92 protein-coding genes and 4 tRNA genes (2 of these 96 cut by a window edge) are annotated in these 115343 nt (G+C 39.9%); 24 read left to right on the top strand and 72 right to left on the bottom strand.

What is annotated here, in order from left to right; all coding sequences use genetic code 11:
• The 3 genes in view from dnaA to FLJC2902T_RS03045 are tightly spaced (at most 1 nt apart) and all read left to right on the top strand, a layout consistent with a single transcriptional unit that may run on beyond the window.
• Nucleotides 1–573 carry the end of a chromosomal replication initiator protein DnaA gene (gene dnaA / locus FLJC2902T_RS03035; RefSeq protein ID WP_035677173.1) on the top strand. Its footprint begins 855 nt before the window's first position, so the window shows 573 of its 1428 coding nt (coding positions 856–1428); the start codon falls outside the window, past its left edge; its stop codon occupies nucleotides 571–573.
• Between the two features lies 1 nt (nucleotide 574).
• Complete coding sequence (locus FLJC2902T_RS03040) at nucleotides 575–1039, top strand: low molecular weight protein-tyrosine-phosphatase (RefSeq protein ID WP_035676983.1); 465 nt, start codon at nucleotides 575–577, stop codon at nucleotides 1037–1039.
• Nucleotides 1039–1764: an SAM-dependent methyltransferase gene (locus FLJC2902T_RS03045; protein WP_035676986.1), complete on the top strand. Its 726-nt coding sequence runs from the start codon at nucleotides 1039–1041 to the stop codon at nucleotides 1762–1764. Before FLJC2902T_RS03040 ends, FLJC2902T_RS03045 begins: the two co-directional genes overlap by 1 nt.
• Nucleotides 1765–1768: 4 nt before the next feature.
• Here the strand turns inward: FLJC2902T_RS03045 and FLJC2902T_RS03050 are convergent, their stop codons facing one another.
• The 6 genes from FLJC2902T_RS03050 to dapF all read right to left on the bottom strand — a co-directional run bounded on the left by FLJC2902T_RS03050 (nucleotide 1769) and on the right by dapF (nucleotide 7227).
• Complete coding sequence (locus tag FLJC2902T_RS03050) at nucleotides 1769–2410, bottom strand: hypothetical protein (protein ID WP_051364238.1); 642 nt, start codon at nucleotides 2408–2410, stop codon at nucleotides 1769–1771.
• A 98-nt stretch (nucleotides 2411–2508) separates the two neighbouring features.
• Nucleotides 2509–3405 carry a DUF2279 domain-containing protein gene (locus FLJC2902T_RS03055; RefSeq protein WP_023578315.1) on the bottom strand — a complete coding sequence of 299 codons (897 nt, stop codon included), beginning with the start codon at nucleotides 3403–3405 and terminating at the stop codon, nucleotides 2509–2511.
• A 235-nt stretch (nucleotides 3406–3640) separates the two neighbouring features.
• A complete protein-coding gene (locus tag FLJC2902T_RS03060) occupies nucleotides 3641–4597 on the bottom strand; it encodes a DUF2279 domain-containing protein (RefSeq protein ID WP_394331684.1) in 957 nt (318 codons plus the stop codon).
• A 3-nt stretch (nucleotides 4598–4600) separates the two neighbouring features.
• Entirely contained in the window at nucleotides 4601–5641 is a 1041-nt protein-coding gene (gene mltG, locus FLJC2902T_RS03065; RefSeq protein ID WP_023578317.1) for an endolytic transglycosylase MltG, read from the bottom strand.
• A gap of 4 nt (nucleotides 5642–5645) precedes the next feature.
• Nucleotides 5646–6182 (bottom strand): GNAT family N-acetyltransferase, encoded by a 537-nt coding sequence (locus FLJC2902T_RS03070; protein ID WP_023578318.1) that lies wholly within the window; start codon nucleotides 6180–6182, stop codon nucleotides 5646–5648.
• Between the two features lie 259 nt (nucleotides 6183–6441).
• On the bottom strand, nucleotides 6442–7227 hold the full coding sequence (dapF, locus tag FLJC2902T_RS03075; RefSeq protein ID WP_023578319.1) for a diaminopimelate epimerase: 786 nt from the start codon (nucleotides 7225–7227) through the stop codon (nucleotides 6442–6444).
• A gap of 133 nt (nucleotides 7228–7360) precedes the next feature.
• On the opposite strand from dapF, the gene FLJC2902T_RS03080 reads away from it, so the two are divergent.
• The 3 genes from FLJC2902T_RS03080 (at nucleotide 7361) to FLJC2902T_RS16200 (ending at nucleotide 11345) form a co-directional block, all read left to right on the top strand.
• Nucleotides 7361–8752 carry a S1C family serine protease gene (locus FLJC2902T_RS03080; RefSeq protein WP_023578320.1) on the top strand — a complete coding sequence of 464 codons (1392 nt, stop codon included), beginning with the start codon at nucleotides 7361–7363 and terminating at the stop codon, nucleotides 8750–8752.
• Nucleotides 8753–9089: 337 nt separating this feature from the next.
• The gene (locus tag FLJC2902T_RS03085; RefSeq protein ID WP_023578321.1) at nucleotides 9090–10538 is read left to right on the top strand and encodes a glyceraldehyde-3-phosphate dehydrogenase; all 1449 of its coding nucleotides are present in this window, start codon (nucleotides 9090–9092) and stop codon (nucleotides 10536–10538) included.
• Between the two features lie 333 nt (nucleotides 10539–10871).
• Nucleotides 10872–11345 carry a hypothetical protein gene (locus FLJC2902T_RS16200; RefSeq protein ID WP_155958847.1) on the top strand — a complete coding sequence of 158 codons (474 nt, stop codon included), beginning with the start codon at nucleotides 10872–10874 and terminating at the stop codon, nucleotides 11343–11345.
• A 104-nt stretch (nucleotides 11346–11449) separates the two neighbouring features.
• On the opposite strand, the gene FLJC2902T_RS03095 is transcribed toward FLJC2902T_RS16200, so the two are convergent.
• The 5 genes from FLJC2902T_RS03095 to FLJC2902T_RS03115 form a co-directional block, all read right to left on the bottom strand.
• Nucleotides 11450–12274 (bottom strand): SDR family NAD(P)-dependent oxidoreductase, encoded by an 825-nt coding sequence (locus tag FLJC2902T_RS03095; protein ID WP_023578323.1) that lies wholly within the window; start codon nucleotides 12272–12274, stop codon nucleotides 11450–11452.
• A gap of 102 nt (nucleotides 12275–12376) precedes the next feature.
• Complete coding sequence (locus FLJC2902T_RS03100; protein WP_023578324.1) at nucleotides 12377–13177, bottom strand: sterol desaturase family protein; 801 nt, start codon at nucleotides 13175–13177, stop codon at nucleotides 12377–12379.
• Between the two features lie 54 nt (nucleotides 13178–13231).
• A complete protein-coding gene (locus tag FLJC2902T_RS03105) occupies nucleotides 13232–14233 on the bottom strand; it encodes an NAD-dependent epimerase/dehydratase family protein (RefSeq protein WP_023578325.1) in 1002 nt (333 codons plus the stop codon).
• Between the two features lie 162 nt (nucleotides 14234–14395).
• Nucleotides 14396–14902: a DUF6134 family protein gene (locus FLJC2902T_RS03110; RefSeq protein ID WP_023578326.1), complete on the bottom strand. Its 507-nt coding sequence runs from the start codon at nucleotides 14900–14902 to the stop codon at nucleotides 14396–14398.
• A 287-nt stretch (nucleotides 14903–15189) separates the two neighbouring features.
• A complete protein-coding gene (locus FLJC2902T_RS03115; RefSeq protein ID WP_035676991.1) occupies nucleotides 15190–16311 on the bottom strand; it encodes a helix-turn-helix domain-containing protein in 1122 nt (373 codons plus the stop codon).
• 281 nt (nucleotides 16312–16592) lie between these two features.
• Here FLJC2902T_RS03115 and FLJC2902T_RS03120 point away from each other — a divergent pair, with 281 nt between their 5' ends.
• Nucleotides 16593–17114, top strand: a complete 522-nt coding sequence (locus FLJC2902T_RS03120; protein WP_023578329.1) for a GNAT family N-acetyltransferase — start codon at nucleotides 16593–16595, stop codon at nucleotides 17112–17114.
• Nucleotides 17115–17288: 174 nt separating this feature from the next.
• On the opposite strand, the gene FLJC2902T_RS15705 is transcribed toward FLJC2902T_RS03120, so the two are convergent.
• The 6 genes from FLJC2902T_RS15705 to FLJC2902T_RS03150 all read right to left on the bottom strand — a co-directional run bounded on the left by FLJC2902T_RS15705 (nucleotide 17289) and on the right by FLJC2902T_RS03150 (nucleotide 27092).
• The gene (locus tag FLJC2902T_RS15705) at nucleotides 17289–18698 is read right to left on the bottom strand and encodes a C40 family peptidase (RefSeq protein WP_023578330.1); all 1410 of its coding nucleotides are present in this window, start codon (nucleotides 18696–18698) and stop codon (nucleotides 17289–17291) included.
• A gap of 70 nt (nucleotides 18699–18768) precedes the next feature.
• Nucleotides 18769–19323 carry a TlpA family protein disulfide reductase gene (locus tag FLJC2902T_RS15710; protein WP_023578331.1) on the bottom strand — a complete coding sequence of 185 codons (555 nt, stop codon included), beginning with the start codon at nucleotides 19321–19323 and terminating at the stop codon, nucleotides 18769–18771.
• Between the two features lie 95 nt (nucleotides 19324–19418).
• Nucleotides 19419–21683: an aconitate hydratase gene (locus tag FLJC2902T_RS03135; protein WP_023578332.1), complete on the bottom strand. Its 2265-nt coding sequence runs from the start codon at nucleotides 21681–21683 to the stop codon at nucleotides 19419–19421.
• Between the two features lie 125 nt (nucleotides 21684–21808).
• The gene (locus tag FLJC2902T_RS03140) at nucleotides 21809–24580 is read right to left on the bottom strand and encodes a bifunctional aconitate hydratase 2/2-methylisocitrate dehydratase (RefSeq protein ID WP_035677196.1); all 2772 of its coding nucleotides are present in this window, start codon (nucleotides 24578–24580) and stop codon (nucleotides 21809–21811) included.
• 270 nt (nucleotides 24581–24850) lie between these two features.
• Nucleotides 24851–25951 carry an acyltransferase family protein gene (locus FLJC2902T_RS03145; RefSeq protein ID WP_155958848.1) on the bottom strand — a complete coding sequence of 367 codons (1101 nt, stop codon included), beginning with the start codon at nucleotides 25949–25951 and terminating at the stop codon, nucleotides 24851–24853.
• A complete protein-coding gene (locus FLJC2902T_RS03150; protein ID WP_023578335.1) occupies nucleotides 25938–27092 on the bottom strand; it encodes an acyltransferase family protein in 1155 nt (384 codons plus the stop codon). Before FLJC2902T_RS03150 ends, FLJC2902T_RS03145 begins: the two co-directional genes overlap by 14 nt.
• 34 nt (nucleotides 27093–27126) lie before the next feature.
• Here FLJC2902T_RS03150 and FLJC2902T_RS03155 point away from each other — a divergent pair, with 34 nt between their 5' ends.
• On the top strand, nucleotides 27127–28263 hold the full coding sequence (locus FLJC2902T_RS03155) for a hypothetical protein (protein ID WP_035676995.1): 1137 nt from the start codon (nucleotides 27127–27129) through the stop codon (nucleotides 28261–28263).
• A gap of 77 nt (nucleotides 28264–28340) precedes the next feature.
• Here the strand turns inward: FLJC2902T_RS03155 and FLJC2902T_RS03160 are convergent, their stop codons facing one another.
• The 3 genes from FLJC2902T_RS03160 to FLJC2902T_RS03170 all read right to left on the bottom strand — a co-directional run bounded on the left by FLJC2902T_RS03160 (nucleotide 28341) and on the right by FLJC2902T_RS03170 (nucleotide 32753).
• A complete protein-coding gene (locus FLJC2902T_RS03160) occupies nucleotides 28341–29294 on the bottom strand; it encodes an AAA family ATPase (protein ID WP_023578337.1) in 954 nt (317 codons plus the stop codon).
• Nucleotides 29295–29368: 74 nt separating this feature from the next.
• A complete protein-coding gene (locus tag FLJC2902T_RS03165) occupies nucleotides 29369–30739 on the bottom strand; it encodes a peptidylprolyl isomerase (protein ID WP_023578338.1) in 1371 nt (456 codons plus the stop codon).
• Between the two features lie 43 nt (nucleotides 30740–30782).
• Nucleotides 30783–32753, bottom strand: coding sequence for a peptidylprolyl isomerase (locus tag FLJC2902T_RS03170; RefSeq protein ID WP_023578339.1), 1971 nt, complete (start codon nucleotides 32751–32753; stop codon nucleotides 30783–30785).
• A gap of 250 nt (nucleotides 32754–33003) precedes the next feature.
• Between FLJC2902T_RS03170 and FLJC2902T_RS03175 the strand changes: the two genes are divergently transcribed.
• Nucleotides 33004–34593, top strand: a complete 1590-nt coding sequence (locus tag FLJC2902T_RS03175; protein ID WP_023578340.1) for a peptide chain release factor 3 — start codon at nucleotides 33004–33006, stop codon at nucleotides 34591–34593.
• Between the two features lie 50 nt (nucleotides 34594–34643).
• On the opposite strand, the gene FLJC2902T_RS03180 is transcribed toward FLJC2902T_RS03175, so the two are convergent.
• From FLJC2902T_RS03180 to FLJC2902T_RS03285, 21 genes are all read right to left on the bottom strand, one after another.
• Nucleotides 34644–34955, bottom strand: coding sequence for a DUF3467 domain-containing protein (locus tag FLJC2902T_RS03180; protein WP_023578341.1), 312 nt, complete (start codon nucleotides 34953–34955; stop codon nucleotides 34644–34646).
• Nucleotides 34956–35044: 89 nt separating this feature from the next.
• Nucleotides 35045–39349 (bottom strand): DNA-directed RNA polymerase subunit beta', encoded by a 4305-nt coding sequence (rpoC, locus tag FLJC2902T_RS03185; protein ID WP_035677001.1) that lies wholly within the window; start codon nucleotides 39347–39349, stop codon nucleotides 35045–35047.
• Between the two features lie 252 nt (nucleotides 39350–39601).
• Nucleotides 39602–43414 carry a DNA-directed RNA polymerase subunit beta gene (gene rpoB, locus FLJC2902T_RS03190; protein ID WP_023578343.1) on the bottom strand — a complete coding sequence of 1271 codons (3813 nt, stop codon included), beginning with the start codon at nucleotides 43412–43414 and terminating at the stop codon, nucleotides 39602–39604.
• 259 nt (nucleotides 43415–43673) lie between these two features.
• The gene (rplL, locus tag FLJC2902T_RS03200) at nucleotides 43674–44042 is read right to left on the bottom strand and encodes a 50S ribosomal protein L7/L12 (protein ID WP_023578344.1); all 369 of its coding nucleotides are present in this window, start codon (nucleotides 44040–44042) and stop codon (nucleotides 43674–43676) included.
• 52 nt (nucleotides 44043–44094) lie between these two features.
• The gene (gene rplJ / locus FLJC2902T_RS03205) at nucleotides 44095–44592 is read right to left on the bottom strand and encodes a 50S ribosomal protein L10 (protein WP_023578345.1); all 498 of its coding nucleotides are present in this window, start codon (nucleotides 44590–44592) and stop codon (nucleotides 44095–44097) included.
• 22 nt (nucleotides 44593–44614) lie between these two features.
• Nucleotides 44615–45304, bottom strand: a complete 690-nt coding sequence (rplA, locus tag FLJC2902T_RS03210; protein WP_023570838.1) for a 50S ribosomal protein L1 — start codon at nucleotides 45302–45304, stop codon at nucleotides 44615–44617.
• An 18-nt stretch (nucleotides 45305–45322) separates the two neighbouring features.
• On the bottom strand, nucleotides 45323–45760 hold the full coding sequence (gene rplK / locus FLJC2902T_RS03215; protein WP_023578346.1) for a 50S ribosomal protein L11: 438 nt from the start codon (nucleotides 45758–45760) through the stop codon (nucleotides 45323–45325).
• 66 nt (nucleotides 45761–45826) lie between these two features.
• Nucleotides 45827–46378: a transcription termination/antitermination protein NusG gene (gene nusG / locus FLJC2902T_RS03220; protein WP_023573629.1), complete on the bottom strand. Its 552-nt coding sequence runs from the start codon at nucleotides 46376–46378 to the stop codon at nucleotides 45827–45829.
• Between the two features lie 10 nt (nucleotides 46379–46388).
• Nucleotides 46389–46586, bottom strand: a complete 198-nt coding sequence (gene secE / locus FLJC2902T_RS03225; RefSeq protein ID WP_023578347.1) for a preprotein translocase subunit SecE — start codon at nucleotides 46584–46586, stop codon at nucleotides 46389–46391.
• Nucleotides 46587–46601: 15 nt separating this feature from the next.
• Nucleotides 46602–46672 (bottom strand) — tRNA-Trp (locus tag FLJC2902T_RS03230).
• Nucleotides 46673–46724: 52 nt separating this feature from the next.
• The gene (tuf, locus tag FLJC2902T_RS03235) at nucleotides 46725–47912 is read right to left on the bottom strand and encodes an elongation factor Tu (RefSeq protein WP_023573627.1); all 1188 of its coding nucleotides are present in this window, start codon (nucleotides 47910–47912) and stop codon (nucleotides 46725–46727) included.
• A gap of 53 nt (nucleotides 47913–47965) precedes the next feature.
• Nucleotides 47966–48037 (bottom strand) — tRNA-Thr (locus tag FLJC2902T_RS03240).
• Nucleotides 48038–48135: 98 nt separating this feature from the next.
• Nucleotides 48136–48217: transfer RNA gene (locus FLJC2902T_RS03245), tRNA-Tyr, on the bottom strand.
• Nucleotides 48218–48250: 33 nt separating this feature from the next.
• Nucleotides 48251–48324, bottom strand: a tRNA-Thr gene (locus tag FLJC2902T_RS03250).
• A 94-nt stretch (nucleotides 48325–48418) separates the two neighbouring features.
• The gene (gene hpf, locus FLJC2902T_RS03255; RefSeq protein WP_023578348.1) at nucleotides 48419–48721 is read right to left on the bottom strand and encodes a ribosome hibernation-promoting factor, HPF/YfiA family; all 303 of its coding nucleotides are present in this window, start codon (nucleotides 48719–48721) and stop codon (nucleotides 48419–48421) included.
• Between the two features lie 30 nt (nucleotides 48722–48751).
• A complete protein-coding gene (locus tag FLJC2902T_RS03260) occupies nucleotides 48752–49648 on the bottom strand; it encodes a tyrosine-type recombinase/integrase (RefSeq protein WP_023578349.1) in 897 nt (298 codons plus the stop codon).
• Between the two features lie 70 nt (nucleotides 49649–49718).
• The gene (rpsU, locus tag FLJC2902T_RS03265; RefSeq protein ID WP_023578350.1) at nucleotides 49719–49913 is read right to left on the bottom strand and encodes a 30S ribosomal protein S21; all 195 of its coding nucleotides are present in this window, start codon (nucleotides 49911–49913) and stop codon (nucleotides 49719–49721) included.
• 216 nt (nucleotides 49914–50129) lie between these two features.
• Nucleotides 50130–51302, bottom strand: coding sequence for an acyl-CoA dehydrogenase family protein (locus FLJC2902T_RS03270; protein ID WP_023578351.1), 1173 nt, complete (start codon nucleotides 51300–51302; stop codon nucleotides 50130–50132).
• Between the two features lie 45 nt (nucleotides 51303–51347).
• Nucleotides 51348–52232 carry a ComEA family DNA-binding protein gene (locus FLJC2902T_RS03275; RefSeq protein WP_023578352.1) on the bottom strand — a complete coding sequence of 295 codons (885 nt, stop codon included), beginning with the start codon at nucleotides 52230–52232 and terminating at the stop codon, nucleotides 51348–51350.
• 11 nt (nucleotides 52233–52243) lie between these two features.
• Entirely contained in the window at nucleotides 52244–52465 is a 222-nt protein-coding gene (locus tag FLJC2902T_RS03280) for a PspC family transcriptional regulator (RefSeq protein WP_035677200.1), read from the bottom strand.
• Nucleotides 52466–52484: 19 nt separating this feature from the next.
• Nucleotides 52485–53753: a DUF2851 family protein gene (locus FLJC2902T_RS03285; RefSeq protein ID WP_023578354.1), complete on the bottom strand. Its 1269-nt coding sequence runs from the start codon at nucleotides 53751–53753 to the stop codon at nucleotides 52485–52487.
• Nucleotides 53754–53818: 65 nt separating this feature from the next.
• Between FLJC2902T_RS03285 and FLJC2902T_RS03290 the strand changes: the two genes are divergently transcribed.
• The gene (locus FLJC2902T_RS03290) at nucleotides 53819–55498 is read left to right on the top strand and encodes a PNGase F N-terminal domain-containing protein (RefSeq protein WP_023578355.1); all 1680 of its coding nucleotides are present in this window, start codon (nucleotides 53819–53821) and stop codon (nucleotides 55496–55498) included.
• Nucleotides 55499–55541: 43 nt separating this feature from the next.
• Here FLJC2902T_RS03290 and FLJC2902T_RS03295 read toward each other — a convergent pair whose 3' ends face one another.
• From FLJC2902T_RS03295 to FLJC2902T_RS03320, 6 genes are all read right to left on the bottom strand, one after another.
• A complete protein-coding gene (locus FLJC2902T_RS03295; RefSeq protein ID WP_023578356.1) occupies nucleotides 55542–56903 on the bottom strand; it encodes a pyridoxal-phosphate dependent enzyme in 1362 nt (453 codons plus the stop codon).
• A gap of 228 nt (nucleotides 56904–57131) precedes the next feature.
• On the bottom strand, nucleotides 57132–59033 hold the full coding sequence (locus tag FLJC2902T_RS03300) for a putative porin (RefSeq protein WP_023578358.1): 1902 nt from the start codon (nucleotides 59031–59033) through the stop codon (nucleotides 57132–57134).
• A 97-nt stretch (nucleotides 59034–59130) separates the two neighbouring features.
• Nucleotides 59131–60159 (bottom strand): hypothetical protein, encoded by a 1029-nt coding sequence (locus FLJC2902T_RS03305; RefSeq protein WP_035677006.1) that lies wholly within the window; start codon nucleotides 60157–60159, stop codon nucleotides 59131–59133.
• Nucleotides 60160–60175: 16 nt separating this feature from the next.
• On the bottom strand, nucleotides 60176–61036 hold the full coding sequence (locus FLJC2902T_RS03310; RefSeq protein ID WP_023578360.1) for a hypothetical protein: 861 nt from the start codon (nucleotides 61034–61036) through the stop codon (nucleotides 60176–60178).
• 21 nt (nucleotides 61037–61057) lie between these two features.
• Nucleotides 61058–62587: a SusD/RagB family nutrient-binding outer membrane lipoprotein gene (locus FLJC2902T_RS03315; protein ID WP_051364230.1), complete on the bottom strand. Its 1530-nt coding sequence runs from the start codon at nucleotides 62585–62587 to the stop codon at nucleotides 61058–61060.
• 10 nt (nucleotides 62588–62597) lie between these two features.
• Nucleotides 62598–65678 (bottom strand): SusC/RagA family TonB-linked outer membrane protein, encoded by a 3081-nt coding sequence (locus FLJC2902T_RS03320; RefSeq protein ID WP_023578362.1) that lies wholly within the window; start codon nucleotides 65676–65678, stop codon nucleotides 62598–62600.
• 198 nt (nucleotides 65679–65876) lie between these two features.
• Here FLJC2902T_RS03320 and FLJC2902T_RS03325 point away from each other — a divergent pair, with 198 nt between their 5' ends.
• Nucleotides 65877–66476, top strand: coding sequence for a ribonuclease HII (locus tag FLJC2902T_RS03325; protein ID WP_023578363.1), 600 nt, complete (start codon nucleotides 65877–65879; stop codon nucleotides 66474–66476).
• Nucleotides 66477–66598: 122 nt separating this feature from the next.
• On the opposite strand, the gene lipB is transcribed toward FLJC2902T_RS03325, so the two are convergent.
• Nucleotides 66599–67294 carry a lipoyl(octanoyl) transferase LipB gene (gene lipB, locus FLJC2902T_RS03330; RefSeq protein WP_023578364.1) on the bottom strand — a complete coding sequence of 232 codons (696 nt, stop codon included), beginning with the start codon at nucleotides 67292–67294 and terminating at the stop codon, nucleotides 66599–66601.
• A 7-nt stretch (nucleotides 67295–67301) separates the two neighbouring features.
• Nucleotides 67302–68105 (bottom strand): hypothetical protein, encoded by an 804-nt coding sequence (locus FLJC2902T_RS03335; protein WP_035677009.1) that lies wholly within the window; start codon nucleotides 68103–68105, stop codon nucleotides 67302–67304.
• A 314-nt stretch (nucleotides 68106–68419) separates the two neighbouring features.
• Between FLJC2902T_RS03335 and lysS the strand changes: the two genes are divergently transcribed.
• From lysS to FLJC2902T_RS03355, 3 genes are all read left to right on the top strand, one after another.
• Nucleotides 68420–70120, top strand: coding sequence for a lysine--tRNA ligase (gene lysS / locus FLJC2902T_RS03345; RefSeq protein ID WP_023578368.1), 1701 nt, complete (start codon nucleotides 68420–68422; stop codon nucleotides 70118–70120).
• 119 nt (nucleotides 70121–70239) lie between these two features.
• Nucleotides 70240–70665, top strand: coding sequence for a hypothetical protein (locus FLJC2902T_RS03350; RefSeq protein WP_023578369.1), 426 nt, complete (start codon nucleotides 70240–70242; stop codon nucleotides 70663–70665).
• A gap of 87 nt (nucleotides 70666–70752) precedes the next feature.
• Nucleotides 70753–71112, top strand: coding sequence for a hypothetical protein (locus FLJC2902T_RS03355; RefSeq protein WP_035677012.1), 360 nt, complete (start codon nucleotides 70753–70755; stop codon nucleotides 71110–71112).
• 37 nt (nucleotides 71113–71149) lie between these two features.
• Here the strand turns inward: FLJC2902T_RS03355 and hemL are convergent, their stop codons facing one another.
• The 4 genes from hemL to FLJC2902T_RS03375 form a co-directional block, all read right to left on the bottom strand.
• The gene (hemL, locus tag FLJC2902T_RS03360) at nucleotides 71150–72436 is read right to left on the bottom strand and encodes a glutamate-1-semialdehyde 2,1-aminomutase (protein ID WP_035677015.1); all 1287 of its coding nucleotides are present in this window, start codon (nucleotides 72434–72436) and stop codon (nucleotides 71150–71152) included.
• Nucleotides 72436–73287: a glucosaminidase domain-containing protein gene (locus FLJC2902T_RS03365; protein WP_035677018.1), complete on the bottom strand. Its 852-nt coding sequence runs from the start codon at nucleotides 73285–73287 to the stop codon at nucleotides 72436–72438. Before FLJC2902T_RS03365 ends, hemL begins: the two co-directional genes overlap by 1 nt.
• The gene (locus tag FLJC2902T_RS03370; protein WP_023578373.1) at nucleotides 73287–74192 is read right to left on the bottom strand and encodes a 1-aminocyclopropane-1-carboxylate deaminase/D-cysteine desulfhydrase; all 906 of its coding nucleotides are present in this window, start codon (nucleotides 74190–74192) and stop codon (nucleotides 73287–73289) included. The genes FLJC2902T_RS03365 and FLJC2902T_RS03370 overlap by 1 nt, the downstream gene beginning before the upstream one ends.
• Nucleotides 74193–74269: 77 nt before the next feature.
• On the bottom strand, nucleotides 74270–76087 hold the full coding sequence (locus FLJC2902T_RS03375) for a T9SS type A sorting domain-containing protein (protein ID WP_023578374.1): 1818 nt from the start codon (nucleotides 76085–76087) through the stop codon (nucleotides 74270–74272).
• Nucleotides 76088–76759: 672 nt separating this feature from the next.
• Between FLJC2902T_RS03375 and FLJC2902T_RS03380 the strand changes: the two genes are divergently transcribed.
• The 3 genes from FLJC2902T_RS03380 to FLJC2902T_RS03390 all read left to right on the top strand — a co-directional run bounded on the left by FLJC2902T_RS03380 (nucleotide 76760) and on the right by FLJC2902T_RS03390 (nucleotide 90310).
• On the top strand, nucleotides 76760–82903 hold the full coding sequence (locus FLJC2902T_RS03380; RefSeq protein ID WP_023578376.1) for a GEVED domain-containing protein: 6144 nt from the start codon (nucleotides 76760–76762) through the stop codon (nucleotides 82901–82903).
• Between the two features lie 294 nt (nucleotides 82904–83197).
• Nucleotides 83198–89476, top strand: coding sequence for a GEVED domain-containing protein (locus tag FLJC2902T_RS03385; RefSeq protein ID WP_155958850.1), 6279 nt, complete (start codon nucleotides 83198–83200; stop codon nucleotides 89474–89476).
• Between the two features lie 240 nt (nucleotides 89477–89716).
• Nucleotides 89717–90310 carry a hypothetical protein gene (locus tag FLJC2902T_RS03390; RefSeq protein WP_035677021.1) on the top strand — a complete coding sequence of 198 codons (594 nt, stop codon included), beginning with the start codon at nucleotides 89717–89719 and terminating at the stop codon, nucleotides 90308–90310.
• Here FLJC2902T_RS03390 and FLJC2902T_RS03395 read toward each other — a convergent pair whose 3' ends face one another.
• Nucleotides 90311–90637, bottom strand: coding sequence for a hypothetical protein (locus FLJC2902T_RS03395; RefSeq protein WP_023578379.1), 327 nt, complete (start codon nucleotides 90635–90637; stop codon nucleotides 90311–90313).
• Between the two features lie 28 nt (nucleotides 90638–90665).
• On the opposite strand from FLJC2902T_RS03395, the gene FLJC2902T_RS16320 reads away from it, so the two are divergent.
• From FLJC2902T_RS16320 to FLJC2902T_RS03420, 5 genes are all read left to right on the top strand, one after another.
• Nucleotides 90666–90845 carry a DUF5522 domain-containing protein gene (locus FLJC2902T_RS16320; protein ID WP_023578380.1) on the top strand — a complete coding sequence of 60 codons (180 nt, stop codon included), beginning with the start codon at nucleotides 90666–90668 and terminating at the stop codon, nucleotides 90843–90845.
• Between the two features lie 285 nt (nucleotides 90846–91130).
• Nucleotides 91131–93113 (top strand): urocanate hydratase, encoded by a 1983-nt coding sequence (locus FLJC2902T_RS03405; RefSeq protein ID WP_023578381.1) that lies wholly within the window; start codon nucleotides 91131–91133, stop codon nucleotides 93111–93113.
• A gap of 66 nt (nucleotides 93114–93179) precedes the next feature.
• A complete protein-coding gene (locus FLJC2902T_RS03410) occupies nucleotides 93180–93719 on the top strand; it encodes a DUF4136 domain-containing protein (RefSeq protein WP_023578382.1) in 540 nt (179 codons plus the stop codon).
• A 93-nt stretch (nucleotides 93720–93812) separates the two neighbouring features.
• A complete protein-coding gene (locus FLJC2902T_RS03415; protein WP_023578383.1) occupies nucleotides 93813–94199 on the top strand; it encodes a group III truncated hemoglobin in 387 nt (128 codons plus the stop codon).
• Nucleotides 94200–94272: 73 nt separating this feature from the next.
• Complete coding sequence (locus tag FLJC2902T_RS03420; protein ID WP_023578384.1) at nucleotides 94273–95322, top strand: DUF6340 family protein; 1050 nt, start codon at nucleotides 94273–94275, stop codon at nucleotides 95320–95322.
• A gap of 193 nt (nucleotides 95323–95515) precedes the next feature.
• Here the strand turns inward: FLJC2902T_RS03420 and FLJC2902T_RS03425 are convergent, their stop codons facing one another.
• The 16 genes from FLJC2902T_RS03425 to FLJC2902T_RS03500 form a co-directional block, all read right to left on the bottom strand.
• On the bottom strand, nucleotides 95516–97588 hold the full coding sequence (locus FLJC2902T_RS03425; protein ID WP_394331685.1) for an alpha-ketoacid dehydrogenase subunit alpha/beta: 2073 nt from the start codon (nucleotides 97586–97588) through the stop codon (nucleotides 95516–95518).
• A 52-nt stretch (nucleotides 97589–97640) separates the two neighbouring features.
• Nucleotides 97641–98696: a branched-chain amino acid aminotransferase gene (locus tag FLJC2902T_RS03430; RefSeq protein WP_023578386.1), complete on the bottom strand. Its 1056-nt coding sequence runs from the start codon at nucleotides 98694–98696 to the stop codon at nucleotides 97641–97643.
• A gap of 19 nt (nucleotides 98697–98715) precedes the next feature.
• Nucleotides 98716–99999: a dihydrolipoamide acetyltransferase family protein gene (locus FLJC2902T_RS03435; protein ID WP_035677025.1), complete on the bottom strand. Its 1284-nt coding sequence runs from the start codon at nucleotides 99997–99999 to the stop codon at nucleotides 98716–98718.
• Nucleotides 100000–100063: 64 nt separating this feature from the next.
• The gene (locus tag FLJC2902T_RS03440; RefSeq protein WP_023578388.1) at nucleotides 100064–100660 is read right to left on the bottom strand and encodes an acyltransferase; all 597 of its coding nucleotides are present in this window, start codon (nucleotides 100658–100660) and stop codon (nucleotides 100064–100066) included.
• 81 nt (nucleotides 100661–100741) lie between these two features.
• Nucleotides 100742–101494: an enoyl-CoA hydratase/isomerase family protein gene (locus FLJC2902T_RS03445; protein WP_023578389.1), complete on the bottom strand. Its 753-nt coding sequence runs from the start codon at nucleotides 101492–101494 to the stop codon at nucleotides 100742–100744.
• A 93-nt stretch (nucleotides 101495–101587) separates the two neighbouring features.
• Nucleotides 101588–104080 carry a phenylacetic acid degradation bifunctional protein PaaZ gene (paaZ, locus tag FLJC2902T_RS03450; RefSeq protein ID WP_023578390.1) on the bottom strand — a complete coding sequence of 831 codons (2493 nt, stop codon included), beginning with the start codon at nucleotides 104078–104080 and terminating at the stop codon, nucleotides 101588–101590.
• Nucleotides 104081–104135: 55 nt separating this feature from the next.
• The gene (gene pcaF / locus FLJC2902T_RS03455) at nucleotides 104136–105338 is read right to left on the bottom strand and encodes a 3-oxoadipyl-CoA thiolase (RefSeq protein ID WP_023578391.1); all 1203 of its coding nucleotides are present in this window, start codon (nucleotides 105336–105338) and stop codon (nucleotides 104136–104138) included.
• 234 nt (nucleotides 105339–105572) lie between these two features.
• Entirely contained in the window at nucleotides 105573–105980 is a 408-nt protein-coding gene (locus FLJC2902T_RS03460; RefSeq protein WP_023578392.1) for a PaaI family thioesterase, read from the bottom strand.
• A 35-nt stretch (nucleotides 105981–106015) separates the two neighbouring features.
• On the bottom strand, nucleotides 106016–107170 hold the full coding sequence (locus tag FLJC2902T_RS03465) for a 3-hydroxyacyl-CoA dehydrogenase NAD-binding domain-containing protein (protein ID WP_023578393.1): 1155 nt from the start codon (nucleotides 107168–107170) through the stop codon (nucleotides 106016–106018).
• A gap of 170 nt (nucleotides 107171–107340) precedes the next feature.
• The gene (locus tag FLJC2902T_RS03470; RefSeq protein ID WP_035677027.1) at nucleotides 107341–108120 is read right to left on the bottom strand and encodes an enoyl-CoA hydratase-related protein; all 780 of its coding nucleotides are present in this window, start codon (nucleotides 108118–108120) and stop codon (nucleotides 107341–107343) included.
• Between the two features lie 54 nt (nucleotides 108121–108174).
• Entirely contained in the window at nucleotides 108175–108675 is a 501-nt protein-coding gene (paaD, locus tag FLJC2902T_RS03475) for a 1,2-phenylacetyl-CoA epoxidase subunit PaaD (RefSeq protein ID WP_023578395.1), read from the bottom strand.
• Between the two features lie 53 nt (nucleotides 108676–108728).
• Entirely contained in the window at nucleotides 108729–109481 is a 753-nt protein-coding gene (gene paaC, locus FLJC2902T_RS03480; protein WP_023578396.1) for a 1,2-phenylacetyl-CoA epoxidase subunit PaaC, read from the bottom strand.
• A gap of 64 nt (nucleotides 109482–109545) precedes the next feature.
• Nucleotides 109546–109830: a 1,2-phenylacetyl-CoA epoxidase subunit PaaB gene (gene paaB / locus FLJC2902T_RS03485; protein ID WP_081712530.1), complete on the bottom strand. Its 285-nt coding sequence runs from the start codon at nucleotides 109828–109830 to the stop codon at nucleotides 109546–109548.
• Between the two features lie 68 nt (nucleotides 109831–109898).
• Nucleotides 109899–110855 (bottom strand): 1,2-phenylacetyl-CoA epoxidase subunit PaaA, encoded by a 957-nt coding sequence (gene paaA, locus FLJC2902T_RS03490; RefSeq protein WP_023578398.1) that lies wholly within the window; start codon nucleotides 110853–110855, stop codon nucleotides 109899–109901.
• Between the two features lie 141 nt (nucleotides 110856–110996).
• Complete coding sequence (paaE, locus tag FLJC2902T_RS03495; protein ID WP_023578399.1) at nucleotides 110997–112070, bottom strand: 1,2-phenylacetyl-CoA epoxidase subunit PaaE; 1074 nt, start codon at nucleotides 112068–112070, stop codon at nucleotides 110997–110999.
• Nucleotides 112071–112224: 154 nt separating this feature from the next.
• The gene (locus tag FLJC2902T_RS03500; RefSeq protein ID WP_023578400.1) at nucleotides 112225–112794 is read right to left on the bottom strand and encodes a TetR/AcrR family transcriptional regulator; all 570 of its coding nucleotides are present in this window, start codon (nucleotides 112792–112794) and stop codon (nucleotides 112225–112227) included.
• Between the two features lie 93 nt (nucleotides 112795–112887).
• Between FLJC2902T_RS03500 and FLJC2902T_RS03505 the strand changes: the two genes are divergently transcribed.
• Nucleotides 112888–113196: a rhodanese-like domain-containing protein gene (locus FLJC2902T_RS03505; RefSeq protein WP_023578401.1), complete on the top strand. Its 309-nt coding sequence runs from the start codon at nucleotides 112888–112890 to the stop codon at nucleotides 113194–113196.
• Entirely contained in the window at nucleotides 113196–113816 is a 621-nt protein-coding gene (locus FLJC2902T_RS03510) for a class I SAM-dependent methyltransferase (protein ID WP_035677030.1), read from the top strand. The genes FLJC2902T_RS03505 and FLJC2902T_RS03510 overlap by 1 nt, the downstream gene beginning before the upstream one ends.
• A 31-nt stretch (nucleotides 113817–113847) precedes the next feature.
• Here the strand turns inward: FLJC2902T_RS03510 and FLJC2902T_RS03515 are convergent, their stop codons facing one another.
• Together FLJC2902T_RS03515 and FLJC2902T_RS03520 are read right to left on the bottom strand one after the other, a co-directional pair.
• Complete coding sequence (locus FLJC2902T_RS03515) at nucleotides 113848–114495, bottom strand: DUF4230 domain-containing protein (RefSeq protein WP_051364240.1); 648 nt, start codon at nucleotides 114493–114495, stop codon at nucleotides 113848–113850.
• A gap of 40 nt (nucleotides 114496–114535) precedes the next feature.
• On the bottom strand, nucleotides 114536–115343 hold the 3' portion of the coding sequence (locus FLJC2902T_RS03520; RefSeq protein ID WP_035677034.1) for a GSCFA domain-containing protein. 143 nt of this gene lie beyond the right edge of the window; 808 of the gene's 951 nt are visible here — the last part of the coding sequence; the start codon falls outside the window, past its right edge; its stop codon occupies nucleotides 114536–114538.

A 115343-nucleotide genomic window follows, 5' to 3' on the forward strand; every position in this document is an offset into this window, starting at 1 on the left:
ATCGAGCAACGTTTGTTATCGCGATTCAAATGGGGACTTTCAGCAGAGATTCATCAACCGGATTATGAAACAAGGGTTTCCATCCTGAAAAACATACTGTATCGCGATGGTGTTGAGATGCCGGACGACATTGTGGAATATGTTGCCAAAAACATCAAATCGAACGTTCGTGAACTGGAAGGCGCCATCATTTCATTGATTGCACAATCTTCATTCAACCACCGTGAAGTTACTATAGAGTTAGCAAAACAGGTGGTGGAGAAATTCGTAAAAAATGTAAAACGCGAAGTTTCCATCGATTACATTCAGAAAATCGTTTCCGATTATTTCCAGTTGGATGTGGAAACACTACAGTCGAAAACCAGAAAACGCGATGTGGTTCAAGCAAGACAATTAGCGATGTTTTTTGCTAAAAAATTCACCAAAGCCTCTTTGGCCAACATCGGCTCACAAATTGGTTCCCGTGATCACGCTACTGTTTTACATGCCTGCAAAACCGTTGACAATCTGGTTGCAACCGACAAACAGTTCAAGAAATACGTAGACGACATCCACAAAAAGTTATCGTTATAATATGCCCGTTAAGATTTTAATGGTCTGCCTGGGAAACATTTGTCGCTCTCCTTTGGCAGAAGGAATTTTACAATCAAAACTACCTAAGGAACAGTTTGAGGTGGATTCCGCCGGGACCGGAAGTTGGCACATCGGACAGAAACCCGACGAACGTTCGGTACTGATTGCCAAAAATAAAGGCCTTGACATCACGCACCAACGGGGAAGACAAATCAACAAAGCAGATTTCGATATATTTGACTACATTTATGTGATGGATATTTCCAATTACCATAATGTTATTGCCTTAGCACCCGATGAGGAAGCAAAATTGAAAGTCACCATGATTTTAGACGAACTTTTTCCCGGTGAAAACGTAGATGTACCGGATCCCTATTTCGGAGGACAAAACGGATTTGAGCAAGTATTTATGATGCTTGACGAGGCCTGCGAAATCATTGCCCAAAAACTTAAAGCCAAACACTGATGAAACCAACCACTCTTTTTGGAAAACTGTATCTGATTCCGACTACTTTAGGAGAAATGAACCCTGAAGATGTTTTACCGCACACCATTAAGAGAACCATTGATTTCATAGATCATTATATTGTTGAAAACGAAAAAACGGCACGTCGTTTTATAAAAAGCGTGCATCCTGAAAAAAAACAGCCCGAATTAAAACTTTTTGCACTCAACAAACACACCGATGTTTCCGAGCATAATGAGTTCATAAAACCGTTATTGGAAGGAAAAAACATGGGATTGATGAGTGAAGCCGGTTGTCCCGGAGTTGCCGATCCGGGTGCGGTAATCGTAAAGTTGGCGCATGAAAAAGGGATACAGGTCGTACCACTCGTTGGCCCGTCTTCCATTCTGTTGGCGATGATGGCTTCCGGCATGAACGGACAAAGTTTTGCATTTAACGGCTATTTGCCCATCGATAAATCGGACAAGAAAAACGCTTTAAAAAATCTGGAAAAATTATCTTTTGATAAAAACCAGTCGCAGCTATTCATTGAAACACCGTACCGCAACAATAAATTCCTGGAAGATTTACTTCAGATTTTGCAACCCAATACACTTTTATGTGTGGCTTGTGACATTACCCTTCCGACCGAATACATCAAAACACAATCGGTAAACCAATGGAAAAAAAATAAGGTCGATTTACATAACCGACCTTGCATTTTTATTCTTCATAAAACGAATTAACTCGTTACTCCATTTTCACTTTTGCATTAGCATTAGCAACGATATTGGATGTATCATACCCACCGAATTTCCTGATGTAACTTTTCAGTGACGTTCCGAACCCATCGGTAAATCCGCTTTGACCGTTCGACCTCAGGAAAATTTTCACCGAACCGGCACCACCCAAGTGAGCAGCAGCCAACAATCCGGATTCCGTGATTCTCACTCCATCAATAATTCTGCCTTCATAGCGCCTTATCTCCTTCCTCAGTTCCCATTTGTTTTTAGACAAAAGAGCTTTAAAGGCTTTTTCCTGCAATTCGGGATTCTTTAAAAATTCGTTGGTATTGTAAACGCCCAGTGTTCGTAAGGTACTTTTTCCAAATTGGTATTTCCCCATATACCCGAAAGTATTCACTAAGCGGTAAAGTCCGAGAGACTCTTTTATTGCGACGGCTTGCTTAAAACCTACATATGACTTCCCGGTATACGGAAAATTGAAGTAAACTTTTTCGGTTTCCTCTTTGGTTGGGACCACATAAGTTATCTCTTCATCATTCTCAACATGAAAACCCTCAAGTTTTTCCGGCTCGAAGGCTTTAAAACCCGAGCTGATTAAAGTAATTAAAAGTACAAGTCCTAAAAAGTATGTCCATTTTTTTAACATAAAGTTGTTTTCTTCATTCGCTGTCACCGATATGAAATTTCTACTTTGCAAAGATACACCTTAATTTATAAATCTGAAAATCAACAAGTTAAAGTTTGTTAAAAATAGATAAAGTAGCCTTTTACATCGCCAAACTGACTGATTTCCAGGGTGGGAGCAGGCACCTTAATTGTGTTAAAAACAGAGAAAAGAGTTTTTAAAACATGAGAATTTGTTTTAATACGAGTTAAATCGACATCCAGACTAAAATACAATTGGCGATAAGAGTTAAGAACACTTCCCCCTTCCTGCTTCACATAAAAATTTTCAACACCGTATCCAAGAGCAACGTTAAACCATTTTGGAAGTATTTTGGAGGATTTGAAAAAAGAATGCAGATTGCCAGACATCCAATAGGTCTGTCCGTTGTAATCATCCATAATCTGAGATTTCATTGCACGGGCATCAACACACATGAAATCACTGGAGTGAAAAGAAAATTTAGGCACTATCCGCTGTTCCTTCCACAACAGTTCTTGAGATATATACAATGATGATCCGACAGCGTTCGCTACTATATCCCCATATGAAGCTCCCGATTCACATTTATAGCCATTAATAAGTTCGATAGTGGTCAATAAGACAAACCCCATTCCTCCTCCGTAAATCAATTGGTTTTTCTTACTTACTCCAGCCCATTGTAATCCTTCCGCGCTAAACCTACTGATATGATAGGATGAAAACACATGAGACGCCTTATCCATTTGCATATAACCGCGATTGTCGTTTATAAAATCAAAATCCGAATCCCAACACTGATTACTAAACGGTTGATTAAATTCAATTACACCTGCAGCAAAAACAATACCCTCCACAATTATTACGGCATTTCTTCTGGGAACATTAAGGGTATCCGAAGGTTTCAAAAAAGCATTAATACCTGATTGCCCCCAGGACAGATTGATGGAAAGTGATACTAGAAAAAAAAGGCTGATTAATTTAACAACATTCTTCATACCACTACCGCTTAAATTAATATTAAAGAAGTAAACTACTGCTGATAAATCACCGGTAAGCAGAAGAACACGGACGCAAAACCCTGTAGTTTTTCATCATACTCCTCAAGCCTACTGTTGTGCAATAAAAATTTTCAGATGAAATACCTTTTGAATAAAAAGAGGTAAAACAGTATATATCAGGAAATTTCCTTATAAATTTATTTAAGAAAAAGAACAAAACTGCAGCAATATCTTAAAAATAGATAAAGTAGCCTTTTACATCGCCAAACTGATTTATTTCCAGGGTGGGAGCAGGCACCTTAATCGTGTTAAAAACGGAGAAAAGTGTTTTTAAAATGTGGGAATTTGTTTTAATGCGGGTTAAATCAACATCGAGACTAAGATAAAATTGTCGTGTAGGTACATTTTGCGTTTCAAACTCTGCAGGAACTGATTCACTGTCACCATACAGCATTCCTTCCGCCCCATATCCAAGAGCAATATTGAACCATTTCGGGATTTTACTTTCTTTGGCAAAAGCATGCAGATTCATAGACAACCAATACGTCTGACCGTTGTAATCTTTGAGAATCTGTTCGTTCCAGTTGCCTCCCAATGTATTTGGCCGTAAGTCGGCATACTCGGTGTAATGAAATGAAAATTTGGGCGTAACTCTCTGTTCTTTCCACAGCAATTCCTGTGAAACATACAAACCGGTTCCCGCTGCATTGGCAACCACATCACCCCATGAAGCACCCCATTCGGCAGAAAAACCATCAAAAACCTCAACGACCGTCATGAACGCAAAACCTACCGTTGCTCCGTAAATCAACTGATGTTTTTTATCAGCCCCGCTCCAGGCTAAGGCTTCTGCCCCGAAACGCCCCATATGATACGTCGTGTATAAATGCCCAGCCTTATCCATTTGCAGCCATTCATTATTATCGTTGATGAAATGAAAAGACGATTTCGGATAATCTTTATACCAAAGCTGATTCAAACCTATCAGAGTTACGCCCAAAACAGCAGCTTCCGAAATATAAACCGCATTTCTTCTTTTAATGTGTAACGTATCCGAAGGTGTTAAAAAAGTCTCCGATTTCGATTGTGACTGTACCGGAAACACTGTCAAAACAAAAAAAATCGCTAGCACTTTTCGGATGAAAAACACTTGCGATTCTTTTAAGATTATTTGTAATTTCTTTTTCAAAAATTAACGCTGATAGCCTTGCTTGGCAACCCATTCGGCATATTTTTTTGCGATTACCTGATGTTGTTCATAGGTTTCCGCAAACTCATGATAACCGAAACGCTCCACACTGGCACAGAAATATTCATAGTTATGTTTCTCTGCATTCAGAACGGCGTCGATAGCCGAAATATCAGGCATGGCAATTGGCCCAGGAGGCAAACCGGTGTGAATATAAGTATTGTAAGGTGAGTTGATTCGCAAATCATTAAACATAACTCGTTTGATTATTGTATCAAAATCCCCTGACTTTTCCTTTATCGAGTAGATTACGGTTGGATCCGCCTGTAACGGCATATCTTTCTTCAAACGGTTTAAATATACTCCGGCAACACGAGGTCTTTCATCCGATTTAGCCGTTTCTTCGTGTACGATCGCCGCCAAAGTCGAAACCTGAACAGGTGTCAAATTCAAGGCTTTAGCTTTCGCCTGGCGCTCTTCGTTCCAAAATTTCTTGTATTCTTTTGCCAGTTTATCGCGTACTTTCTTTGGTGATACATTCCAGTAAAACTCATAAGTATTCGGAATAAACATTGCCAGAACCGTTTCTTTACTGAAACCGTTGTCTGCCATAAAAACAGAATCGGTAAACACTTCGGTAAGCGCTAAACTGTCAGGTTCTATCTGAGAAGACAAACGCTGCACCAATTTACTTAACGATTCCTGATTGTTAAAGGCCAATTTCACAGGAACATTATGACGCAATGAGGAAACGATGCTGAAACTGCTCATTCCTTTGGTTAATAAAAATTTCCCCGGATTAACATTGGCATCATAACCACGTTGTTCGGCCATAAACGCAAATTTATCCATGTTATCCACATAAGGCGCCATTATTTTCTTTACGTCTTCATAAGTGGAATTTGTCGGAACATAAACAAAAACTTCATTTTCTTCAAATTTCGTATTAGCGGTAAATGCTTTTAGATAAACAACAGCACCAATAACGGTTGCTGCAAGCAGAATACCAACTGAGACAATCGAGACAATTCTTTTCGGGTTCAAAACTTTATTTATTTGTTGGGTTAATTAATTGATATAGACCTTCGTCGGCATAGTGATTCTGAAGACGATTCCAGTCTTTTTTCACTCCTATGCATTGGAAGCCAAAATTAGTAAAAAGGTTTATACTTGGTGTATTTTCAGTGCCAATATTTGCATAAAGCTGATGGAGTTGCAACTGAGAGAAACAATAATTAATCAGCAGTCCAAGCGATTCTGTCCCGATTCCCGAACTTCTGTATTCGACACTTTTGATCACGATTCCGATACCGGCACGTTGGTTTCTCGGATCAAAATCGAACAGATCAATCAGACCAACAGCCTCAAAACTGTCATTTTTACAGATAGCCAAACGCAGTTGTTTCGCTTCATAAATATCCTGATGCACATTTTCCAGATACTGTCGGATCAAAAAGCGACTGTACGGTGTTTGCGTATTACTAACTTCCCAGATGGCTTCGTCATTTTCTATTGCATAAACGAATTCCAGATCTTCCGGTTCCAGCGCACGAAGGTAAACGGTATTTCCTTTTAACGTTATCAATTTAGACTGCTTAGATTATTTAGATTGTTAGACTGCTTAGATTATTAGACCGCTTAGATTGTTAGACTTCTTAGATTGTTAGACTTCTTAGATTGTTAGACTTCTTAGATTGTTAGACTTCTTAGATTGTTAGACTTCTTAGATTGTTAGACTTCTTAGATTGTTAGACTTCTTAGATTATTAGATTTCTTAATTGTCTTTTAAAACAATCCTTCTTGCTTCTTGTATCTATTTTCTATTTTCTATTTTCTATTTTCTCCTACCCTACCGAAATCTCACCTTTGAAAACAAAAGACGCGGGTCCTTTCAGAAAAACATGAGTATAAAATCCGTTTTTCTCAATAAAAGAAACCTCGAGCATTCCGCCTTCCACCTGTAGTTCTATTAACGAACTTTTGGTTTTACCAGTGGCTCTCATGGCAATGGCTACGGCAGTTGCTCCGGTTCCGCACGACAGAGTTTCGTCTTCCACTCCGCGCTCGTAAGTACGCAAACGGAATTTATTCTCATCGGTTTGTGACACGAAATTCACGTTACTGCCTGCATTTCCATATAAATCGCCGTAACGAATTTTAGCCCCTTGGTTCCTTACGTCGAAAATATTCAGATCTTCCACCATCTGAACATGATGCGGTGAACCGGTATTCAAAAAAACATGGCTTTTGTGTTCCTGAACCTCATCCACATCTTTCATCTGAAGCGATATGATGCCTTCATTGGAAATGGTTGCGAAATGCAGACCGTCGGTAGCAATAAAAGTAGTTTCCGTATCTATGATTCCGAGCTGTTTCGCGAAAGCCACAAGACAACGTCCGCCGTTACCACACATTGAGCTTTCGTTTCCGTCGGAATTATAATACACCATTCTGAAATCGGTGGTGTCATCGTTTTCCAATAAAATGAGTCCGTCGGCACCAATACCAAATCGTCGGTCACATAATTGTTCGATTAATTTGGTATCATTTTTGGGGAAATGTAAATTGCGATTGTCAATCATGACAAAATCGTTCCCCGTTCCCTGATATTTGTAAAAAGTATAGTTCATCTGATATTCAAATAAGTAACAAAAGTACGAATATTAAGGACAAGTTAAAGAGTGTTAAACCATCGTTAAAGCATTTTTTTGAATTATTGAAGTTTTTAATTTTACTGTTAAATACATAAACATATCTTGCATTATGAACAAATTTTCAAGTTTATTAGTCGTATCTCTGTTAAGCGGAACAATAACGCTTGGCGCGTACAAATTACTTTTTGACTCGAATAACGGTTCAGGAAGTAAATTATCGGTTGCTTCCGACAACTATTCCCGAAATGTGAGTCTGGGTGCAGAAAATATTGATTTTACCGTGGCTGCAGAAAATGCAGTCCATTACGTCGTACACGTAAAGAACGTTTCGGTTTCTGAACTCCCTTCCAATCCGATTATGGAATATTTCTACGGTTATCGCGGAGGACAGCAACAAACCCAGGTTGGAACCGGCTCCGGAGTGATCATTTCCGAAGATGGGTATATCGTAACCAACAATCACGTAATTCAGAACGCCACCGAACTGGAGGTCACCTTAAACAACAACAAATCCTATAAAGCGAAATTAGTTGGGACCGACAGTAAAATGGACGTAGCCTTACTGAAAGTAGATGCCGAGGAGAAGCTGCCGTATGCTACTTTCGGGAATTCGGATAATATGAAGATAGGCGAATGGGTTTTGGCGGTTGGGAATCCGTACAACCTCAACTCGACGGTAACAGCAGGAATTGTGTCGGCGAAAGCCAGAAATCTGAGCAAAGACGGCATACAGTCATTCATTCAGACCGACGCGGCGGTTAATCCCGGAAACAGTGGCGGGGCTTTGGTAAACATAAGAGGTGAATTAGTCGGAATCAACACTATGATCTCCTCGCCTACCGGAAGTTACGCCGGATATTCTTTTGCAGTCCCTTCCAATATCACTCGAAAAATCATCGAAGACCTAATGGAATACGGAAACGTACAGCGCGGTGTTTTAGGCGTTGAAGGAAGTGAATTAAACAGCGCTGTTTCAAAAGAATTCGGCGTAAAAGAAACTCAGGGATTTTATGTTAACTCTGTTTCAAAAAACTCGGGTGCAGAAAAAGCCGGACTGAAAAAAGGCGACATCATCATCCGATTAGACAATCAGACCATTAACGGATATTCGGATCTGACTTCCTACATCAACACAAAACGCCCTAACGATGTGGTTCAGGTTGGCATTCTCAGAGACAGTGACAAAAAAACGATTCCGGTAAAGCTAACCAAAAAAGAACTGGTAAATGTTGATTACAAAGGATTTGAATTTGAAGACCTGAATGCCGACGATAAAAAACGTTTCCGCTTAAGTGAAGGTGTAAAAATCAAGGATGTCACTAATGAAGAATACCTGGAATACGCCGAAATTTTAAAAGGAAGCATCATCCTCAGCATCGACGGAAACAAAATCACTTCGATGGATCAGGCTTCCCGAATCCTGAATTCCAAATCAAACAACCAGAAGTTCAGAGTGGTACTGATTACCCAAAACGGCAAACAGTTGGAAATGCTGCTGTAATTATTTTAGGTTATTCAGAAACAGTCCGATCAAACGACGCTACCGTTTGGACAAAAGCACAAATAGTAACATAAACGACATTTATTGAGCGGATTCACTATTAATTATTAAAGATTACTTTAAATAACCAAACACAGATTTCACGGATTTCACGGATTTAAACGAATTAATCTGTGATATTATGTGAAATCTGTGTTTTAAATATTCTATACCGACATTTGCATTCAGACAATGGGGCAAACGAGTGGTTTTTTTATGGAATTTTTCACAAAATAATTTTCCGAAATCTGATTTAAAATCAATAATTTTGCACCAATTTCAAACAACACACTTATTTATGGACAATTCAGTTTTATACGAAAAAGAATTGGCTTTTCAGGCAGACAGAAGAAGAGCTGGCGTAGAACTTATCAAGATTATCAGCGATTTATGGTATGACAAATCGATTGAGTTGGTACTTTTCAGAAACCAATTAATCGACAGAAATGTTAGTGACATCATCAACTTGCACGAATATGCAGTAGAATTTGTTCAAAAACCGATTAACGTTTTTGATTCTGTGGAAATTGCAAGAGCGATTCAGGCCTTAGATTTACCGCCATCAAGAATTGACATTGGTAAATTAACATATGAATACCATTTAGAAGACGATAAATACAACGACGCTACCGCTTTTGTTATCGACAAACTGAAACACGCGAAAGACACTTCTGAAATCAAACCTAAAGACGTGGTTCTTTACGGATTTGGTCGTATCGGACGTTTATTGGCCCGTGAAATGATGTCGAAAATAGGAAAAGGACAACAATTACGTTTAAGAGCGATTGTTACCCGTGATAAAAGTGACGCGGTTTTATTAGAAAAACGTGCTTCGTTATTGCGTTATGATTCGGTTCACGGTGATTTCGAAGGATCGGTTTCTGCTGATGTGGAAAACAATGCTTTAATCATCAACGGATCATCTGTTCATATTATCACTGCAAATTCTCCGGAAGAAATTGATTATACCGCTTATGGCATTCACGATGCTTTAGTGATTGACAATACAGGCGCTTTCACAACTGAGGAAGCATTAAGCCGTCACCTAGTTTCTAAAGGTGTTGACAAAGTATTATTGACTGCTCCGGGTAAAGGGGTTCCAAACATCGTTTACGGTGTTAACCACGAAGAATACAATCCGGATGAAGTTAAAATTTACTCTGCCGCTTCTTGTACAACAAACGCAATTACACCGGTTTTAGCCGCAGTCGAAGAAACGTTAGGCGTTGTTAAAGGACACTTGGAAACCATCCATGCCTACACCAACGACCAGAACCTTGTTGACAACATGCACAAAAAATACCGTCGTGGAAGAGCAGCTGCCTTAAACATGGTTATCACTGAAACAGGTGCAGGAAGTGCCGTTGCAAAAGCATTACCTAGTTTAGCAGGAAAATTAACTTCAAATGCTATCCGTGTACCGGTTCCAAATGGTTCCTTAGTGGTTTTAAATCTTGAAGTAGGTAAAAACACCACTAAAGAAGACTTGAACGCTATCATGAAAAAATATGCTTTGGAAGGAAACTTGGTAGAGCAAATCAAATACTCTTTGAATAACGAATTGGTATCTTCGGATATCGTTGGAACTTCGGCTCCGGCTATTTACGACAGTAATGCTACCATCGTTTCTGCAGACGGTAAAAACGTTGTGCTTTACATCTGGTATGACAACGAATACGGTTACAGCCATCAGGTTATCCGTTTAGCGAAATACATTGCTAAAGTTAGACGTTACATGTACTATTAATAGACATAAAACTTCAAATAATAAAATCCGCTTCGAGAAATTGAGGCGGATTTTTTTTACTTTAGTGACATGAAAAAAATTCTTACTCTAGTTTTATTGACTTTTGCAGTTAATATTTACAGTCAAACCGCAAATCCAAAAAATTTTAAAACTGTAAAATTTGTTTACTCACAGAAATCAAATTTCGAATTTGACCAAAGAGGTATTTATGGTGACACAACAGCTTTAAAGGCGCTTTTTCCCGGCAATAATTACATCTTCCAACCCAACCCAAAAGACAGTAGCAAGACATCAGCTTTTATCTCTTACCATACACTTACCAAAACAAAAAATATGGGAAATCTGAGATACCATCTTTACCATACAAATATCACCACAGAAGCAACTTATAATCCAAAAACCAAAAAAACGGAATACTACAATTATTACTGCCCCGATGAGGAGCTCAAAAAAATATTAATTTTCCTTAAAGGCAGTCGCTGCAATCGAAACAAAAGCGAAATGGGTACAATTGACTATTCTGATAATATACATATCAAACACGTTGGCCTATCCATACCGATAAAAGAAATAGCAAAATCCCTTATTGAATTTCAGGACAGTACAAAATCAACAGGAACCTATGATGAACACGTAATCATCAACCTTTCTAATCAGGAATACGACTTAACTTATCTAGTGGAATTCGACAACAATTTAAACAAACATATAACACCAATAGACATATTCGCGAATTCTGATTTTGGTGTAAAAAAAGTTTCAAATCCTTTTTATACAATTGAACTGATTTCTGTTTCTTATAATTAATAGATCTTCAGCCTATTTTAGAAAAACCAATATAATAATCAAATCTATTCACAAAAAGCCGGCTCAAAACAATATTGAGCCGGCTTTTTGTGTTTGAATTCAATTTAATTTTTACACAAATTATTTTCCATTGACGTTACAGATTGAATATTTCTCATCTGTAAACCAGTTAGAAAATCTTTTAAAAAAGAAGGAATCATCATATCAAAAAACAAAAACAACTTATTAAGTTTTCCCGGAACTATTACCTCTTTTCTTTTTAAAAGGCCCTCTATTGCAATTGGAGCAACTTCTTCCGGATTCATAGTCGACATCCTAGTCAACCAATTAAAGGATTCATTTATAGCGGTTACTGTTTTGTTCGTATTCATAGGACCCGGACAAATAACGCTCACATTAATTAATTCAGAATCCAATTCCCGTCGTAAACTTTTTGAGAAAGAATACACATAGGACTTAGTTGCTCCATAAACCTGTTTCTTCATTAAATAAAAGAAACATGAAAGACTTCCGACATTCAGAATATAGCCTGGGCTATGCTTCTTCAAGTCTTGTAAAAACAAATAGGTCATGACAGTAGTGGTCATAATGTTTATTTTTATTTGTCTTTGAAAGAACTCTATACTCCCTTCTTCAAAAAGCATCGTACTTCCTATACCAACATTATTGATAAGCATGTTAACTGCTAATTTTTTGTTTTTAATTGTTTGAAAAACCAAATTACAATTCCCGTCTACAGAAAGATCCATTTCAATCCCAACCGCCTCAATTGCATATTTTTGTTTTAACATTTCAACAAAACAATTCAATCCAGTTCCGGGTAAAGCCACCAAAATCAAATTCATCTTTCTGGAAGCACATTCTATAGCCAGCGCTTTTCCGAAACCTTCGCTGGCTCCTGTTATTAAAGTATATACATTAGTTTTCATGATTTCTATTTTTTACAATCAAACACTACTATCCACTCCCAGTAATCGGATAAGCCAAAACCTTCCAATTCCGGGACTTTTTATTCAAAATCAACAAAATATTTAACTGGGTAAAGAGAACAAATATTGAATTTTGGAGACAATCCCTTTCCTATCAAGAAGTCGCTTGAAAAGGTTACGATATTGATGCAGTAAAATCTGAACAGGACTATTTAAACTGACCTTATCGGTAATTCCATAAATCGGGGTTTCAGTTTCCTTGATGTAGGTTCCGAACAAATGATCGTATATCATTAGGATACCACCAAAATTTTTATCTATGTATTTCGGGTTAGTGCCATGATGCACACGGTGGTTAGAAGGTGTATTGAAAAGCCAGTCCAAAAAACCTAATTTCCCAACCCTTTCGGTATGTACCATGAAATTCAAAACCGCTGTAACAGATTCAAAAAACAATATCATTTCCGGAGGGAATCCTATAAAACACAAAGGAACCCAAAATAAGAAACGATAGAACAAATGCAGACAATTGATTCGGAAACCAACTGTTAAATTAAACGCTTTAGAAGAATGGTGAGTTACATGTCCTGCCCACAACAAAGCTGTTTTGTGTCCGAGCCAATGATAAATGTAGTAAACAAAATCACAGCAGAAAAAACAGGCAATCCACACTCCCCATGAAATCTCAGGTTTAAAAATCGCGTATCCATAGGCTACGGTAAAAACACTGAAAGCGATTCCTTTTTCAAAAAAACCGACCAGAATTACCAAGACGCCGAGCATCAGATTAGATTTCATGTCCTTTAACACGTAATCATCTGACTTATGCAAAACAGCTAATCCGAATTCGATAAAGAAGATTACAAACAATGCAACCGCTCCTATGTGATCTAAACTCGTCATGACTTACAATTTAAATTGAACCAATACTTCAGTATAACAACAAAGACAAACCACCTATTTACTGTTAGGTAGCAAATCAGCTCCCAATAAAAAAGCTACAGTTTGTTCAAGCCCTTCCTTTAAAGGTGTAATCTTATATCCTAATTCCCGAATGGCTTTATCACTCGAAAACACATAATTACTAAAAAGACAATCAGCAAATTCTACCGTAAAAACTGGTCGGTTTCCAAAAGTTTTATAAACCGCCCATTGCAGATAAGCTAGAGTTTTGAATGCATTCTTTGAAACAGGAACAATATAACTTTTCGTCGAAGCAACATCCCGAAGCATCGAGAACAACTTCTGATAAGAAACATTGCAGCCTCCCAATATATACTTCTCTCCTCTTTTCCCCCTTTGCATTGCCTGTATATGTCCGTTTACGACATCGTCCACAAATGCAAGGCAAATTTCATAATCCCCAGAGCCGGGAACTATGGTAAATCCTTTTTTCAAAAAGAATCCCATCACGGAATTGGTTTTCAACGCTTGAGAAACAGCCCCAGGACCATATATTTTGGAGGGACTTACAACGACCGCTTCAAACCCTTTTGCAGCGCTTTCAAAAATCAAATCTTCACTTACTTTTTTAGTTTCTTCGTAAGCCAGTTCGATCGGTACCCTACGCACATTTAATTCATTTAAAGGCTTTTCATCTGAAGGACCAATTATCCCTGCAGTACTTGTAAAAACAGCTTTTTCAATTTCCGTTTGCAAAGCAACTTGAATTACATTTCGTGTACCTTCAACATTTACTTTATAAAACTCATCTGCATCATCAATACACAAACCAACTTTGGCTGCGGTATGGAACACCTGACTGCATCCCTTCATCGCCGCAATCAAAGAATCCTTGTCTGATAAATCACCTCTAAAAAGACGGATATTAGGATGTTGCAGGATATTTTTAGCCGATTCTGAACGAACTAACGCATGCACCTCATTTCCGTTATCGGCCAGAACATGAGCCAGATTATTTCCCAAATAACCTGTCGCTCCGGTTACTAAAATTTTCATGATTTTAAGGTTTTAAAATTGACAGTGAACAATCGCAGAAAAGAATATTCATAAACAAATGAAATTCCAATATGAAGTAGCATCGCCGGCCAAACGGCATTAAATGCCGGAGTGAAAGCAAAAGAAGAATTACTATTACATCTGGTTTCATGATCAATTATTTTAAGGTGTCAGTATCACTTCTACAGCATATAAATCGCGCTGGACTTTTATTTTAGTGCAGATCCCCTTAGAATAATAGAAACAGTTCTTATTACCATTGGGGAATTTCAATTCATAACCGCCATCACTGGTTTTAACAATCTTCAAGAACCGCTGATGCTTATCATTGTAAACATATTTTGCAGCCACCGGTTCTTCAAAATACATCAAAAGAAGATTAGTGCTGATTGCCGGATAGGGCATGACATTTCGGATACCATTTTCGGTCACTTCATACTTATTGTTTACCAATTTGGTCTGTTTATCCGTTTTTATCTTTCCGTTTGTTTTACTTAGTTGGGAAGAAAAAATCAGCTTTCCTTTTTCAAAAACGGACTGCTCTTCCAAATAGACTTTAATCGGAACAACGATTCTAGTTTTTATCTCAGAAACCAATGAGATATCCGATTTGTCACCTTCAGTGGATTTTTCAAGTTTCATCCAGCCGATATTATCTCCTTTATACATTATTTTATAATTATACAATGAATCTTGCGGGAATACCATTAGAGGCATAAAGAGTAATACAAATCTCGTAAAGAAGCTTGCTGATAACCTTGTAGCGCATCCGTTTAAAAACTCGGCAACTTTCAGAGCCGGAAGCTTTCTGCCTCGAGAAAATCTCTTTAGCAGCGTGTAACAAATAAGGAATAACATAACTTTTAGTTTTAAAATTATAACCAAAGTTACGGTGGTAACAAAACTGCACTATCCCGAAATATCTGCTTTGCAGAAATCAGGACAAATTGCAAAAATCAGGACATCTGTGAGAGGTGATGTTTTTTGAAGGCCGAAGGTGTAACGGAAGTAAATTTCCTAAACGCCGCATAAAACACCGACTTGGAATTAAAGCCGCATTCCAGGCCAATAGCAACGATAGTATAGGATGAGTAATCAGGTTTGGATAGGTATTTTTTTACTTTTTTTACCCGCATGTAATTGATGTAATCTGAAAAATTATAACCGCTTTCCTGATTGATAAGATGTGACAAAGTACTTACGCTCATTTCCGTTTCTGAGGACAATTTTTCAAGACTGTAGTAAGGATCGAGATATCTTTTGTTTTTCTCGATATGGTTTTTTATTTTTTCAAATTTAGTATCTTCCGACAACCCATTTTGCTCGACAGCAATTTTGCTTTTTTCTTCAAAAGCGATAGCTTCCCTTAGCTTTATCCTTTCAGACATTAAAGAATAACTGTAAAAACCCTGATAACAAATCCAGTAAAGCAAAATAGTGGTACTTAAACGTAAGGGATAATAAATGTACAATTCCGGATGAATTGCTTTGTCCCGATTTAGCAATATAGCGCAAATCCACATCAGAATAACCAAGCCGCCAAGAAACATAAAGTTTTTCAGCCATCTCAAACTGTCAAATGTAAGAACCGTTTTATACATTTCGGAACATCTGAAAAGCAAAATAATTGATTTCACAAAGAGAAATATCGAATAGGCAGCATTAACAATTTCTTCAGTCTGAACATACTGCCCAATGAAAAGGTTTTTACTTTCATCATTATAATAAGGAATCATTGTAATTCGTATGATCATCTGCAAAATAAAAAGGCCTAGAGAAATCCGTGTGTACGAATGTACCTTTTTCTCTATTCGCAAATAATAAATCAAAAAGGCATAAAAGGAGGGCATTATCAGAAGGTACCATGGGATTTGCAACCGTTGCACATAAAAAGGAGCATCTGTAAAAATAGTTTCGAGTGAAAATGCCTGCAGATTATTCAACATCAAAAAGGCCACAACAAGGTTTAGGAAGATAATGGATCTTTCCCTTCCATTTTTTGAGATCTGTGTCGCTATGATAAAAATGATTCCAAGTATTACTCCTGAAATCATCAGAAAATCGAAAAAGTGCTTCATCCCTAATCGCTTAGTTAAACAATCCAATCGCTAACTATACATCATCCGGTCTTTGAATTTGCTATTACATCTCCAAAGTGAATTCCATTTAGGCTACTTTCAGCATCAATAACCCATTCACACCCAACTATAAAGTTAGTATTTTCAACAAAAAACATCTGACTCAGGATCGTTTTAATCAAAAAATACTGAATAAATTACCACATTTACAATTCCGGATACTTTGCTTACATCCTTATACAGTATATTTACATAAATCGCTTTCATTTATTAAACAAAACATGAACCTTCAGCCCATTTTAGAAAACGAAATCGTCAAACTGATCCCGTTGCAAGAATCGGATTTTGAATCGTTATACCAAGTAGCTTCCGATCCTTTGATTTGGGAACAGCATCCGAATAAAAATCGTTACCAAAGAGAAGTCTTTCAAAACTTTTTCGAGGGAGCCATGGCTTCTAAAGGCGCATTTATCATTACCGACAAAAAATCGGATTCCGTAATCGGGAGCACGCGTTTTTATGATTTGAATGAAACCGACAAAAGCGTCTTAATCGGCTATACCTTTTACGGAAGAAGCTATTGGGGCTCTGTTTATAATCCATCGGTAAAAAAACTGATGCTGGAGTATGCTTTTCAGTTTATAGATAACGTTTATTTTCACATTGGTGCCGAAAACATACGTTCACAAAAAGCCATTGAACGGTTGGGAGCAAAAAAAGTGCGGGAAATTGAAGTGGCTTATCATGGCGAACCCGAAAAATTAAACTTTGAGTATTTGATTTCGAAAGGCGATTGGATATAGAAAATGCAGATAACAGAACGCAGATAATACGGATTAAAAGGATTAGCACAGATTTCTAAGATTAATATGCACACCTCAATTTTTACTAATTAATCTGTGAAAATCTGTGTTTAATTACTTTGGCAATTATTTGTATCTGACCGGAAAGTCTGCAACCGAAGTTTTTATCTGAAATTAATTCAGCACTCGGTTTATCTGTACAAAACGTTTAGCGTAATACGGTTCTTTGGTAGAAGAAATAATCACACCGGAACTCGTTGAGGAATGAATGAATTTTATTTCATCTTCCAAAACTTCGGTTATCATTCCCACATGACCTACCCATCTTCCGCGGGTGCCGAAGAAAATCAAATCACCTTTTTGTGCCTGACTTTTATCAATTTTTACACCCGAATTGGCAGCCATATCCGAAGAGGATCTTGGCAGAGTCATGTCGATATTTTTGAAAGTCGTAAACATCAGTCCGGAACAGTCAAAACCATTTCGATCGGTTCCTCCGCCACGATACCGCACGCCTAAATTCTCAGAAGCTTTGGTAATCAAAAAATCAGCTTTCATAGCAGCATCTGCTGATAATGGCAACACCTCTACACTAGCCTTCATATCATTCGCACCAGAAGCTGAGGCAACATCTTTAGCGTCATCAGTAGCCAAAACTTCATCAACTACAGTTTTAACGTCTCCGTTTTTTACCGTCTCTTTAATCGCAAGTCTTTGACCTACATCCAAGCCGTTTACAATTTGCGGATTCAACCTTTCCAGTTCTGCAATGGATATCCCGTAACGTTTTGAAATACCATATTTCGTTTCTTTAGGCATAACCTCATGGATACCTGAAACAGCATCACTGGAGACATCGTTATTCTCTATTGTGACAGTAGCGGAATTATCGGCTTTACTGTTTTCGATTTCTCTCTTTTTCTCTTCTCTGGTTTTCTTTTTCTCAGCTACTGTTGCTGCATTCTCAGTACCCGGAATAAACACAACATCTTTAACATCTAATTTGTCGTTTTCCACCTGAGGATTAACCTTCTTTAGCTCCTCTATCGAAACATTGTATTTTTTGGCAATCACATAAAACGACTCTCCTGATGCAACGGAATGTTTCTGCAACTTGTTTTGAAGTTTAGCTATTTTTTTACTTTCAGCCTTTGAAAGCTTTTCTTCCGATTGATTTTTAACTCCCTTTGGCAGCGCCAGCAACTCACCTAATTGCAAATTATCTGAATCCAATTGCGGATTGGCTTCCCTGAGTTTCTCGATTGAAGTATCATATTTTTTAGCAATGGTATACAACGATTCCCCCGACTCCACCTTATGAGAAGCTCCTTTAGGAATAAATTTAGTTTTCTTTTCTTCTGTTTTTTTCTTGGAAATTTTAGGAATGGAAAGTACCATATCCAATTGCAGTAAGCCTTTTGCTTTTGGATTCAATTCGAAAATTTCTTCTTCGGAAACATTGTACTTTTTGGCAATACTGTAAACCGATTCACCGTTGACCACCTTATGACTGATAGTTTTTTGCGCAAAAACAGGTAATGACATAAACAGGAACAGGGCAAAAAGGAGTTTTGAAAATTTCATCAAGAGTAATTATTTAGATTCGGAGAACTTCTCAAACAGAAGCCCATCAGAAGAACAACGCGTTTTTTAATTATTTATTCTGCTTTATAAGATCATCAAGAACTTTTCTGAAATTATCGGAATTCCAATTGGCAGCACCGGTGTGGTTCACAACAACTCTTCCCGTTTTGGCAACCAGATAGGTTTTTGGCGCTTTATCCAAGACTATTGATTTTAAAGGGGTACTTCCGGAATAATAAACAGGAAAGACATAATCGTTATCTTTTAAAAAAGCATTCACATCAGCCTGAGAATCTGCGGTAACAAAAATAAAAAACACATTCTCTCCTTTGTAGTCTTCATACAATTTGTTCCATGCTTTTAATTCTTCAACTGATTCAGGATCATTCAGTGACCAATAATTAATGATTACATTTCGGTTCATGTATTCTACAAAGGATAATGACGCGCCAGTTGGCCCGATTAACTTCCAGTCATATGAATATAGAGGCATTTGTTTTTCAAAAGCTATACTTGTTGGTTCCGGTAAATTTGAACCGGAAAAAGCTTCCTGTATTTTATCAATATTTAAGAATCCTATAACACCAATCAGTGCAACTACACCTACTATAATTATTTTTTTCATTCGTTTTAACTTTAGAATGTAAATATAGAAATACCATTGCTACCAACAAAAAAACGCCCCCCAATTGGGAGCGTTTTTAATATAATTTTAATAAATCATGCCTTACCAGCCGCAATCAGATTCAAAGCAGAACCCGCAACGAACCAGCCAATCTGACCTTCGTTATACGTATGATTCGCTAAAATTACATCTTTAGAGCCGTCTGCGTGAACAAATTCCAATGTTAACGGTTTGCCCGGAGCAAATTCTGTCAAATCTAAGAAATTGATGGTATCATCCTCCTGAATTTTATCATAATCTGCCTCATTAGCAAACGTTAAGGCTAACATACCCTGTTTTTTAAGATTCGTTTCGTGGATACGGGCAAACGATTTTACCAATACCGCCTTAACACCTAAGAAACGTGGTTCCATAGCCGCATGCTCACGGGAAGAACCTTCCCCGTAGTTATGATCACCCACAACGATTGAAGGAACACCAGCGGCTTTGTAGGCTCTCTGAACAACAGGAACTTCTGCATATTCACCTGTTATTTGATTTTTAACCGAATTTACTTTACCGTTGAAAGCATTTTCAGCACCAATTAACATATTATTGGAAATATTATCCAAGTGGCCACGAAAACGCAACCAAGGACCAGCCATGGAGATGTGATCCGTAGTACATTTTCCGTAGGCTTTGATTAACAATTTAGCACCCGTTACATTTTTACCATCCCATGCCTCGAAAGGAGCTAACAATTGCAAACGATCTGAAGTTTCAGAAACAGCAACCTGCACAGATGAACCGTCAGCTGCCGGTGCCTGGAATCCTGCGTCTTCCACATCAAAACCTCTTTTTGGCAATTCATCTCCTGTTGGAGCAACCAATTTCACTTCTTCTCCTTTATCATTGATTAGGGAATCCGTAATAGGATTGAAATCCAAACGCCCTGAGATTGCTATGGCAGCAACCATCTCCGGAGACGTTACAAATGCGTGTGTATTTGGGTTACCATCAGCTCTCTTAGAGAAGTTACGGTTGAATGAATGTACGATAGTGTTTTTCTCTTGTTTGTCAGCACCTTCTCTGTCCCATTGTCCGATACATGGTCCGCAAGCATTCGTAAACACTTTTGTTCCCAATTTTTCGAAAGTAGCGATAATGCCGTCTCTTTCGATCGTGTAACGGATTTGTTCAGAACCAGGATTGATTCCGAATTCGGCTTTAGGGGTAATTCCGTGCGCTACCGCTTGTTCCACGATAGAAGCAGCTCTTGACATATCTTCATAAGACGAGTTTGTACAAGAACCAATTAATCCCCACTCTACTTTTATCGGCCATCCATTAGCTGCCGCTTCTGCTTTCATCTGAGAAACAGGAGTACCTCTGTCCGGAGTGAAAGGTCCATTGATGTGTGGTTCCAATTCTGACAAATTGATTTCAATCAATTGATCAAAATATTTCTCAGGATTAGCGTAAACCTCAGCATCAGCAGTTAAATAAGACGCCACTTTATCAGCGGCGTTCACCACAGCCTGACGACCTGTAGCCGCTAAATATCTTCTCATGGAATCATCGTAGCCAAAAGTAGAAGTTGTCGCTCCGATTTCTGCACCCATGTTACAGATTGTACCTTTACCGGTACACGACATAGACTCTGCACCTTCACCAAAATATTCCACAATAGCACCTGTCCCTCCTTTTACAGTAAGGATATCAGCCACTTTTAGGATTACGTCTTTTGGAGCAGTCCAACCGCTTAATTTTCCAGTCAATTTTACTCCGATCAATTTAGGGAATTTCAATTCCCATGACATTCCAGACATTACATCTACCGCATCAGCACCACCAACACCGATTGCCAACATACCTAAACCTCCTGCATTAACCGTGTGAGAGTCGGTACCGATCATCATACCTCCTGGGAAGGCATAATTTTCCAAAACAATTTGGTGAATAATTCCTGAACCTGGTTTCCAAAATCCGATACCGTATTTGTTAGATACCGAAGAAAGGAAATCAAAAACCTCTTTTGATTGTGTATTTGCAACCTGTAAGTCGGTTTTGGCACCCACTTTCGCCTGAATCAAGTGATCACAGTGAACCGTTGTAGGTACCGCAACTTTACTTTTACCTGCGTGCATGAACTGCAATAAAGCCATCTGTGCCGTTGCATCCTGACAAGCTACTCTGTCCGGAGCGAAATCCACATAATCTTTCCCTCTTGTAAACGATTGAGAAGGTGTGCCTTCCCAAAGGTGAGAATATAAAATCTTTTCAGACAGGGTAAGCGGACGACCAACCAACGCACGGGCTTTATCCACACGGGCAGCCATAGTTGCGTACACTTTTTCAATCATTTCTATATCAAAAGCCATAAGATTAAATAATTATTTTGTTATTATTTTTTAATCATACAATTTACAAAAAAATAGAGCAGCAACACAAAAAAAGCCTAAGTTTATCAACTTAGGCTTTTGAAATCAATTAATTATCTGTACGATTATTTTGCTAACAGCTTATGAGAAGGCGCAAACTTAGTCAAGTTAATACCATCTACCGCAGCAGTATATTCCTCCATAGTAGGAGTTCTGCCAAGAATTGTAGACAATACTACAACCGGTGTAGAGGAAAGCAATGATTCTCCTTTTTTCTCCTCCGAATCCTCAACAACCCTTCCTTGGAAAAGACGCGTAGAAGTTGCCATTACCGTATCTCCCTTGGCTGCTTTTTCCTGGTTCCCCATACAAAGATTACAACCTGGACGCTCTAAATACAACATATTTTCATATTCCGTACGGGCCGCCGCTTTAGGCTCATTATCGTTGAATTCGAAACCAGAGTATCTTTGTAGAACTTCCCAGTCACCTTCTGCCTTCAATTCATCTACGATATTGTATGTAGGAGGTGCTACCACAAGTGGTGCATTAAATTCAACCTTACCTTTTTGTGCTTCTACGTTTTTAAGCATTTGAGCTAGGATTTTCATATCGCCTTTGTGAACCATACAAGAACCGATAAATCCTAGATCTACTTTTTTCTCACCTCCGTAAAAAGAAAGAGGTCTGATAGTATCGTGAGTATAACGTTTAGAAACATCTTTATTATTCACATCCGGATCAGCAATCATTGGCTCAGCAATCACATCAAGATCAACAACAACTTCAGCATAATATTTAGCATTTGCATCTGGCGTTAAAGCTGGTTTTTCACCAGATCTAATCTCTGCAATTCTCTTATCTGCTTTATTGATCAATCCTTGAAGAACGCGGTTTGCATTGTCCATACCCTTATCAATCATGATCTGAATTCTACCTTTCGCAATCTCTAATGACTCGATCAAAGTTTCATCTTCAGAAATACAGATAGAAGCTTTTGCTTTCATTTCTGCAGTCCAGTCTGTAAATGTAAAGGCTTGGTCAGCAGTAAGCGTTCCAATGTGAACCTCGATAATTCTACCTTGGAACACGTTTTCACCACCAAACTGCTTAAGCATTTGTGCTTGAGTAGCATGAACCACATCGCGGAAATCCATATAAGACTTCATTTCTCCTTTGAAAGTCACTTTAACAGACTCAGGGATTGGCATTGAAGCTTCTCCGGTTGCCAATGCAAGAGCAACAGTTCCCGAATCAGCACCAAAAGCAACACCTTTTGACATTCTTGTATGCGAGTCACCACCGATGATGATTGCCCACTCGTCAATGGTTATATCGTTAAGAACTTTATGAATTACGTCGGTCATTGCATGGTAAACACCTTTCGGGTCACGAGCAGTGATCAAACCGAAATCGTTCATGAACTTCATCAATTTCGGAATGTTAGCCTGCGCTTTTTTATCCCAAACCGAAGCAGTGTGACATCCCGATTGATAGGCCCCGTCGACGATTGGTGAAATTACTGTAGCCGCCATAGATTCTAATTCCTGAGCCGTCATAAGACCTGTCGTATCCTGAGAACCTACGATATTAACTTCCACACGAACATCAGAACCTGCGTGCAATGCTTTTTTAGAAATTGTTCCTACAGAATTTCTATTGAAGATTTTTTCAACAGCTGTAAGACCTTGTCCTTCAATTGAAACCTCTTTTGAAGGTGCATAAACTAGTGGAGCATCAACTCCTAAAGTCTTCGCTGCAAAAGTTTGAATCTTTTTACCGAAAACAATTGCATATGATCCACCAGCTTTGATGAATTCCATTTTCTGAGGCGTGAATGCTTTAGAAATGTCAATCAACTCTTTGTCTCCGTTGTATAATTTTTTTGTTTTTGTATTAATTGTCAACACAGTACCTGTTGCAACAGAATAAACTTCTTCTAAAACCGGATCACCACTTTCATTACGAACAACATCACCATTAGCATCTGTCTTTTTTACCCAGTTTTTCAAATCTAAACCAATACCACCAGTAACATCAACTGTCGTTAAGAAGATTGGAGAAATTCCGTTTGTTCCTGCAACGATTGGCGCAAAGTTTACGAATGGTACATATGGACTTGCTTGTTTACCTGTCCAAAGCGCTACGTTATTTACACCCGACATACGTGATGAACCTACACCCATTGTACCTCTTTCTGCAATTAACATCACCGATTTATCAGGATGTTGTGCCTGTAAAGCTTTGATTTCTTCTTGAGCCTGAGGCGTAATCATACACTTACCGTGCAATTCGCGGTCTGAACGTGAGTGTGCCTGATTACCCGGAGAAAGTAAATCTGTTGAAATATCTCCCTCTCCGGCGATGAAAGTAACCACTTTAATTTCTTCCGCTACTTCAGGTAGTTTCGTAAAAAACTCAGCCTGCGCGTAACTCTCAAGAATTTCTTTAGCGATTGTGTTACCGTTTTCAAATGCTTCCTTCAAACGATTAGTGTCTGCATCATAAAGGTAAACTTGTGTCTTAAGAACGTTTGCCGCTTCTTTCGCAATAGAAGCATCGTTACCTAAAGCTAAATCAAGCAATACCTCAATTGAAGGACCACCCTTCATGTGAGATAATAACTCAAAAGCAAAAGCAGGAGTAATTTCTTTTACTACTGATTCTCCAAGGATAATTTCTTTTAAGAATTTAGCCTTAGCTCCAGCAGCCGGAGTAGTTCCAGGCAGCGTATTATAAATAAAGAATTTTAACGAATCTTCTCTATTTGAATTATCCAAATCTTTAATTTGTACGATAATTTCACTTAGTAATTCAGCCCCATCGATTGGTTTTGGATGAAGTCCCTGACCTTTTCGTTCTTCTATTTCTTTAATGTAATCTTTGTAAAGATTCATTTCTGTATCAAATGCCATAATATGAATAAGTTATATTATTACTGTTTATAAAATTAAGTCGCGCAAATTTAACCAATCTCTACGGAATTAAAAAATAATTAGCATTTCATTAATTTCCAAAGAATATTATTTATAAACATTCTATTTTGATGAATATCCCTCAACAAAATCACGATATCTTGTTATTATTTTACGAATTCACGATTTTTTAATTTTATTTTGTCAAATCACGAAAAAACAGGGGCTAATTTTATCAAATCGGCAGTATTGCTATCTGTCGCGAAGGTTCATCATTGGTTTTTCGAAGTACTTATATAAGAGGAAACTCAAGAAAAAAGTCAGCACTAAATAACCAAATGTAAATCCGTGCAATTGCATCATGGTAAATCGGGGCGTATCTAAAAAATACTTCATCAACTGCAAAACAATACTATAATGCAAAAGATAGACCGAATAAGAAACCAAACTCACAAAAGTAACCGGTCGGACGATCCATTTCGGAGCATTTTCCCATTGCGACAGAAAAGGCAGAAAAAACACAAACGTTATGGAAGTGACCGGCAGATACAGCACATTCCAAAAGAAAGGATAACTGTCAATCAGTATCCGGAAATAACCAACACCCACATACATCAGTCCGATAAAAACACAGCCTATTGATACAAATAATACGGTGTGTTTTTTCCAAAATTCCGAAAAATTTAAACTCACCCAAGCCGCGACAACCCCAATCAAAATTGAATCAATACGATAAACAACCACCTCTTTCAGGGACAGGTTCCATTGCTCCAAAGTGGTGTTAGAACTTGTTAGCTGGTAAATAACCTTATTGATAAAAAACATCAGAATCAAAATCAAAACCACACTAATGAATCGTTTGGACTTATTTTTATGCTTGATTAAAAACGAAGACAGTAATAAAGCAAGGGGCATAAACATATAGGCAAATTCCTCAACCGACAAACTCCATGATTCCGGAAAAAAGGGCTTCATGGTCGTTGCAAAATTCTGAAGAAAGAAAAGATAATACCCTATATCCGTCAACGAAAGGCCTATTATGAAAGCTATAACAACATTCAGCAGCAGTACCAAAAAATAGTTCGGTAGCGTTCTGAACCAGCGCCTTTTGAGAAAACAAAAAACAGATTGCAGCGTAAAATCCTGTTCAACATAGGATTTGTACAGAATCTTTCCGATCAAAAAACCACTCAGCACAAAAAACAATTCCACTCCCCAAAAACCGAATAAGACAAAAACCTGCGACAGTAATCCGTTATCCTGTGGATAAATCCAAAGAATATGTGAACACAACACCATCAGGATAGCTGCGGATCGTATCACATCCAATCCAAAAACTCTATGTTTTTCCAATTTTATTTAAGCGTAATTTAAAATTCGACAATCGGTACTTATTTATCGGTTTTTCAAAAAAATTATAAAACACAACACTCAGCAATACTGTTACTGTCAGATAAAAAAAGGTAAAAAGATGCAATTCAGTTTGACTAAACTCCTTCAGATTAAACAATCGCATCATCAGAAAAAGAACGATACTGTAATGAATAAGATACACTGAATAGGAAATATCACAGGCAAATCGTACCGGCAACTCCAAACGTTTCGGCCCCTTTCTCCAATCTAACATTAGCGGAAAAACCATCAGAACGATTACAGAAATAAAAGGCAGGCAAACGATATTCCAAAACCAGGCTGCGTTGTCCAAGCGGAATTTGAAAATCGTAACAAAAACAATGAAAAGCAAAAAAAACAGCAATCCGAAACCGGCAAAAATCAGTTTATTTCTTTTAAAAAATTTAGGGTATTCAAAAAACAAACACCCTAAAAGTATCCCCGCCAAAACAGAATCAAGCCTATAAACCACAACACCCCGAACCGACTGACTCCAAACAGACAAATCCAAATTTTCCGCATGAAAGTGATAATTTACTTTCGCAAAAAAGGAAAACGAAAGCAGTAAAAGGATAACCATAAAGAAAACTTTCTTTCTGCTGAAATGACCGAAAAAAGAAACGATAATATACAGAATCAGTACTGCCGACACATAACCAAGTTCTTTTACAGGCAAACTCCAAGACTCGGGAAAAAACGCGGGAATTGGTGTGGCAACATTCTGCATCAGAAAAAAGTATTTCCAGACTTCCTTAAGAGAAAAGGCAAAACAGAGGTAGATGATGATATTGATTACGAGGACCAAATAGTAACTGGGAACAATCCTGAACAATCTGCGAAAAAGAAACCCCTTCACTTCCCTAAAATTATAATCACTGTAAACAAAAAGTTTATAAATCGAACTCCCCACTAAAAAGCCGCTTAAGATAAAGAACAATTCGATTCCAAAAAAACCACTTACATCTTTCAGTTTCGACAAAAGACCACCATTTTGAGGGTAAATAACCGCAGAATGGGAAAACAAAACCATTGCAATTGACAGAGCCCGCATCACGTCCAAACCGAAAATCCGATTATTCGTCTTTACTTGAGTATCAATCATAGATTTGCTTATTTTTGCTCCTTATCGTTTTAAAATGAGAAAATCAAAGATATATAAATATTCAGGAGTTACAGCCCTATTGGGAATTATTGCTTTTGGAATTTGGTACCTGCAGCTAACCAACCGTCACAAAGCGATTGTAAAAACATTTCTTCTTCATAAAACCGGAATAGTTGATAATGACTGGCGGATAAACAACGACCAAAAAGAATACAAAATGCTATCGCCTACCTTTATCATCGACGGGATTTACAAATCGATGGAGGGACCAAAAGCCTCCCGTTACATTCAGCTTAACCAGTCCGACAGTATTGTATGGATTACCGGATTTAAAGTAAAAGCCGTTGATGCAAAAACCAACGCAACACTTTCCAACGATTATATCTGCCACATGAATGTTGATATTAATGAAATACAATATTACAATCACTGGAAACTTGAAGACCGCATCAGAAAACAGTACCCAAGAATGACTTCCCTGTCTCACGGACTGGAACATTTTGATTTTCCAAAAGGATATGGCGTACCAATTGTCGGTTCCCACTTTTTGTTTGTTATCACAGAAACCCTGAATCACAATCAGCCGGATATCTTCAAAAAAGTTAAACACGAAGTCTCCATAAAATATGAAGCGTACAACAAAACGCAAAAACCGTTGATGAGTAAAACGGTTTACATTCAGTTACCGTTTGACAAGAATGATCCATTTAAAGGTCCGTTGGACCCGGCGAGTAATCAGTGCATTCCTGTGGAAACTAAAAACCACACCTACAATGACAAGGCGGGCAACATGCTTTCCGGACATTGGGTGATCCCCCCAGGAAAAAAAACATACCGAAGTTTCATATCGGAACAACTGCAAATCAAGGACAGTGCACGATTGCATTTTTCGGCGCCTCACGTTCACCCTTTCGCCACTTCCATCTGCTTGTTCGACAAGACCGAAAACAAAACATTATTCACGTGTAAGATTACTAACTACAGTAATAAAATAGGATTGAAAAACATAGAAACGTTCAGTTCTGAAAAAGGGATGTGGATGTATGAAAATCATGAATATGAATTGATTCTGACTTGTGACAATACTTCAAAAATAGATCAGGATATGATGGGCAGTATGTTTTTGTTTTTCTATGACAAGGAGTTGGAAAACAGGATTTCTAAGATATAGAACCAACACAAAAGCATAAGCAAAAAAAGCACAAAGGAAAAAATCTTTTGTGCTCTTTTTTATTTTATCTATTGTAATTAAAACAACTTCTGAATGATCATTTCCTCACTGATACCTTCCGCATCGGCTTTGTAATTCTTAATTATACGGTGACGCAGAATTCCGGTAGCAACTGCCTTGACGTCTTCAATATCCGGAGAGTATTTCCCATTTAGAGCAGCGTTAGTCTTGGCTGCCAAAATCAGGTTTTGTGATGCCCGAGGCCCTGCACCCCAATCCAAATAGTTTTTTATAAAATCGGTGGCAAGCGGATTATCCGGACGGGTTTTGGAAACCAGTGTTACGGCATATTCAATCACATTATCGGCTACCGGAATTCTTCGGATTAAATGTTGAAAATCGATAATCTCCTGAGCTGTAAACAAAGGATTTACCGTAACATTGTAATCCGTCGTGGTTGATTTCACAACTTGCACTTCTTCCGCAAAAGAAGGATAATCCAATTTGACGGCAAACATGAATCGGTCCAATTGTGCTTCCGGTAACGGATAAGTCCCTTCCTGCTCAATCGGGTTTTGGGTTGCCAGAACAAAGAAAGGCAAATCCAATTTATAATGCTGTCCGGCTATCGTAACTGCTTTTTCCTGCATCGCTTCCAACAAAGCCGCCTGTGTTTTGGGAGGCGTTCTGTTGATCTCGTCAGCAAGAATAATATTTGAGAAAATAGGCCCTTTCAAAAATTTAAAACTTCGGCTTTCATCTAAAATTTCACTTCCCAAAATATCCGATGGCATCAGATCGGGCGTAAACTGGATGCGTTTAAAATCCAATCCCAAAGCCTGTGAAATGGTATTCACCATCAGCGTCTTTGCCAATCCGGGAACACCAACCAAAAGTGCATGTCCGCCTGAAAAAATACTTAACACGATTTGGTTAACCACATCATCCTGGCCAACTATTATTTTGGAAATTTCCGCTTTTAAAGCCTTCTGTTTCTCAACCAGATTCTGAATTGCTGCTACGTCTGACATAGTTTGGTTATATGTTTTGAGTTATGAATTACAAGTCATGAGTTGAACAATCCGCCCCTCATAAAACCCATAATTTATAATGATTTTTTAAGCCAGTTACTCGTGAATTTACATTCTCTGTATTCACCGATAATCTTAACGTAAGTTTCTTTAATCTTTTCTTCTGTCCATTTCCCTACCGCTTTGATTTGCTTTTCCTTTAACGCCAATTCTTTAATTTTTAAATAATCGGTTGCAAAATCAGCCGTATGTTCTTCAAAACGATTGGTTACGGTAATCAGTTTGTATTTTTTGTTTCCGTTTTGTTCCTGATCCATCAACGGCAAGGAAACTGCATTGTCTTTTAACTCAGAAACCTCACTGTATAAAGAAGGATCCATTTTTGTTAACTCAAAACGAGTCGACATGGTTCTTGGATTCATCAGGACACCACCGTTATTTCGGGTTTCTTTCTCATCTGAATACTGCTTTGCTGCCTCAGCAAATGAAATCTGACCCTCTACAATTCGCTTGCGGATTGTTTCAATTTTGGTTTTCGCTTCCTTCAGTGCCTCATCAGTCACTTTTGGTGAAATTAAGATGTGACGCACATCCAGTTCCTGTCCGCGTATTTTTTCAAGAAAAATTATATGGTATCCGAATTCTGTTTCAAACGGTTCGGAGATTTCACCTTCCTGCAAACTGAACGCCACATCCTTAAATTCTTTTACGAATTGTGTTTTCTTGGTAAGCTTATAATAACCTCCGCTTGATTTTGAACCAGGATCTTCCGAATACAAAACTGCTCTACTGAAAAAACTGGAACCTTCCTGAACTTCTTTCTTCAACTGTTTTAACTTATCAATCACTTTTTGTTTTTCCGTCTGACTGATAACCGGTTTCACTACGATTTGAGCCACTTCCATTTCGGCACCAAAAACTGGCAACTCTTCTTTTGGAATCTTAACAAAGAACTGTCTCACCTCTTCTGGTGTAATCTCAACTTCTTCCACAATCTGACGTCGCATTTGGGATGTCAGTTTGTTCATCTTAACCACGTCAAAGAAATAGGCTTTAAAATCCTCCAGATTCTTTTTGTTATAAAACTGAATTACTTTATCGATTGAACCTACCTGCTCCACCATCTGGTCCAACTGGGAATTCATAAACTCATTAACCTCTGCGTCGGTCACCACAATACTGTCCTGAATCGCCTGGTGGGCATATAGTTTATCCTCAAGCAAGGTACCCAACATTTCGCATCGGGTAATACCTTTTGTTTCCACGCCCTGCGCCTGTAACTCTAAAAATGTTTTATCAATATCAGAATCCAAAACCACATAATCCCCAACAACAGCTACAACGCCATCGATTTTCTTTTTCTGACTCGGTTGTGCATACATCGAACTGCAAGCACAAATTACTAATCCGAAAATCAGGGCAATCTTATTGTTTATCAACTTCATTTTTCTCTTTTTAAATGGCATTTGCTTTTCTTAAATTATAGGTTTATTTTACTTGTAATTGATTTTTCACTTTGCTGAAAACATCCTGATTCACTTTAATGCTGAATTCTTTTTTCAATTCATCCACCCAATGCGTCTCAAGGTACTGCTGATAATCGTTTATCACTTTACCTTTGGTTTCTTCCAGTTTTTTAGGCCCTTTCTCCATTTTCTTATTCACCTGGGTAATGAAGTAATAATTTCCCTCATGACTGATGTCTGTAATGCCCACATTGAAATTTTGATGTTTTGGTAACGCATCGTTTCCGATTTCAAAAACACCCGACTTCACCATGATTTCCACATCACCTTTTTTATTCAAATTCGACTTGATAAACTCTATTGATTTATCCTTCTTCAGATATTTTTCCGTCTTTTTAATAACATCTTCTTTGGTAGAAGAAAAGATATTTACATCCACTCTGTCCTTCCACTGATAGTTTGCTTTATTGTCTTCGTAGAATTTCTGTAATCCTATCGTATCTGTTTTTGCTTTTGTCCAGATTTCTTTTTCCATCAGATCAAACAATAACAGTCCGTCTCTGTATTCATCCATCACGTAGGCAAACTCCGGAAACTCTTTTTCGAGATTATCGTTATAGTAATTCACCAGCTGCTCCTCTACAAACTTAGCATACAATTTATCTACAAGTTTTGCAATCGGTTTCTGCGTATTGTTATTTTTTTGCTGTGAAAAAACGAAATTTAAAAATGCAGGTGCATCAACAGTCTTTTCGTTATTGATGGTTAGCAATTTCTGGTTTAAATCCTTCATGTTCGCCGGAAGTTCCCATTCCTGCTTGTAATATTTGTCCGTTACAAGAGGAACGATTTTTTTATACACCTTATCGTCTCTTTTTACCGGATATTTTTTGCTTAGTTTTTCATTCAGCGATGCATTAATCAGTCGGGAACGATCGTCTTTTCTGATTTTACTATCGAAATCAACATCGGTTTCTTCCAATGATTTAACGGGATATTTTTCAATCAGCTTGATAATATGCCAACCGAACTGACTTTGAAACGGCTCGGAAATCTGACCATTCTCTTTAAGTGAAAAAGCAACATTTTCAAATTCCTCAGAGCTCAATTCCCCTGATCCGAAACGTTGTAATTGACCGCCTTTACCTGAAGATGATTTATCTTGGGAAAACTGTTGCGCCAGACTTTCAAAGGATTCACCCTGTTTTAGTTTTTTGTACACATCGTCAATTGTAGATTTTGCAGTTGCAGCCTCAACAGGATTCTGACCGTTTAATGTCATGATGTGCGATACGATAACCTGACCTCTGTTATCACGAATGTCGTCTACTTTTATAAGATGATAACCGAAACGGGTTCGCACCGGCATGGAAATTTCGCCTTTTTTGGTTTTATAAGCCGCCGATTCAAAAGAATATACCATTCTGAAAACAGAAAACCATCCTAAATCCCCTTTGTTCTCTTTGACTGATGGATCCTGCGAATTCTGCATGGCCACAGTTTCAAAAGCTTCTCCGTTAAGGATTCTCTTGCGAACACTCATAGCCTGATTGTACACCTTTAAAGTATCGGCAGGTTCCGCATTTTCATCAAGATTAAACAAAATGTGAGACGCTTTTATCTCTTTTAGGGAACGTTTGTAAGCTTCCTCTATCAACTCCTTGGTTACTTTTGTGTCGGTAACATAATTTTTGGAAAGTTGTTCACGGTATGATTTAAGTTCATTCTGATAGGACGCATTGTCCTGAAGTCCCAGCTTATTGGCTTTTTCAACTTTTAGCTTGTATCCGATAAACAAATCAAGATAGTGATTTAAGTCTTTTTGGGAATCATCCTTTACCAATTCAAGATTCTTCTTGTAAACCCTTGTGAATTCATCGGTGTAAAACGGCTTGTCATCAATTGTAAAAAGAACCTCTTTTTTATTTTCCTGAGCAAAAGAAACTGCATTGGCAGCCATAAAAAGACCTAGTAAAACCTGTTTTAATTTCATTTCTTTTAGTAAGACTATTTAGTTTGAAGTTTTTAAATTTTAAGCTGATATCAAAAGTCCGCGAGACAAACGGAACATATGATTTGCAACCAACAAAAATAACAATTCAAAGCTATTATACAACCATACGAAATACTATTAACAAAAAATTATGCGCAAAATTCAATATCAACGTCAAAAGGCTATTTTTTTGATAATAAAATGAGTTCTCGCAAATTATAATTACTTTTGCACCCACAAATTTTGTCTGATGAGTTTTCAAAAAGAAATACAACGTAGAAGAACTTTCGGGATCATTTCTCACCCCGATGCCGGTAAAACGACCTTAACGGAAAAACTGTTATTATTCGGAGGTGCGATCCAGGAAGCCGGAGCCGTAAAGAGTAATAAAATCAAAAAAGGAGCCACTTCCGATTTCATGGAAATTGAGCGCCAGAGAGGAATCTCCGTGGCCACATCGGTATTGGCTTTTAATTACAAAGACAAAAAAATCAACATTCTCGACACACCGGGTCACAAGGATTTCGCGGAAGACACCTTCAGAACTTTAACCGCGGTAGACAGTGTTATTGTTGTGGTTGACGTAGCAAAAGGAGTTGAGGAACAGACGGAAAAACTGGTTGAAGTTTGCCGTATGCGAAACATCCCGATGATTGTTTTCATCAACAAATTGGACCGTGAAGGTAAGGACGCATTCGATTTGATGGACGAGGTGGAGAAAAAACTAGGCCTACATGTTACGCCGTTGAGTTTTCCAATCGGAATGGGCTATGATTTCAAGGGGATCTATAATATCTGGGAGAAAAACATCAATCTTTTCGAAGGTGACAGCCGAAAAAACATCGAAGAAACCATCGCCTTTTCTGATATTGATAGTCCGGAACTTGAAAAGATCATCGGAGAAAAACCGGCGAACAAACTTCGTGAAGAACTGGAATTGATCAGTGAAGTTTATCCTGCTTTTGACAGGGATGCTTATTTGGCTGGAGATTTACAGCCCGTTTTCTTTGGTTCGGCTTTGAATAATTTCGGAGTTCGTGAGTTATTGGACTGTTTTATAGAAATCGCTCCCTCACCAAGACCCAAAGATTCCGATACCCGTGAGGTAAAACCGGACGAAAATAAATTCTCCGGATTTGTATTTAAAATCCACGCCAATATGGATCCGAAACACCGTGATCGTTTGGCTTTTATAAAAATTGTTTCGGGAACATTCGAAAGAAACAAGCCGTATTTACACGTTCGTTTAGGCAAAAACCTGAAATTCTCAAGTCCGAATGCCTTTTTCGCTGAGAAAAAAGAAATCGTTGACATTTCGTATCCGGGGGACATTGTGGGATTGCACGATACCGGAAACTTCAAAATCGGAGATACGCTGACAGAAGGCGAATTGATGCAATTTAAAGGGATTCCGAGTTTCTCTCCGGAACATTTCCGATACATCAACAACGCTGACCCAATGAAAGCAAAACAGTTGGAAAAAGGCGTAGATCAGTTGATGGATGAAGGTGTGGCACAGCTTTTCACACTCGAGATGAACAACCGAAAAGTTATCGGTACCGTTGGTGCTTTACAGTATGAGGTAATCCAATATCGTCTGGAGCACGAATACGGCGCTAAATGTTCGTATGAAAACTTCCCGGCATTCAAAGCCTGTTGGGTAAAACCGGAAGACCCTAAAAACGAGGAATTCGCCGAATTCAAACGTATCAAACAAAAATTCATGGCCAAAGACAAGTATGGCCAACTGGTTTTCCTTGCGGATTCTGATTTCTCCATTCAAATGACACAAAGCAAATACCCAAGTGTAAAATTGCTTTTCACTTCTGAATTTGAATAAAGACATACATTAAAACAAAAATCCCATCTGCAAAAACAGATGGGATTTTTTTATGCTTGTCCGGTAGGTCCGAAATTAAATGGTATCGGTGGCTGTTCGGCCTCCTTTATTTCGCCGTGAGCACTTTCAAAGCGGTGTATATTTTCACTTAAAGCCATAAGCAGTCTTTTTGCATGCTGCGGTGTCAATACAATTCTTGATTTCACCTTTGCTTTAGGCATTCCCGGCATGATACTCACAAAATCCACAACGAATTCGGTATTCGAATGGTTTATGATAGCCAGATTGGAATACGTTCCTTCAGCGGTTTGCTCATCCAATTCAATATTAATTTGTCCTTGAGGGTTATTTTTATCACTCATCGTTATAAATATTAATTATTATGCTAAAATATAAAATCCTAACAGTATAATACTGTTAGGATTTATAAATATAGTGAGAAATTTAATTCTTAGTAATTAAATTCTTCTTTTGCAGCCATAAGTTCGTTGAACTCTTCTTTGGAACCTACGATAATGTTGTCGTAGTCTCTCATACCTGTACCGGCAGGGATTCTGTGACCAACAATAACGTTTTCTTTCAATCCTTCCAATCCGTCAACTTTACCTGCCACAGCAGCTTCATTCAATACTTTGGTTGTCTCCTGGAACGATGCTGCAGAGATGAACGATTTCGTTTGTAATGACGCTCTTGTAATACCCTGAAGAACCGGAGTTGCCGTTGCCGGAACTACATCTCTTGCTACTACAATGTTTTTATCATTACGTTTTAACAACGAATTTTCGTCTCTTAACTCACGTGGAGAAATGATCTGACCTGCTTTTAAGTTTTCAGAATCACCTGCATCTTCCACTACTTTCATTCCGTATAATTTATCATTTTCAACGATAAAGTCAGAAGTGTGAGCCAATTGATCTTCTAAGAATAAAGTATCTCCCGGATCCTGAATCTGAACCTTACGCATCATCTGACGAATTACAACCTCAAAGTGCTTGTCATTAATTTTTACCCCTTGTAAACGGTATACTTCCTGAATCTCGTTAACCAAATACTGTTGTACAGCAGCCGGCCCTTTAATTCTTAGGATATCATCCGGAGTAATTGCCCCGTCAGACAATGGCACACCCGCTCTTACGAAGTCATTTTCCTGAACCAAGATCTGACTTGATAATTTCACCAAGTATTTCTTAATTTCACCGAATTTCGATTCGATAACAATCTCACGGTTACCTCTTTTAATTTTTCCAAAAGAAACTACACCGTCGATTTCAGAAACTACCGCAGGGTTTGAAGGATTACGAGCCTCTAACAACTCTGTAATTCTTGGTAAACCTCCGGTAATATCACCTGCTTTCGAAGAACGACGCGGGATTTTTACTAAAATCTTACCTGCTTTAATCTTCTCACCGTTGTCAACCATCAAGTGAGCCCCTACCGGTAAGTTGTACGAACGGATTAGTTCGCCGTCTTTTCCGTAGATTAATAAAGTCGGGATTAATTTTTTATTTCTACCCTCAGTAATTACTTTTTCCTGGAATCCGGTTTGCTCATCGATTTCAACCATGAACGTTTGTCCTTGCTCGATATCTTCATAAGCTACCTTACCGGTGAATTCGGAAATAATTACACCGTTATATGGATCCCATTTACAGATGGTAGTTCCTTTTTCAACCACATCACCGTCATTAACGAAAATGCTTGAACCGTAAGGAATATTGTGTGTATTTAAAACAATACCTGTTTTTTCATCGATCAATTTCAATTCAGTTGAACGGGAGATTACGATATCAACAACATTTCCTTCGTTATCCTCGCCTTTAACTGTTTTAAGATCTTCGATTTCCAATTTACCTGCAAAACGAGTGATGATGCTTGATTCTTCAGAGATACCTCCGGCAACCCCTCCAACGTGGAACGTACGAAGTGTTAACTGTGTACCCGGCTCACCAATTGACTGTGCTGCAATAACACCAACGGCTTCACCTCTCTGCGTCATCTTACCTGTAGCAAGGTTACGACCGTAACACTTAGCACAGATACCTTTAGGAGCTTCACAAGTAAGCGGCGAACGCACATCTACTTTTTCAACCGGAGAAGCTTCGATAGTTTTCATAATGGCTTCGGTAATTTGCTCACCTGCGTGAACCAACACTTCACCATTCAACGGATTAATTACATCCTGTAAAGCAACACGTCCTAAGATTCTCTCACCTAAAGATTCTACAATCTCTTCGTTTTTCTTTAAAGCAGTCACTTCAATACCTCTCAATGTACCACAGTCAACAGAGTTAACGATAACATCCTGAGATACGTCATGTAGACGACGAGTTAAGTAACCAGCATCGGCCGTTTTAAGCGCCGTATCCGCAAGACCTTTACGAGCACCGTGAGTAGAGATAAAGTACTCAAGGATGGAAAGACCTTCTTTAAAGTTTGATAAGATCGGGTTTTCAATAATTTCACCACCACCAGCAGTTGATTTTTTCGGCTTAGCCATCAAACCACGCATACCGGTTAACTGACGAATCTGCTCTTTCGATCCACGCGCTCCAGAGTCAAGCATCATATACACCGAGTTGAAACCTTGTTGGTCCTCTCTAATGTTTTTCATTGCCAACTCAGTAAGCTGCGCATTCGCTGAAGTCCAAATATCAATAACTTGGTTGTAACGTTCGTTATTGGTAATAAGACCCATGTTATAGTTCATTGAGATACCGGAAACCTGTTCTCTGGCATCAGCAATTAATTGTGTTTTTTGTTCCGGAATACGGATATCTCCTAATGAGAATGACAAACCACCTTTGAAAGCGAATTTGTATCCCATATCCTTCATGTTATCCAAGAAGGCCGCCGTTGTAGGTACATCAGTAGCACTTAAAATGTGTCCGATAATATCACGCAACGATTTTTTAGTTAATACCTCATTGATATATCCGGCTGCTTCAGGTACTACTTCGTTAAATAATACTCTACCTGCAGTCGTTTGGATAATTTTGTTAACCAATACTCCTTCTTCATTGAAATCCTTCGCTCTGATTTTAACGCGGGCATTCAACTCAACTCTACCTTCGTTTAGAGCGATATTACACTCTTCAGCAGAATAGAAAGTTAAACCTTCACCTAAAATCGGGTGCTCCGGAGTAGACAAACGCTCTTTGGTCATATAATAAAGACCAAGTACCATGTCCTGAGAAGGTACCGTGATAGGCGCACCATTGGCAGGGTTAAGGATATTGTGAGACGCCAACATCAATAATTGTGCCTCTAAAATAGCCTCTGGCCCTAACGGTAAGTGAACCGCCATCTGGTCACCATCGAAATCCGCGTTAAACGCCGTACACACTAACGGGTGTAACTGAATCGCTTTACCTTCAATCAATTTTGGCTGGAATGCCTGGATACCTAATCTGTGTAGCGTAGGAGCACGGTTTAGTAATACCGGGTGACCTTTAATTACGTTTTCAAGGATATCCCATACTACCGGCTCTTTTTTGTCGATAATTTTCTTAGCCGACTTCACTGTCTTAACGATTCCTCTTTCGATTAACTTACGAATAACGAATGGTTTGTACAGTTCCGCAGCCATATCTTTCGGAAGACCACATTCGAACAATTTCATTTCCGGTCCAACAACAATTACCGAACGAGCAGAATAATCCACACGTTTTCCTAATAAGTTTTGACGGAAACGACCTTGTTTACCTTTTAAGGAATCAGAAAGTGATTTTAATGGTCTGTTTGATTCTGTTTTAACAGCAGAAGCTTTTCTTGTGTTATCGAATAACGAGTCTACAGATTCCTGTAACATACGTTTTTCGTTTCTTAAGATTACTTCAGGTGCTTTGATTTCCATTAATCGTTTCAAACGATTGTTACGGATGATTACACGACGGTAAAGGTCGTTCAAATCGGAAGTCGCGAAACGACCACCATCAAGCGGCACTAACGGACGTAATTCCGGCGGAATAACAGGAACAACTTTCATGATCATCCATTCCGGACGGTTCTCTCTGTTGTTGTTTGATTCACGGAAAGACTCCACTACCTGAAGACGTTTTAACGCTTCTGTTTTTCTTTGTTTCGATGTTTCATTATTGGCAGCGTGACGTAAGCTGTAAGACAACTCATCAAGGTCAGTACGCGCTAATAAATCCATGATACATTCCGCACCCATCTTAGCGATGAATTTGTTAGGATCATTGTCATCTAAATATTGATTTTCCATCGGAAGCGTATCTAAAATATTTAAATACTCTTCTTCTGTTAAGAAATCTAATCTTTGTAAAGATTCACCGTCAGCATTTTTAGCGATACCTGCCTGAATAACTACATATCTTTCGTAGTAGATAATCATGTCTAATTTCTTAGACGGTAAACCTAAAATGTATCCGATTTTGTTCGGAAGCGAACGGAAATACCAGATATGAGCAATCGGCACTACCAAATTGATATGACCTACTCTGTCTCTACGTACCTTCTTCTCTGTAACTTCAACTCCACATCGGTCACAAACGATTCCTTTGTAACGGATTCTTTTGTATTTACCACAAGCACATTCGAAATCTTTTACAGGACCGAAAATTCGTTCACAGAAAAGACCGTCACGCTCTGGCTTATGCGTACGATAATTGATTGTTTCTGGTTTTAGAACCTCACCTCTTGACTCGGCCAAGATAGATTCCGGAGATGCCAAACCGATCGAAATTTTATTAAATCTCTTAATCGTGTTTTTATCTTTATTTCTATTATTCATCATAGTTTTTACTATTGATTTATTTGCAATTAAAAATTGATTTTAGACTTATAATTTACTCTTAAGAAAGAGTCAAATCATTACGCTGCCACCTCGAATTACTTCTCTAAACTTCAAACTCTCATCTGAAGTGCTAGTTATACAATGCCGTGCATTAGTATAAAAAATCGGAACGGGTTACGGGTATAAATCCTTAAAAACTCTATAAATGAGTAATCAGTCCCGAAAAATCGGGACTGACAACTGCTTTTTTTGTTATTCTTCTAATCTGATGTCTAATCCAAGACCTTTCAATTCATGCATCAATACATTGAATGATTCAGGTAATCCTGGTTCCGGCATAGTTTCACCTTTCACGATTGCCTCGTAAGTTTTAGCTCTACCGATAACGTCATCCGATTTCACTGTCAAGATTTCTCTCAAAGTACTTGAAGCTCCGTACGCCTCAAGAGCCCAAACCTCCATCTCTCCAAAACGCTGACCTCCGAACTGCGCTTTACCTCCAAGAGGCTGCTGCGTGATCAATGAGTATGGACCGATAGAACGTGCGTGCATCTTGTCATCAACCATGTGTCCTAATTTCAACATGTAAATTACACCTACGGTTGCCGGCTGGTGGAAACGCTCTCCAGTTCCTCCGTCATACAGATACGTATGACCGAATCTTGGAACACCTGCTTCGTCTGTTAAGGCATTAATCTGGTCAAGAGAAGCTCCGTCGAAAATTGGCGTTGCATACTTTCTTCCTAATTTCTTACCTGCCCATCCAAGAACGGTTTCATAAATCTGTCCGATGTTCATACGAGATGGTACCCCTAGTGGATTCAATACAATATCTACCGGTGTTCCGTCTTCTAAGAATGGCATATCTTCCTGACGAACGATTTTCGCAACGATACCTTTGTTACCGTGACGACCTGCCATCTTATCTCCTACTTTCAGTTTACGTTTCTTAGCGATGTATACTTTAGCTAATTTCAAGATACCTGATGGTAATTCATCCCCAACTGTAATCGTGAATTTTTCTCTACGTAATGCACCTTGTAAATCGTTCAACTTAATTTTGTAGTTGTGGATCAAGTCATTTACCATAGCATTTGACTCGTCATCTGTTGTCCACTGACCTTTAGTTAAGTGAGCAAAATCCTCTACAGCGTAAAGCATTTTTTGCGTGTATTTCTTACCTTTTGGTAATACTTCCTCACCCAAATCATTCATTACACCCTGAGACGTTTTACCATTAACGATTTCGAATAATTTTTCAACCAATTTGTCTTTCAATTCAACGAATTTCACTTCAAACTGAGTTTCCAAAACTGCTAAATCGTCTTTATCTTTAGAACGTTTACGCTTATCTTTTACCGCTCTCGCGAATAATTTTTTATCTAAAACCACACCATGTAAAGATGGAGACGCTTTTAATGAAGCATCTTTCACATCACCTGCTTTATCTCCGAAGATCGCTCTTAATAACTTCTCTTCCGGAGTTGGATCTGATTCTCCTTTTGGTGTAATTTTTCCGATTAGAATGTCGCCAGGTTTAACCTCTGCTCCGATTCTGATCATACCGTTTTCATCCAAGTCTTTAGTAGCCTCTTCAGAAACGTTTGGAATATCATTCGTTAATTCCTCGTTACCCAATTTCGTATCACGAACTTCTAATGAATAATCGTCAACGTGGATGGATGTAAAGATATCATCACGAACTACTTTTTCAGAAATTACAATCGCATCCTCGAAGTTGTACCCTTTCCAAGGCATGAACGCTACCTGTAGGTTTCTACCTAAAGCTAACTCTCCGTTTTGTGTTGCATATCCCTCACAAAGTACTTGTCCTTTAGTAACTCTGTCCCCTTTTCTTACGATAGGTTTCAAGTTGATAGACGTACTCTGGTTGGTTTTTCTGAACTTGATTAATTGATATGTTTTCTCATCCGGATCAAAGCTCACAGCACGTTCTGCCTCAGTTCTATCGTATTTGATAGTAATCATGTTTGCATCTACATACTCAACAACTCCTTCACCTTCTGCATTGATAAGTACACGAGAATCGGTAGCTACCTGACGCTCAAGACCAGTTCCAACAATCGGTGCTTCAGGACGTAACAATGGTACAGCCTGACGCATCATGTTTGATCCCATCAACGCACGGTTCGCATCATCATGTTCCAAGAACGGAATCAACGAAGCCGAAATCGAAGCAATCTGGTTTGGCGCTACGTCGGTATAATGAACAACCGTAGGATCAACAACCGGGAAGTCACCCTCTTCACGAGCAATAACATTCTCAGCCGTAATTTTACCGTTTTGGTCCATCTCGATGTTTGCCTGAGCAATCATCTTACCTTCTTCTTCTTCTGCACTTAAATAAACAGGAGTTGAAACTAAATCTACTGTACCATTGGTTACCTTACGGTAAGGTGTTTCGATAAAGCCCATTCCGTTTACTTTCGCATAAACCCCAAGAGATGAAATCAAACCAATGTTTGGTCCCTCTGGTGTTTCAATCGGACATAAACGTCCGTAGTGCGTATAGTGAACGTCACGCACCTCGAATCCGGCTCTTTCACGTGAAAGACCTCCAGGTCCTAGGGCAGACAATCTTCTTTTGTGTGTAATCTCTGCCAATGGATTCGTTTGGTCCATGAACTGAGATAACTGGTTGGTTCCGAAGAAAGAGTTGATAACCGATGATAATGTTTTCGCATTGATCAAATCGATTGGCGTGAACACCTCGTTATCACGAACGTTCATTCTCTCACGGATAGTTCTTGCCATACGAGCAAGACCAACACCAAATTGTGCAGACAATTGTTCACCAACTGTTCTAACACGACGGTTTGATAAGTGGTCGATATCATCAATCTCTGCTTTAGAGTTGATTAGTTCGATCAAATACTTCACGATAGTGATAATATCCTCTTTGGTCAACACTTGTTTTTCCATTGGGATATCCAAACCTAATTTTTTGTTCATTCTGTAACGACCAACTTCACCTAAGTTATAACGTTGATCCGAGAAGAATAATTTATCGATGATACCACGAGCCGTTTCCTCATCAGGCGGTTCTGCATTACGCAACTGACGGTAGATGTGCTCTACGGCTTCTTTTTCTGAGTTAGTAGGGTCTTTTTGTAATGTGTTGTGGATGATTGCATAATCCGCTTGGTTGTTATCTTCCTTGTGCAACAAGATAGATTTCACGTTCGCGTCTACAATTTCCTCCACATTGTCCTTATCTAAAAGCGTATCACGGTCTAAGATAATTTCGTTACGTTCGATAGATACTACCTCTCCTGTATCCTCATCCACGAAATCTTCGTGCCAAGTGTTCAAAACACGAGCAGCAAGTCTTCTGCCGATGTATTTTTTAAGACCAGATTTGGAAACTTTGATTTCTTCTGCAAGGTCAAAAATTTCAAGAATATCTTTATCACGCTCAAATCCGATAGCACGGAATAAAGTCGTAACAGGTAATTTTTTCTTTCTATCGATATAAGCATACATTACGCTGTTGATATCGGTAGCGAATTCAATCCAAGAACCTTTAAAAGGAATTACTCTGGCAGAGTATAATTTTGTTCCGTTTGCGTGGAACGATTGTCCGAAGAAAACACCCGGTGAACGGTGTAACTGAGATACTACAACACGCTCTGCACCGTTGATAACGAATGTACCGCTTGGTGTCATATACGGGATTGTACCTAAATATACATCCTGTACAATTGTTTCAAAATCTTCATGTTCAGGGTCTGTACAATATAGTTTCAAACGTGCTTTTAACGGCACACTGTACGTTAGACCTCTGTCTATACACTCTTCAATTGTATAACGGGGTGGATCAACAAAGTAGTCAAGGAATTCCAATACGAACTGATTTCTTGTATCAGTGATTGGGAAGTTTTCCATGAAGGTATTATAAAGACCTTCGTTTCCTCTTTCGTCGGACTTGGTTTCCAATTGGAAAAAATCCTTAAAAGATTTTACCTGAATATCCAGGAAATCCGGATAGTCTGGGATGTTTTTCGTCGAGGCGAAATTTAATCTTTCAGTCTGATTTGTTAACATCAATGGACAAAATTTTGATTAAAAAAGTAGTTTTTGTGCAAACACACAGTTTATTTTACTTTCTTCTTAATAACCGATACATCTTTGAAAATGAACAGAAAGTTATAATTTCATTTTCTTTCTTCGTATTGACTATTATTTTCGTATTTCAAACTATTCTTAAGATAAATTTTAACAATAATTTATTATACGCAAAATGGTTTAGGCCTTGGAAAGAACTTCCAAAGGCCTAAACCTAAATTATTTAACTTAGTTTAGCTTATTTAAGCTCAACTACAGCTCCAGCTTCTTCTAAAGCTTTCTTAAGACCTTCAGCTTCGTCTTTAGAAACACCTTCTTTAACGTTAGTTGGCGCAGCATCCACTAAGTCTTTAGCTTCTTTAAGACCTAAACCTGTTAATTCTTTAACAGCTTTAACAACTCCTAATTTAGAAGCACCAGCCTCTTTCAAGATTACAGTGAATTCTGTTTGCTCTTCAGCAGCAGCTTCACCTCCACCTGCAGCAACTACTACAGCAGCAGCAGCTGGCTCGATACCATACTCGTCTTTTAATATTGTTGCTAATTCGTTAACTTCTTTAACTGTTAAGTTAACTAATTGTTCTGCGAATTGTTTCAAATCTGCCATTTTTTCTATCTTTTAAAATGATTTGTAATTATATAATTTATTTGTGCGCAATTTATTCAGCTCCCTCTTCGTCTTTGAATTGGTTCTTAAGAGCAGATATAACTCTTTGAGCTGGGGATTGTAATAATCCGATGATTTCTCCGATAACCTCTTCTTTAGATTTAAGAGCTGCTAACGAATCAAGTAAGTTATCTCCAATGTAGATTTCTTCGTTGATGTAAGCACCTTTCAATAAAGGCTTATCAGATTTCTTACGGAATTCTTTGATAATTTTTGCAGGACCGTTTGCAGTCTCAGCAATTAATATAGAAGTGTTTCCTTTTAAAACGGTAGATAACTCACCGAAGTTGCTTTCAGAAGCTTCCATTGCTTTTTCAAGTAATGTATTCTTAACAACCTCTAATTTGATACCTGCTTTAAAACAAGCTCTTCTTAAGTTTGAAGTAGTTTCTGCATTAAGTCCAGAAATGTCTGCCAAATAAACAACATTCACCCCAGCTAACTGTGCAGTTAAATCTTCAATCGCGATTGATTTTTCTTCTCTAGTCATACTAAAAATTTTTAACTACCAATTAAACTGCTTTAGGATCTAAAGCAATTGCAGGACTCATCGTAGATGAAATGTGGATACTTTTAATATAAGTACCTTTCGCTGCAGTTGGTTTCAATTTGATTAATGTTTGAATAATTTCGTGAGCGTTCTCCGTGATTTTTTGAGCATCAAAAGAAATTCTTCCGATTCCAGCGTGAACGATTCCTGTTTTATCAACTTTAAAGTCGATTTTACCAGCTTTAACTTCTTCAACAGCTTTCGCCACATCCATAGTTACAGTACCTGTTTTAGGGTTTGGCATTAAACCTCTTGGACCTAACACACGTCCTAACGGACCTAATTTTCCCATAACAGCAGGCATAGTGATGATTACATCAATATCTGTCCAACCGTCTTTGATTTTTTGTAAATAGTCATCTAAACCTACGTGGTCTGCACCAGCAGCTTTAGCTTCCGCTTCTTTATCCGGAGTAACTAATGCTAATACTCTAACGTCTTTACCGGTACCGTGAGGTAAAGTAACAACGCCTCTTACCATTTGATTCGCTTTTCTAGGATCTACCCCTAATTTCACTGCGATATCAACAGACTCATCAAATTTTGCAGAAGCAACTTCTTTAATCAATGCAGATGCATCCTTTAAAGAATATAATTTGTTCTTCTCAATTTTTGCTGCAGCCTCTTTTTGCTTTTTTGTCAATTTTGCCATGTCTTTTTCTTTTTACGATTAAAAAGGAGCTGTTCCTGATACTGTTATACCCATAGATCTAGCTGTTCCGGCAACCATACTCATTGCTTTTTCGATTTCGAAAGCATTTAAGTCAGCCATTTTGTCTTCAGCAATAGTTCTAATTTGATCCCAAGTAACGTTAGCTACTTTTTTACGGTTCGGTTGCCCTGAACCAGACTTTAATTTAGCTGCCTCTAACAATTGAATTGCAGCCGGTGGCGTTTTAACAACAAAGTCAAAAGACTTGTCTTTATACACAGTAATTTGTACTGGTAAAACTTTGCCTGGTTTATCTTGTGTTCTAGCATTGAACTGCTTACAGAACTCCATGATATTAACTCCAGCAGCCCCCAAAGCAGGTCCAACCGGTGGCGAAGGATTCGCGGCACCTCCCTTAACTTGTAGTTTAACTACTTTACTAATTTCTTTAGCCATTTTTAAAAAAATTTAGCACATCTATCAATTGGAAGCGATTGATGTGGGTTATTATATGTAACGATATTATACTTTTTCAACTTGCATAAAACTCAATTCCAACGGTGTCTTTCTTCCGAAAATTTTCACCATTACTTCAAGTTTACGCTTTTCTTCATTCACTTTTTCAACAGTTCCGTTGAAACCATTGAAAGGCCCGTCGATTACTTTCACAGTTTCACCAACCGAATACGGTATAGCACCCTGATCTACCTTCACAGATAACTCATCCACTTTACCTAACATCCTGTTAACTTCTGCCTGCCTTAACGGAACAGCTTCTCCTCCTTTTGTTTCACCCAAAAAACCAATTACACCGGTAATCGATTTAATGATGTGTGGAATTTCTCCGGTTAAGTTAGCCTCGATCATAACGTATCCAGGAAAATAAACACGGTCTTTACTGATCTTTTTTCCATCACGCACCTGTACTACCTTTTCAGTAGGAACCAATACCTGTGAAATATAATCTCCCATACCCAAACGGTTAATTTCCGTTTCGATATAGTTTTTTACCTTGTTTTCCTGTCCGCTAACCGCTCTAACTACATACCATTTTTTGACATTATTATCAATCATATCAAAAAAATTAAGCTTTTAACCAATTAAAGAAAAATCCTAATGCTTTAGCAAAAACGGAATCAACTCCCCAAGTCGCTAATGCAAATAATATAGAAAATAAAGCTACTACTATAGTTAACTTTTGCACTTCAGCCCATTCCGGCCAAGTAACATTTGATTTTAACTCTTCAAATGCTTCCGTTATGTAATTAACAACCTTTGTCATTATATATTGCTTTTGCACGGGCGGAGGGATTCGAACCCCCATCAACGGTTTTGGAGACCGCTATTCTACCCTTGAACTACGCCCGTTTGTTTAAAAAACCAGCAGCGAACCGCTGGTTTTTTTATAATTGACTATGAATTAGTCTAAGATTTCAGTTACCTGACCAGCACCTACAGTTCTACCACCTTCACGGATAGCGAAACGTAAACCTACTGATAAAGCGATTGGGCTTAACAATTGTACGTCAATAGTTAAGTTATCACCTGGCATAACCATCTCAACTCCTGCAGGTAAAGAAATAGTACCTGTTACGTCAGTTGTACGTACGTAGAACTGTGGACGGTAGTTGTTGTGGAATGGAGTGTGACGTCCACCTTCTTCTTTTTTCAAGATATACACCTCAGCTTTGAAGTGAGCGTGTGGTTTTACAGATCCTGGCTTAATGATAACCATTCCTCTTTTGATATCAGCTTTATCGATACCACGTAGCAATAAACCTACGTTATCTCCAGCTTCACCTCTATCAAGGATTTTACGGAACATCTCAACTCCAGTAATTGTAGAAGTTAATTTTTCAGCACCCATACCGATGATTTCAACAGCATCTCCAGTATTAGCAACTCCAGTTTCGATACGACCTGTAGCAACAGTTCCACGACCTGTAATTGTAAATACGTCCTCAACTGGCATCAAGAATGGCTTCTCAACATCACGCATTGGCAATTCAATCCAGCTATCAACAGCATCCATTAACGCCATAACAGTAGCAACCCATTGAGGCTCACCATTTAAAGCACCTAATGCAGAACCTTGAACAACTGGTCCGTTATCACCATCATATTGATAGAAAGACAATAAGTCTCTGATTTCCATCTCAACAAGCTCTAACAATTCAGCATCATCAACCATATCCACTTTATTCATGAATACTACCATTCTAGGCACACCAACCTGACGACCTAAAAGGATGTGCTCACGAGTTTGTGGCATTGGACCATCTGTAGCAGCAACTACTAAGATAGCACCGTCCATCTGAGCAGCACCAGTAACCATGTTCTTAACGTAATCCGCGTGACCTGGACAGTCAACGTGAGCGTAGTGACGGTTAGCTGTAGAGTACTCTACGTGAGAAGTGTTGATAGTAATACCTCTTTCTTTTTCTTCAGGAGCATTATCGATTTGATCGAATGATTTTGCTTCTGATAAACCAGCATCAGCTAATACTTTAGTAATAGCAGCAGTTAAAGTTGTTTTTCCGTGATCTACGTGTCCGATAGTACCAATATTTAAATGGGGCTTCGAACGATCAAAGGTTTCTTTTGCCATGATTTAATAATTTAATCTTAGTTATATAATTAGTGTTCAAATTTACATAATTGAGCCAATGACGGGAATTGAACCCGTGACCTCTTCCTTACCAAGGAAGCACTCTACCCCTGAGCTACACCGGCTTTTGTGTGTTCAGGAGCCAGTTTTCAGAATTTAGCCACCCAAATCCTTATTCCTAAATCCCTAATTCGACAATCATCGCATCACTTTGATGACTTTGTGGGGAGAGCAGGATTCGAACCTGCGAAGATGTAATCAGCGGATTTACAGTCCGCCCTCGTTGGCCGCTTGAGTATCTCCCCAACTTTTTTTATTTCCAGTCTCTTAAAAACCAGAGCCGATAGAGGGACTCGAACCCACGACCTGCTGATTACAAATCAGCTGCTCTAGCCAGCTGAGCTACACCGGCAACTACAATAAAAAAAGTCCGCTATTTCTAACGGACTGCAAATGTAGGGAATTTATTTTTTAATCAAAATAAAATCTATCTTTTTTTTATTTTTTTAAATATGCGGACTTAATTTTTCTTTTCTCTTTACCAAAAGACGCTCCAAAGAATCTACAGACAAATCAACCGCCTCTTCAAAAGACTTACTCTGTTTTTTAACCAAAAAATCATCACCTGGCACCATCACTTTCACCTCTACAATCTTATTTTCCTTATCACTCGTATTATCCAACTTCAGGAAAACATCGGACGACACCACCCTGTCATAATACTTTTCTAATTTATCTAATCGCTCCTGAACAAAATCTACTAATTTTCTGTCAATGTTAAAATTAACAGCATGAACATTTACCTTCATAATAAAAATTTTATTGGGTTACACTTTGAATTATTTCTGGTTGCGCGGATGAGCATCTTGATAAACTCGCTTCAGTTCAGCCAAACTGCTGTGGGTATAGATTTGAGTAGAAGACAAACTTGCGTGACCTAACAATTCTTTTACTGAATTTAAATCGGCTCCATTATTAAGCAAGTGGGTTGCAAATGTGTGCCTAAGAACGTGGGGACTCCTCTTTGTTTTTTCAGAGACAGTACTAAAGTAATCATTTATTAATCGATACACAAACGATTCACTTATTTTATGCCCGTTTTTATTTAATATTAACAAATCAGGATTTTCAATTACATTTAGACGATTTCTTTCAATAAGATAACGATTCAATAACACCACCGTACACTCCAGAAGCGGCAGAATTCGCTCCTTATTCCTCTTCCCCAAAACCTTAAGCGTCTTACTGTAGGGACTGTAATTTCCAACTTCAGTCGCAACCAATTCGGCACGACGCATCCCGGTAGCATAAAAAAGTTCGATAATCAAACGATTGCGAATCCCTTCAAAATCATCCGGATAATCATTTTCCTCAAACACCTGTTCAAGTTCTTTTTCAGAAAAAGGAATCTGCACCTTTTTAGGCGCTTTTAAGGACCTGTGTTTCTGAAGCGGATTCACCTCAATCTGTTTCGACCTGAGAAGGAATTTATAAAACGATTTAAGCGATGATATTTTCCGGTTGACCGAAATATTGGAAATATTATTTTCAACCAAGGAAACAATCCAACTGCGCACCTGAGAATAAACAACTGTTTCCAAAGTCGCATCGGCATCGTGCACTTTCAGGAAATCTTCAAATTCGGACACATCCTTGAGATAAGCAGTAAGCGTATGCGGAGAATAATTTTTCTCTTTCTGAAGGTAATCGCGATACGCCTGTTGAGTAGTAACCATAAAAAAACCGTTAGATACAAAGTTATAAAACTTCATACACTAACGGTTATATTGCTATTCAAAATAAATACTAGCTCTCTAAAGAGTCTCTTAAATTTTGAATGTAAGCTGCTTTTTGGATCTGAGCTCTTCTTGTTACAGATGGCTTAGTGAAAGCTTGACGTGCTCTTAACTGACGAACAGTTCCGGTTTTGTCGAATTTTCTTTTATAGCGCTTTAATGCTCTATCGATATTCTCTCCGTCTTTAATTGGGATAATTAACATAATCTAGACACCTCCTCTCATTTAGGCTGCAAAACTAAAAATTTATTTTGAATTACGAAAGAAAAAACAGAAAATAGAACATAGAAGCAAGAATCAAGAGAGTACAAGCCTCAGAAAGACGATACAAAAGCCCATTCACTAGAACGCTGTCAAACAAAAAAGCCAAGTCACAATTTCTTGTTTCTTGGCTCTTGCTTCTATGTTCTATCCTCTGTCTTAATGCTTTACAGCAGGCTGATAATTTTGTTTATCAAAAATCATTTTTGACAGAATCTCTTTTAATATTTCCGATGTTCCACCGCCTATTGGCCCTAAACGACTGTCTCTTAACAAGCGCGCTAACGGATATTCTTCCATATAGCCGTAACCGCCCAACATCTGCAAACAACTGTAAATGGTTTCATCGGCCACTTTTGTTGATTTCAATTTAGCCATAGTAGCTTCTTTCACTACATATTCACCTTTATCCAATCGGGCAACGGCAGCATAATTAAACAACTTGCAATGCTCTACATCTGTTGCATGCTCCACAATTGTATGTCTTAATGCCTGGAACTTATCAATTGTTCTTCCAAATGCTTCGCGCTCTGACATATATCCTATAGCGTACTCGATGGCATACTCAGCACTTGCATGGGCATTTATCGCCATAATCAAGCGCTCTAATGCAAAATGCTGCATAATATACGGGAATCCTTTTCCTTCTTCACCCATTAAATTGGCAACAGGAATTTCAACATTATCAAATGCTATTTCAGCAGTATCAGAAGCTCTCCATCCCAATTTATCCAATTTTGTAGCGGAAATACCAGGAAGATTACTGTCTACCAAAAACATGCTTATTCCCTTATTTCCTAGTTCCGGATTTGTTTTGGCAGCGACAACGTAATAATCTCCGTAAACACCGTTTGTTATGAAGGTTTTAGAGCCGTTAATAATATACTTGTCTCCGTCTTTTACAGCCGTTGTACGCATACCCGCAACATCACTACCCCCAAAAGGTTCCGTAATACACAAAGCCCCTATTTTATCACCGGAAATACTTGCTGCCAAATATTCCTGCTTTATTCTTTCATCACCTTCTGCATTCAAATGAGTCATTGCTAAATAGGAATGGGCCCACATCGCTGCAGCAAAACCACCGGATTTGATTCTTTGAAGTTCCTCTAAAAAGATGACCGTATAAAACAAATCCAGATTCAATCCTCCATAAGCTTCAGGGTAGCGCAATCCAAAGAAACCCATTTCACCAAATTTCTTCCAGATAAATCGCTCTATAGTTCCTGTTTTTTCCCATTTTTCAATATGCGGAACGACTTCTTTCTGCAAAAAATCACGCAAACTTTCTCTAAATAATTGATGCTCTTCAGTAAAATATATTGAATTCATATAATTGGTATTGTTTTACTATTTTAAATAGTTGATATAATAAATTTAAAGGTTCAAATATAAGGCAATTATATCAACTTTATCAATAGGGAAATTCTTAATTTTTATTAAATCCTCTTTGCTTTTTATATCCCCATTCATACTTCTGTAGGTCACAATCTCTTTGGCAAGATGGTATTTAAAGAACGGAAACTGCGACAATTCCCTCACAGAAGCATCATTAATATTGAGTTTTCGGACATTCGGCGCGGCTAAAACACTAAAACACTTGTTTATGTTCGTAATCACTTCCGGAGACAACCCCCAAACGTCTTCCAACTGTTTCATCGAAACAAAAGCACCAAACTTCTCCCGCTCTTTCAATATTCGTTCCGAAAGCGCCGGACCAATTCCGTATACTTTCATCAATTCTTCCTGCGTTGCCGAATTTATGTCCGCAACCACGATTTTCTCTTTTTTATCGATCGTTTGTTTCGGATAATTTGCAAAGGAATTGTTTTTCGTTTTATTTTTTACCCAATCAGGAAATTTGAAATAGGGCGCTATCTTGCCTAACAGCTCTTTTGAAATTTTAGTTACATTTTGAAATTCGGCAGCGGAATTCACATATTTATTTCCTTCCCGGAATTTATGCAGACGATCAATTTCAGCAACCGACATCCCTAGTGTATATCCTTTATAATCTGAAATAAAATTGGGATTGAACGGATAGATTTTGTGCTTTTCGATTCCTTTCTCTATTTTAAGACTGTCAATTTCCGATTGCAAAGCCAGCCATTCCTTAGCTTCCTGACTATCTGATTGGTTTGAAAAGGTGATTTCCGAAAAACAAAAATAATACGCTAACTGAATAAAAATCATCAGTAAAATAAGCGCAACAATACCACTCCGCTGCTCGCGGGTGTATTTAAAATAAGACGGGGTTTTCATAATTGGGAAGTTTACAAATCAAAAACAGAACTGCGCTTGGTGTACACTTTGTCTTTCAATCGAAATAAAAAAGCCAGAGTAAGATACACGCCAAACCAAAGTCCGACCGTAAAAAAAGAAATGTAAATAAAAAAGAGACGGACGCTCGTGGTTCTCATGCCCAGGCGATCCGCTAAACGGGAAGAAACTTCGAAACCGTGTTTCTCGAAAAAGTGACGTATATTGGTAATCAGTCCCATAGTACAAATGTAATTATTTCTTTAACAATTCTATTCCGATTTCACATTGCAGGCATTTTTTATTGTTGCAATACTCGTTTTTAAGCTGCAGCAAGGTCTGTGAATCAAAAGCATTTTCAGCATGAATCCCGAAACCCGAAAATTTATCGATGATAACATTTTTCTCGGCAGCGATTTCTTCCAAAAAACCAATCAGATCATCCGACACTTCTTTTCCCAAATGCTTTGCATAAGAAAACTGAATCGGAACAATCGTATTCACAACCAACAATTCGACAAAAGAAGACGTTAATACCTTGCGCTTCTTAGGACTTTCTTTATCAAACTGATAATGTGTCTGCCAATAATCGGAAACCTTTACATTAAAAACACTGTACAATGCCGAAACCGATTCGGAAGCAATAATTTTAGAAAACAGATTGTCCTGCTGATGGTACAATTGCGCGAGTTGCGCCAAACGAATCGTGGGAAAATTATCAGGGCGATGTTTAAAAAACTGCAGTGGTTCAATAAAAACATTTTTCAGCTGATACTTATCAGATAAATAATGCCAACGGTTTTGCAGGTTCAAATAGTAAACATCCTGCTTTTCCTCCCGGAGAAATCCGGCACGTCCAAAAAACAAAGCCTCTAAATTTTCAACCTCTGATTTTTCCTTTCGGATGATGGAAAACAGGATGGAATCAGCAATTGCGAAAAAGGAATCACCATTGGTATTCAATCCGAAGTTTTTAGCTAAAAAGCAAAACAAAGTGGTTTCCCAATCATGCTGGTTCCGAAGCAAATGCTGCTGCATAGGAAGCGCTTTTCGTTCAAGGCGCTCAAAAAACAAACGTTCCTGCCACTTTTTCAAAACAAAACCGTTAACGGACGCTAAATCTTTTTCACAGTAAATCCAAGATTTGGCCGAGGAAAGCGAAAGATAACTCTCCAGCGTTTCTTTGGCCACATAATTTTTCAGTTCCAAAACCGGAATTTCAGAATTGTCGGAACGAAAAACATTCGTATCGTGCTCCCAAACCACATGCAGGATCACGGCATCATAGGCCGGATCGTTTTCATGATGATGGACATACCAATCCGAAGACTTAACGTGAATTTCAATATTGCCGGCCCATTTTTGGTTTCCGATATAAATTTGTGCGTTGAAAAAATCAGGGCCTGCTTGCTGCAGGTAATGGCCTGAATGGAGAATTTGAAGTTCTTCTCCCTTACATGTCAACAGTTTTCCAAAGGCAAATTTTCTGTATTGCCAGATGTGGTGTAAAAAATCTTCTTGCATGGCGTATAAAATAGAAAACGAATGTATGAAAAAAATTATCTTTGTGTATCAACATAATTAAAAAAATGAAAAAAAATCTTACATTATTGTTTTTTATCTGCCTGTTTTCGGCATTTGGACAAAACAAACCAAAAGCACCAAACGGACTAAAAATAACATATTTAAAAAACTCCAACGGAAAACCGGTTGAAAATCAGGATCCGATACTGGTTTTTACTAACGAAAACGAAACGGTTGTAACTTCGGAGAGAATCAGCAGCGGCAAAGGGGTTTTCCCTTTTGAACAGACCTTAATTATTAGACCGAAAAACAGATTGGTTCAGGTTGCCAACCTATCTGCAACAAAAACCACAGCAACAACCGACAGCGTTTCCATTGCAAAACAATCTTTTGAAACTACAAATGACACCAAAACCATTTTAGGGTATAAATGTCGAAAAGCAAAAACGGTTATCAATTCGAATACCATTGAACTTTGGTATACCGACGAATTAAAGTTAAAGGGCGCGCCAAGTGTTTTGGGTCAGAATCTCGGATTGGTACTGGAGATGATCCGCAACGGAAATTCGGTCGTGGTCGCTTCCAAAATTGAAAAGCTGAAAAACATAAACCCATCACAACTGATTCCGAATACCGGAAACAATGTCGATGCTTTAACCTACCGTGATTTGTTATGGAAAAGCCGTTTCACTACCATCAGCGTTTTTGAAAACGAAGTCATCAACTTTTCGGATGGTTCTAAATCGAATGACAGTATTTTGCGATTTGCAAACGGGACTATCATACTGAGAAAAATAAAATTTCCGGAGATAAAAAGCGGCAGTCAGGTTTTTGTTGATTTACAGGAACAGTCCAACGGAGACGCTTATGACCGCACCGGTTCCGTTTTTGTAATTCCGACGGATGAAAAAACGTCTTTCATGGACGGATTGCAAAATGGCGCTAAAACACTTCCGGTTTATGAAAACGGAAACGGAAAAAAATATCAGGGTGTTGTTCGAACAGACAATTACTCACCTTTATTGGAGCTGATGCGTTTCTTCACTCCGTTTGGTATCAAACAGTACAATCATATTGAACTAAAAGATAAAAAGTGGCATGAAATCGTTCCGTACCGTCAGGACATCTCCGAATTGTATTCGGCGTTAAGCAACAAAGAACTTTGGGTAGGAACTTTTATCGGAAACTACGACAAAGGAGGACATAAGATTTCGATGCACATTACCATTCATAATGAAGAAGGTCAGAGCGTAAAAAACACTTTTGCATTGCCTCTTTTCAACACTACCAACATTATGGAAATGGCCGAACAGGAATACGCCACTATGTTCAATCATGAAAACGGACTTGAAGTAACATTCACTCTGAACAAAGACGTTAAGAACGCTAAACTCCGTTATACTACTACCGGTCATGGCGGTTGGGAAAACGGTGATGAATTTGTTCAGAAGAAAAACACTATTCTTTTGGATGAAAAAGAAGCATTTGCTTTTATTCCGTGGCGACAGGATTGCGGTTCGTACCGTTTGTTTAATCCGGCATCGGGGAATTTTCCGAACGGATTATCGTCTTCGGATTACAGCCGTTCCAATTGGTGTCCGGGTATGGTAACAAACCCTAACTTAATTGAGTTAGGCGATTTGAAAGCAGGCAAACACACAATACGGATTAAAATTCCGCAAGGCGCTCCTGAGGGCAGCAGCTTTAGCGCGTGGAATGTTTCCGGTGTATTGATTGGGAACTAGAAACAAAAAAGCCACTGAAATTCAGTGGCTTTTTTAATGTTGTTTATTTTATCGAATTGATAATATCGTGTTTTGTAATGATATGGTGTTTTCCGTTTCCTAAATCCACCAAGACGGCCTGATTGTCTTTGTTGATTAATTTTGAAACTTCATCTACCGGCGTTCCTAATTTTACGATTGGAAAAGCGGCGCCCATCACTTCACGGATTGGTTTGTCGGCTACGTTTTTATCTGCCACATAACTTTGGAACAAATCCGATTCATCTACAGAACCCACAAATCCATTGATATCAATTACAGGAATCTGTGAGATTTTGTGCTTGCGCATACGGTCAATTGCGTGAGAAACCAATTCTTCTGTTCGAACAATTACCAACGGTTTATCGATGTGCTCTTTGATCAGGTCTTCGGCTTTAGTGATTTCATCTTCCAGATAACCCCTGTCGCGCATCCAATCGTCGTTAAAGATTTTACCCACATAACGGGATCCTGAATCGTGGAACAATACCACAACCACATCATCCGGACCGAATTCGTCTTTTAACTGTAATAAACCTTTAATTGCAGAACCGGAAGACATGCCAACGAACAAACCTTCTTCCAAGGCTAATTTACGGGTGTAAACCGCGGCGTCTTTATCGGTCACTTTTGTAAAACCATCAATCAGGTCGAAGTTTACGTTTTGCGGAAGGATATCTTCCCCGATACCTTCTGTTACATAAGAATAGACTTCGTTCTCGTCGAAAATTCCTGTTTCCTTGTATTTTTTGAAAACGGAACCATAGGTGTCCACTCCCCAAATTTTGATATTCGGGTTTTTCTCTTTTAAATATTTTGCCACTCCGGAAATCGTACCTCCGGTTCCAACACCTACAATAAAGTGTGTTACTTTTCCGTCTGTCTGTTCCCAGATTTCCGGTCCGGTTTGCTCGTAATTTGCTTTAGTATTGGAAAGGTTATCGTATTGGTTAACGTACCACGAATTAGGCGTTTCCTCGGCAAGGCGTTTGGAAACGGAATAATACGAACGGGCGTCAGTTGGTTCTACGTCGGTTGGACAGATTACCACTTTGGCACCCACGGCACGCAGGATATCCATTTTTTCTTTGGACTGTTTATCAGTAATTACACAAATCAATTTGTACCCTTTGATGATGGCGGCCAAAGCCAATCCCATACCGGTATTTCCGGAGGTACCTTCGATGATGGTTCCGCCCGGTTTTAAACGGCCGTCTGCCTCGGCATCCTCAACCATTTTAAGTGCCATACGGTCTTTACACGAATGTCCCGGATTGAAATATTCCACTTTTGCCAAAACCAAAGCGGGGATTTCAGCGGTAATTTTGTTCAGCTTTACCATGGGAGTGTTCCCGATGGTGCCTAATATATTTTCTACGTATTTCATTTCAATTTATAATTTGCTGTTTTTACAGTTTTAAGCCTGTAAATATATTGATTTAAACGATGTTTCCAAAAGGAAAAAAAGGCTGCCCCATAGCCCCGATGGGAGTAGAAATCCTTGTTGTTTGGAGATTGCTTTGCAAGCTCCAAACAACAAGATTGAAACGGACAGCGGGAACATGGAAACCAAAAAAGCCCGTCCCGATAGCTATCGGGACATTCGCTCCAAAAACTAACTAAAGAAATTCCAGATCACTCCGAAGCGTATCATGAAATCCCGGTAAGGATAATTGGGAGCGGTATAATAATCACTTTTCGAAAAGCCGGAGTTAAAATGTTCCGCCTTCAGGAACACGCGAAACGTTCTGATCTTGGCATTGATAAAGTAATCCAGCATGGGATAACCACCCACATCCTTTTGAGTTTGGATATAGAACTCACCCAGCAACGGATTGTAGTCGTTTGCCTTGTATTCTGTAAAATAATTAAGAGTTACACCGGTTTGTATGAACAATGCTTTCTTGAAGAAATATTGGCTGAAATACAAAGTGTTTCGTGTTGTAAATTGGGGTACATTCAGTATATTTTCTGATTGTTGCACCTGCTGGAACAAAAACGTGTTATCTAAGGCGAATTTACCCATCTTGAATTCGTTACCGGCCTTTACCGACAAATAATTAATGGTTTTATCGTACTGATACGGCTTAACGATTAACTGATTGGCTATACCTTCCTCGTTATAGGATGGATTTTCGTTTGCAAAAAACAAATGATCATTTAAAACAGTATACTGAATCGAAGCTTCAAACCATTTTGTTTTGGCCTCGACTTCTATGTTGTTGATTTTTTCGTTCTTAAAACTATTAAACCAGTTGTATTCTTGGTAATCACTTTGATATAGATTGTAGTTTAAATTTGGCAGCTTATTCATGTTCTGGTACTTGAATGAAAAAACATTGTTCTCATTCAGGCTATAACGCACTGTGGCGTCTAAGTTAGCCAAAGACTGCTCGGTAATGGAATTCGAGATAAGGAAAATCCCTTTCCATTTGTTCTTCTGATAAACATATTGAGCGCCCCATGTATTGATTTTATCATTGATGGCATTGGGTACAAATCCGTCAGTCTGCGCTACGGTTCTGTAATAAAAATAATTGTATTGGTAATCTTCCACGAAGAAATTAAAATCACCAACATTTTTATGGGAATAGGCAACACCGATCTTGTTATACATTCGGTTGTAGCGGGTCTTGTTATCTATAAAAGAAGAGTAGCTCTCACCGAAACGCCCGTCTGCCGACATGGTAAATTCAAAAAACTTGTACTCGTAATTAAACTGATGACTCAACACCACGCTGCTTGGTTTCTTACTCAGCTTAAAAGAATGATCAACAAAAAAACGGTTCCCTTTTAACAGTGATTCGGCATCATAAAAATACACATCCAAACGTGGTCGTTCGCCATAAACATCTTCTCCGTCTTCAAATTGGGAAAGAAATTGAATCCCTCCGTTTTCTTGGTTCAGGATATCCTGTCCGGTCATGTGCGCTTTCAGAAGATAGCGTTTGTCGGTGGTATTATAACTGGCAATGAATTTAAAATTTCCTGTACTGGAAAGTTGGTGCTGATACTTCCCTAACGAACGTAGCCCTTTATACCCCACTGAAAAATTCAGATTTTGAGATACGTTGGCAGTTACGAAAGCATCCAGGTTCTGTCCTTGTTCCATAACCGATTTGTAATACAGATCCGAATATGGTGTAGCCACATTATAGTAATTAATATCACGGACTTCAAGGTAGTTAAAGTGCTTGGCCAGAAAACCGAATTCGGGGAAAGGATTAAAATTGGTTAAACCGAAATCCAGCGTGTTATACGTTTGCCCTTCGTTAAGAAACGGTAACAACCCGAAAGTATCCTTGCGCAAGTAATTGAATTTGTATTCGCGTTTAACAGTAAGAGAAGTATCAACAATGGTTGTATCTCTTTCTATGGTAATGATCTTGTATAAATCTATGGTTGCTTTTTTTTCCTGATTGCTCAGAGCGGCATTTTTATCTAACTGCAAATCGTCATCCTGTGCAAAAACAGAAAAAGAAAACAGAAATAATAAACAGAAAAGACCTTGTCTCATAATTTTCAATTAGACGACAAAGGTAATCAGATTTAGATAAATTATTCAAATAAAAAAAGCCCCACAAATAGTGGGGCTTTTATAACTTCAGAAAAAATTATTTTCTGTTCTTTTTAGATTTCAATTTGAAATCAGCCATTCTACCTTGCGCTAAAACGTTTCCATCAACATCCTGTAACTCATAAGTAGTTCCAGTTTTGATTAGGATACCTGCCACTTGGTAAGCATCTGCGAAACCTTCGTTAGCACCACCTAAGCTGTATTTCCAAACGTCGTCAATGTTAACTACGTGATGCCATACACCTGGCTTAGCCATAGTAACTTTCATTTTGAATTTAATATCCTCTGCAGGAATCGCTGTTGTCGGTCTTGCTCTAGACCAGAAACTAGGAACGATGAAGTAAGCACCATTTGGAGCCGTTTCAGCCAGAGTAATTTCAGCAGGACAATTATCATAGTCTTGCTCTACCACTGCAAAGTTGCTGTCATATAATTCCAAGTCGAAATCGAAAGCACATAAAGCGTGATGATCACCACCACTGTTATCAACGTAGTCACCTTCCACTAATGTACCGTGAGAATCTGTTACTGTCTGAGACCAATCCGCAATAGCAACAAAATCATTTGAAGTTTTGTTCGTTACGGTAATCGTAATCATCTCAGAAGCCGCAGCAACACTTCCATTTGCATTACCCATAGATGTTAATTTCAACTTGATTTCTTCTGTACCTTCCGGTAATAAATCAAATATTGGAGTAATATCTACAGTGTGTGTTGAAGCATAAGCCGGGAAGTACACTTTGTGCCCGATAAGTCCCCAACCATCATCAATATTAGTTTCTTCATCTGTAGTATTATTACCATCTCCTTCGACAATATAGTCTCTGAAACTGGCTGTACCACCAACTAACTCAAGTTTGAAATCCATTCTTTTATTAATCGGAGTTTCAGTATTCAAAACAAGGTTTACCACTTGTCCCTCTTCAACTGAAAAGTTCGTTTCCGCTGCCGTAACTACAGGCTTGGTCCCTCTCTCTAAGGTTGTATCGTCATCCTCACTACATGATGATAACAATCCAATTGCAGCCGCAGCAAACAAAAAGTTATATCTAACAATATTCTTCATATCAATAATTTATTTGTTAATTTCTCGTATACGTAGTTCTAAAAACACGATTATTCAAACCAGGATAAGGCACAACATCATATGCTGTCTGGAACGAGTTACCATCAGGAGCTACCAAACCGTGGTAAGGGACACTTGATGTAAATGGTACTCCCAAGACGTCATTAGAGAACCCTCCTAGGTTTTGGTTATCAGGAAGCGTTAATTCATCGCATATGTCAATAAACTCATAACCTTGCGGACTAAATGTCGCAGCAGGATAATTAGCAACATAACGAGTTCTGAAGGTGTTAACTCCAACCTGAGTAACTACTTCGTCAGTTCTTGTAACACTACTTGTACCATTATTCCAACTAATCACTGCTGTATAATTACCCTGCAAAGTTGACAAACAACCTACAAACGCAATCTTAACAATCTGATATTGTTCACCTATAGTTGAACCTTCAGAAACAGTAGTCAATTTCAGGTACAACACCGTTTTTTCCGTCGGACTTAACGCCGCTGTATGAACAGTAATAGGAATGCTAACAAAAGAAGCTCCCGGCTCTATTGTTGCAGTACCAAATGTATCTACATAGTCATACTCAAGACCTTCTACAGCTAATCGCTCACCAGCAAGCGCTTCCTCAGGCGCTTCAACGTAAGACACTAGTATAGGTGAATCAGAATATTGACCATTTCCATTTCCGATTACAGACACCTGAACATTTCTTTCAATTGGTCCTAAATCGGAAAAATATGCCATGGTCTCCAATGAAGCCCCGAAACCAATAACTTTCGGACCATTGGAAAAATCCTGTTCTGTTCTAATATCATCGTCTGTACAAGAAATAGTTGCGGCAGCGATGATTAATAAAGACAATATTTTTTTCATAATTATATGATTTAAAATTAATTATTGTGCAAACCAGAATGGACCTGAAGTATAGCAATCAGTCACAGACTGTGCAGGTACATTAGCTGTATTGCTGGCAATCTCAGATATCGGGTACATTAGTCTGCGTGGTTTGTGGTCACCTGGAGCTTCTGCATCCAACGGCATAGGAATGTTAGCATCGATCAATGGCACTCCGTTTTTACGAGCTCTTGTGTACTCGATAAAGATCTCAGCACCATTAATTCCGTTTAAAGCTATACTTTTTTGATAGAAAATAGCCTCTAACTGTTCTGCAGGTGTACCTGCAGTATATCCTTTTCCAGGAGTAACATTTACTGCAGCAATATAAGCACTCGGATTACCAGCACCCAATTGACTGAAAGAAGCAGCGATTGCACCGTCAAACAAAGCTTGAGGGTCACCTGCTAAATAACCTTTGTGTGCCGCTTCAGCCTGTAACAACAAACTTTCAGCCAACAACATCATATAACCATCCTGTTCTGAACTAATTACAAGACCTGGTCCTAGTGCAGAAATATCAGCTGGCGCATTTCCATCAGGGAAAGAAAAATCACCTTGCTCTACACCAACTACCGCACCTGATATCAGCGTAAACAACCTACCTCTTCTTGGATCTGTAGGAGTACTATTTAACTGACCTGCGATATAAGCAGAAGCTCTTCTGAAACGGTAAGTCGTTCTTTGAGCTCTGGTAGGGTCATTAACCGGCTTAAGGTCATACATCAGGTTATACCATGGATTTTGTCTGTCGTCACTACCGTTTGAATAACCGGGATTGATTGTAACATCCTGATCCACAAATGAAGCAGTAGCCAATTCAGCGAACTCATCCGCTAAATAAGTTGTAGTCTCAGCATCAGTCAACTCAGACTGTCTTAATAAAATTCTAAGTTTCAATGTGTTGGCGAATTTTTTCCAACCTTCCATATCACCTTCTAAAATAACATCCTCACTACCCACAACAAGTGCAGTAGCCGGTGCATTATCAATCATATCGACAGCATTTTCCAACTGCACAACCAAGTCACGATAAATTGCTTTATCATCATCATAAGCAGGTGATAAGTTAGCAACCCCCAGGTGAGCCTGAGAATAAGGAACATCTCCATACAAATCAACCATGTACTGCATATAAAATGCTTTACAAATCATTGCAATCGCTTTATGATTCTCAAAGTTTGGTGCAGGATGATTAATAATTTTAGTGAACTCCCCAGTACTTCTGTAAACACCATCCCAGATATCATCATAGAAATTGTTACTGATAGTAATTCCGAATTCTTCAGCATAACCTCCTGTGAAGGAGTTTACGTTAGCACCCCAGTTGTTCATAAATACGTTTCCATACTCATTCATACGTCTGGTTAAGTTTCTGTATGAATCGGACTGCGCTGCAGCAAGCGCCAAGTTTGGCGTCACCAAAGAAGCGCTAGGATCATCAGATGAATTGTTAACATCCAAATAATCACTACATGAAAATAGCATGAAACCAGCTATTAACGGTAATATAAATTTAATTCTCTTCATTTCTTTTCAATTAAAAAGTTAGGTTAACATTGAAACCGAAAGTTCTGGTAGCAGGATACTGTCCTGATACAGCCAAACCTTGATCATTTCCAGATGATCTTGATTGTTCAGGATCGTGGTAATTTCTGTTTTCTTTTGGTAATACAATGAACGGATTTCTGGCATTAACACCAAAACGTAAAGCAGTCAAACCAGCTCTCTCAATCATTTTTGAAGGCAAAGAATAACTTAATGACAACTCTCTAACTTTGAAAGCAGTAGCATCTAACACCATGTTTTCCTGAACCGCTCTGTACTCATTTGAGAAATAGTTCAAATATGATGTATATGTAGTTCCACCTGTAACAACGTTTGTATTAGCAACGTATTCTCCAGGATTGTTAACATCAGGGATTGACGAGTTAGGGAAAATAAATCCAGAACGACCGTTTTCTGCAGATTCCACTAAGTGACCAGACCAAGATAAATCATCTTTGCTACCTGCCCAGAATTGGTGACCTGTTCTGTAATCCATTACAGCAGCCAAACGAATTCCTTTGTACTCTACCGAAGTATTGTAGTTAATGATATAATCAGGAGTAGCCTTACCTAATTTCACATACTCAGTAGTACGAAGAGGGTTACCTGTATCAGGATCAAGAATTACTCTACCTTGATCATCTCTTTGGTAAGCAATACCTTTAATCAAAGGAAACTCTTCACCTTCTTCAGCAAAGATACCCACACCATTTCCAGAGAAATTAACCAATGCAACAGACTTAGCATCCGGAGCAGCTTTATCAACAATAGACTCGTAAGTAGAGTATCCTACTCTGTTATCCCAGATAAAATCTTTTGTTTTAATAGGCACAAAACCTAATTCCAACTCATAACCTGTAGTAGTCATTTCCCCTACGTTACCTTTAACATTCACAAATCCTGTAGCGGCAGAAACCGATCTGTTTGTGATTAGGTCAGTAGTTTTAGTTTGGTAGTAAGATCCTTCAAAAGTAATTCTGTCATCGAAGAAACCTAATTGAAGTCCAATCTCTGAAGTCGCCATGAACTCAGGCTTAATTTTAGGATCCATAGGAGACTTGTCATAAGTGAAAGAGTTCAAGCTTCCAAATGGATAACCAATCCCTGAACCATAAACAGGATCCAATTCATTAACAAGAATATTTGAAGAGTTACCAACTTTTACGTAAGAACCGTATAATTTAGCATAAGTTAACACATCGTTGTTTTTTAAAGCATCGAATGCTTTAGTCGGGATAAAGGAAACCCCTACTGACGGATAGAAATAGTTATCTTTCTCAGCACCGTGCAATGTAGAGTTCCAGTCATTTCTTCCAGTTACGTTTAAGTTTAAGAAATCATTATAACTTAAATCCACGTTACCGAAGAAACCGAATCTTCTTTGTCTAGCATAACTATTACCTCTTCTAACCTCACCTGTTACGTTTGCAATATTATAATAACCTGGAATAGTTAAATTATTACCTCCCACACTTGTAGATTGAGAGTAAACATCTTGTAAGTTATTACCGATATTCGCTTTCAAATCAAGAGCCTCAGTTAATTTATAATCAAAGTTCACCAAGAAATCCGCATAGAATCTTCTTGTATTCGAGTTACTTGTATCAAAAGAAGAAACCACATTGTGATCACCACCACCAACTTGAATCAAATCCACATGTCCATTAGTATAACTTCTTGAATTTGCCTGAGTTACTTGGATACTTGGAGTATAAGTAAAGCTGATATTCTTATTCAACTCATAGTTTAATGTAGCAATTCCACTGAAGTAATCAGATCTGTTTTCATTACGAACATTATCTCTCAACCAGTAAGGGTTATCATAGTAAGAAGTCCAGTGACCATCCTGACCTGAATTCTCGAAAAGCTCTACAGGAATATTAGTAGCCGTTTGCAATAAGTCAGAAAACAAGTTAGAAGAAGTTGTTTTTGTTTTTGAAGTAATATAGTTTGTATTTCCTTCAATTGTCCATTTTCCAAATTTCTTACCTCCTTTAAAGATAAAAGAGTTTCTCATCAACTCATCACCTTCAACAACGAATTCAGTATTTTGTCTGTTTGCAGTAAACATAACATACCCATTATCAATATCTCCTCCACTGATTGTAGCACCTGTCTGAAGAATTGTTCCTGTGTTGAAGAATTTTTTGATATTGTCTTTAATTGAGCTGTATGGCGCCATGATATATGAACCATCTGCCTGAGCCAAACCTACCGGTCTGATTACACCGTCAAATTCAGCACCCCAACCACCGTTCTCGTAAGAAACGTGTTGTCCGTTCCAACCTTGACCGTAACGTCTTTGTCTTTGAGGAATAAAAGAAACCTCTTCAAAGTCAACAGATGAGTTAACGGAAACATTTAACTTACCGCTTTTAGCACCTCTTTTAGTTGTAACAATAATTACACCGTTCACACCTTGATCTCCGTAAAGAGCAGCACCCTGAGCACCTTTCAAAATGTTTGTAGACTCAATTGTTTCAGGAGCCATCGATTGTAAGATACCAGCCGTTGAGATAACATTGTCGATTACAACCAACGCCTGGTTGTTACCTGAAATCGAACGGGTACCACGTAATACGATACGAGTTGTTGCATTTACACCATTATTTGTAGTGTTAATTTGCAAACCTGTTACTTTACCTGCTAATGACTGAACAACGTTCGGGTTAGCAGCCTGAGTTAATTCTTTTGCTTTTACCACTTGGTTAGAAGACGTGATCTGATCTTGTCTTTTCTTAATACCAACAGCGGTAACAACAACTGTTTCTAATGCTGTAGACTCTGCAGCCATAGCAACATTAATTTTGTTTGAAGCACCAACAGTTTGAGTAGCGTCTGTCATTCCGATAAATGAAAACACTAAAACCTCACCTGTTTTAGCTTTGATGGTATAATTACCATCCATGTCTGTTTGTGTTCCACGAGTTGTACCTTTAACAACAACGCTCACACCTGGCAACGGTAGACCACCTTCGGTTACTGTACCAGTAACAGTTTTCTCCTGTGCGAAGGAAAACTGCATTGAAAACGCTAGCAATAGCGCAAAAATCCATTTAAACTTCGATCTCATACTAAATTTATTTGAGTTAGTTATTTCGCAAACTTCTTAATAATTTCTTAAATAACCAAATATTACTACAGAATTATACTATTTAGCGTGTGTTAAATATTTTTCGAAATAAAAACAAAATATTCAATAAACTAACACTTAGAGGGTAAACACTCTAACAATCGATTCCTTTTTTTATATTTTTGCAAAAACACAAGAATGTTACTCAAAAATTTTTCCGATTTTTCTCTTGAGGCAGGAACCGATGAAGCTGGTCGCGGCTGTCTGGCCGGTCCGGTTACCGCTGCCGCTGTAATTCTCCCAAACGAATTCACATCAACACTATTAAATGACTCGAAACAACTTTCTGAAAAGAACCGGGAAAAACTGAAACCCATCATTGAAAGCGAAGCCGTTACTTTTCATGTAGTGCATCTTGAACCCGAAATCATTGACAACATCAATATACTTAATGCCTCCATCCAAGCTATGCAGAATTGCATCGTCAATCTGAGTCCGACTCCGGAATATATAATTGTAGACGGCAACCGTTTCAAGCCCGTAAACAACATTCCACACAGTTGCATTATTAAAGGTGACAGTAAATATTTAAGTATAGCCGCAGCATCGGTTTTAGCAAAAACCTACCGGGATGAATATATGGATCGGATTCATGAGGAATTCCCAATGTATAACTGGAAAAAAAATAAAGGCTACCCAACTGCAGAACACCGGGAAGCCATTAAGAAGTATGGAGTAACCAAATACCACCGAATGTCGTTTCGGTTGCTACCGGAGCAGTTGAAGCTGGAGTTATAAAGGAAGAGAATAGAAAGATGGACGAAAGAAAAAAGACGAGAACAAAAAGTTAAAAACGAATCATATCCAACTACAATCCCCAATCCATTTCCCTTTTTCTATTCTCTATTTTCTTTCCTCTTTCAAACCATCTCCGCCTCAAACAAATCAGCGAAGTGTTTTACTATTTTTTGCTTCACTTCCAGCTCGTCAATTGCTCTTCCGAGTTCAACATGCATTGAAGTGACCGCTTTGCCTTTTATCCCGCACGGAATGATATTATCAAAATACCCCAGGTCGGCATTTACGTTTAGTGCGAAGCCATGCATGGTCACCCATCGGGAAGCACGAACTCCCATTGCACAAATTTTTCTGGCGAACGGCGTGCCCACTCCCAACCAGACTCCGGTTTCGCCCTGACTTCTTTCCGAAGACAGTCCGTAATCGGCTAATGTAAGAATTATGGCTTCTTCCAACAAGCGAAGGTATTTATGGATATCGGTGAAGAAATTTTCAAGATCCAGAATAGGATACCCTACAATCTGACCGGGACCGTGATACGTAATATCCCCTCCTCTGTTTATCTTATAAAAGGTCGCTTCTTTTTCAGCAAGTTGTTTTTCACTTAGAAGCAAATTCGACAAATCACCACTTTTACCTAAAGTATATACGTGTGGATGTTCTACGTATAAAAAGTGATTAGGCGTTTCCAGATTTGACTCTTCCCTCCTGTTTTTTATTTTGAGATCCAGAATTTCCTGAAATAAGGTTTCCTGAAAATCCCAAGCATCTTTATAATCCTTAAATCCTAAATCCTGAAGTTGTACTTTCTTGTTCATAGCTACATTATTCTAATTCGACTTCAAAATTCAGATTTTTACTTTCCATGTATTCTTTCATTGGATAAGATATTGTCACCGATTTTTTATCGTCACTGATTTTAGCATTGGGCGCTGAAATCTTTTTTATCTTTTTCGGAAATGAAACCTCCATTATATAATTCGATTCCTGATAGATCATTTCCATCGATTGGGTCATCTGATTTGAAAGTACTTCTGCCTCTCCATTACCCACACCTTCTTTTTCGAGTCCTTTTTTATAGTCTTCTTTAATTTCGTCTTTGGATTTTACCGTTACGCTTTTGCTGAATTTTTTACCATCGAAACTATAACGCGTAACACCGTCGTTTTTTGGCTCATTCCCTTGCGTCGGATTCTTCCCCACAGGACTAACATCTGAAAGTGCTTTTACCGGAGAAACCATTTCCTGAAACTCGGTTATGTTTTTAAAATCGGTGTACATATCAAAAAGAAACGTTCCTGCTTTTTCGTTCATCACCATATGACAGGTAAACTTTTCCAGTTTTTTGATTTTCTCCTGTTCCTCTTTTAATAATTTGGCAATGCTGTCTTTTTTTATTGCATACACCGAAGCCATCGTAAAAGTAGAATCAATATCTTTCGATTTCCCGCCAACATTCGTCCCCATACCTCCCATTTCATTCCCGACCATTGTCATCATCTTGGACATATCAAACCGGTAATTGATCCTTCCGGAATTATTATCCTTAAAACTGACACTTTCCGCAATCACACAACTGGTCATTGAAAAAACAAAAACTATAAACAGCAACAAAGTTACTTTCTTCATTATTACAAATTTCCCCAAAAATACAAAATAGTTTCCTAATAGCCCTGATGGGAGCGGCATCCTTTTCTGGTTGCGGAACAACGTGGAGCAACCAGAAAAGATATAGCAGACAGCAGGAAAATGGATTGCAGATAAAACCCAAGCCTTTCCGCTTCAAAAAAGTTCACAGTCGCAGTAATCAGTTTACAGGATTTAAAAACCAATTACTACAAACACCTAGTTATCTCATTTTCAAATTACCAAATTTTCAAATTTTCAAATTGCCTCATTTTCAAATTATACCTATCTTTGCAGCCTTAAAATAAATAAGAATTATGCAACTTTCAGAACAAGAAATCATCAGAAGAGAGAAATTGAGCAAGTTGAGAGAACTTGGCATCAATCCGTATCCGGCAAATTTGTTTCCCGTTAATCATACGTCGAAGCAGATAAAGGACGCTTTTGAAGAAGGCAAGAAGGTTGTGGTGGCCGGACGATTAATGAGTGTTCGCGATCAGGGAAAAGCCTCGTTTGCGGAACTTCAGGACAGCGAAGGCCGAATTCAGGCATATTTTAACCGCGATGTGATTTGCGAAGGCGAAGACAAAACGCTATACAATACGGTTTTCAAAAAACTGACCGATTTAGGGGACTTCATCGGAATTGAAGGTGAATTGTTTACTACACAAGTGGGAGCGAAATGTATTCGTGTTTCGAATTTTACCTTCCTTAGCAAAACATTGCGTCCATTACCATTACCAAAGATGGACGAAGAAGGAAACGTGTTTGACGCATTTACCGATCCGGAATTGCGTTACCGTATGCGTTATGTGGATTTGGTGGTGAACCCGCAAGTGAAAGAGGTATTCATGAAAAGAACCAAACTGTTCACGGCGATGCGTACGTTCTTTAACGAGGCCGGTTATATGGAAGTGGAAACTCCGGTTTTACAATCCATTCCGGGCGGAGCATCAGCGCGTCCGTTTATCACGCATCACAATTCGTTGGACATTCCGCTTTACATGCGAATTGCGAATGAATTGTATTTGAAAAGACTAATCGTTGGTGGTTTTGACGGAGTGTATGAGTTTTCGAAAAACTTCCGCAATGAGGGAATGGACCGCACTCACAATCCGGAATTTACCGCCATGGAAATATATGTAGCCTACAAAGACTACAATTGGATGATGGAATTCACCGAAAACCTTTTGGAATATTGCGCGCTCCAGGTGAACGGTACAAGCGATGCAACTTTCGGAGAACACAATGTAAGCTTCAAAGCGCCATACGCACGAGTTACGATGACCGACGCTATCAAACAATTTACCGGTTTTGACATTTCAGGAAAATCGGAAACCGAATTATTTGAAGCAGCAAAAGGCATGGGTATTGAAGTGGACGAAACCATGGGGAAAGGAAAACTGATTGATGAGATTTTCGGAGCGAAATGCGAAGGAAACTTTATTCAACCGACGTTCATCACGGATTACCCGAAAGAAATGTCGCCATTATGTAAATCACACCGTGACAATCCGGAATTAACAGAGCGTTTCGAATTGATGGTATGCGGAAAAGAAATCGCAAATGCCTATTCGGAATTGAATGACCCGATCGACCAAAGAGAGCGTTTTGAAGCCCAGTTGGCATTATCCGAAAGAGGTGATGACGAAGCAATGTTCATCGATAACGATTTTCTAAGAGCATTGGAATACGGTATGCCGCCAACGTCGGGATTGGGAATCGGAATGGACCGTTTGATCATGTTCCTAACCAACAACCCTTCGATTCAGGAAGTGCTGTTCTTCCCGCAAATGCGTCCGGAAAAGAAAGCGATTCAGATTGAATTGGAAGCTGAAGAAAAACTGATTGTGGAATTACTTCAAAAGCACGGAAACACTATGGAATTGTCCGAACTTAAAATCAGAGTGGCACTAAGCGGGAAAAAATGGGACAAAGCAATGAAAACTTTAGCGCAACACGGACTAACATCGGTAAGTGTAAACGGCGACAGCAAAGTGGTTGCTTTAAAAGAATAAAACCTAAAACAATACAATATTATATTTAAGGAGTTCATTTTAAGCTCCTTTTTTTGTTTTCTGATTAAACCTTTTAAACTTCAGACTGTCCTATACCTATAACACAAAAAACATAAAACATGAAAAACGTAATTATAGCAGTTGTGATGATGATATCATTGGCAACTTTTGCGCAGGACCGAAAAATGAAAAGGGAAGAATTCACTCCGGAACAACGTGTTGAGCTGCAAACCAAAAAACTGACTTTGGAATTAGATCTGAATGAAAAACAACAAAAGGACATCAAAAAACTTTTGACCGAACAAAGTAAAAAACACGAAGAAGCCAAAGCCAAACACAAAGCAATGAAAGAATCCGACAAAGCACCAACCAATGATGAGCGCTTCGCCATGAAAAGTAAAATGCTGGACGAAAAAATTGCATTCAAATCGGAAATAAAAAAAATTCTGTCCGAAAAACAAATGGCAAAATGGGAAGAATTAAAAGAGGAGAGAATGAAGCAAATGAAGGAACAAAAAAGCATGAGACATCACAAAAAATATTAATCACATAAATATTTGCTCAAAATTTTGGATTTCATACATTTTTCTTTAGTTTTGGTACTTATAACCTTTAACTACTATTTTAAAATTATGAAAAAAATAATTACCCTTTTTGTGTTGTTTTTTGCCTTTTCGATAAATGCATCTGCTCAAGACAAGTCTATTGAATTCGAAATAAGCGCAAAGAAAGACCTTGAACTACTTATCAGCGTAGTACCTGTAGACAACAATATGCAGATGGCTTTCTACGAACTTTTCAAGAAGAAACACACAGACTTAGCTGCACCAGAGATGACTCAAGCTAAAAGAATCGAGATCAGTTCTATTATCGACGCTAAATTAAGAGCTTCTTTAACTAACGACCAAACTATCTCTTTGGAAAAGAACCCGGCCGTTTATGCTCAGCTAATCGCAAAAGTTCCTTCCACTGAAAAAGCTAAAAAGAAATAACAGTTTTTATAATACATAAAAATGGTTTTTTTATGTATTATAATTCTTTAGCGACCTTACTGACAGCATTAATGGTAAAATCCAGATCATCATAGGTCAGAGCATCTGTAATAAACCATGTTTCATAGGCTGAAGGCGCAATATAAATCCCTTCACGCAATAATCCGTGGAAGAATTTCTTAAAGGTTTCATTGTCACCGTTCGCGGCCGTTTGAAAATCAGAAACAGGATTAGCATCAAAGTGTACGGAAATCATGGAACCAACACGATTGATTGTAAACACGACATTCGCATCGGTTAACACCTTTGAAATTCCTTTTTCAAGGTAAGCCGTTTTTTCTTCAAGGCGCTGAAACAATTGCGCATCCGAATTAATTTCCTGTAACATTGCTAATCCGGCTGCCATAGCCAACGGATTACCGGACAATGTACCCGCCTGATAAACAGGACCAACCGGAGCCAGACAATTCATAATTTCATCACGGGCAGCGAAAGCACCGACAGGCAAGCCACCACCAATTACCTTTCCGAAACAAACTATATCGGCCGCGATATTAAACAACTCCTGCGCTCCGCCTTTAGCTAAGCGGAATCCCGTCATAACTTCATCAAAAATAAACAACGTCCCATTATCATTACAAAGCTGGCGCAAACCTTCCAAGAAACCTTTTGCAGGCGGAATACAACCCATGTTTCCGGCAACAGGTTCAATGATTATGGCTGCAATTTCATTTTTGTTCACTTCAAACAATTGTTTAACATTCTCCAAATCGTTATAACGAGCCAGAAGCGTATCTTTTGCTGTGCCCGCTGTTACACCCGGACTGTTAGGTGAACCAAAAGTTATGGCCCCACTCCCCGCCTGAATCAGAAACGAATCGGAATGACCGTGATAACAACCTGAAAATTTTATGATTTTATCTCTTTGTGTAAACCCTCTTGCCAAACGGATGGCACTCATACAGGCTTCGGTACCCGAATTCACAAAACGTATTTTATCGATATTCGGAACCATAGAAACGGCAAGAGCCGCAATTTCGGTTTCCAAAGCGGTAGGCATCCCGAAAGAAGTTCCTTTTTTAGCTTTTTCAATTACCGCATTGACAACCGGCTCATAGGCATGTCCCAAAAGCATCGGCCCCCAGGAATTTATATAATCAATTAACCTGTTACCGTCTTCATCATACAAATAGGCGCCCTTGGCTTCTTTTGCAAATATCGGGGTCCCACCCACTGCTTTGAACGCACGAACAGGAGAATTGACTCCGCCCGGAATTACTTTTGCAGCCTCTACAAAAAGCTGGCTGCTTCTCTGGTATAACATTATGATTTTATTTTAAGTATTTGACCTATGGATATTGCATTATCCGGGAGTCCGTTTATTTTCATCAATTCGTCCACGGAAAGATTGAATTTCCTTGAAATAGAATACAACGTATCCCCCTGTGACACCCTGTATGATTTATCGTCCAGTGGTTTATCGGATATTTTTGCTATCGGCTGATAACCGGAACCAATCACTTCCTCATCGATTTTATACAACTCATAGCGTTCGATTAATCCGATTAGTTTTTCGGGATATTTCACATCTGTCGCATAACCAGCTGCACGCAATCCTTTTGCCCACTCCACATAGTTACCCTTATCGAGTTTAAACAGATTAGCGTAACGGCTTCGGGTTGTAAGAAATAAGGAATGATCACGATAGGATTCGGAGGCCAGTTCGTATTTACGAAAACACTCCTGCGCCGCATCGTCGTCGTGATGCACACTTTCCCCGGTCCACCCTGTATGACATTTGATACCGAAATGATTGTTGGCCTTCTGAGCCAGAATACCGGTTCCCGCACCAGACTCCAAAACGCCCTGCGCGAGAGTAATACTGGAAGGTATCCCGTGCTTACGCATGTTTTCTTTTGCAATTTCTTTGTACTGAGCTATGTACGCCTTGACCAATTCCGTTGTGACTGAAATTTTCGAGGTTGCCTCCAAAACTTCCGATTTAGATTGGTTCTGAGACGAAGTACCACTTTGCTTACCATGGACAACCGGAACTTTTTTAACAGGGGCAGTTTTGCCCTTATGCGAACCCGTCGATGCTGTTCGCACCTTGGAACTCGAACCACAACTGTAAAGACTCAACGCCAGAAATAAAATAAAAATCCGCTTCAACATCATATATAATTTAACAATGGTAACTGTTTCTTCTTCAAAAGAAGGTTCATCCCCTTACAACCCTGCAGACCACCAGTATGCACTGCCAATATTTTAGAGCCCTCCGGAAAATATCCCTTCTCAATTAAATCGTAAATCCCAAACATCATTTTCCCTGTGTAAACCGGATCCAACGAAACTCCTGTTTCCTGATAAAACCCGTTTAAAAAAAGAATCAACTCTTCAGAGATTTTTCCATAACCTCCGAAATGATATTCTGTGATCAATTCCCAGTTATTCTTAGTTTTTACAAAGCTACGAATATCATCGGATAAAAACGAACCCTTTAACGATGGAAACCCGATCACTTTCTGATTTTCACCCGACGAGTTAATTATTCCGGACAATGTCCCTCCCGTACCTACGGCACAGCAAACATGCGTAAATTCAGCGTCATCGGCCGTTAAAATTTCTTCGCACCCTTTTACTGCAAGATCATTGGTTCCGCCTTCAGGCAACAGATAAAAATCGCCATATTCCAAACGCAATTTCCCGATAAACTCCGGAGCATCTTTTTCTCGAAACACTTCCCGGCTGACGAAAACAAATTTCATTCCATTCTGTTTCGCAGACAAAAGAGTTGGATTATCACTTATCTTATCTGCCAACTCCTCACCTCTGATTACCCCGATGGTTTCGAAACCATATTTTTTACCCGCAGCGGCAACTGCAGCAATATGATTGGAAAAAGCCCCACCAAAAGTCAACAGAACAGTAAACCCTTCCGATTTAGCCTTAATCAGATTGTACTTTAACTTACGGTATTTGTTTCCTGAAATTTCCGGATCAAGTAAATCTTCCCGCTTTAAAAAAAGAGACACTCCCTTTACACTAATATTCTTAATTTCCTGATTATACGATTGCATACTGCAAAGGTACAAGATATAAAAAAAGTGCAACTCAAATGAGCTACACTTTTCCATTCTTTTATTAAGGCAAAGGATTAGTTTTTCACCATCACTTTTTTACCCATTTCCTGATTATCATTGGAACTTAATCTTACAATATATACACCATCACTTAAATTAGACGTTGGGAATATATATTCTGCATTTGCTCCAAGCTGATTTTTGCTAAACAATAATTTACCTGCCACATCATAGATTACACATGATTTTAAATCAATCATTTGCGGATTTGCTATAGTTAAATTTTTAGTATCATTATTCTGATACACCGTTAAACTTGTTGCCAATGTATTTTCATTAGCCGACAATGTTGCATTTCTGAAAGTAATTTCAAATCGATTATTTACAACACCTGCCGGTAATGTGATTTCAAAGAAATTATTTTTGATATCATGGTACAAACCCGTTACCTTATCATGCAAATAAACATTCTCAGACTCGGTAAAGTTAATCAGACTTCCTACCGTAACTTTAAATGTGGTTTGCGCTCCGGCCTTAAACGCAAACGGTATTCTTTTATTAATATCGAATGGCAACGTTGAAATCACAAATTGATTTGTTGCATCAAGCGGAAAATATGCATCGGTAGGCAAGGTATATTCCGGACATTTTGCATCCATCCCTAAATCAAAACCGTCAGTTGCCTGATTATTAAAGGCCAAGGCCACTTGTCTCGAATACTGATTGTTCAACACGGTATGTATTTTAATCTGCGGCAATGCCCTTCTCGAATATTGTGTATAATCAACACCCGCCACATTTTGGATTTCACCCCAATTGTCAGCGTTCGCATTGTTGTTGTTTCTTTCAAACTCAGACTCATTAGCCAATCCTTCTTTTACAAAAACGCGGTATGCATTTTTCATCTGAGCCGTTCCGGCTGCCGTACCTTCAATTTTGAATCCTTGCCCTATCGGGGTAAACATTCTTTTATAATCACTTCCCGATCCGACACCTCCGGGATTCACAGACCCGTCACCATTATATGTATACCAGGTGGCTATGACATAAGTACCTGGGCTATTATCACCATTATTTGCGACATACGTTCCGTAACCTCCTCGGTAAGCAGCTACATAGTGTGAATTTACCGTATCATCGTGCTCCCAAAAATAGGCTGTCCCATTCATGACCGCCAAGTTGGCCGGATCCCTTAAAAAAAGATTCAGATTAATTGCAGAAGGATACGGGTTACCGGTTAAGGTCCGCATTCCGGCAGCCACGGTTATATTGATAGTTCCGTCATTGGGTTTACCCGTGAAATCGTACCGCTGATTTGCCCCTGGGTTATTGACACTGGTCCCGTCGGTACCTTTCATGGTAAATCCTTCACCAGGATTGATTGTATTATTACTTCCCACACGAATCCAATTCGCATATGCATTGGAAGTTATGAATTTAAATATCCAACGGGATGAAATTGTAAGAGGGGAAGCCAAACCGTTATACGCCGTCGTTATTACCGGATTAACCGAAGTCGTCAAACCTGTTACATCTTTCAACTGGACAATTCCGAATGGATTATTGACAGACGTTGCCGAAAGGACGTTACCTACCGGTGAACACCAATAATTGTAATCGAACCCATCAGCAGTACCTTCCTGATACACTGAAACTGTCCCAACACCTTTATTAGCTCCGGACCCTGTGGCTCCCTGAAGCAATTGAGCACCATTTCTGAGATACAAATTACTTGTTGCCGCGTTTAGTTCAAGATCCCCCTTAACGAACAACTGTTCATTATTGACGAAGATATAACTGTTTGGACTAACATACATTTGAGCAAAGAGCCCTGACGGACTAAACACCACTCCAATCAGAAGCAATGTCCCTTTGAGTATTTTTGACTTCATACGCTTCAAAATTTCACCTATTGTATTGATTTGTAAAATTAACCTTTTTTTCAAACAAAAAAGCAAACACACCTTCAACTCGTTATAGTGCCAGAAAAAACCGTTTAAAATCCATCAGAAGTAAAACCTACTCCAAACACCTCTACCTCACAATAAAAACACAATAATATCACGCCTGTTCATTAAAATGTTATTTTTTTGTTAAAATTGAATTATATTTCCTACTCTATAACAATTTTTAAATAAAGATAATTCTTATATTTTATGTTAATAAAACGGCAAATAATATTTATTTTGTTATATTTTAAAAAACAAACTGTTTTGAAATAAATGAAGCCAGGATGAAATCCCCCTGCCTTAAGACGCTTAAATCACTGAGAATGTTGTGTAAAAAATCACAAAATAGAATCAAAACAAAAACAAAAACACATCATGAACTTAAATTAATCATTTTTATAACACTTCTTTTTTTAGATTTATAAAAATCAAGTTAAATCTAAAAATATGGTTTCAAATTACACTATTCTGATTTTCATCAGAATACCAATGAAAAGGCGATATAAAAAATTCTTATAAAAAATTACACATAAACAGTCCTTTGATGTATTCAAAAATTCTCAAGACTCATCCCTTGAATGTTAAAAATAATTCAGCATCAATTTTTTTACACTTATGAAACAAAATTACTCAATCACTACTATCTCGAAAAGAGGAACTACCTGCCGCTTTGAAATAAGAAAAACAAATGTGAAATTCTTACGAAATTTACTTTCAATCCTTTTCCTTTCATTTATAACAAATGCTGCAAATGCTCAAATTGCACAAAGAGGTACTGCCACTACTGCAACAGCTAATGCTGTAACAACTCTAACCATCAACAAACCAACAGGGGTCATCGCCGGGGATATCATGATTGTGAATATTACCCAAAGAGGAACGAATACCCTTTCAAACCCGACTTGTACTGGATGGACATCAATAGACGGTGCAAATCTTGGAGGCGGAACTGACAGAAGGGTTAGCGTACTTTACAAAATAGCAGGAGTCAGTGAGCCTGCAAATTACACTTTTAATTTAGATGCCGATGTAGACAAATCTGCCGGCGCAATACTTGCCTTTTCAGGAGTAGATAACACAACTCCTTTTGACGTTACACTCGGAACAATAAATACTGCCAACAGTACTACTGTTACGGCTACAGGAATCACAACCGCCACTAACAACGCTGCCGTTATCATGTTAGGTGGTTCTGGCGGTTCAACTTGGTCAGGATGGACAACAACTTCACCAGGTGGATTAACCGAATTATATGACATACAAAACACAGTATCAATTGGCGGGGCTTGGGCTCTTAAAGCTACTGCAGGAGCAACTGGTAACGGTATTTCCACATTAACTTCTGGAGAGAGAAACGGAGCTATACTAGTAGCATTAAGAGCTTATGTGCCGCCACCCGCAAACGATGTTTGTTCAGGCGCAATACTTTTAACATCCAATACAACATGCACAACTACTATAGGCTCAACCTCAGGCGCAACAGACAACAACGAAACCGGAGATTGTACAATAGGAACCGAAAATGCAGTTTGGTATGAATTCCAGGCAGTAGCAACTTCACACGTTGTTACCGTTGACGGTATTGCAAATTTTGATGCTGTAGTTGAAGTTATTAGTACTTGTGGTTCAGCAACAACCCCAACAGGAGGAACATGTATTGATAACACCCTAGACGATGGCATTGAAACACTAACGCTTACGGGTTTAACCATTGGGAATTATTACAAAATTCAAATTCACGATTATTACGGCGATTTAACCGCTAACGGATTTACAGTATGTGTAACACACGTATCACAACCAACCATAACAAGTTTAGGAGCAGCCGGTGGCTGTCAGGGCAGCAGTTTAACAATCAACGGAACCGATTTAACTGGCGCAACTGCCGTAACCATCGGCGGGACTGCCGCCACAATTACAGGCAGCACCGCCACAACAGTAACTGTTACCGTAGGCTCCGGAACCACAGGAACCGTACAAGTTACAACACCGGGAGGGACCGCCACTTCAGCAGCTACTTTTACCGTAACCCCACTCCCGGTTATCACTACACAACCGGTGGGAACAAGTATTTGTACAACAGGTACAGGCTCTTTCAGTGTGGTGACAGCACCCGCAACAAGTTATCAGTGGAGAAGAAATGGCGTTAATTTAACCGACACAGCACCTTACAGTGGTGTTACTACCGCTACTTTAACCATTACCAATCCGGCTGCAGGAGATGCAGGCAACTTTGATGTTGTCATCACAAACGGCACATGCTCTGTTACTTCGGCGTTAAGAACTTTAACCGTTACCACCGTTCCTTCAACAGTAGCAACCCCAACACCTGTAAATGGAGCAACCGGAGTTTGTTATGCCGGAGGTGGTACAGTATCAAGCATCTCTTGGGGAGCTGCCGCAGGAGCTACCTCTTATGATGTTTACTTCGGTGCGGGAAGTGTACCGGGATCTGTAACTTCAAACGTTGCAACAAACTCCTACAACACGGGAGCTTTAGCAGCCAACACTACATACTATTGGAGAATCGTTGCGAAGAATGCTTGTGGTGACGCAATCACTTCTGCAACATTTTCTTTTACTACAGCAACAACTCCATGTGCTTTAACCTATTGCGTTCCGGCTCATAGCTCATCGTGTTCAAACACAATAACAAATGTTACTTTCAACACCATAAACAATACAACCGGCTGTGCCGACACTAACGGAACTTCCTATACTAATTATGCGACATCCGGAACACCAACCAGTACTTTACTAATCGGTAGCACTTACAACTTAAGCATTACCACAAATAGCTCCTCAATAGTTTCGGCATGGATTGACTTCAATGCGAACGGAACTTTTGAAGCAACAGAATGGACTCAGGTCTTCACAACAGGAACAAACGGCAATGTTAACATATTAATCCCTGTAACAGCCACACCGGGATTAACCACGATAAGAATCAGAAGCAGAGCAAGCGGAAACACAAATGGATCCGGAAACCCTTGTACCTCTTTTGCCTCTGGAGAAACCGAAGATTATGCCGTAACCTTATTGACGCCACCGGCATGTATTACTCCGAATGCACAACCAACCGCACTGATGCTGACACCAAGCGGTAACTCAATTGCAGGCTCATTTGCTCCTTCCGTTCCGGCTGCCGACACTTATTTAGTAGTCATAAACACAACCAACGTGGCACCTAACCCAACAAACGGAACCACATACACTGTAGGAGGAACTGTGGGAGCCGGAAATACCGTATTAAGCATTAACAGCAACACTACATTTGTAGCTTCCGGTTTAACGCCATCCACTACTTATTATTTCTTTGTTTTTGCATACAACTCATTATGTACCGGTGGTCCTTTATACAACACCACTACCCCATTAAACGGCACTACAACCACCACAACGGCTGACCCGGTTTATTGTACACCATCAGTTGGTGCGGCCGGCGATGAAAGTCTGACTTACTTTACCAGTATCAGTTTTGTGGGAACATTGAATGATATTTCCAACAGTTCCACTTATTCATCGGCTCCCAGAGGCTATCAGGATTTTTCCACGATTGCCAGTCGCTCCAGACAAGCGCAGGGACAAGGGGTTAATATTTCGACACAAACCACCAACAGAGGTTACTTAAAAGCATGGGTAGACTGGAACAAAGACGGTGATTTTGTTGATGCAGGTGAAACTGTATACGATGTGGGCGGAATCGCTTCCTACTCTACCACTTTTGGATTCGTTATCCCGGCTGTACAACCGGTTGGAAACTACAGGATCAGGATCAGAATCAACAAAGATGACGATACATCACCATACGACCCGGATGCTATCAGCACATTCAATTCTTGCCAAAACATTGATTACTATGGCGAAACCGAAGATTACACCTTTACAGTGATAGCCAGCTGTTCTGCCACCATCACCAGTATTACTGACGGTGTAAATTGTGGTGCCGGTAATGTAGTCTTAGGCGCAACTGGCGCAGGTGCTCCTACCGAATATCGTTGGTACACAACAGAAGTCGGCGGCACCCCTTTGGCAAGCACCGCAACGGGCAGTTGGACGACTCCTGTTTTAGCAACCACAACCACCTATTGGGTAACCGCTTTCAATGGTTGCGAATCACTAACCAGAACCAAAGTAGTCGCAACTATTAGTCCATTAGCCACACTAAGCTTCACCCCTTCCGTACCGGAAGTTTGTGGCGAAAACAATGTGCTTTCACTAACCGCAACCGGAGACAAACAATTAACCTACTTGGTTAACGAACTATTTAATGCCGGCTTGGGTGTTATGACAAACAGCAACATTGTAAGCAACGGAGGTGCAATCGATGCAATTTCCGAATGGCAAAATCAAGCCAGCACATTTGTTCCTTCTGAACAGGTTTGGTTCCCGGCAATTGCCTCAGGATTAACAGGAAATGGTTTTGCCATGTCAACTTCGGATACCGGAGAAGATGTTACCCATAATGCAATTCTTTCTCCAACCATCAGCACAAACACCTACCTTGACCTAAGCCTGTCTTTTGACATTTATTATTCAAGATACTACGTAGATGGGACAAGTTTAGGATTAGATTATGTTACTGTGGATGTTTCTACAAATGGCGGTGGCGCGTGGACAGAAATAGACCGCTATACTGCTGATATTGGCTATGGAACCCGCTTCGTAAACAAGTCATACAACTTAAACGCATATACCAATCAACCAAACTTTAAGGTACGTATACGCTACTATGGAGAATGGTGCGACGGATTAGCAATTGACAATTTCAAATTATTCGGAAATGTTCCTTTGAGCACTTCTTTTGACTGGTCCAGTGCTACACCGGTAGCTGCTTTCCAGGACGCGAGTTGCACTATTCCTTATGTAACAGGAACACCGATCACAACTGTTTACATCAGACCAACACTTGCGCAATTGGAAGATGCCACTTACAGTTTTACAGCTACAGCCACCCTGTCAAACGGTTGTGATGTGAGCCAAAATGTATCTATCAACAACAAATCGAAAGTATGGAAAGGCGGAACCGATGGCGACTGGAATAATGCCAACAACTGGCTGCCTGTAGGAGTACCGGATGCTAACACATGCGTAATCATCCCTCCAGCACCAAATACTTCAAATGTTATCGGAACAAATTATAATGGTTACGGAAAAACATTGCAGGTAAAAGACGGAGGCACCTTAATCATAAACCCAAGCAACTCGGTAACAATTACTGATTTTGTCGAAGTAAGCCCAACCGGAATATTCAACATAAAAAACACAGGCAGTTTAGTACAAATAAACAACGTAGCCAATACCGGAATCATAAACATGGAGCGTATTTCCCAACCGATGTACCGCTTAGACTACACCTATTGGAACTCCCCTGTTACAGCAGCTTCCGGTTTTACATTAGGTAATCTTACCACAGCTACCTCAAACATTTACAGCTACACCCCAACCCAGGCAGGAGCAAACGGTATCTGGACCCGACAAAGCGCGGCAACTGTCATGAATCCGACCAAAGGATATATCGCAAGAGCTCCATTGTCATTCCCTTCCACCGGACCAAAACTGGCGCAGACTGTGAATTTCGTAGGAACACCAAATAACGGAAACATCTCCATGCCGATTTCCAAAGGAACTAATGCAAACGTAGGAACTTCGGTAGGTGGCGCCATTATTACTGATGCGGATGACGAATGGAATTTAATCGGAAACCCGTATCCGTCTGCAATAGACATCGTTTCATTCCTTAACAACCCTGCCAACACTTCTATAGTTGACGGAACCGTGTATCTATGGACACACAACACGCCTCCATTAGCTACCACACCTGACCCTTTCTATGGCAACTATGCATTGAATTACACCGTAAATGATTATGCGACAGTAAACTCGTTAGGCAGTACAACAACTGCTGCAAGCGGGGGACTTGCTCCTACAAGATATATTGGAGCCGGCCAGTCCTTTTTCATTAGTGCGGATGACACCATGGCCAACGGAACTACAGCAAATGCGATTTTCAACAACAGTATGCGTGTTACAGGCAATAACGACAACTTCTTCAGAACAGAAAATGAAACTTCACATACCAACGAATTTGCTTCTCAAAGAGTATGGCTGAACTTATCAAACAATCACGGCGGTTTCAGTCAGATATTAATAGGATATGCAGAAGGTGCTTCGCTCGGATGGGACAGAGGTTTGGATGGGGAAGCGCTAGCGGGTAATGCCGTTAAATTCTACTCTTTCACGGAAGACAGAAAGCTAACCATTCAGGGAAGACCTTGGCCATTTGTTCAGGATGACATTGTTCCGTTGGGCTTCAAATCAACAGCACAGGACAACTATACGATTGGTATCGACCACATCGACCAAGAATTCAACAGTCAGAACATTTATCTTGAGGACCGTCTTTTAAATGTAATCCACAATTTAAGAACGGCTCCATATAGTTTCACAGCGCAACAAGGAACATTTGATACGAGATTTGTATTACGTTACACCGAAAACACGCTAAGCAACACAGAGATTACCACTGTTGAAAATTCAGTATTCGTATACAACAACGGAAAAATCAATATTAAATCGAATTTGGAAGCGATAAATGAAGTTAGCGTTTTCGATGTTTTAGGAAAAGCAATAGGTGTTTACAAAAAAATCAACAGTAGTGATTTTGAAATTAAAAATATACTTCCCACAACCAAAACCCTAATTATAAAAATCGAACTTGAAAATGGCGTTCTTATTACCAAAAAAATACTGTTTTAAAAACAGAAACAGTAAATAAACCAAAAAGCGCCTCGGAATTTTCCGAGGCGTTCTTTTTTACAAAAAAGCATTATTAGAAACCCAATCCAAAATAAAAAAATATAACAAATAAGGCAGGATAAATATAACATATACAAACTTGTTAACAATTTTTTAAAACAAAAACATGTTTTTTAGATTTTTTTTTTCATATTCGCACAAAAATACATTCATCGACGAAACAAGTATTTCACCGATTATTATTTTTTTGTTATAATGAATTGCGATATTTCTAACTACAAAGACTATTTACAAGTGAAAAAAAATTACTCTGCTAACCGATTTTTACAACAAACTCGTTCGAAAAAAAACGAGCATCCGGAAACGGAAAACACAACAATTTTTAAAAGGAAGTCAATCAATCTTATTGCCGCTACCCTATTTTTCTTATTCCTGGCCGCCACCGGTTTTTCACAAACCGTAACAGTGCACCTCACAACTTCGGGAACATGGATCTGTCCTGCCGGAGTGACTTCAATCACAGTTGAAACTTGGGGAGCCGGAGGTGGAGGTAGAACCGCCGGCAGCAACAAAGGCCATGTTAGTGGTGGTGGTGGTGGTGGTGCATACGCCAAAAGCTCCATCACTGTAGTTCCCGGAACATCCTATCCTTATACTGTAACAGTTGGCACCGGAGGAACACCAAATAACAATGGAGGCAACACTACAATAACTTTAAACGGAGTAACAACTACAGCAGAAGGAGGTAAAACTTCTGCTGCAACAAACACAACTTCTGCGGGAGGCAATGGCGGTTTAGCGTCAAATTCAATAGGCGACATAACTCGAAACGGAGGAAACGGCGGAACAGGTAATGGTAATTCTAGCGGCTCTGGCTCTGGCGGCGGCGGCGGCGGCGGCTCTGCAGCAGGTAGCGACGGCCCAGGTAATAATGGCGGAAACGGGACAAGTGCCGGAACAGGAGGAACAGGAGGAATGACAGTAGCTAGCTTCGGTGGAGCAGGCGGGAATGGAGGTTCCGACAATATAGGAAGCAACGCAACTGTAAATTACGGCGGCGGCGGCGGCGGCGGCGGCGATAGAAGCACAAGCGGCTCAGGCATGAACGGAGGCATCACATTATCTTATATACTACCCCCTCCAGCAAACGACAATTGCGCAGGAGCCATAGCCTTAACGGTTAATCCGGCTACAACATGCACCACAACAACATCGGGAACTACAGTTGCAGCAACCCAGTCACAGGTATCCTGTGCAGGAACAGCGGATGACGACGTTTGGTATAGTTTTACCGCAACAACCACATCACACACAATCACAGCGACACCCGGAACACTATCAGACATAGTTCTTCAGGTTTTCAGCGGAGCTTGTGCGGGTACCGTTACAGGCTCACTCGGATGCGCAGACGTAACATCAGGCGCAACAGCAGAAACATTAACTTTAACGGGGCTAACTGCTGGAAACACTTATTTGATAAGGATATACAGCAATAGTAGCGGGTCGAATCAAGGAACATTCACACTATGTATTACAACACCACCCACACCTCCGGCAAATGATGAACCGTGTTCAGCAATCAGCCTTACCGTAAACACTACATGTACCTACACTGCCTACACCAATGCTAATGCAACCGCAAGTGCAGGAGTTCCAGCACCAAGTTGTTCACTGTATTCAGGTGGAGACGTATGGTTTTCAGTTGTGGTTCCCGCAAACGGAGAAGTCACAGTTGACACACAAACAGGTGGAATGACAGACAGCGGCATGGCTTGGTACACAGGTACCTGCGGAGCATTAACATTATTGGCATGCGACGATGACAGCAGTACCAATGGCAATATGTCTTCAATAACAAGAACTGGGCTAACCCCAGGCACCACGATTTGGATAAGGATATTTGAGTACGGCAACAACAACAATGGAACGTTTGGCATTTGCGCTTCGACAAGTACTCCGTGCACCACCCCTACTGCACAACCTACCACTTTAGCCTTAACACATCCTTCAAACGGGACCATTAGCGGTTCGTTTACAGCAGCTTCACCAGCTTCTTCAAACTATTTGGTAGTCTATAACACTTCAGGAACACCTCCTACAGTCGTTAACGGAACAACATACTCCGTTGGTGGAGCAATTACAGATGGAACTGTAGCAGACATAGACACAAACACATCTTTTTCTGTCAGTGGATTACTCTCAAACACAACTTATTATTTCTTTGTATACTCTTACAACAACAATAGCTGTTCAGGTGGCCCATTGTATTTAACAACATCTCCTTTAACCGGCAATACCACCACACCGTTGTTCTACTGTGCTTCTACTGCATCAGATTCATCGTATTATATCAACAACTTCTCGACAACACTGGGATCCACAAACATCACTAATAATGGCTCCGGATATTCTGTAATGGGATACGGCAACTTTACCGGACAAACGGTAACCCAACAACAATTTTCAAGCGTTAATTTTTCGACGACATTTACCGGAGGAACCTTTGGTTTCAATATCTGGGTAGACTGGAATAACGATGGCGACTTTAACGATGCCGGAGAAAAAGTATATGCATCGGGAGCCTACGGTTCAAGTTTCACAGGTTCCTTTGCGGTTCCGGGAACAGCATCAATAGGCAACCACAGAATGAGAATTGTTGCCGATTTTTTAGAAACAGACCCAACTGTCTGTGGCTCAATTTCCAGCGGTGAAACCGAAGACTACACTTTCACAGTAACAGCAAGCGCGGCATGTACAACTCCAACAGCACAACCAAGCGCTTTGGCATTGACTCAACCGGCCAACGGCTCTATTAACGGCTCTTTTACCGCAGCAAGCCCCGCTCCGACGAACTATTTAGTAGTTTACAACACTACAGGAGTAGCCCCATCACCTGCAAACGGCACAACATATACCGCAGGCGGAACTGTTGGTGCAGGGAATACGGTTGCAGACATAGACAACAACACCAGTTTTTCATTAACAGGATTAACCGGAGGGGTAACCTATTATTTCTTCGTATACTCTTATAACACAATTTGTACCGGAGGCCCTTTATATTTAACAACAAGTCCTGCAACCGGAAATGCGGTTGTACCATTTTACTATTGTACTGCAAATAACAGTAGTAACACTTCGTACTATATCAGTGGCGTGACAAGTACCGGAGGAACAGCTAACATTTCCAACACCGGAACCAACTTTAGTGCCGGAGGATATATCGATTACACCGCAACACATTTTGTTTCGCAATATGCTGGTTTAAACTTTAACCTAACAGCGACACATCCATCCAGTACATACGGTTATACTGCATGGGTAGACTGGAACAACGATGGTGATTTTTCAGATAGTGGTGAAAGTGCAATAACGACCGGGTATTTAAGTTCTCCAGCCTCTATAGGCTCGGTAACTATTCCAACAGGAACACCAGCCGGTAATTACCGAATGAGAATCAGAAACGCATATATGAATAACCCCGCTCCCGCATGTGGTAACCACGCATATGGAGAAACGGAAGACTACAAAGTAACCTGTTTAGGGCCGCTACCATGCGCTGGCAACCCGTCGGCTATCGCAGTCACAGTTACATCATCATCAACAGCAACCGTAAACTGGACCGCAGCGGTACCGGCACCGGACAACGGCTACCAATATTACTATTCAACAAACGCAACTGCACCAACAACAGGCACACCCCCTTCCGGAAGCACGGGAGCAGGCGTAACAACCGCCAACTTAACCGGATTAACGTCCGCAACCACTTACCACATATGGGTACGTTCCGATTGTGGCGGTGGCTTAGGCCTAGGCGCTTGGGTTGGACCAATCACTTTCTATGTCCCTAACTGTATTGTTGGAACCGGATTGGGAACTTCAGCTTTGGGATGTCCTTCAGTAGTTTCAGGAGGACTGGGTTTATTCGGAGCAGATCCTGCCACCATAACCTGTTCTTCAGCATCCAATTGCGTGGATCTGGAGGCAACTTACCTGCCTTTAGGACAAACAACAAGCTATACGACAGAAGAGATAGCCTACAATCCTCCATACCAATTTGGATGTCTAGAAAATCCTGTAAGCGTTAATGTAGATGACGTATGGTCACCTGTCATCACCCTTCCTTTCAACTTCTGTTTTTACGGATCAAATTACAACCAATGCCTAATCGGCTCAAACGGTGTTTTATCTTTTGATTTAACCGGAAACACTTCTGGAGGTTTCTCCGAATGGGAGTTTGACGCCAATCTCCCTGACACTTCCTTATTCAAAAACACCATATTTGGGGTTTATCAGGACATTGACCCAAGTAAAGGAGGAGAAGTCGGCTGGGAATTAATCACGTTAAATTCCGGATGCAGAGCTTTAGTGGCATCATGGAAAGACATCCCGATGTTCTCTTCTTCATGTAATTCTTTACTCTATACCGGAATGATGGTTTTATATGAAAACACTAATATTATCGAAGTATACATTCAGAAAAAAGATGTTTGTTCCACTTGGAATTACGGAAATGCAATTGTTGGAATTCAAAATTCAACAGGAACAATTGCAACCGTAGCTCCGGGAAGAAACGGACTTGATGCAAATTGGTCAGTTACCAACAAAGCCTATAGATTCGTCCCTTCTGGCGCATCCATCACTTCAATCAAATGGTATGAAGGCTCGGGAACAACCGGCCCTGTTGTAGGAACAACAGACAGCATCAATGTTTGCCCAACTGCAACAACAACCTATACCGCTGAAGTAACTTACGCTTTATGCAACGGTGGCACACTAAAAGAAACCGAGGAAACTACTGTAACAGTTTCCAACTCCAAAGTATGGAACGGATCTGTAGACACCGATTGGAACAAAACCAATAACTGGACACCGGCAGGGATACCAACAGCTGTAGATTGTATTATAATTCCGGACACAACTAACGACCCTACCATCAGCGGAACAGCTTACACCGGATTAGGATATAGCTTGGTTGTCAATAACGGAGCCGTTTTGACTGTGAATCCGAACAACAATCTGTCTATCGTAAACACCATAAACATTGATGCAGGAGGAGACATAATTTTAGAAGATGATGCTAGTTTAGTACAAACCAACAATGTTGCCAATACCGGAACCGCACATATCAAGAGAACTTCCGCTCCAATGCATCGATTAGACTACTCTTATTGGAACACTCCTGTGACGGCCGCATCAGCTTTCCCAGTCGGAAATTTAACATCGGGCACAACACTTATCTACAAATACACCCCAACCGTTGCCAACGGAAACGGAACATGGACTCGTGTGGGCACCGCTACAGCAATGGATCCAACCTATGGAATTATTGCCAGAGCCCCAAGCTCATTCCCTACTACCGGACCAAAACAAACCCATACCGTTAATTTTACAGGAACTCCAAATAACGGTAACATTTTGATACCGATTAAAAAAGGAAACAATGCTAATATGAATGGAACTGTCCCAGGAAACACGACTATTATTTTAGACGCGGATGACGAATGGAACTTAATTGGAAACCCATACCCTTCCGCTATTGACATCGTAAGCTTCTTAAACCTACCCGCAAACATTCCTGTTGTGGATGGTACCGTATATTTATGGACACACAATTCACCTCCAAGTGCCGCTGTTGTAGACCCTTTCTATGGTAACTATGCCTATAACTACACTGTTAGCGACTATGCTACAGTTAATGACATGGGAGGAACAACCACAGCTGGAGGAACAACTCCTAGCCAATACATCGCATCAGGACAATCGTTCTTTATCAGTGCAGATGACGCAATGCCAAACGGAACCACTGCAAATGCAACCTTCAACAATAGCATGCGTGTGCTTGACAACAATAGTAACTTCTATCGTTCAGAGAATACGGCTAACAATTCAAATGCACGAAATTTCAACAAGCAACGTTTGTGGTTAAACTTATCAAACAACAACGGCGGTTTCAGTCAAATTCTGGTAGGCTATGCCGAGGGTGCAACTTTAAACTGGGATCGTGGTCTCGACGGAGAAGCCTTGGCAGGTAACGCTGTTAAGCTTTACTCATTAGGAGCGGACAAAAAACTGACTATTCAGGGACGCCCTTGGCCGTTTGTTCAGGATGATTTGGTACCGCTTGGCTTTAAGGCTACTGCACAAGGAAATTACACGATAGGCATTGATCATTTTGACACAGAGTTCAACAACTCCAATATTTATCTGGAAGACAGATTACTAAACATTATCCATGATCTAAAAACCACTCAGTATAGTTTTACCTCTGCTGCAGGCGACTTTGATAATCGTTTTGTACTTCGCTACACAAACAGCACCCTTAGCAATAATGATGTAACCGCTTTTGAGAATTCTATCGTTTTTTATAATGACAACAAACTGAATGTAAAATCTACTTTGGAACCGATTAAGGCAATAGCGATATACGATGTTCTTGGTAAAATATTAGTGCAATCTTCCAAGGTAAATGCGAATCATTTCGTGGCAGAAACTTTAAGCCCGACACAAACCGCTCTGGTTGTGAAAGTTACACTGGAAAACAATGTTGTGGTGAGCAAAAAAGTCATTTACTAAATTTACTTTCCACACAATACCGAAAAGAGGTCGTCTGAAACAGACGGCCTCTTTATTTTTTTACAATTTAAAAAGTTGCCTTTATCGATTAATAACATTCTTTCAACGAATATACTCACTGCAAAATTCAACCTTATCCTATTTCCTCTAAATTTACATATCCAAAACAACCAAGGAAAGTTTCTGCATACCTGCTTCTATGGAACAAAATCTATTAGAAACCATAAAGGAAGTACAGATATGAAACCAATAAAACTACTTTTTACTCTTACTTGCTTATCATTCTGCTTTATAACTAAAACACAAGCACAGATAGGCATCGGAACCACAAATCCAACTGCAAAATTTGAAATAGACGCATCCACAGATGCAATACCCGCACTTGAAATTGTCCCTAGAGCAACGGCTCCGACGGGCACTGCAAACGGACAAATTGCAATGATTGACAATTCATTGTATATTTACGATCTGACCAGAGCCAAATGGTTGAGTTCGGAAACCATAATTCTAAACTATTCTGCTACGGGTAATACAGAAAATGAATATTTAAACATTAACGATAATGACTCCGGAATTCGTTTACCATTCGATGCTACACTTATTGCAATAACCGCTAGAGCGACTGGTGGTGGGGACACAAGTAGAACCGTAAGGATCAGAAAAAACAGTTCCAATACAGATTTACTAACATTTGTTGCAGCGAATTACTTATACAGCTCGACGACAACAAATTTAAACTTCAATGCTGGGGATTATATAAACATCTATATCGCCGATGAACCAAATGACTTTGACAATCCAAATGTTACGTTATTTCTAAAATGGCGTGAATAATCAAACATACTTCAAAAAATTCCAAAAAAACCTCTGCTGTAAATAGCCGGGGTCTTTTTCGTTAGCATAAGCCTCCCTTTCAAAACTTATGTTCCGGTAGGCCGTATGACGGTTTTTGTATTGCATCCACCGTATCAGATATTCAATAAAATACCACAAAAAAAAAGGAACAATCAGCATTTCGATTTGCTGTCGGATGTGGATCTCTTCGTGATTTAGCATGACAACGTCTTCCCTGTCCTTTTTGTCTTTCAAAAAAACAAACGGATATACCGTAATACCACGAAAACCTTTTGGCGTTAAATATTTAATTACAAGTAGTATCATTAACCGTAAAGTTCCTAAATTTGCTCCTATGAATAACCAAATTGACCCAAATAATTTAAAAGAGGGGGAAGATTTCTATTATACGCCCGAAGGCTACAAATGTTTCACGGAAAAATACCACCTGAAACGAGGTTACTGCTGCAAAAGCGGATGCCGACACTGCCCTTACGGATTTGATAAAAAAACTGGTGAAATAACTAAAAAATAGTTGGGCGTACCCCTACGGGACGGGCTATCCGCAGTACAAGGTACTTGCTGCTATCCCTCACGCAAACACAACACAAGAATGGACATATATCTATTACAATACAAAATTAAAATTTACAAGTCCTACCACCGGTCGGATATTCGGTATCCCTAGGTTTCAAATGAAATTATCGAAAGACAAATCAATATCGAATACCTTAAATTTCAAAAACGATTCTCAATTGCTCTGATTTCTGTCTCAAAACTCAGAACCTTAGCAACTCAGAACCTTAGCAACTCAAAAAAAATGACTTTTCAGGAACAAATAACAGAAGGAATTCCATCGGTTTTACCGCAACCGAAACCCTACGAAACCAATATCAATCACGCGCCAAAGCGCAAAGAAATATTATCGGAAGACGAAAAAAAATTAGCACTTCGCAACGCACTTCGTTACTTCGAACCAAAACACCACGCCGAACTGATTCCCGAATTCAAAGAAGAACTGGAAAAATACGGCCGCATCTACATGTACCGCCTGCGTCCGGACTACAGAATGTATGCGCGCCCCATTTCAGAATATCCGGGAAAAAGCGAACAGGCAAAAGCGATCATGTTAATGATTCAGAACAATCTGGATTATGCCGTGGCGCAACATCCACATGAATTGATTACCTATGGCGGAAACGGTGCCGTGTTCAGCAACTGGGCACAATACCGTCTGACAATGAAATATTTGTCCGAGATGACCGAAGAACAGACTTTGGTTATGTATTCCGGACATCCGATGGGTTTATTCCCATCTCATAAAGAAGCACCAAGAGTGGTAGTAACTAACGGAATGATGATTCCAAACTATTCCAGACCGGACGATTGGGAAAAATTCAACGCATTGGGCGTAACGCAATACGGACAAATGACTGCCGGAAGTTACATGTACATCGGTCCGCAAGGTATCGTACACGGAACAACAATCACAGTTTTAAACGGTTTCCGAAAAATAAAAACCAATCCAAGCGGCGGTTTATTCGTAACCTCAGGACTCGGAGGAATGAGCGGCGCTCAGCCAAAAGCAGGAACCATTGCCGGTTGCGTAACGGTTTGTGCCGAAGTAAATCCGAAAATCACCAGAATCCGTCACGAACAAGGTTGGATTCATGAAATCGTGGAAGACATTACCTTATTGGTGGCAAGAGTCCGAAAAGCTTTGAAAAACAAAGAAATCGTATCGATCGCATACTTAGGAAATATCGTTGATGTTTGGGAAAGATTCGATGAAGAAGGATTATATATCGACTTAGGTTCCGACCAGACTTCATTACACAATCCTTGGGCGGGTGGCTACTACCCTACCGGATTCACATTTGAGGAATCCAACGAAATGATGGCCAACAACCCGGAGCAATTCAAGATTGAAGTACAAAAAACACTGCGTCGTCATGCGGCAGCAATAAACAAACATACAGCCAAAGGAACCTATTTCTTCGACTATGGAAATGCATTCCTTTTGGAAGCTTCCCGCGCCGGAGCCGATGTAATGGCAGCAAACGGCATCGATTTCAAATATCCGTCTTACGTGCAGGATATTATGGGTCCGATGTGTTTCGACTATGGTTTCGGACCGTTCCGCTGGGTTTGTACCTCAGGAAATCCGGAAGATTTGGCAAAAACCGACAAAATTGCATGTGACGTATTGGAAGAGATGATGAAAAACTCCCCTTCCGAAATCCAACAGCAAATGGCCGACAACATCCAATGGATCAAAGGAGCTCAGAAAAATAAATTGGTTGTAGGTTCTCAAGCCAGAATTCTTTATGCCGATGCCGAAGGACGAACTAAAATTGCAGAAGCCTTTAATCAGGCGATTGCCAGAGACGAAATAGGATATGTGGTTTTAGGCCGAGATCATCACGATGTTTCGGGTACTGACTCGCCGTACAGAGAAACCTCAAACATATATGACGGCTCACGTTTCACGTCTGACATGGCCATCCAAAATGTGATTGGTGACAGTTTCCGTGGCGCCACCTGGGTTTCCATCCATAACGGTGGAGGCGTTGGTTGGGGAGAGGTTGTAAACGGTGGATTTGGTATGGTTCTTGATGGAAGTAAAGAGGCTTCAAGACGCTTAGAATCAATGCTTTTCTGGGATGTAAACAACGGAATTTCCCGCAGAAGCTGGGCCAGAAACGAAGGCGCCATTTTTGCCATAAAACGTGCAATGGAAACACAACCTTTGTTGAAAGTGACCATTCCGAATTTAGTCGATGATGCATTGTTAAACAATTAGTTTTGAGTTTCGGGTAGTGTATTGAGATTTAAAACTAAACGTTTTTAAACCTAAAATAATACTACCATGAAAACACTTAAACTATTTTCGGTTTTGCTGCTGATTATAGCGGTAGCCTGCAGCCCGATAAAAGTGGATGCCGATTATGATAAAGCTACCGATTTCAGTCAGTATAAAACTTATGCTTTTCTGAAAGACGGTATTGACAAAGTTGAGATTTCCGATTTGGACAAAAAAAGAATTCTCAATGCGATTGACGCTCAAATGCAGGCAAAAGGATACGCAAAAAGCGAAACACCCGATTTGTTGATAAACTTTTTTACGAAAGAAATGGATATCATAGACGTGAACCAATACTACGGCTATTGGGGCTATTGGGGATGGTATCCGTATTATGGACCTTCCTACGTTTACACCTCAACCGAAGGCACTTTATACGTCGACCTGATTGACGCAAAGAAAAAAGAACTCGTTTGGCAAGGTGTGGGTGTTGGCTATTTAGCTGAAAGAATGAGCCAAAAAGAGGAACGTATCAACGAATTTGTCACCAAAATCATGATGCAGTTCCCACCGGAAGTAAAAAGTGATAAAAAAGCAAAAAAGTAGTCGTAATGGCTACTTTTTTCTTTTTGGAAAAAGATAACAATTGTCATATTTAGAACCGCTCAATACTCTTAATTTTGCTAAAATTCAATTACAATGCAAGACATTCGAAACATAGACGACATTAAACAAATGGTCAATTCCTTTTATGCAAAAGTACGGCAGGACGACTTCATCGGACCGATTTTCAATGAACAGATTCAGGACCGATGGGAAGTGCATCTGGAAAAAATGTACGGATTCTGGCAAACAGTTTTATTGGATGTCCGCGCCTACTCCGGCAGTCCGTTCCCTCCACATGCAAGACTTCCGATTCAGAAAGAACATTTTGACCGCTGGATGACCATTTTCACCCAAAACATAGACGAGCAATTTGCAGGTCCAATAGCCGATGAAGCCAAGTGGCGCGCGGAAAAAATGGCCGAAATGTTTAACTATAAAATTGAGTATTTCCGAAATGCCAATCAAAAACCGCTTTCATAGCTATTTCACATTCTTTTTTTGACTATTTTGCAGTTAGTTTCCACCAAAACACCAACTTAACTAATTGCCGATTATGATGAAAAACTACTCCAAATTAATTCTGGGAACATTGCTTTCCGCCTTCCTATTTTCGTGCAGTTCAACAAACCTTCTTACCTTAAGCGTAACGGAACCTGCCCCGATTTACATTCCTGCTGAAGGAAAATCGGTGGGTATCATTAACCGAAGTTTACCCAACAAACAAAACGAAGCTTTTGACGTTATCGATAAAATCCTGTCAGTCGAAGGAAAAGACTTAGATAAAGACGGCGCCAACGAATCCGTTTTGGGCCTGCAGAATGAACTGACGAAAAACAACGGTTTTACTTCTGTAAAAATGATAGAAGACGCCAATTTAAAAAGCATCGGACTCGGAGTTTTCCCGGCTCCCATCCAATGGGAAAACGTTGAAAAAATTGCTCAAAAAAATCAGGTGGATTATCTTTTCGAACTGTCTTTTTATGACACCGACACCAAAGTGGATTACAAAACCGCCACCGTTGAAAAAGCAAACGTTGTCGGCATCAAAATCCCGGTAATCGAACATCAGGTTAACATCGCTACCATGATAAAAAACGGCTGGCGTATTTATGATGTTAAGAATAGGGAAATCGTAGACGAAATAGCCTCTAATAATGTGGTTAATTCCTCCGGAAGAGGCATCAACCCCGTAACCGCAGCCGAAGCCGTAATGGGCAGAAAGCAAAACGTTTTAAAAACGAGCAATCGTTTGGGTTCTGATTATGCTTTGAAAACACTCCCCTATAAAATCAGGGTTTCCCGTGATTATTATGTAAAAGGAACACCTAATTTCGAAATCGGAAAACGTCGTGCCCAGACCGGAAACTGGGATGGTGCCGCCGAACTTTGGGCAAAGGAAGTCAACAACCCCGACCCAACCATCGCTGGAAGAGCCTGTTACAACATGGCTATCACCAATGAAATAAACGGAAATTTAGAAGTTGCCGTAGATTGGGCTTCCAAATCCTATAGTGATTACGGGGACAAACTGGCTTTGCGTTATCTCAACATTCTTAAGAGCAGAATCGCAAAAAAGCAACAACTTCTGGCTGAAAATAAATAAAGTCTTTCAACCTTAAAACCCAGAACTTTCATGGATTATTCAACACAGATTTCATGAATTATCACAGATTAATTTGTGTAAATCGGTGAAATCTGTGTTTAAAAAATAATTACAGAAACTTCATTCTCCTTGGCAGACAAAAAAAAGAACCATACTCAACAGCATGGTTCTTTTTTTATATGTGAATAAGTTTTTAGTACGCTAATAACTCTTCAATCTTCACTTTTACTTTATCTGAAGAAGGAATCATAGTCTGCTCCAAAACGCTGTTTAACGGAATGGCTGGCATATTCTCCGAACCAATTGTCATCACGGGCGCATCAAGATACTTGAAACATTTCTCCTGAATCATTCCGGCCAAACTTCTTGCAAAAGAATTGTTGATGGACTCTTCGGTTACCACAAGACATTTTTTGGTCTTTTTAACCGATTTCAGAATCGTTTCTTCATCCAACGGATTCAGCGTTCTCAAATCGATAATTTCCACCTGATCTTTAATTTTTGAAGAAGCGTTTAAAGCCCAATGTACTCCCATCCCGTAAGTGATTACAGAAATGGTTTCTTTCGTTTCCTGCTCCCAAATTTCCTGAACGACATTCGCTTTTCCGAAAGGTAAAACGTAATCCTCGCTCGGCTCATTTGTACGGGCTTCATCCGTTCCTTTTACTTTTGACCAGTATAATCCTTTGTGTTCTAAAATAACTACCGGATTCGGGTCGTAATAAGCTGCTTTCAATAATCCTTTCAAATCGGCACCATTACTTGGGTAAGCGATTTTGATTCCGCGAATATTTGCCAATACACTTTCCACCGAAGAAGAGTGGTAAGGTCCACCACTTCCGTATGCTCCGATAGGCACGCGCAAAATCATGCTCACCGGCCACTTACCGTTTGAAAGATAGCATGAACGGCTAACCTCGGTAAACAGCTGATTCAGTCCCGGCCAAATGTAATCGGCAAACTGAACTTCCACTATCGGTTTTAATCCTACGGCCGACATTCCCACGGTAGAACCAACGATAAACGCTTCCTGAATCGGAGTATTAAACACACGCTCGTCGCCAAACTTCTGAGCCAACGTAGCTGCTTCCCTGAAAACACCACCTAATCTTCCGCCTACATCCTGTCCGTATAACAGACATTCTTTATGTTTTCGCATTAATTCTTCCACAGCAAACAAAGCGCAATCCACCATCACCACTTTGTCTTCACGCTCCGGATTTCTTTCGCCCGCTTCCTCTGTAATCGGAGTCGGTGCAAAATCGTGCATGAATAAATCTTCCGGTTTCGGATCTTCCGCTTGTAAGGCTCTTTCGTAATCTCTTTTTACTTTTTCAGTAGCCGCATGTTCGATTTCCGCGATCTCATCTAAAGTGAATTCGGCATCAATCATCTGCTTCAATAAAACCGGATAAGGATCTCTTGAATGCGCTTCCTCCAAATCATCACGGTACCATTCCATTCGAACCCCCGAAGTATGGTGATTCAAAAGCGGTACTTTCGCATGAACTAAAAACGGTCGACGCTCTTCACGCATGGTTTTCAACACTTCCTGTACGGCTAAATAGCTTTCCGTAAAATTAGCACCATCAATGGAAATCGCTTCAATTCCGTGAAATCCTTTTGCATATTCAAAGGCATTTTGCGCACGGGTTTCCGCAGCATTCGCCGAAATATCCCATCCGTTATCCTGAACCAAATATAAAATAGGCAGTTGCTTTAATGCCGCCATTTGGAAAGCCTCAGCAATTTCTCCCTCAGTTACCGATGCATCTCCAAGCGAACAAACCACAATCGGTTTTTCTTTCAGGGTTGTATCATCAAGTCCGACATTTTCTTTATACCAAAATCCCATAGCCGCTCCCGTCGCCGGAATCGCCTGCATCCCAGTCGCAGAGGACTGATGAGGAATTTTAGGTTTATCGGCATCACGCAAACTCGGATGGCAATAGTAGGTTCTTCCTCCCGAAAAAGGATCGTCTTTTTTTGCCATCAGCTGCAACATCATATCATAAGGCTGCATCCCGATACCCAGCATCATCGCATCATCACGATAATACGGAAAGGCATAATCCTGCGGTAACAACTGCATCCCCACGGCAATCTGAATCGCTTCGTGTCCGCGCGACGTGGCGTGAACATATTTGGAAACCACTTTAAAATTATCTTCATACAACGTGGCCATCGCCTTGGCAGTCGCCATGGTTGAAAATGCTTTTTTAAGTGTTGATTTATCTACAAGTACTGGCATATCTATCGTATTCATTGTTTTTTCTTTTAGAGCGAATATTCCGAAAGCTATCGGAACGGGCATTATCCTAAACTGCCGGAACTATCCAGCCGAATTTATCTTCCGCTTTTTGTGTTTTGATAGCATTCAGTGAATCATTAACATCATGTGAAACCGGGTTTTCTTTCGGCAACATAAGCTTCGAATCTTTGTATCCGATTTCCTCAATCATGGCAATTCCAACTGCGGTTCCTGCTCCGAAAGCTTCTTCCAGCGTACCATTTTGTGATGCTTCGATAATTTCCGAAATAGTGATCGGTCTTTCCGTCACTTCAAAACCTTTGTCGCGAAGCAAATCAATTACTGACATTCTGGTAATTCCCGCCAAAATGGAACCGCTCAAATCCGGCGTAATGAACTTCCCTCCGATTTTGAAGAAAACGTTCATCGTTCCCACTTCCTGGATGTATTCGAAGTTATTGGCATCCAACCAAAGTACCTGATCGTATCCTTTTGCTTTGGCCATTTCCGTCGGACGGATAGCCCCTGCATAATTTCCTGCTGCTTTTGCTTCTCCAGTTCCTCCTACAGCGGCGCGGATGTATTTGGTTTCTGCGTATAATTTAATTGGTTTGCTGAAAAACGGTCCGGCAGGCGATGCGATTACGATAAACTTATATCTTGTAGCCGCACGCATTCCGATAAACGCTTCATCCGCATACATGAAAGGACGCAAATACAAAGCCGCTCCTTCTTCAGACGGAATCCAGTTTTTTTCAAGGGCAACCAGTTTCTTCAAGGCTTCCACAAACAAATCTTCCGGAAACGAAGGCATCCCCATTCTGTCGGCGCTGAAATTCATACGCTTCGCATTTTCCATCGGACGGAATAATAAAGGCGTGTTGTCGTTTCCTAAAGTCGCTTTCATTCCTTCAAAAATTGCCTGTCCGTAATGTAAAGCCATAGCGGCAGGATGAGTTGCAATAGCTGCTAAAGGTTCGATTCTTGGATTGATCCACGCTCCGTTTTCATAATCACAAATAAACATGTGATCCGTAAAGGCGTTCCCCATCGCGATATTGTTGATATCCACTTCGCTCACTTTTGAGGCCTGAACTTGGTTTATTTTTATAGTGTAAGACATAGTCTGTTTTTTGTTGTAATTATATTGCTGTAGTTGTTTCAAATTTCTCTAAATAATCGCCCACTCTTCTCAGGAAGGATCCTCCTAAAAAGCCGTCAACCACACGATGGTCAAACGAAAGCGACAGATACATCATGCTTCGGATAGCGATTTCATCTCCTTTTTCAGTGGTGATCACTTCCGGTCGTTTCTTAATGATCCCAAGTGCCAAAATCGCTACTTCCGGCTGATTGATGATTGGGGTTCCCATCAAGCTTCCAAAAGTTCCCACATTCGAAATCGTGAACGTGCTTCCCTGAACCTCATCGGGTTTTAATTTATTGTTTCGGGAACTGTCTGCCAGATGATTTACGGAGGCTGCCAATTCGGACAAACTCTTTTCATTCGCGTTTCTAACCACCGGAACAATCAGGTTTCCGCTTGGTAACGCCGTAGCCATTCCGATATTAATATCGTTATGAACGATGATTTTCTTATCGTCTACCGAAACATTAATCATTGGAAAATCCTGAATCGCTTTGGCTACCGCATCCACGAAAATTGGCGTGAATGTCAATTTCTCATTGTATTTCTCTTGGAATTTATCCTTCACTTCATTTCTCCAATTCACCAAATTGGTAACATCCACTTCGATATAAGAAGTCACGTGAGGTGACGTCTGTTTGGAATATACCATGTGATCGGCAATCATTTTACGCATACGGTCCATTTCTACAATGCGGTCTTTGCCTTCCACAAAATTGATTACCGGTTTTGGATAAGTTGAAACAGGAGCACTCGGAACTGCCAATTGCGGATTACGCTGCAGCGGATATTTACGGGATTTCAAATAGTTGAAAACATCGCTTTTTTGAATCCTTCCTTCAGCACCCGAACCCGGAATACTTTGCACTTCTTCCAGCGACAGGTTTTCTTTCTGCGCGATGCTGATAATCAACGGCGAAAGAAAAGCGTCCGGATTGCTCTTTAACTGCACCGGTTTTGGCGCACTTTGAGCAGTCGTTGGTTGTGGAGCATTCGTTTTTGCAACTTCGCCCTTTTGTGTTTTCACTTCCGCTGTCCCGTCTGATGAAATCAACGCAAGCACTTCGCCCACGGCCACCACATCATCTTTTTGATAACGGATTTCGGTAATCACACCCGAACAAGGCGCAGGAACTTCACTATCCACTTTATCGGTCGCCACTTCCAACAGTGTCTCTTCGGCTTCAACCTTATCACCGACATTTTTCAGCCAGCTGATGATGGTCGCTTCCGAAATACTTTCACCCATTTTGGGCATTTTGAACTCTACTATTGACATCTTTTATAGTTTTCAGTCACAGTTTTCAGTCGCACAGATACTGTTTACTGCGACTGGATACTGTTTACTTTTTCTTAAATTCATTTAATGTTTTATAAAACGCTTCCTGAGTTGGACGATTTTCAGGAATTTCACGCAAAGGTTCTACAGCTCGCAACGTCTCGTGACATTCGGCAGGAAGTTGCTGATACAACGCTGTCCCTTTGGTTTTCCACGCAATCATTTCATCGCTCACGTCTTTAATAATAGTTGCAGGATTTCCAACAACCATTTTTCGGTTAGGAATCTTCATATCGGCTTTGATAAACGACAATGCGCCTACGATACATTCATCGCCCAATTCCACATTATCCATGATTACGGCATTCATCCCAACCAGACAGTTCGCACCGATATTGGCGCCGTGAATAATGGCTCCGTGACCGATATGCGCACCGACTTTCAGCACCATGCTTTTACCCGGAAACATATGGATCGTGCAGTTTTCCTGAATGTTACAGCCATCTTCGATTATAATCTCACCCCAGTCACCACGGATGGCAGCGCCCGGACCAACATATACGTTTTTCCCGATAATCACATTACCCGTAACCGCGGCCTGCGGATGGATAAAACTGCTTTCGTGAACAACCGGTATAAAACCTTTGAATTCGTAAACCATAATCTAGTGGTTAGTTGTTGGTCGTCAGTGATTAGTTAGCAGTCAGCCTAACGACTAATCACTAACAACTAACGACTATCTTTATTTAAACTTCTTCAATGTTTCTTTCGTAAAATCAGACAATACCAATCTTCCGCTGATAGCTGCTCTTTCGGCTAACAACGTATCCCAGTCGTCTGTACCTCTCCAAAAGATTTTCTTCATTTCCATCATCGCTTCCGGATTGTACGTACACAAATGTTCGGCAAACTTCTGAACCGCTTCGTCCATGTCTTCGATGCTTTCGTATACGTTAGCATATAAGCCTTTCTCTTTTGCCCATGAAGCTTCATAGAAAGTATTTGCATCGATAGCGATTTGCGACATAGCCGAAACCCCCATTTTTCTTTCGATAGCCGGGCTAACCACAAACGGACCGATACCAACGTTCAGTTCGCTTAGTTTTACCGCAGCGAATTGAGTCGCCATGCAATAGTCAGTTGAAGCGGCAATACCTACTCCACCTCCTACGGTTTTCCCCTGAATTCTTCCGATGATGAATTTCGGGCATTTGCGCATAGCGTTGATTACGTTGGCAAAACCGGAGAAAAATACTTTCCCTGTTTGCTCGTCGTTTATTGTGATTAATTCTTTAAAACTGGCTCCGGCACAGAAGGTTCTGTCGCCACCGCTTTTTAAAACAATTACTTTCACTTCGTTGTTGTTACCAACAGTGGTAATGGTTTCAGCCAATTGTGCTAAAATGGTTCCCGGTAATGAATTTTGTTCCGGGTGGAAAAACTCTATTGTAGCGATTCCGTTTTGTATGTCGTGTTTTACGTATGCTTCTGTCATAATAATTTTTAAATTTAATGGCACGCAGATTTTCGCGGATTTTCGCGGATTCCCTTGTATTAGTCCGTATAATCCGTTATGATCTTTGAGCACTTACAAAATTCCGAATTGTTCAAAATGATGGTTGAAGTGTTTTACGTTCAGTAAATCCCACTCGAATTTGTCCATGATTCCGAATACGGCGTTTTTGGTTGTTGCTTCCGGATTTTCTTTGAAATACAATTCAAAAGCATCGTAAGCTTCAATGAATTTCTGTTTCGCCGTAGCCAAATCAGCATGAATCAAAACATCGGTGCTTTCCTTTTCCATCAACGGATGTTTGAAATCTTTCGGCATCGGCTTATGATTGAAAACCATTTCGTTTACTTTTGCCAAGTGTTCTTCCGGCGTGGCGATTTCGAAATCCTGAATTTCACCTGAGGCGATTTTCAATCCTTTTTCCAAATGCTCCACCATGTGCTGCGGCTTCATCATTCCCCATTTCGCCGTAGCGTTTTCGGTTAATTTTGCCAGATAGCTTTCGATGTTGCTTCTGTTTATCTGTACGAACGGTGATTTCTTCTGAACCATCGTCAGGATCGTAGCAATAGCCACTAATTCGTCGTTCTGGTCAAACACTTCCACGAACCATTTCACGATTCCGCAAGGCAATTCTTTTCCAACGCTGTCGCGCTCTACTTTCTGCTTGCACGTTAAACGAACATAGATGGTATCGTTGTGGTAAATCGGACGAACGAAACGGCACTCTTCCAAACCGTAATTTGCCGCTACCGGTCCTTTGTTCGGATATACGAACAATCCCGCCGCAGCCGCCAAGATGAAGTATCCGTGCGCCGTACGTTTTTCGAAAATACTTCCTTTCAACGAAGTGATATCGGTATGCGCGTAGAAATGATCCCACGTTAAATTGGCGAAATTGATGATATCGGTGTCGGTAACCGTACGTCTATGTGTTTTAAGCGACATGCCCGGCTGAATATCCTCCCAGTGGTATTGGAACGGATGCTGCGGTGTCTCTTTGTATTTTGAATTCGGCTGATAAATGCCTGTTATTTCAGTTAATGTTGTTGGAGAACCCTGAACGGCACAACGCTGCATGTAATGCTTGATTCCGCGTACGCCTCCCATTTCTTCTCCTCCTCCGGCACGTCCCGGACCACCGTGAACCAATAAAGGCAGTGGCGAACCGTGTCCGGTGCTTTGTTTCGCATTCTCTCTGTTCAACACTAAGATTCTTCCGTGATGGGTAGCAGCATTGATTACATAGTCTTTTGCGATTTCATCAGAATTCGTTACGATAGAAGATACCAGTGAACCTTTACCCATTTGGGCCAATTCGATAGCTTCGTCTAAATTTTTATATGGCATTATGGTTGAAACCGGACCGAAAGCCTCAGTTTCGTGAACCGTAAGATTTTCAAACGGATTATCCTCACGAAGTAACATCGGACTGATGAAAGCACCTTTAGCATCGGCACCGATAAGATCTAATTTATCTAAATCACCGTATACGATCGAAGCCGTTCTGGCAATTTCCTTCACCCTGTTTTTCACTTCCTCCACCTGGTCTTTGCTTACCAAAGATCCCATGCGAACCTCTTTTAATCTCGGATCTCCGATGGTTACTTTATCCAACGCTTTTCCAAGAGCGATCTGAACATCCTCCACTAAGTTTTCAGGAACAATCATACGACGGATAGCCGTACATTTTTGTCCGCACTTCACGGTAATTTCACTTCTCGCCTGACTGATGAACAAATCGAATTCAGGAGTACCCGGAACAGCATCTTCCCCTAAGATGGAAGCGTTTAACGAGTCGGCCTCCATATTGAACGGAACCGCCTCGCTGATGATTCTCGGATGCGATTTCAACATGCGTCCGGTTGTTGCAGAACCTGTAAAGGTAACGACATCCTGACTTTCAATGGAATCGATTAATGTATGTGCCGATCCGCAAATTAATTGCAGGGCACCTTCGGGCAAAATATTGGATTTGATGATTTCTCTAACAACGGCTTCCGTTAAATACGAAGTCGATGTTGCCGGTTTTACCACTGCCGGCACTCCCGCCATCCAGTTAACCGCACATTTTTCCAGCATTCCCCAAATCGGAAAATTGAAGGCATTGATGTGTACCGCCACCCCTCTTTTCGGAACAAGGATGTGGTGCGCCATGAATCGGCCGCCGCGTGATAAATCGATCGGATCTCCTTCTACATGGTAGGGTTGATTTGGAAATAATTTTCGAAGCGATGCATTGGCAAACAGGTTTCCGAATCCTCCTTCAATGTCAATCCAGCTGTCCACTCGGGTTGCACCCGTTCTATAACTTATTTCGTAAAAATGCTCTTTGCGTTTGTTTAAATACATCGCCAGGCTTTTGATCATGTTTCCACGTTCCTGGAAGGTCATTTTACGAAGTTTTTCGCCTCCTTTGGTTCTTCCGTAATGAAGCACTTCGGCAAAATCGATCCCTTGAGTAGAAGCATTACCGATGATTTCCCCGGTTACCGAGTCAAACAAGGGAACACCTTCTCCGGAACCAGTTGCCCAATTTCCTAAAATGTAATTTTCTATTTTGCTCATACCTATTTTGTTTAACCGCAATCCCGATAGCTATCGGGACGCTAAGTTTGTTTTTTTAAACTCTTTCAATGATTACTGCGTACCCTTGTCCTACTCCGATACACATGGTAATTAAAGCATAACGTTTTCCGGTAAGCTGTAATTCCAATGCCGCGGAGTAAGCTATTCTTGCTCCGGTAACACCCAGGGGATGCCCGATAGCGATAGCACCTCCGTTCGGGTTGATTCTAGGATCGTCGTCTTTTAATCCTAATTCACGGATGCACGCGATACTTTGCGAAGCAAAAGCTTCGTTTAATTCGATGATATCGATTTGATCCAAAGTAAGGCCTGCTTTTTCAAGTGCTTTTTTAGTCGCATCCACCGGTCCGATACCCATGATTCTCGGTTCTACACCCACTACGGCTGAACTTACGATTCGGGCTAACGGTTTTAAGTTGTATTTCTTAACCGCTTCTTCTGAAGCAATGATCGTCGCAGCTGCACCATCATTCAATCCAGACGCGTTTCCGGCCGTTACGCTTCCGTCTTTTTTAAAGGCAGGGCGTAATTTCGCCAAACCTTCCAAGGATGTAAACGGTTTGATGAATTCATCTTTTGAAAACTGGATTGGGTCGCCTTTTCGCTGCGGAATTTCAACGGTTACGATTTCTTTTGCCAATCGTCCTGAATTTTGCGCTGCTGCTGCTTTTTGCTGGCTACGCAAAGCGAAAGCATCCTGATCTTCTCTGGAAATAGTGTATTTTTCAACAAGGTTTTCGGCTGTTTCTCCCATAGCATCCGTACCGAACATGGCATGCATTTTCGGGTTGACAAAACGCCATCCGAAACTGCTGTCATACATTTTACTGTCCGTCCCAAAAGCGGCAGACGGTTTCGACACCACTAACGGTCCTCTTGTCATGTTTTCAATTCCACCCGCGATAAAAACGTGTCCGTCTCCGGCTTTGATGGCGCGGTTTGCACCGATAATCGCCGAAAGACCTGAACTGCACAAACGGTTTACGGTTTCTCCCGGAACAGTATACGGCAATCCCGCCAATAGCAGCGACATGCGCGCAACGTTGCGATTATCCTCTCCCGCCTGGTTAGCACACCCCATGATCACGTCGTCATAAGCGTCTGTGGGGATGTTTGGATTTTTCTCTGTTACCGCTTTGATTACCAAAGCCCCCAAATCATCCGGACGAACCGCTGCTAAGGTTCCCTGATAACTTCCTATTGGAGTACGTACTCCGTCTATGATATATGCTTCCATTCTCAGATTGCAGATTTTAGATGGCAGATTTCAGGTTTTGAAACTGACCTCTATTTATATTTTATGTTCTTTAAAACTCTTATTTCTATTCAATTCGTATCCTCTTTAGCCCTGTCCCGATAGCTATCGGGAGAAGCAGTTACCTTGTAACGCGGAAAGCAGGAATTGCGTTTCCTAAAATGCCCAAACCATTGCTTCGCCAATTCGCTATCGCTCGGGTCGCTCCGGAGTATTTTACTCTTCCCACTCTTTTGGAGTCCTGTAAGCAACGCCTTTGAAAAGCGCCACCAAAACGTCTCCTTTTTTAACCTCAACGATGTAGAAACCCAATTTATTTTTCAAACTTTCCAGTGTCGCTTCGGCAACGATATAATCACCTTCTTCCAATGCTTCAACATGGTTAATTGAAGTCTCGATGGATACGGCAAATCGTCCGTTGGTGTTTACAGTAAACCCGAAAGCCGTGTCGGCTAACGAGTAGGCAATCCCGCCATGTGCTTTGCCCATACTATTGAGCATTTCTTTGCGGATGGTCATGCCCACTTTACAACTTCCGATTTCGCATTCCAGAATCTCGATGCCCAACCATTGGCTGAACGGATCGAGTGAAAGCATTTTATATGGTATTTTTTCTCCTTGCATTTTCGAGTTGGAATTTATTATTTCTTCCGTTTTCATTACACTTCAAATACTTTATTTTCTCTGTTCATTTTACGTAAAACCGGGCTGCAACGGTAACGGTCTTCATGGTATTCGTTGTACAGTTCGTCTAACTTTTCAACGCACCAATTGATGCCTAATTCGTCTGCCCAGGCCAATAACCCTTTTGGATAGTTCACCCCTTTGGTCATGGCATTGTCAATATCTTTTGCGGAAGCGATGTTTAAAAACAAGGCATCGGCCGCTTCATTAATCAACATTACGATTACGCGTTCGAAAATGGTTTTGGCCAACGTTAAATCTTCTGTTGGTTTTGGCATTTCTTCGCTGTAATTGTAAAAACCTCTACCCGATTTTCTTCCTAAAAATCCGGCTTCGGTCAATCTTTTCTGTGTGAATGACGGCTTGTATCTCGGGTCGAAATAGAACGAAGTGAAAACCGTTTCCGTAACGGTGTAATTCACATCATGTCCGATGAAATCCATCAATTCGAAAGGCCCCATTCGGAAACCTCCTATTGTTTTCATACTCCAGTCGATGGTAGCGAAATCGGCGAAGCCTTCTTCGTAAATACGCAAAGCTTCACTATAGAAAGGTCGGGCAACACGGTTTACGATAAATCCGGGTGTATCTTTTGCTACAGCTACCACTTTTTTCCAATCGGAAATGGTTTGTGTTATTTTCTGAACCACCGCATCGCTGGTCTGAACCGCAGGAATCACCTCAACCAACTGCATTAGTGGCGCGGGATTGAAGAAATGAATCCCGATAACACGCTCCGGTTTTTGACACGAAGCGGCGATGGAAGCGATGGATAACGATGATGTATTCGAAGCCAAAACCGTTTGAGCAGAAACCAAAGTTTCCAATTCTGAAAACACTTTTCTTTTGATTTCCAGATTTTCGACGATGGCTTCGATAACCAAATCGGAATCCGATAAATCCTTTAACGTGCTTACGTAAGAAGTCGCATTCTGAATTCTTGATTTCTCAGTTTCGTCTATTTTCCCTTTTTCCACCAATTTGGATAAGGTATTTTCAAGGGCAGCTTTACTTCTGGAAAGCGCTTCCTGATTGGTATCGTATAATTTTACGGAACATCCGGCTGTGGCGGCCACTTGTGCGATACCGCTTCCCATTGTTCCTGAGCCTATAACTGCTATTTTCTTCATTTAATTTTTTAGACTTGCTTAGACTTGCTTAGACTTGCTTAGACTTGCTTAGACTTGCTTAGACTTGCTTAGACTTGCTTAGACTTTCTTAGACTTTCTTAGACTTTCTAAATGTCTAACAATCTAAGAAATCTAATTATCTAATATTCTAAGAAGTCTAACTATCTAAATTAATTTCCTTTAAATTCCGGTTTTCTTTTTTCCACGAATGCGGTTACGCCTTCATTGTAATCGTTTGAAGAACTGGCTTCGATTTGCAGGTCGCTTTCCAATACCAATTGTTCTTCCAATGAATTTGTCATCGACTGATTCAGTAAGCGCTTGGTTAATCCCAAGGCCAATGTTGGCATCTGCGCTAAATTTTCGGCCACTCTTTTCACTTCGACTTCGAAAGAATCACTAGCAAAAACTTTATAAATCATTCCAAGGTTCACGGCTTCTTCAGCGGAAACTTTATCTCCAAGCATCATTAAGGCCGATGCTTTTTGAAAGCCGATTAAACGCGGCAAGAAAAAAGTCCCGGCACTGTCCGGTACCAAACCTATTTTACTGAAGGCCTGAATAAAACTCGCCGATTCTACCGCCACAACGATATCGCAAGCCAAAGCTATGTTCGCTCCCGCACCGGCAGCAACGCCATTTACGGCAGCCACAACAGGTTTTTCGATGTTCCTGATTTTTTGGATAATCGGATTGTAATGTTCTTCAAGTATTCTTCTGAATCCCGGATTGAGTTCCGGAGTCGTTACTTCTTTTAAGTCCTGTCCGGCGCAGAATGCTTTTCCGTTTCCGGTAAGTACGATGGCGCGAACGTTTGAGTCACTTGCGCAATTGTCAAGCGTGTCCTGAAGCAGCAAAGCCATTTCTCTGTTGAAACTGTTGAATACTTCCGGTCTGTTGAGTGCAATCCACGCAACATTATTTTCAATCTTTACTTCAATTGAATTCATGCTCATACCTTATTTTAGTTAAACAACCCGCAAGGAAAACCCTGCAGGTTGTTTTTATTTTAAACATTTAAAATAGTCAAACGGCTCCAGACAGTCTTCGCACTTAAACAGTGCTTTACAAGCTGTCGATCCGAACTGACTGATCAATTTCGTGTTAGTTGAACCGCACTGCGGACACTTAACCAATTTTTTATTTCCGAGTAATGCATCCTTATCGGCTTCGGCACTCAGCGGAGCGGCGATTCCGTATTTTTCCAACTCGGCTCTTCCTTTTGGTGTGATCCAATCCGTCGTCCAGGCTGGCGAAAGCACCAAACTTACTTTGGATTCAAAACCTTTCTCTTTGAATGCTTTTTTGATATCGTCTCCGATAACATCCATGGCGGGACAACCACTGTAGGTTGGCGTTATTTCCACTTCGACAATATCATTAACAACCTTTACAGAACGCACAACTCCCATATCCATAATGGAAAGTACAGGAATTTCGGGATCGGAAACCGTTCCCAGAATATCCAGTAATTTTTGATCGATATGTTGAAGTTGTTCTGTCATAATCTAACCGTAAAGGGCGCAAAGTTATTTCGCAAAGCTCGCAATGTCTTCTTTTACCAGGTCATGTTAGGATAAGCACGTTGCATGTATTGCAAATCGGCTAATAAATACCCCATATGCTCGCTGTGAATGCCTTGTTTTCCTCCTTTTTGGAAATATTCCACAACAGGAGTTTCTAATGTTGCCTCTTCTAAAACAGCACTGACTTTTTTATAAAACGGTGCTTTCAGTTTGGTTACATCTACACCGATATTTTCAGCAACCATTGCTTTATCGGCATCGGTTTGATGGAACAATTCATCGGTATATACCCATAAATCGTTAATAGCTGTTTGAATTCTGTCGTGACTTTCCGGAGTTCCATCACCTAAACGACGAATCCAATCGGAAGAAAAACGAGTGTGATAACTCACTTCCTTAATGCTTTTTGTTGCAATAGCCGCCAGTGTTTCGTCTTTGCTGTTTTTCAATTCTTCCAAAAGTGAAAGATGAAAAATATCAAACAAAAATTGTCTGGTTATGGAATAGGCAAAATCCGTGTTGGGTTGCTCTACCAATAACACATTTTTATATTCTCTCTCTTTACGTAAGAAAGCAATCGTGTCTTCGGTCGCATCTTCGCCAAGTAATTTGGCAGCATATTGATAGTAACTTCTGGTTTGTCCCAACAAGTCTAAGGTGATATTGGTCATCGCAATATCAGTTTCCAGACTCGGACCGTGACCACAAAGTTCTCCAAGGCGCTGACCTAAAATCAGAGCGTTATCAGCGATTCCGTATATATATTGAACTAAATTGTTATTCATGTTTTTGTATTTAAATCCATGTTCTTGCCTTATCAAAAAAGAAGAAAACGGAATTATTTTTATTTTACATATGCTTTAATTCTTCCGGAAGCTCGTAAAACGTAGGATGTCTGTAGGCTTTGTCTTTCGCCGGCTCGAATAATTCTGCACTGTCATCCGGATTTGACGCGGTAATTTGCGCCGATGGAACTACCCATATGCTCACACCCTCGTTTCTTCTTGTGTAAACATCGCGTGCGTTTTCCAAAGCCATCGTAGCATCACTGGCGTGAAGGCTTCCGCAATGACGGTGTTCCAATCCGTTTTTACTTCTTATAAATACTTCCCAAAGTGGCCAGTTTTTCATAATCTTATAGTTTACAGTTTACAGTCGCGGTCACAGTCTGAAAACTGTAAACCGTGACTGAAAACTAAATTTTATATTGCTTGTTCTAATTTCTTTTCTTCTTGTTTTTCGGCGTAGGCCATAGCGGCATCACGTACCCATTTTCCGTTATCCCATGCATTTTTTCTGGCTGCGATTCTTTGTTTGTTACAAGGACCGTGACCTTTCACCACTTGCCAGAATTCATCCCAATCCAAAGGACCGAAATCGTAACGTTTGGTTTCTTCGTTCCATTTTAAATCCGGGTCGGGAATCGTAAGTCCGATTAACTCGGCTTGCGGTACGGTTTGGTCTACAAACTGCTGACGTAATTCGTCATTGGTTTTACGTTTTAATTTCCATTTCATCGATTGTTCGGTGTGAACGGATGCAGCATCTGTAGGCCCCAACATCATTAAAGATGGCCACCACCAACGGTTTAAAGCATCCTGAGCCATCTCTTTTTGTTCCGGAGTTCCGTTTGCCAAAGCCATCATGATTTCAAATCCCTGACGTTGGTGAAAACTTTCTTCCTTACAAACACGCACCATCGCGCGGGCATAAGGACCGTAAGAAGTCGCTGTCAGCGGTACCTGATTAATAATTGCCGCACCATCCACTAACCAGCCGATGGCGCCCATATCTGCCCAGGTTATGGTTGGATAATTAAAAATACTTGAATATTTCGCCGTTCCGTTATGCAATTGCTCGTACAAATCATCGCGGGAAACACCAAGGGTTTCACAGGCACTGTACAAATACAATCCGTGACCGGCCTCGTCCTGTACTTTTGCCAACAAAGCCACTTTTCTTCGTAAAGACGGAGCGCGTGTTATCCAATTACCTTCCGGCAACATTCCCACTATTTCAGAATGGGCATGTTGTGAAATCTGACGAATATGCGTCTGACGGTATTTCTCCGGCATCCAGTCTTTCGGCTCGATTTTCTCATCGTTTGCAATGCGCAAATCGAAGATTGCTTCTAAGTTTTTTATTTCCTGTTCTGACATAACTTTTAGTATTCAGTGTTCAGTCGCAGTATTCAGCTTTACTCCGACCTTGATTAACTATTTTGGTACTAAATATATTTTTCGTGTTTTAACAACGTGACTGTAAACTGAATACAAATCACTTAACACTATTTTTACTGTTTACGCGCCGAAATCAACAACAACTTTTTTAGAAGTCGGTACCGCCTGACAACTTAATACATAATGTTTCGCCACTTCATTTTCATCCAACGCATAGTTGATTTTCATCTCAACCGTTCCTTCAAGAACTTTACATCTGCATGTGCTGCAAACCCCTCCTTTACAGGCAAACGGCAAATCGGCACCGGCAGCTAATGCCCCGTCCAGAATATTATCGAAATCATCATCCATCGTGAAGTGGAATTCTTTTCCCCCATCAAGAATGGTCACCTCAGTACCCTCAACCTTCTTCTCTAAAATCTTACTGGTACGCTGTTTGTCTGCTTCGGAATTTCCGGTGTGAAACAATTCGAAATGAATTCTTTCTTTTGGTAATCCGGCAGCTACCATTTCGTCGCGTATCAGGAAAATCATTTCTTCCGGTCCGCAGATGAAACATTCGTCCACCGACGGCACATCAATAATTCTGGAGGTAAGAACCTGTAATTTTTCTTTATCAAACCTTCCGTTAAACAATTCCACATTCCTATGCTCTTTCGTTAGGAAATAAAACACCTCAAAACGACCTAAGTACTTGTTTTTCAACGCTTCAATTTCCTCCTTAAAGATAATTGATTTTACGGTTCTGTTCAAATAAAACAGTTGAAAAGTACTTTCCGGCTCAAGCGCCAAGTGTGTTTTTATGATGGACAAAATCGGTGTGATTCCACTTCCGGCTGCAAAAACAACATAATTTTTCGCAACAGTCGGGTTCACCTCTTTAAAAAATACTCCGGCTGGCGCCATAACTTCCAGAACATCGCCTTTTTTCAGCGTATTATTCACAAAACCAGAGAACAGACCGCCGTCGATTTTTTTAACCGCAACCTGCCATTTATTTTCTGTCGGACTGGAACATAACGAATAGGAACGACGTACTTCGACACCATCAATCATGGTTCGCATGTTAAGATGCTGCCCCTGTTTGAATTCGAAATCGTGTTTTAATTCTTCCGGAATTTCAAACGAAATAACAGAACAATCTTTAGTTTCTTTGTAAATATCTGAAACCTTTATACTGTGAAATTTAGTCATTGCAATACCTGTTAATTTTAACTAACATCTGTTAGTTTGTAGTGCAAAAATAAGTAATATTTCGATACGTATTGAATCGGAAATTAAAAAAATGGAATTAAATGGAAAATCTTAACAGAAAGTCCGCATTTAAACAGCTAATTCTGATTAAACCTTAAACGATTCCGTGAAGCAGAACCTGTGTCATGTTCGATTTTAAAACCGAGGCATTCAGACTTTTTTTCTTACCGTACCAAAGATAAAGTGTTCGTAAGGTGGTGTGTATGGAAAAAATAATCACTTCGGGATTGAGTTTTTTCAGCTCACCGTCAGCAATCCCTTTCATGATTATTTTACGGAAGTTTTCTTCGTATTCTTCACGCATTTTTATGAAATATGCTAATTCGGCATCGGCAAGATGCATCCAGTCGGCGTTCAGGGAAGCCAAAGCATCAGAATCACGAACCGTAATATCCACGTGCAACTGAATCACTTTTTCAATTTTTTGAATACAGGTTTCATCGGAAAGCATGATCTCATTCATCACTTTGGTAAACTCCTCCGCAATTTCAATGATAATCAGTACCAGAATTTCCTGTTTGGATTTGATGTGATTGTACAGACTGGCCGCTTTAATATCCATTGCCTGCGCTATATCACGCATGGTTACGGCGCTATACCCTTTTTCTTTAAAGAGTTTGGCCGCTATGGTTATGATTTCGGTTTTTCGGTCTAAGGATTTCATCGGTTGCAAAATTAGAATTTATTTCAGCTTTGGTAACATTTGCTACACATTAATTCCGTCGCCGATTGTACATTTGCTTAAAATTAATACACTATGGGATTATTAGACATCTTAGGATTAGGCAGTAAATCGGATTCCGTAAAGGAATATGTTGCCAAAGGAGCTGTGATTATTGATGTGAGAACCACGGGAGAATTTGCTTCAGGACATATTAAAGGTTCTAAAAACATACCGTTAGACACGATTGCATCAAAAATAGAGGACATCAAAAAACTAAACAAACCGGTAATCGCCTGTTGTCGTTCCGGAATGCGAAGTGCCCAGGCTACTTCCATTTTAAAACAAAACGGTATCGATACTATAAACGGCGGCGGCTGGGAAAGTTTACAAAACAAATTATAATGGAAGAATTCGACAGAAAAAAACATTGGGAAACCATTTACGACTCTAAAGCGTTAAACGAAGTGAGCTGGTATCAACCGACGCCAAAAACGTCTTTGGATTTTATCGCTAAAAATGCGGTTTCAAAAGACGCTGCTATTATCGACATTGGTGGTGGTGACAGCTTTTTGACGGATCATTTACTGGAGTTGGGTTACACAAACATTAGCGTTCTCGATATTTCTGAAAAGGCCATTGATAGAGCAAAAAAGCGTTTGGGAAGCAAGGCCGATAAGGTTAAGTGGATTGTAAGCGACATTACAAACTTCAATCCGACGGAGAAATATGAAATATGGCACGATCGCGCTGTATTCCATTTCCTGACACAGCCCTCAGACATTGAAAAATACACCGAAACAGCAGCGTCTTCAACAGAAAAAAACAGCAAGATGCTCATCGGGACTTTTTCGGAAAGCGGGCCCAAAAAATGCAGCGGCATTGAAATAAGACAATATTCGGAAAATATACTGAAAGAAACTTTTAATGCCGATTTTAAAGCCGTTGAATGTTTTTACGAAAACCATACAACCCCGTTTGATACGGTACAGAATTTCATTTTCTGCAGTTTTGAGAAAAAATAAAAAATCCCGCTGTAATGGCGGGATTGTACTTTTATAATTTAAGCGTCTTACTCAACTGGTTTTCCGTTTGGATTTCCTGATTGTTGTATTCCAATTTCCAACCCATTGTATTGGTCAGAATCAGAATTTTGGCCAATTCGCTCACCAGACGGTTTTCAGCATTGGTTTTTAACTTTGACTTTTCGATTTTCCGGGCCAGATCGGCTTTTACTTTTCTGTTGATTTTATTGTAATCCTCCCCGGTAAACGGATTCAGCGTACTTTGTTCCACATCATAAAACTGGATATCCGGACTGATTTTTATTTCTTCTTTCGGAATACTTACAATGGTGATGGTTTTATTTTTTTCGTCGATATCGTATTTTACTTTGCTTAGATCATAAGCAACGGTAACGTCGGCATTGATTATGATAAGTGCTTTTTTCTCGAACGTAATCAGATTCATCATGTATTTTTGCTGGTCTTTATACGTCATGACCTGCGAATAATGCCCTTCCGTCACCACTAATTTTCCAACGTTTTTGATTTGCTGTTCGATTAAATCGGTATTGTATTCGGTGGTTTCGGTAGGTTTTTCGGAAGTAAAATATCGAAACAAAAGCACCCCGGCAATAATCAAAACAATCAGCCAGATAAGCTTGCCGGAACGACCAATAGCCTGGACCAACGGTACCAGCATATTTTTTATATCGGTTTGAGTAGATGAATTTCTGGCCATTTTAAAACTGAATTTGCGGATTTTCAGCTACTAATTTACTAATCTTTTGACTGAGTTTTTCCAAAAATTTCTGATGCTGTTCGGAATCCGGGTTAAATGGCCGGTGCTGCAATGCTTTCTGAATTGAATCGACCTTTTCCATAATCGGATAACTTTCCTCGACAATCATCGTCTGAACAAAGCGCTCCCAGATATAATCGATGGCCACCTGATTGGGATGCAGCATATCTTCGGCATAAAATCGATAATCGCGCAGTTCATCCATCAGGATTTCATAGCTTGGAAAATAGTCGAAAGTCGAAAGTCGAAAGTCGAAAGTTTTGTGCAAAGCGGTTATCAGATGGGATTTACTCAACTGATTTTCCACAAAACCATCTTTGATGTGTCGTACGGGTGAAACGGTAAAAATGAAGTTGCAGTTTGGATTTACGGAAGCAACTGATGCAATTATATTTTGCAGGCTTTCTTCGATTTGAGCAACCGAGAGTAATTCTTTGGAAAACTGCTTTTGTGGGACTTTATGGCAATTGGCAACAATTTGACCACTATCATTATTGCGGTACACCCAAGCCGTCCCAAAGGTTAAGGTAATACGTGTGGCCCGAAGCAGCTGATTGCGGAATGTTTCTGCCGTACCATTGAGTCGATTTAACAACGTTTCGGTATCAGGTGAACTCAGCTCGGAATGCACATCAAAGCAATGCCATAAATCATTATAAAAGAAAACATCGGCTTCGGAAAAAGATTCTTGTGAAATTACTTTCCGGATTAATTTTTCGACGGAAACCGGATTAAAGATAATTCCGAAC

Source organism: Flavobacterium limnosediminis JC2902, from assembly GCF_000498535.1.
Taxonomy (GTDB): Bacteria; Bacteroidota; Bacteroidia; order Flavobacteriales; family Flavobacteriaceae; genus Flavobacterium; species Flavobacterium limnosediminis.

What these genes read in the sequence shown, in the direction of transcription:
- FLJC2902T_RS03040 (WP_035676983.1), top strand. Translation starts at nt 575, where the DNA reads ATGCCCGTTAAGATTTTAATGGTCTGCCTGGGAAACATTTGTCGCTCT.
- FLJC2902T_RS03045 (WP_035676986.1), top strand. Translation starts at nt 1,039, where the DNA reads ATGAAACCAACCACTCTTTTTGGAAAACTGTATCTGATTCCGACTACT.
- FLJC2902T_RS03050 (WP_051364238.1), bottom strand. Translation starts at nt 2,410, where the DNA reads ATGTTAAAAAAATGGACATACTTTTTAGGACTTGTACTTTTAATTACT.
- FLJC2902T_RS03055 (WP_023578315.1), bottom strand. Translation starts at nt 3,405, where the DNA reads ATGAAGAATGTTGTTAAATTAATCAGCCTTTTTTTTCTAGTATCACTT.
- dapF (WP_023578319.1), bottom strand. Translation starts at nt 7,227, where the DNA reads ATGAACTATACTTTTTACAAATATCAGGGAACGGGGAACGATTTTGTC.
- FLJC2902T_RS03080 (WP_023578320.1), top strand. Translation starts at nt 7,361, where the DNA reads ATGAACAAATTTTCAAGTTTATTAGTCGTATCTCTGTTAAGCGGAACA.
- FLJC2902T_RS03085 (WP_023578321.1), top strand. Translation starts at nt 9,090, where the DNA reads ATGGACAATTCAGTTTTATACGAAAAAGAATTGGCTTTTCAGGCAGAC.
- FLJC2902T_RS16200 (WP_155958847.1), top strand. Translation starts at nt 10,872, where the DNA reads ATGGGAAATCTGAGATACCATCTTTACCATACAAATATCACCACAGAA.
- FLJC2902T_RS03095 (WP_023578323.1), bottom strand. Translation starts at nt 12,274, where the DNA reads ATGAAAACTAATGTATATACTTTAATAACAGGAGCCAGCGAAGGTTTC.
- FLJC2902T_RS03100 (WP_023578324.1), bottom strand. Translation starts at nt 13,177, where the DNA reads ATGACGAGTTTAGATCACATAGGAGCGGTTGCATTGTTTGTAATCTTC.
- FLJC2902T_RS03105 (WP_023578325.1), bottom strand. Translation starts at nt 14,233, where the DNA reads ATGAAAATTTTAGTAACCGGAGCGACAGGTTATTTGGGAAATAATCTG.
- FLJC2902T_RS03110 (WP_023578326.1), bottom strand. Translation starts at nt 14,902, where the DNA reads ATGTATAAAGGAGATAATATCGGCTGGATGAAACTTGAAAAATCCACT.
- FLJC2902T_RS03115 (WP_035676991.1), bottom strand. Translation starts at nt 16,311, where the DNA reads ATGAAGCACTTTTTCGATTTTCTGATGATTTCAGGAGTAATACTTGGA.
- FLJC2902T_RS03120 (WP_023578329.1), top strand. Translation starts at nt 16,593, where the DNA reads ATGAACCTTCAGCCCATTTTAGAAAACGAAATCGTCAAACTGATCCCG.
- FLJC2902T_RS15705 (WP_023578330.1), bottom strand. Translation starts at nt 18,698, where the DNA reads ATGAAATTTTCAAAACTCCTTTTTGCCCTGTTCCTGTTTATGTCATTA.
- FLJC2902T_RS15710 (WP_023578331.1), bottom strand. Translation starts at nt 19,323, where the DNA reads ATGAAAAAAATAATTATAGTAGGTGTAGTTGCACTGATTGGTGTTATA.
- FLJC2902T_RS03135 (WP_023578332.1), bottom strand. Translation starts at nt 21,683, where the DNA reads ATGGCTTTTGATATAGAAATGATTGAAAAAGTGTACGCAACTATGGCT.
- FLJC2902T_RS03140 (WP_035677196.1), bottom strand. Translation starts at nt 24,580, where the DNA reads ATGAATCTTTACAAAGATTACATTAAAGAAATAGAAGAACGAAAAGGT.
- FLJC2902T_RS03150 (WP_023578335.1), bottom strand. Translation starts at nt 27,092, where the DNA reads ATGATTGATACTCAAGTAAAGACGAATAATCGGATTTTCGGTTTGGAC.
- FLJC2902T_RS03155 (WP_035676995.1), top strand. Translation starts at nt 27,127, where the DNA reads ATGAGAAAATCAAAGATATATAAATATTCAGGAGTTACAGCCCTATTG.
- FLJC2902T_RS03160 (WP_023578337.1), bottom strand. Translation starts at nt 29,294, where the DNA reads ATGTCAGACGTAGCAGCAATTCAGAATCTGGTTGAGAAACAGAAGGCT.
- FLJC2902T_RS03165 (WP_023578338.1), bottom strand. Translation starts at nt 30,739, where the DNA reads ATGAAGTTGATAAACAATAAGATTGCCCTGATTTTCGGATTAGTAATT.
- FLJC2902T_RS03170 (WP_023578339.1), bottom strand. Translation starts at nt 32,753, where the DNA reads ATGAAATTAAAACAGGTTTTACTAGGTCTTTTTATGGCTGCCAATGCA.
- FLJC2902T_RS03175 (WP_023578340.1), top strand. Translation starts at nt 33,004, where the DNA reads ATGAGTTTTCAAAAAGAAATACAACGTAGAAGAACTTTCGGGATCATT.
- FLJC2902T_RS03180 (WP_023578341.1), bottom strand. Translation starts at nt 34,955, where the DNA reads ATGAGTGATAAAAATAACCCTCAAGGACAAATTAATATTGAATTGGAT.
- rpoC (WP_035677001.1), bottom strand. Translation starts at nt 39,349, where the DNA reads ATGATGAATAATAGAAATAAAGATAAAAACACGATTAAGAGATTTAAT.
- rpoB (WP_023578343.1), bottom strand. Translation starts at nt 43,414, where the DNA reads ATGTTAACAAATCAGACTGAAAGATTAAATTTCGCCTCGACGAAAAAC.
- rplL (WP_023578344.1), bottom strand. Translation starts at nt 44,042, where the DNA reads ATGGCAGATTTGAAACAATTCGCAGAACAATTAGTTAACTTAACAGTT.
- rplJ (WP_023578345.1), bottom strand. Translation starts at nt 44,592, where the DNA reads ATGACTAGAGAAGAAAAATCAATCGCGATTGAAGATTTAACTGCACAG.
- rplA (WP_023570838.1), bottom strand. Translation starts at nt 45,304, where the DNA reads ATGGCAAAATTGACAAAAAAGCAAAAAGAGGCTGCAGCAAAAATTGAG.
- rplK (WP_023578346.1), bottom strand. Translation starts at nt 45,760, where the DNA reads ATGGCTAAAGAAATTAGTAAAGTAGTTAAACTACAAGTTAAGGGAGGT.
- nusG (WP_023573629.1), bottom strand. Translation starts at nt 46,378, where the DNA reads ATGATTGATAATAATGTCAAAAAATGGTATGTAGTTAGAGCGGTTAGC.
- secE (WP_023578347.1), bottom strand. Translation starts at nt 46,586, where the DNA reads ATGACAAAGGTTGTTAATTACATAACGGAAGCATTTGAAGAGTTAAAA.
- tuf (WP_023573627.1), bottom strand. Translation starts at nt 47,912, where the DNA reads ATGGCAAAAGAAACCTTTGATCGTTCGAAGCCCCATTTAAATATTGGT.
- hpf (WP_023578348.1), bottom strand. Translation starts at nt 48,721, where the DNA reads ATGAAGGTAAATGTTCATGCTGTTAATTTTAACATTGACAGAAAATTA.
- FLJC2902T_RS03260 (WP_023578349.1), bottom strand. Translation starts at nt 49,648, where the DNA reads ATGGTTACTACTCAACAGGCGTATCGCGATTACCTTCAGAAAGAGAAA.
- rpsU (WP_023578350.1), bottom strand. Translation starts at nt 49,913, where the DNA reads ATGTTAATTATCCCAATTAAAGACGGAGAGAATATCGATAGAGCATTA.
- FLJC2902T_RS03270 (WP_023578351.1), bottom strand. Translation starts at nt 51,302, where the DNA reads ATGAATTCAATATATTTTACTGAAGAGCATCAATTATTTAGAGAAAGT.
- FLJC2902T_RS03275 (WP_023578352.1), bottom strand. Translation starts at nt 52,232, where the DNA reads ATGAAAACCCCGTCTTATTTTAAATACACCCGCGAGCAGCGGAGTGGT.
- FLJC2902T_RS03285 (WP_023578354.1), bottom strand. Translation starts at nt 53,753, where the DNA reads ATGCAAGAAGATTTTTTACACCACATCTGGCAATACAGAAAATTTGCC.
- FLJC2902T_RS03290 (WP_023578355.1), top strand. Translation starts at nt 53,819, where the DNA reads ATGAAAAAAAATCTTACATTATTGTTTTTTATCTGCCTGTTTTCGGCA.
- FLJC2902T_RS03295 (WP_023578356.1), bottom strand. Translation starts at nt 56,903, where the DNA reads ATGAAATACGTAGAAAATATATTAGGCACCATCGGGAACACTCCCATG.
- FLJC2902T_RS03300 (WP_023578358.1), bottom strand. Translation starts at nt 59,033, where the DNA reads ATGAGACAAGGTCTTTTCTGTTTATTATTTCTGTTTTCTTTTTCTGTT.
- FLJC2902T_RS03305 (WP_035677006.1), bottom strand. Translation starts at nt 60,159, where the DNA reads ATGAAGAATATTGTTAGATATAACTTTTTGTTTGCTGCGGCTGCAATT.
- FLJC2902T_RS03310 (WP_023578360.1), bottom strand. Translation starts at nt 61,036, where the DNA reads ATGAAAAAAATATTGTCTTTATTAATCATCGCTGCCGCAACTATTTCT.
- FLJC2902T_RS03315 (WP_051364230.1), bottom strand. Translation starts at nt 62,587, where the DNA reads ATGAAGAGAATTAAATTTATATTACCGTTAATAGCTGGTTTCATGCTA.
- FLJC2902T_RS03320 (WP_023578362.1), bottom strand. Translation starts at nt 65,678, where the DNA reads ATGAGATCGAAGTTTAAATGGATTTTTGCGCTATTGCTAGCGTTTTCA.
- FLJC2902T_RS03325 (WP_023578363.1), top strand. Translation starts at nt 65,877, where the DNA reads ATGTTACTCAAAAATTTTTCCGATTTTTCTCTTGAGGCAGGAACCGAT.
- lipB (WP_023578364.1), bottom strand. Translation starts at nt 67,294, where the DNA reads ATGAACAAGAAAGTACAACTTCAGGATTTAGGATTTAAGGATTATAAA.
- FLJC2902T_RS03335 (WP_035677009.1), bottom strand. Translation starts at nt 68,105, where the DNA reads ATGAAGAAAGTAACTTTGTTGCTGTTTATAGTTTTTGTTTTTTCAATG.
- lysS (WP_023578368.1), top strand. Translation starts at nt 68,420, where the DNA reads ATGCAACTTTCAGAACAAGAAATCATCAGAAGAGAGAAATTGAGCAAG.
- FLJC2902T_RS03350 (WP_023578369.1), top strand. Translation starts at nt 70,240, where the DNA reads ATGAAAAACGTAATTATAGCAGTTGTGATGATGATATCATTGGCAACT.
- FLJC2902T_RS03355 (WP_035677012.1), top strand. Translation starts at nt 70,753, where the DNA reads ATGAAAAAAATAATTACCCTTTTTGTGTTGTTTTTTGCCTTTTCGATA.
- hemL (WP_035677015.1), bottom strand. Translation starts at nt 72,436, where the DNA reads ATGTTATACCAGAGAAGCAGCCAGCTTTTTGTAGAGGCTGCAAAAGTA.
- FLJC2902T_RS03365 (WP_035677018.1), bottom strand. Translation starts at nt 73,287, where the DNA reads ATGTTGAAGCGGATTTTTATTTTATTTCTGGCGTTGAGTCTTTACAGT.
- FLJC2902T_RS03370 (WP_023578373.1), bottom strand. Translation starts at nt 74,192, where the DNA reads ATGCAATCGTATAATCAGGAAATTAAGAATATTAGTGTAAAGGGAGTG.
- FLJC2902T_RS03375 (WP_023578374.1), bottom strand. Translation starts at nt 76,087, where the DNA reads ATGAAGTCAAAAATACTCAAAGGGACATTGCTTCTGATTGGAGTGGTG.
- FLJC2902T_RS03380 (WP_023578376.1), top strand. Translation starts at nt 76,760, where the DNA reads ATGAAACAAAATTACTCAATCACTACTATCTCGAAAAGAGGAACTACC.
- FLJC2902T_RS03390 (WP_035677021.1), top strand. Translation starts at nt 89,717, where the DNA reads ATGAAACCAATAAAACTACTTTTTACTCTTACTTGCTTATCATTCTGC.
- FLJC2902T_RS03395 (WP_023578379.1), bottom strand. Translation starts at nt 90,637, where the DNA reads ATGATACTACTTGTAATTAAATATTTAACGCCAAAAGGTTTTCGTGGT.
- FLJC2902T_RS16320 (WP_023578380.1), top strand. Translation starts at nt 90,666, where the DNA reads ATGAATAACCAAATTGACCCAAATAATTTAAAAGAGGGGGAAGATTTC.
- FLJC2902T_RS03405 (WP_023578381.1), top strand. Translation starts at nt 91,131, where the DNA reads ATGACTTTTCAGGAACAAATAACAGAAGGAATTCCATCGGTTTTACCG.
- FLJC2902T_RS03410 (WP_023578382.1), top strand. Translation starts at nt 93,180, where the DNA reads ATGAAAACACTTAAACTATTTTCGGTTTTGCTGCTGATTATAGCGGTA.
- FLJC2902T_RS03415 (WP_023578383.1), top strand. Translation starts at nt 93,813, where the DNA reads ATGCAAGACATTCGAAACATAGACGACATTAAACAAATGGTCAATTCC.
- FLJC2902T_RS03420 (WP_023578384.1), top strand. Translation starts at nt 94,273, where the DNA reads ATGATGAAAAACTACTCCAAATTAATTCTGGGAACATTGCTTTCCGCC.
- FLJC2902T_RS03425 (WP_394331685.1), bottom strand. Translation starts at nt 97,588, where the DNA reads ATGAATACGATAGATATGCCAGTACTTGTAGATAAATCAACACTTAAA.
- FLJC2902T_RS03430 (WP_023578386.1), bottom strand. Translation starts at nt 98,696, where the DNA reads ATGTCTTACACTATAAAAATAAACCAAGTTCAGGCCTCAAAAGTGAGC.
- FLJC2902T_RS03435 (WP_035677025.1), bottom strand. Translation starts at nt 99,999, where the DNA reads ATGTCAATAGTAGAGTTCAAAATGCCCAAAATGGGTGAAAGTATTTCG.
- FLJC2902T_RS03440 (WP_023578388.1), bottom strand. Translation starts at nt 100,660, where the DNA reads ATGGTTTACGAATTCAAAGGTTTTATACCGGTTGTTCACGAAAGCAGT.
- FLJC2902T_RS03445 (WP_023578389.1), bottom strand. Translation starts at nt 101,494, where the DNA reads ATGACAGAAGCATACGTAAAACACGACATACAAAACGGAATCGCTACA.
- paaZ (WP_023578390.1), bottom strand. Translation starts at nt 104,080, where the DNA reads ATGAGCAAAATAGAAAATTACATTTTAGGAAATTGGGCAACTGGTTCC.
- pcaF (WP_023578391.1), bottom strand. Translation starts at nt 105,338, where the DNA reads ATGGAAGCATATATCATAGACGGAGTACGTACTCCAATAGGAAGTTAT.
- FLJC2902T_RS03460 (WP_023578392.1), bottom strand. Translation starts at nt 105,980, where the DNA reads ATGCAAGGAGAAAAAATACCATATAAAATGCTTTCACTCGATCCGTTC.
- FLJC2902T_RS03465 (WP_023578393.1), bottom strand. Translation starts at nt 107,170, where the DNA reads ATGAAGAAAATAGCAGTTATAGGCTCAGGAACAATGGGAAGCGGTATC.
- FLJC2902T_RS03470 (WP_035677027.1), bottom strand. Translation starts at nt 108,120, where the DNA reads ATGAATTCAATTGAAGTAAAGATTGAAAATAATGTTGCGTGGATTGCA.
- paaD (WP_023578395.1), bottom strand. Translation starts at nt 108,675, where the DNA reads ATGACAGAACAACTTCAACATATCGATCAAAAATTACTGGATATTCTG.
- paaC (WP_023578396.1), bottom strand. Translation starts at nt 109,481, where the DNA reads ATGAATAACAATTTAGTTCAATATATATACGGAATCGCTGATAACGCT.
- paaA (WP_023578398.1), bottom strand. Translation starts at nt 110,855, where the DNA reads ATGTCAGAACAGGAAATAAAAAACTTAGAAGCAATCTTCGATTTGCGC.
- paaE (WP_023578399.1), bottom strand. Translation starts at nt 112,070, where the DNA reads ATGACTAAATTTCACAGTATAAAGGTTTCAGATATTTACAAAGAAACT.
- FLJC2902T_RS03500 (WP_023578400.1), bottom strand. Translation starts at nt 112,794, where the DNA reads ATGAAATCCTTAGACCGAAAAACCGAAATCATAACCATAGCGGCCAAA.
- FLJC2902T_RS03505 (WP_023578401.1), top strand. Translation starts at nt 112,888, where the DNA reads ATGGGATTATTAGACATCTTAGGATTAGGCAGTAAATCGGATTCCGTA.
- FLJC2902T_RS03510 (WP_035677030.1), top strand. Translation starts at nt 113,196, where the DNA reads ATGGAAGAATTCGACAGAAAAAAACATTGGGAAACCATTTACGACTCT.
- FLJC2902T_RS03515 (WP_051364240.1), bottom strand. Translation starts at nt 114,495, where the DNA reads ATGCTGGTACCGTTGGTCCAGGCTATTGGTCGTTCCGGCAAGCTTATC.